The sequence below is a fragment of the Chryseobacterium hagamense genome (genome assembly GCF_007991455.1).
GTDB lineage: Bacteria > Bacteroidota > Bacteroidia > Flavobacteriales > Weeksellaceae > Chryseobacterium > Chryseobacterium hagamense.
On record NZ_BJYJ01000003.1, the window covers coordinates 1 to 115343 of the forward strand.

Annotated in this window: 85 protein-coding genes, 1 tRNA gene and 1 pseudogene (1 of these 87 running past the window's edge); 32 read left to right on the forward strand and 55 right to left on the reverse strand. The window is 42.4% G+C overall.

Annotation, left to right across the window (positions count from 1 at the left end):
* From CHA01nite_RS20800 to CHA01nite_RS04845, 10 genes are all read left to right on the forward strand, one after another.
* The coding region (locus CHA01nite_RS20800; protein WP_228458342.1) for a hypothetical protein at window positions 1–227 on the forward strand (227 nt) is incomplete at its 5' end.
* 205 nt (window positions 228–432) lie between these two features.
* Window positions 433–1395 (forward strand): Gfo/Idh/MocA family protein, encoded by a 963-nt coding sequence (locus CHA01nite_RS04805; protein WP_146940087.1) that lies wholly within the window; start codon window positions 433–435, stop codon window positions 1393–1395.
* A 28-nt stretch (window positions 1396–1423) separates the two neighbouring features.
* Window positions 1424–1672 carry a hypothetical protein gene (locus CHA01nite_RS04810; protein ID WP_146940088.1) on the forward strand — a complete coding sequence of 83 codons (249 nt, stop codon included), beginning with the start codon at window positions 1424–1426 and terminating at the stop codon, window positions 1670–1672.
* Window positions 1662–2015 (forward strand): hypothetical protein, encoded by a 354-nt coding sequence (locus tag CHA01nite_RS04815; RefSeq protein WP_146940089.1) that lies wholly within the window; start codon window positions 1662–1664, stop codon window positions 2013–2015. The genes CHA01nite_RS04810 and CHA01nite_RS04815 overlap by 11 nt, the downstream gene beginning before the upstream one ends.
* 196 nt (window positions 2016–2211) lie before the next feature.
* Window positions 2212–3933: a cellulase family glycosylhydrolase gene (locus CHA01nite_RS04820; RefSeq protein WP_146940090.1), complete on the forward strand. Its 1722-nt coding sequence runs from the start codon at window positions 2212–2214 to the stop codon at window positions 3931–3933.
* A gap of 477 nt (window positions 3934–4410) precedes the next feature.
* Entirely contained in the window at window positions 4411–5289 is an 879-nt protein-coding gene (bla-A, locus tag CHA01nite_RS04825) for a CGA/CIA family class A beta-lactamase (RefSeq protein ID WP_146940091.1), read from the forward strand.
* 31 nt (window positions 5290–5320) lie between these two features.
* The gene (locus tag CHA01nite_RS04830) at window positions 5321–5752 is read left to right on the forward strand and encodes a hypothetical protein (RefSeq protein WP_146940092.1); all 432 of its coding nucleotides are present in this window, start codon (window positions 5321–5323) and stop codon (window positions 5750–5752) included.
* A gap of 9 nt (window positions 5753–5761) precedes the next feature.
* Window positions 5762–6652, forward strand: coding sequence for a 3-hydroxybutyryl-CoA dehydrogenase (locus CHA01nite_RS04835; RefSeq protein ID WP_174771809.1), 891 nt, complete (start codon window positions 5762–5764; stop codon window positions 6650–6652).
* A gap of 136 nt (window positions 6653–6788) precedes the next feature.
* Window positions 6789–8051, forward strand: a complete 1263-nt coding sequence (locus tag CHA01nite_RS04840) for a hypothetical protein (protein WP_170234684.1) — start codon at window positions 6789–6791, stop codon at window positions 8049–8051.
* 38 nt (window positions 8052–8089) lie between these two features.
* The gene (locus tag CHA01nite_RS04845) at window positions 8090–8329 is read left to right on the forward strand and encodes a DUF8828 family protein (RefSeq protein ID WP_146940095.1); all 240 of its coding nucleotides are present in this window, start codon (window positions 8090–8092) and stop codon (window positions 8327–8329) included.
* 50 nt (window positions 8330–8379) lie between these two features.
* On the opposite strand, the gene CHA01nite_RS04850 is transcribed toward CHA01nite_RS04845, so the two are convergent.
* From CHA01nite_RS04850 to CHA01nite_RS04865, 4 genes are all read right to left on the reverse strand, one after another.
* Window positions 8380–8787 carry an META domain-containing protein gene (locus CHA01nite_RS04850; protein ID WP_146940096.1) on the reverse strand — a complete coding sequence of 136 codons (408 nt, stop codon included), beginning with the start codon at window positions 8785–8787 and terminating at the stop codon, window positions 8380–8382.
* 133 nt (window positions 8788–8920) lie between these two features.
* Entirely contained in the window at window positions 8921–11323 is a 2403-nt protein-coding gene (gene pheT / locus CHA01nite_RS04855) for a phenylalanine--tRNA ligase subunit beta (protein ID WP_146940097.1), read from the reverse strand.
* Between the two features lie 432 nt (window positions 11324–11755).
* Window positions 11756–12886 carry a DNA polymerase III subunit beta gene (gene dnaN, locus CHA01nite_RS04860; protein ID WP_146940098.1) on the reverse strand — a complete coding sequence of 377 codons (1131 nt, stop codon included), beginning with the start codon at window positions 12884–12886 and terminating at the stop codon, window positions 11756–11758.
* Window positions 12887–12969: 83 nt separating this feature from the next.
* Entirely contained in the window at window positions 12970–13569 is a 600-nt protein-coding gene (locus tag CHA01nite_RS04865) for a hypothetical protein (protein WP_146940099.1), read from the reverse strand.
* An 84-nt stretch (window positions 13570–13653) separates the two neighbouring features.
* On the opposite strand from CHA01nite_RS04865, the gene CHA01nite_RS04870 reads away from it, so the two are divergent.
* Complete coding sequence (locus CHA01nite_RS04870; protein WP_146940100.1) at window positions 13654–14010, forward strand: diacylglycerol kinase family protein; 357 nt, start codon at window positions 13654–13656, stop codon at window positions 14008–14010.
* A 133-nt stretch (window positions 14011–14143) separates the two neighbouring features.
* On the opposite strand, the gene CHA01nite_RS04875 is transcribed toward CHA01nite_RS04870, so the two are convergent.
* From CHA01nite_RS04875 to CHA01nite_RS04940, 14 genes and pseudogenes are all read right to left on the reverse strand, one after another.
* Window positions 14144–14761 (reverse strand): SGNH/GDSL hydrolase family protein, encoded by a 618-nt coding sequence (locus tag CHA01nite_RS04875; protein WP_146940101.1) that lies wholly within the window; start codon window positions 14759–14761, stop codon window positions 14144–14146.
* A gap of 16 nt (window positions 14762–14777) precedes the next feature.
* Window positions 14778–15161 (reverse strand): barstar family protein, encoded by a 384-nt coding sequence (locus CHA01nite_RS04880; protein ID WP_146940102.1) that lies wholly within the window; start codon window positions 15159–15161, stop codon window positions 14778–14780.
* A gap of 129 nt (window positions 15162–15290) precedes the next feature.
* Window positions 15291–16646 (reverse strand): hypothetical protein, encoded by a 1356-nt coding sequence (locus CHA01nite_RS04885; RefSeq protein WP_146940103.1) that lies wholly within the window; start codon window positions 16644–16646, stop codon window positions 15291–15293.
* Complete coding sequence (locus tag CHA01nite_RS04890; RefSeq protein WP_146940104.1) at window positions 16646–17608, reverse strand: hypothetical protein; 963 nt, start codon at window positions 17606–17608, stop codon at window positions 16646–16648. Before CHA01nite_RS04890 ends, CHA01nite_RS04885 begins: the two co-directional genes overlap by 1 nt.
* Window positions 17609–17622: 14 nt before the next feature.
* The gene (locus CHA01nite_RS04895) at window positions 17623–18654 is read right to left on the reverse strand and encodes a hypothetical protein (RefSeq protein ID WP_146940105.1); all 1032 of its coding nucleotides are present in this window, start codon (window positions 18652–18654) and stop codon (window positions 17623–17625) included.
* A gap of 170 nt (window positions 18655–18824) precedes the next feature.
* Window positions 18825–22520 (reverse strand): phosphoribosylformylglycinamidine synthase, encoded by a 3696-nt coding sequence (locus tag CHA01nite_RS04900; protein WP_146940106.1) that lies wholly within the window; start codon window positions 22518–22520, stop codon window positions 18825–18827.
* A 277-nt stretch (window positions 22521–22797) separates the two neighbouring features.
* Window positions 22798–23272: pseudogene (locus tag CHA01nite_RS21120) on the reverse strand (transposase).
* A gap of 182 nt (window positions 23273–23454) precedes the next feature.
* Window positions 23455–24417, reverse strand: coding sequence for a WG repeat-containing protein (locus tag CHA01nite_RS04910; protein ID WP_146940107.1), 963 nt, complete (start codon window positions 24415–24417; stop codon window positions 23455–23457).
* Window positions 24418–24491: 74 nt separating this feature from the next.
* Window positions 24492–25919, reverse strand: a complete 1428-nt coding sequence (gene purB, locus CHA01nite_RS04915) for an adenylosuccinate lyase (protein WP_146940108.1) — start codon at window positions 25917–25919, stop codon at window positions 24492–24494.
* Window positions 25920–26349: 430 nt separating this feature from the next.
* On the reverse strand, window positions 26350–28677 hold the full coding sequence (gene bglX, locus CHA01nite_RS04920; protein WP_146940109.1) for a beta-glucosidase BglX: 2328 nt from the start codon (window positions 28675–28677) through the stop codon (window positions 26350–26352).
* 168 nt (window positions 28678–28845) lie between these two features.
* Entirely contained in the window at window positions 28846–29553 is a 708-nt protein-coding gene (locus tag CHA01nite_RS04925) for a carboxylesterase family protein (RefSeq protein ID WP_146940110.1), read from the reverse strand.
* A 197-nt stretch (window positions 29554–29750) separates the two neighbouring features.
* Entirely contained in the window at window positions 29751–31139 is a 1389-nt protein-coding gene (locus CHA01nite_RS04930; RefSeq protein ID WP_146940111.1) for a glucoamylase family protein, read from the reverse strand.
* 71 nt (window positions 31140–31210) lie between these two features.
* Window positions 31211–32677: a RagB/SusD family nutrient uptake outer membrane protein gene (locus CHA01nite_RS04935; RefSeq protein ID WP_146940112.1), complete on the reverse strand. Its 1467-nt coding sequence runs from the start codon at window positions 32675–32677 to the stop codon at window positions 31211–31213.
* 5 nt (window positions 32678–32682) lie between these two features.
* Window positions 32683–35526 carry a SusC/RagA family TonB-linked outer membrane protein gene (locus CHA01nite_RS04940; protein ID WP_146940113.1) on the reverse strand — a complete coding sequence of 948 codons (2844 nt, stop codon included), beginning with the start codon at window positions 35524–35526 and terminating at the stop codon, window positions 32683–32685.
* 458 nt (window positions 35527–35984) lie between these two features.
* Between CHA01nite_RS04940 and CHA01nite_RS04945 the strand changes: the two genes are divergently transcribed.
* Window positions 35985–36659, forward strand: coding sequence for a DUF4197 family protein (locus CHA01nite_RS04945; protein WP_146940114.1), 675 nt, complete (start codon window positions 35985–35987; stop codon window positions 36657–36659).
* 37 nt (window positions 36660–36696) lie between these two features.
* Window positions 36697–37002, forward strand: coding sequence for a DUF493 family protein (locus tag CHA01nite_RS04950; RefSeq protein ID WP_146940115.1), 306 nt, complete (start codon window positions 36697–36699; stop codon window positions 37000–37002).
* A gap of 53 nt (window positions 37003–37055) precedes the next feature.
* On the opposite strand, the gene CHA01nite_RS04955 is transcribed toward CHA01nite_RS04950, so the two are convergent.
* The 14 genes from CHA01nite_RS04955 to CHA01nite_RS05020 form a co-directional block, all read right to left on the reverse strand.
* Window positions 37056–37406 carry an ArsC/Spx/MgsR family protein gene (locus CHA01nite_RS04955; RefSeq protein WP_146940116.1) on the reverse strand — a complete coding sequence of 117 codons (351 nt, stop codon included), beginning with the start codon at window positions 37404–37406 and terminating at the stop codon, window positions 37056–37058.
* A gap of 84 nt (window positions 37407–37490) precedes the next feature.
* On the reverse strand, window positions 37491–38105 hold the full coding sequence (locus CHA01nite_RS04960) for a deoxynucleoside kinase (protein WP_146940117.1): 615 nt from the start codon (window positions 38103–38105) through the stop codon (window positions 37491–37493).
* A 40-nt stretch (window positions 38106–38145) separates the two neighbouring features.
* Window positions 38146–39123, reverse strand: coding sequence for a hypothetical protein (locus CHA01nite_RS04965; protein ID WP_146940118.1), 978 nt, complete (start codon window positions 39121–39123; stop codon window positions 38146–38148).
* A gap of 87 nt (window positions 39124–39210) precedes the next feature.
* Complete coding sequence (locus CHA01nite_RS04970) at window positions 39211–40236, reverse strand: glutaminyl-peptide cyclotransferase (protein ID WP_146940120.1); 1026 nt, start codon at window positions 40234–40236, stop codon at window positions 39211–39213.
* 13 nt (window positions 40237–40249) lie between these two features.
* Window positions 40250–41272: a glutaminyl-peptide cyclotransferase gene (locus CHA01nite_RS04975; RefSeq protein WP_146940122.1), complete on the reverse strand. Its 1023-nt coding sequence runs from the start codon at window positions 41270–41272 to the stop codon at window positions 40250–40252.
* 460 nt (window positions 41273–41732) lie between these two features.
* Window positions 41733–43346, reverse strand: coding sequence for a Na+/H+ antiporter (locus CHA01nite_RS04980; protein WP_146940123.1), 1614 nt, complete (start codon window positions 43344–43346; stop codon window positions 41733–41735).
* Window positions 43347–43772: 426 nt separating this feature from the next.
* On the reverse strand, window positions 43773–44450 hold the full coding sequence (locus CHA01nite_RS04985) for a DUF2490 domain-containing protein (RefSeq protein ID WP_373869020.1): 678 nt from the start codon (window positions 44448–44450) through the stop codon (window positions 43773–43775).
* 318 nt (window positions 44451–44768) lie between these two features.
* Entirely contained in the window at window positions 44769–45218 is a 450-nt protein-coding gene (locus tag CHA01nite_RS04990; protein WP_146940125.1) for a VOC family protein, read from the reverse strand.
* Between the two features lie 64 nt (window positions 45219–45282).
* Complete coding sequence (locus tag CHA01nite_RS04995) at window positions 45283–45654, reverse strand: VOC family protein (protein ID WP_146940126.1); 372 nt, start codon at window positions 45652–45654, stop codon at window positions 45283–45285.
* Window positions 45655–45687: 33 nt separating this feature from the next.
* Window positions 45688–46158 (reverse strand): hypothetical protein, encoded by a 471-nt coding sequence (locus CHA01nite_RS05000; protein ID WP_146940128.1) that lies wholly within the window; start codon window positions 46156–46158, stop codon window positions 45688–45690.
* Window positions 46159–46168: 10 nt separating this feature from the next.
* Window positions 46169–46702 (reverse strand): hypothetical protein, encoded by a 534-nt coding sequence (locus CHA01nite_RS05005; RefSeq protein ID WP_146940130.1) that lies wholly within the window; start codon window positions 46700–46702, stop codon window positions 46169–46171.
* A 1-nt stretch (window position 46703) separates the two neighbouring features.
* Entirely contained in the window at window positions 46704–47159 is a 456-nt protein-coding gene (locus tag CHA01nite_RS05010; RefSeq protein WP_146940132.1) for a DUF1569 domain-containing protein, read from the reverse strand.
* 275 nt (window positions 47160–47434) lie between these two features.
* Window positions 47435–49087, reverse strand: coding sequence for a hypothetical protein (locus tag CHA01nite_RS05015; protein ID WP_146940134.1), 1653 nt, complete (start codon window positions 49085–49087; stop codon window positions 47435–47437).
* Between the two features lie 72 nt (window positions 49088–49159).
* A complete protein-coding gene (locus CHA01nite_RS05020; protein ID WP_146940136.1) occupies window positions 49160–55039 on the reverse strand; it encodes an alpha-2-macroglobulin family protein in 5880 nt (1959 codons plus the stop codon).
* Between the two features lie 18 nt (window positions 55040–55057).
* On the opposite strand from CHA01nite_RS05020, the gene CHA01nite_RS05025 reads away from it, so the two are divergent.
* From CHA01nite_RS05025 to CHA01nite_RS05035, 3 genes are read left to right on the forward strand one after another with little or no spacing between them, the layout of a single operon-like run.
* Window positions 55058–55813: a UbiA prenyltransferase family protein gene (locus CHA01nite_RS05025; RefSeq protein ID WP_146940138.1), complete on the forward strand. Its 756-nt coding sequence runs from the start codon at window positions 55058–55060 to the stop codon at window positions 55811–55813.
* A gap of 3 nt (window positions 55814–55816) precedes the next feature.
* Window positions 55817–56896, forward strand: a complete 1080-nt coding sequence (gene recF, locus CHA01nite_RS05030; RefSeq protein WP_146940140.1) for a DNA replication/repair protein RecF — start codon at window positions 55817–55819, stop codon at window positions 56894–56896.
* 2 nt (window positions 56897–56898) lie between these two features.
* Window positions 56899–57195, forward strand: a complete 297-nt coding sequence (locus tag CHA01nite_RS05035; protein ID WP_146940142.1) for a hypothetical protein — start codon at window positions 56899–56901, stop codon at window positions 57193–57195.
* Here CHA01nite_RS05035 and CHA01nite_RS05040 read toward each other — a convergent pair.
* Genes CHA01nite_RS05040 through CHA01nite_RS05050 form a run of 3 tightly spaced genes read right to left on the reverse strand, consistent with a single transcriptional unit; the run spans window position 57173 to window position 60950 of the window.
* On the reverse strand, window positions 57173–59203 hold the full coding sequence (locus tag CHA01nite_RS05040) for a transporter-like protein (protein WP_146940144.1): 2031 nt from the start codon (window positions 59201–59203) through the stop codon (window positions 57173–57175). The two genes, CHA01nite_RS05035 and CHA01nite_RS05040, sit on opposite strands and share 23 nt — an antisense overlap.
* A 13-nt stretch (window positions 59204–59216) precedes the next feature.
* Complete coding sequence (mtgA, locus tag CHA01nite_RS05045; protein WP_146940146.1) at window positions 59217–59861, reverse strand: monofunctional biosynthetic peptidoglycan transglycosylase; 645 nt, start codon at window positions 59859–59861, stop codon at window positions 59217–59219.
* Window positions 59862–59903: 42 nt separating this feature from the next.
* Complete coding sequence (locus CHA01nite_RS05050; protein ID WP_146940148.1) at window positions 59904–60950, reverse strand: ABC transporter substrate-binding protein; 1047 nt, start codon at window positions 60948–60950, stop codon at window positions 59904–59906.
* 48 nt (window positions 60951–60998) lie between these two features.
* Here CHA01nite_RS05050 and CHA01nite_RS05055 point away from each other — a divergent pair.
* A tRNA-Arg gene (locus CHA01nite_RS05055) sits at window positions 60999–61072 on the forward strand.
* Here the strand turns inward: CHA01nite_RS05055 and CHA01nite_RS05060 are convergent.
* Window positions 61038–61559 (reverse strand): hypothetical protein, encoded by a 522-nt coding sequence (locus CHA01nite_RS05060; RefSeq protein ID WP_146940150.1) that lies wholly within the window; start codon window positions 61557–61559, stop codon window positions 61038–61040. The genes CHA01nite_RS05055 and CHA01nite_RS05060 overlap by 35 nt on opposite strands.
* 705 nt (window positions 61560–62264) lie before the next feature.
* Here CHA01nite_RS05060 and CHA01nite_RS05065 point away from each other — a divergent pair.
* The 7 genes from CHA01nite_RS05065 to CHA01nite_RS05095 all read left to right on the forward strand — a co-directional run bounded on the left by CHA01nite_RS05065 (window position 62265) and on the right by CHA01nite_RS05095 (window position 68785).
* Window positions 62265–62732 (forward strand): hypothetical protein, encoded by a 468-nt coding sequence (locus CHA01nite_RS05065; RefSeq protein WP_170234685.1) that lies wholly within the window; start codon window positions 62265–62267, stop codon window positions 62730–62732.
* Window positions 62733–63758: 1026 nt separating this feature from the next.
* On the forward strand, window positions 63759–64739 hold the full coding sequence (locus tag CHA01nite_RS05070; RefSeq protein ID WP_146940154.1) for an NmrA family NAD(P)-binding protein: 981 nt from the start codon (window positions 63759–63761) through the stop codon (window positions 64737–64739).
* Between the two features lie 41 nt (window positions 64740–64780).
* Entirely contained in the window at window positions 64781–65191 is a 411-nt protein-coding gene (locus CHA01nite_RS05075; RefSeq protein WP_170234686.1) for a DUF2147 domain-containing protein, read from the forward strand.
* A 31-nt stretch (window positions 65192–65222) separates the two neighbouring features.
* The gene (locus CHA01nite_RS05080; RefSeq protein ID WP_146940159.1) at window positions 65223–66143 is read left to right on the forward strand and encodes a helix-turn-helix domain-containing protein; all 921 of its coding nucleotides are present in this window, start codon (window positions 65223–65225) and stop codon (window positions 66141–66143) included.
* Between the two features lie 110 nt (window positions 66144–66253).
* Window positions 66254–66928 (forward strand): hypothetical protein, encoded by a 675-nt coding sequence (locus CHA01nite_RS05085; RefSeq protein ID WP_228458343.1) that lies wholly within the window; start codon window positions 66254–66256, stop codon window positions 66926–66928.
* A gap of 208 nt (window positions 66929–67136) precedes the next feature.
* Window positions 67137–67988 (forward strand): helix-turn-helix domain-containing protein, encoded by an 852-nt coding sequence (locus tag CHA01nite_RS05090; protein ID WP_146940163.1) that lies wholly within the window; start codon window positions 67137–67139, stop codon window positions 67986–67988.
* A gap of 74 nt (window positions 67989–68062) precedes the next feature.
* On the forward strand, window positions 68063–68785 hold the full coding sequence (locus CHA01nite_RS05095; protein WP_146940165.1) for a ferredoxin reductase domain-containing protein: 723 nt from the start codon (window positions 68063–68065) through the stop codon (window positions 68783–68785).
* A 601-nt stretch (window positions 68786–69386) separates the two neighbouring features.
* On the opposite strand, the gene CHA01nite_RS05100 is transcribed toward CHA01nite_RS05095, so the two are convergent.
* From CHA01nite_RS05100 to CHA01nite_RS05110, 3 genes are all read right to left on the reverse strand, one after another.
* The gene (locus CHA01nite_RS05100) at window positions 69387–70298 is read right to left on the reverse strand and encodes a helix-turn-helix domain-containing protein (protein ID WP_146940167.1); all 912 of its coding nucleotides are present in this window, start codon (window positions 70296–70298) and stop codon (window positions 69387–69389) included.
* Between the two features lie 85 nt (window positions 70299–70383).
* A complete protein-coding gene (locus CHA01nite_RS05105; RefSeq protein WP_146940169.1) occupies window positions 70384–70821 on the reverse strand; it encodes an ester cyclase in 438 nt (145 codons plus the stop codon).
* 11 nt (window positions 70822–70832) lie between these two features.
* Window positions 70833–71597: an SDR family NAD(P)-dependent oxidoreductase gene (locus CHA01nite_RS05110; protein WP_146940170.1), complete on the reverse strand. Its 765-nt coding sequence runs from the start codon at window positions 71595–71597 to the stop codon at window positions 70833–70835.
* A gap of 865 nt (window positions 71598–72462) precedes the next feature.
* Between CHA01nite_RS05110 and CHA01nite_RS05115 the strand changes: the two genes are divergently transcribed.
* Window positions 72463–72822, forward strand: coding sequence for a response regulator (locus CHA01nite_RS05115; protein WP_146940172.1), 360 nt, complete (start codon window positions 72463–72465; stop codon window positions 72820–72822).
* Window positions 72823–73415: 593 nt separating this feature from the next.
* Here CHA01nite_RS05115 and CHA01nite_RS05120 read toward each other — a convergent pair.
* Window positions 73416–73769 carry a winged helix-turn-helix transcriptional regulator gene (locus CHA01nite_RS05120; protein ID WP_146940173.1) on the reverse strand — a complete coding sequence of 118 codons (354 nt, stop codon included), beginning with the start codon at window positions 73767–73769 and terminating at the stop codon, window positions 73416–73418.
* Window positions 73770–73873: 104 nt separating this feature from the next.
* Here CHA01nite_RS05120 and CHA01nite_RS05125 point away from each other — a divergent pair, with 104 nt between their 5' ends.
* The 7 genes from CHA01nite_RS05125 to CHA01nite_RS05155 all read left to right on the forward strand — a co-directional run bounded on the left by CHA01nite_RS05125 (window position 73874) and on the right by CHA01nite_RS05155 (window position 84938).
* Complete coding sequence (locus CHA01nite_RS05125) at window positions 73874–74218, forward strand: EthD domain-containing protein (RefSeq protein ID WP_146940175.1); 345 nt, start codon at window positions 73874–73876, stop codon at window positions 74216–74218.
* A gap of 546 nt (window positions 74219–74764) precedes the next feature.
* Window positions 74765–75691: an alpha/beta hydrolase gene (locus CHA01nite_RS05130; protein ID WP_146940177.1), complete on the forward strand. Its 927-nt coding sequence runs from the start codon at window positions 74765–74767 to the stop codon at window positions 75689–75691.
* Between the two features lie 86 nt (window positions 75692–75777).
* On the forward strand, window positions 75778–77181 hold the full coding sequence (locus CHA01nite_RS05135; protein ID WP_146940179.1) for a glycoside hydrolase family 28 protein: 1404 nt from the start codon (window positions 75778–75780) through the stop codon (window positions 77179–77181).
* Window position 77182: 1 nt separating this feature from the next.
* Entirely contained in the window at window positions 77183–80746 is a 3564-nt protein-coding gene (locus CHA01nite_RS05140) for a DUF4450 domain-containing protein (RefSeq protein ID WP_146940181.1), read from the forward strand.
* Between the two features lie 165 nt (window positions 80747–80911).
* Window positions 80912–83047, forward strand: a complete 2136-nt coding sequence (locus CHA01nite_RS05145) for a hypothetical protein (protein ID WP_146940184.1) — start codon at window positions 80912–80914, stop codon at window positions 83045–83047.
* A gap of 315 nt (window positions 83048–83362) precedes the next feature.
* Window positions 83363–84409 carry a GntR family transcriptional regulator gene (locus CHA01nite_RS05150; protein ID WP_146940382.1) on the forward strand — a complete coding sequence of 349 codons (1047 nt, stop codon included), beginning with the start codon at window positions 83363–83365 and terminating at the stop codon, window positions 84407–84409.
* An 85-nt stretch (window positions 84410–84494) separates the two neighbouring features.
* Complete coding sequence (locus CHA01nite_RS05155) at window positions 84495–84938, forward strand: nuclear transport factor 2 family protein (protein WP_146940186.1); 444 nt, start codon at window positions 84495–84497, stop codon at window positions 84936–84938.
* Between the two features lie 398 nt (window positions 84939–85336).
* On the opposite strand, the gene CHA01nite_RS05160 is transcribed toward CHA01nite_RS05155, so the two are convergent.
* The 15 genes from CHA01nite_RS05160 to CHA01nite_RS05230 form a co-directional block, all read right to left on the reverse strand.
* Complete coding sequence (locus CHA01nite_RS05160) at window positions 85337–86488, reverse strand: alpha-hydroxy acid oxidase (RefSeq protein ID WP_146940188.1); 1152 nt, start codon at window positions 86486–86488, stop codon at window positions 85337–85339.
* Window positions 86489–86491: 3 nt separating this feature from the next.
* Complete coding sequence (locus tag CHA01nite_RS05165; protein ID WP_146940190.1) at window positions 86492–87880, reverse strand: FGGY-family carbohydrate kinase; 1389 nt, start codon at window positions 87878–87880, stop codon at window positions 86492–86494.
* A 298-nt stretch (window positions 87881–88178) separates the two neighbouring features.
* Window positions 88179–89459, reverse strand: coding sequence for a sugar isomerase (locus CHA01nite_RS05170; protein WP_146940191.1), 1281 nt, complete (start codon window positions 89457–89459; stop codon window positions 88179–88181).
* A 37-nt stretch (window positions 89460–89496) separates the two neighbouring features.
* Window positions 89497–91599 (reverse strand): bifunctional aldolase/short-chain dehydrogenase, encoded by a 2103-nt coding sequence (locus CHA01nite_RS05175; protein ID WP_146940193.1) that lies wholly within the window; start codon window positions 91597–91599, stop codon window positions 89497–89499.
* A 196-nt stretch (window positions 91600–91795) separates the two neighbouring features.
* Window positions 91796–93865, reverse strand: a complete 2070-nt coding sequence (locus CHA01nite_RS05180; RefSeq protein ID WP_146940195.1) for a RagB/SusD family nutrient uptake outer membrane protein — start codon at window positions 93863–93865, stop codon at window positions 91796–91798.
* A gap of 20 nt (window positions 93866–93885) precedes the next feature.
* Window positions 93886–96927 carry a SusC/RagA family TonB-linked outer membrane protein gene (locus tag CHA01nite_RS05185; protein ID WP_146940197.1) on the reverse strand — a complete coding sequence of 1014 codons (3042 nt, stop codon included), beginning with the start codon at window positions 96925–96927 and terminating at the stop codon, window positions 93886–93888.
* Window positions 96928–97259: 332 nt separating this feature from the next.
* Window positions 97260–98348, reverse strand: coding sequence for an L-rhamnose/proton symporter RhaT (gene rhaT / locus CHA01nite_RS05190; protein WP_146940199.1), 1089 nt, complete (start codon window positions 98346–98348; stop codon window positions 97260–97262).
* 903 nt (window positions 98349–99251) lie between these two features.
* A complete protein-coding gene (locus CHA01nite_RS05195) occupies window positions 99252–100412 on the reverse strand; it encodes a glycoside hydrolase family 88/105 protein (RefSeq protein ID WP_146940202.1) in 1161 nt (386 codons plus the stop codon).
* Between the two features lie 13 nt (window positions 100413–100425).
* Window positions 100426–102312: a rhamnogalacturonan lyase gene (locus CHA01nite_RS05200; protein ID WP_146940204.1), complete on the reverse strand. Its 1887-nt coding sequence runs from the start codon at window positions 102310–102312 to the stop codon at window positions 100426–100428.
* A 246-nt stretch (window positions 102313–102558) separates the two neighbouring features.
* On the reverse strand, window positions 102559–103407 hold the full coding sequence (locus CHA01nite_RS05205) for a DUF4350 domain-containing protein (protein ID WP_146940206.1): 849 nt from the start codon (window positions 103405–103407) through the stop codon (window positions 102559–102561).
* 15 nt (window positions 103408–103422) lie between these two features.
* Window positions 103423–106191 carry a glycosyl hydrolase gene (locus CHA01nite_RS05210; RefSeq protein ID WP_146940208.1) on the reverse strand — a complete coding sequence of 923 codons (2769 nt, stop codon included), beginning with the start codon at window positions 106189–106191 and terminating at the stop codon, window positions 103423–103425.
* A gap of 123 nt (window positions 106192–106314) precedes the next feature.
* Window positions 106315–107637, reverse strand: coding sequence for a rhamnogalacturonan acetylesterase (locus tag CHA01nite_RS05215; RefSeq protein ID WP_146940210.1), 1323 nt, complete (start codon window positions 107635–107637; stop codon window positions 106315–106317).
* Between the two features lie 2 nt (window positions 107638–107639).
* Window positions 107640–110495 (reverse strand): glycoside hydrolase family 2 protein, encoded by a 2856-nt coding sequence (locus CHA01nite_RS05220; protein WP_146940211.1) that lies wholly within the window; start codon window positions 110493–110495, stop codon window positions 107640–107642.
* Complete coding sequence (locus CHA01nite_RS05225; RefSeq protein WP_146940213.1) at window positions 110495–111874, reverse strand: rhamnogalacturonidase; 1380 nt, start codon at window positions 111872–111874, stop codon at window positions 110495–110497. The genes CHA01nite_RS05220 and CHA01nite_RS05225 overlap by 1 nt, the downstream gene beginning before the upstream one ends.
* A gap of 542 nt (window positions 111875–112416) precedes the next feature.
* On the reverse strand, window positions 112417–115343 hold the 3' portion of the coding sequence (locus CHA01nite_RS05230; RefSeq protein ID WP_146940215.1) for a LamG-like jellyroll fold domain-containing protein. It continues 79 nt past the right edge of the window; 2927 of the gene's 3006 nt are visible here — the last part of the coding sequence; the start codon falls outside the window, past its right edge; its stop codon occupies window positions 112417–112419.

A 115343-nucleotide genomic window follows, 5' to 3' on the forward strand; every position in this document is an offset into this window, starting at 1 on the left:
TTCTAAATCCTGCAGTGGTTATTCGGATACAACGCAAAATCCACCATTTACCATTGAATATTCACTTCAAGACCACCCCGCCAAAAATTCTTTTAATTTTCGCAACCCTCCAGTTCAGGGGGATTTTAATTAAAGATATTTACTTAGACTTCGGATTGGGTTGTAACCGTAGGGAAGAATTAAATAAAATGATACAATTTTCATTAGAAACAAATATTGAACGGTAAACAAATTTGACTTGTCAGATTTCTTACGACCTAAAGGCATGCCTTTTCCTGAAGACTTTGTACTTTCACGATTTTTCAACAATGTATATGGATACTCCAATCCAAAAGAGATTTTTAAATAATTCCATTTAATTTTCCTGACCTAAAATCTATCATCCCGGCTGAAACCTTAAATTTATTATCTTTACGGAAATTTAATACAGCTATGTTAAAAGCAGGTTTGGTAGGTGCCGGACATTTGGGAAAAATCCATTTGCGGCTTCTCAATCAGTCGGATCAATATGAATTTGTAGGATTTCATGATAAGGATGCCGAGAACGGAAGAAAACTGGAAGCGGAATTCGGATACCGGTATTTTGAAAATTTTGATGAACTGCTTGAGCAGATCGATATGCTGGATATCGTCACTCCCACTGTTTACCATTACGACTATGCGCTCAAGGCCATTGAAAAAGGGCTCCACTTCTTTATTGAGAAACCGGTAACCCAGACGCTGGAACAGGCTGAAGAAATCCTCAGAAAATGCGAGGAAAAAGGCATTAAAGCGCAGGTCGGACACGTCGAAAGATACAATCCTGCCTTTATTGCCACCAAAGAATACATTAACAATCCGATGTTTATCGAAATCCATCGCCTGGCCGAGTTCAATCCGCGCGGAACCGATGTTTCGGTTGTGCTGGACCTGATGATCCACGATCTTGATATTTTACTGAGCATGGTAAAATCAAAAGTGAAGAATATTCATGCCAGCGGTGTGTGTGTCGTAAGCAAAACCCCGGATATTGCCAATGCGAGAATTGAATTTGAAAATGGCTGCGTAGCGAATTTAACGACTTCCAGAATTTCCATGAAAGCGATGCGGAAAAGCCGTTTCTTCCAGAAAGACGCCTATATTTCGGTAGATTTCCTGGAGAAAAAGGCGGAAGTCATCCGGATGAAAGATGCACCGGAGACCCCTACTCCGTTCGATATGATCATTGAAAATGCGGAAGGCGAAAAAAACCAGATCCTGTTTGAATACCCGAACATCCAGCCGAACAATGCCATCTTAGATGAGTTAAATTCCTTTGCCGATTCGATTACCGAAGACAAGCATGTGGAAGTGTCCCTTGGAGACGGAACCGAAGCGCTGAAAGTCGCTTTGGAGATTATGAAGCTGATTTCATAGATAAATCAATAGTATTAATTACTTATTTGTGAAAAAGGTTTTAATTCTCATAATTGGCTTTTTCTTTTTATTACTAGCAGGAATCATTATTTACCAAAAGTTTTACTTAAGTCCAAGGAGTATTAAAAAAAGAAAAATAGAAATTTTTGAAGAAAGAATTAAAGAATTTGAGAACTCCAAATCAGGACGAATTGATTTAACAGATTCTATACATCTTCGCTGGAGAATTAAAGATTTTAAAGCTGAGAATCATAATATTGAATATTGTGAAAAATAAAAATCAGGATGCCAGATACATCTGCACTATCGATAATAAAGATTGGTATGGGTCAGATTTTAAAATGGATTTGCCAAAAAATGAATTAAAATTATTAGTAATTTATATTAAGGGAAAATATATTGAATTAGATATTTCACAGATGTTTAACCCTAATTTAACTGGAGCGTTGAATAACTATCAATTTAAACTTACATATTATGCAGGTTTTTATTTACTTTATGGCTTTTTCTCTGATGGTGCAGGAGCTTATACAGCCCAATGGAAAATTCAGAATGGAAAAACAGATAGAATAAAACTTTCTAATGAAGACAAAGATTTTAAATGGCAGAATATAAAATAGAAAATAATGAACACAAACGAGTTTAAGCTCGTTTTTTTATTTAAACCCTAATTTGCTCTGACAAATAATTGTTAAATCCTAACTTTCGATTCTTTAATTTAAAATAATTACAATACAATAATTTTAATATATTTGTGATTACTTTACAATTTTATTTCTAAAAACAATCTCCTATTATTTAAATAAGTAAACCATTATGAAACGAGCCGTCCTATTATCCGCTTTTTTATTGTCTCAATTTGGGACATCACAACTTTTAAAAACGCAGGGTCAGAAAATTGTTAATGATAAAGGTGAGAATATACAGTTGAGAGGTCTTGGCCCCGGAGGATGGATGCTGCAGGAAGGCTATATGCTGAAGACGGCCGATTTTGCCGGTCCGCAATACAAGATCAAAGAAAAGATCGCAGAACTCATTGGTGAAGACGGGATGAATGAGTTCTACAAAGCCTACCTGAAAAACGGAATCACCAAACAGGATATCGATTTCCTTAAAAAGGCAGGATTCAATTCGATCCGGCTGCCGATGCATTATAACCTTTACACACTGCCAATTGAGAAAGAACCGGTAAAAGGGCAGAACACCTGGCTGAAAGAAGGTTTCGACATGACCGATAATCTCCTGAAATGGTGTGCCGATAATAAGATGTACCTGATCTTAGATCTTCACGCCGCTCCCGGCGGACAGGGAAATGACGTAAATATTTCGGACAACGACAAATCGAAGCCGTCGCTTTGGGAAAGCGAGGAAAACCGGAAGAAAACGATTGCCCTCTGGAAAAAACTGGCGGATCGGTATAAGGATGAGCCCTGGATCGGCGGTTATGACCTGATCAATGAACCGAACATCAACTTTACCGGGAAAAACCCGAACGGAACGGATGAAATGTCCAATGCGCCGCTCTGGAAACTGCAGAAAGAAATTACGGAAGCCATCCGTATGGTAGATCAGAAACACCTCATCATTATCGAAGGCAACGGCTGGGGAAACAATTACAACGGCTTGCCGCAGCTCTGGGACAACAATATGGTGTTCAGCTTCCATAAATACTGGAACAACAATGATGATGCAACCCTTAAATTTGCTCTTGATCTTCGGGAAAAGCACAATGCCCCGATCTGGCTCGGAGAAACGGGAGAGAATTCCAACGTATGGTTTACGGAACTGATCCGGCTGCTGGACAAACATAACATCGGCTATGCCTTCTGGCCGATGAAGAAGATCGACAATATCGCCGGTGTTACCAACGTAAAGATAACTCCTGAATATGAAAAACTTCTGGATTACTGGAAAAATGGCGGTGAGAAACCCTCTGAAGAATTTGCAAGAAAGGCATTGATGCAGATGGCCGAGAATTATAAGTTCAGCAATGTGGAGATCAGGAATGATGTGGTTGATGCCATGTTCAGACAGACCACCGACGGTTCGACGAAACCTTTCAAAAACCTTCAGGCTCCCGGAAAAGTTTCTGCTGCGGATTATGACCTCGGAAGGATGGGGGCCGCCTATCTGGATAAAGATTTCATTAATCTCTGGGTAAGCGATCCTGCAAAAAGATCCGAGTGGAATTCCGGTAATCAGCTGCGAAATGACGGTGTTGATATTTATAAAGGTAAAAACAATGAATACTATGTCGGAAAAACAGAAAGCGGCGAATGGCTTCAGTATACCCTTAATGCAAACTCCGGCAGAGCGTATGCCCTTATTATAGACTATGCAGGTACGGTTCCTTCAAAAATTAAAATTGCAGATGCTTCCGGAAAACAACTGGGTGCGGTTACCCTGCAGCCGACGGGCGGAAATGAAACCTGGAAGACCGCCTCTTTAAAAGGAATCAATCTTAAAAAAGGTGAAAACAAAATCCGCATTTATTTCGAGAACGACGGGGTAAACCTTAAAAGTTTCGAACTGAAATAATAAAAATATCAAATTAATAATCCCTTTTAAATTTTAAGAGGGATTTTTTTTGAAAAAGCATGAAAATAAAATCTTTCCGGCATTGTCTATGTATGTTGTTTACCGTTTTGCAAAAATACGCTTCGCAGTATTTAAACATAATCGTCTGTGAAAATCTGCTTCAATCTGTGGTATGGATTTAACCGTGAAATTTTAACCATAAACCGAAGGTTCACAGAGTCAAAAGAATCCAAAGATATGGATGGCGCATAAAAATTAAAGGATACCTATTTAAAAGCACACAAAAGTTTTCAAAAACTGAGATTTTTGGCTGTTGTTTAAATTAAAAGCCCCGGTGGCCAAGCGGAGCCGAAGCCATCGCCTTGAAAATATGCTGTCGTCTTCAAAAACCTGCACCATCTCCGGGAAATAATCTGGACGACCGCCTGTTTAAAATTAAAAAGCTTACCTTTAAATTTAAATAAGTTTAGAAAAAAAATGAAAAAGATCATCCTTTTATTCCTCTTAATCTCAGTATTCAGTTTTGCACAGCAGCCCGGGTTGGATTCAAAGATCAATTCAATTATTCAAGGTAAAAAAGCAACGGTGGGAGTATCGGTCCTGGGTTTTGAAAATGGCTTTAAGTACAGTAAAAACGGAGAGAAAAAACTTCCGATGCAGAGTGTCTTTAAGTTTCACATTGCTGCGGCGGTTCTTGACCGGGTGGACAAGGGAAAATTGTCCTTGGATCAGAAAGTTTCCCTGAATGCAGCGAATTTAATGCCGGATACCTGGTCGCCGCTCAGGGACAAATACCCGAATGGCAGCGCGGAGGTGCCTCTGAGTGAAATTATCGAATATACCGTAGCGAAAAGCGACAACAACGGCTGCGACATTTTATTAAAGCTGCTGGGCGGAACAGGAACCGTTCAGAAGTTTATGGATTCCAAAGGAGTTAAAGGTTTTCAGATCAAATATAATGAAGCCGACATGCACCAGGACTGGAATGCGCAATACAAAAATTATTCAACGGCAGTTTCTGCCACGGATGTTCTGAAAAAGTTTTATGACGGAAAACTGCTTTCTGAAAAGTCGACTGCTTACCTGATGAAGGTAATGCTTTCCACATCCACAGGAATGAACAAGCTTATTGCCCAGCTGCCGAAAGATACGCCTGCAGCAAGGAAAACGGGAGCTTCCGGAAAGAATAATGCCGGCCTCACCGGTGCTGAAAACGAAATTGCCATTATTACCCTGCCCGATGGCAAGCATTATGCAATAGCTGTATTCGTCAGTAACTCAGCGGAAACGCAGGAAGTGAACTGTAAAATGATCTCGGATATTTCAAAGTTGGTCTGGGATTATTTTAATAAGTAAAAATTTAAGCTTAATTTTAAAACCGTTAAAAATGAAAAAAGTATTAGCAACCCTGGGATTATTCAGCTCGATCCTGTTCTTTGCACAGAAGAGCGAAAATTATCTTCAGGTAGGATATGCCAGCGTGTGTTGCGGAACTCCTTCCGATCAGCCGGTCATGGACTATCTGACGAAGTTTAAAAATAAAAATAAGGTTAAAAATCTTGAAGTGTATAAAAAGAGCGGCCTTGGCCGTGAAGGCGAATACAACCTTTATATCGGAACGGACGGACTTACGAAAACGCAGAAAACAGCCTTCGTCAAAGGACTGAAATCGGCGGTCAGCAGCCAGAACAGAGCACGGAAATCCGAAAGTACCGGTATGGTGAACTTCGATGAAAAGGAAACCGTAAAAAAAGCCGATCTGATGAATGCACGGAATTTAACATTGATATCCACCCAAAAAACAATTAAAACTAAATAAGGAAAAATGATCAAAAACATTGTAGTTATCGGAGCGGGAACCATGGGAAATGGTATTGCACACACTTTTGCCCAAAGCGGATTCAAAGTCAATCTTGTGGACGTATCCCAGGAAGCTTTGGACAGAGGACTGAAAACCATTACCACCAATCTTGACAGAATAATTGCAAAGGGAAACCTTACGGAAGAACAGAAATCGGAAACTTTAGGCAACATCACCACCTTTACGGCTCTGCAGGGAGCGGCGGGCAATGCCGATCTTATTGTGGAAGCAGCTACTGAAAACCAGGAACTGAAGCTGAAAATCTTCGGACAGATGGATGAATTGGCACCGGAGCACTGTATTCTGGCCACCAATACTTCTTCAATTTCCATTACAAAAATTGCGGCGGCTACCAAAAGGGCGGACAAAGTAATCGGGATGCACTTTATGAACCCTGTTCCAATCATGAAACTGGTAGAGATCATCAAAGGCTACTCTACTTCCAGAGAAACGTTTGATGCGATCTACGAAATGAGCAAAACCTTAGGAAAAGTTCCGGTAGAAGTGAACGATTACCCGGGTTTTGTGGCCAACAGGATCCTGATGCCGATGATCAACGAATCCATAGAGACCCTATACAACGGAGTGGCCGGAGTAGAAGAAATCGATACGGTAATGAAGCTGGGAATGGCACACCCGATGGGACCGCTTCAGCTGGCAGATTTTATAGGTCTTGATGTATGCCTCGCCATCCTGAATGTAATGTACGACGGTTTCAAAAATCCCAAATACGCACCGAATCCATTGCTGGTAAATATGGTAATGGCCGGAAAATTAGGTGTGAAATCAGGAGAAGGGTTCTACGATTATTCCGAAAGCAAAAAGGCTGAAAAAGTGGCCAAAATGTTTTCAAAATAAAGATCAGTGATGAGTTATGGATTATAAATTATAAATTTGGGCATCAAAACCGGATTCCAGATTCAAACCATCATCTACCTTGATACGATTCAAAGAAAAAAATATTCAGATAGCCTTGGTCATCATTACTTTAGTGATGACCATTTTTCGTTTTTTACTTAATGAAAAGGGCCGGGTAAGTCCGGATTCGATCCGGTATATGCGTTTTGCCCATGTTTTCCCGACCATCGACAATACCACTACTCCCCTGGGATATCCTCTGGCCATTAAATTTTTCACTTTTTTCGGATTAGATGAGTTCTGGGGCAGCAAAGCTGTCGGAATACTGGCGATGCTTTTCATCATTGTCTTTACCCGAAAGAAGAGATTTTATTTCAGCGAATCCATTATAGTCTGTTCACTCTTCAGCTTTCTTTCCATTTTTTCTTTTACGATGAGCGAAGCGCTGATTCTCCCTTTTGTTTTCCTTTTCCTGTACGTCGCTGACTTAATTATTGATGGCAGACTTGAAGGCGGCAAGGCGCTATTTTATCTGTCTTTAAGCCTGATCGTACTTTACAACATCCGGTACAGTTCGCTTTTCTTTATCGGTGGAACGGGCCTTTTCGGGCTGGTATTTTTTAAAAGGAAATATTCACGGACATTTATCATTTCAGGGATTATCGCAGGAGTATTTGTCGTTCTGTATAAGTTTCTATTTATAGATTATTTTAATGAAAATTATGTACATGAAGCCCTGGAAATAGGGCTGCACCCCACTTCAGAGCTTTTAAAGGAATTGTATGAAGGGCTTTGTACCACTTTTAATCCGTTTATCCACATTGCTGATCCCGGCAGCGGCAGGATCAATTATGCCATTTACGGGATCGGGCTTGTTAATATACTGGGCATGATTTACACCTTTGTAAAGTATAAGTTGTCGGAAACCGAAACCTTCTTCATTTTTACAGGGGTAAGCGGCATTATCTGTTCTTATTTCATCCAGTATTTTTATTCGGTTAACCCTATTGATTACAGGCTGCTTGCGCCTTTCAGCCTTCCGCTGTGGCTGGTTTATTTTAAAAAACTGTTCGGGATGGCAGACCTTAAAGTATATGCTGTCGGGTTTTTAAGCATCATCTCCGGAATGCTGTTTACATGGCTTTCCCGTGGCAATTACCTTGAAAACAGAAAGGAAATCAAACAATTCCTGAAGTCTGAAAAGCTGGACCATGTTCCTGTAAAGTATTATCTGGAAACCGCCGAAGACCTTGATAAAGTGCAGGTAGCAGAACTGATCAGTACGGTAAATGCAAATACCTCACTGACTTACAAGCCGGAAGATACCCTGCAGAGAACCACATTGACGAGATATAAAGTTTTGCAAAAAATGAAGATTGACAGGAACAAATACCAATAATTTTATTATCTTTGATTTAAAGTTAAAACATTAAAAAAATGAAATTACCAAAGTTTTTATTAGCAGATAATTCGGAATTTCCAGAGGATTTGTTCGTCGTTCATACAGAATATCCAAGATTCATTCTTAACGTTGAAGAAGAAGAAGTTGAGTGGCTGGATGATCTGGAAGGCGATGACGAGGAGACGATGGCAGATGAGGCTACAAAAGTAGTAGAGTCTGCATTCAAATGGTGTGATGAAGAGCTGGCTAAGTACGACGACGAAGAGGAAGAATAATAACGACCCGAATATAAAAAAAGGAACTCCGAAGAGTTCCTTTTTTATTTTTATTCCGCTTTATTGAATTTCAGAAGAAGAAGGTTATCCTGGTACAGTTCCAGAACGTTTCCGGTGACCACATATTTATTGGCTTTCCCCATCATATCCATAAAGTTCTTTTCTACACTCATATTTTCGCAGGCCATCCTGGTGGAACCCATTTGCCCGGCAGAGAAGTTTCCGGTAGCCGGTTCTACCCTTGCCGTCCCGAAATAATTGTTGCATCCTGCATTTCCGTTTATTTTTTCGCCGTCGATATTCAGCGTAGGAATTTTCCCTTTTACATTATCGGCCAATGCCCATTTCGTTCCTGAAAGTGCAGCCTGTGCCTTTCCTAATTTTGCAGAAGAACCTGCAGTTGCCCCACAGGAAACCAAAATCGCCGCCATACCTAAACTTAAAAAAAGATTTTTCATTTTTTTCTTTTTGATTTAAATCAAATTTACGAATTATTATAATGAAAACGGGCTTTCCGGAGATTTTATTGTGAAGCCCTGTTGGAGCTTTTAGCTCTGACAAGGCTAAAAAAAACGGGCCGAAGCCCGTTTTTTATCCTCTCAGTTCTGCATTGAATTCCTTCTGGAAAGATTTTACCAGAGAATCCATCACCGATGCAATTTCTTTTTCTTCCAGTGTCTTTTCATCATTTAAAAGCTCAAAGCTCATGGCGTAAGACTTTTTGCCTTCAGGAAGATTTTTACCTTCGTAGACATCAAACAGGTTAATGCTTTTGATGTAAGGCGATTTATTTTTCTTAGCTGCCTGATAAAGGTCCTGGTAATTTACTTCCTTATCCAGCAACAGGGCAAGGTCTCTTCTGATCTTATTGAATTTCGGAATATCGCGGAACTTCAGTTCATTTCCTGAACGCAGCTCCTGGGCAAATTCCAGTTCGATTTCAGCGTAGAAACATTCCTGCTCGATATCAAAATCTTTCAGCATCTGAGGTGCTGCTTTCCCGATTCTTACCAATGTTTTCCCATCCACTTCATACGCCAGCGCATCGGAGAATCTCTCATCGGATAAAGCCACTTCTTTGTAATCGACGGCCAGTTTTTCCAGCAGCACGTTCACATACGCTTTCAGGTTGTAAAAGCTTGTGACGGATTTCGGCTGCAGCCAGTTTTCGGCCACATCCCTTCCGGATACGAGGATGGCCAGCTGTTTTCTCTCCTCGTATTTTTCCCGTTTATGATAAACTTTTCCGAATTCGAAAAACCTGATGTTCTGATTCTTCCTGTTGATGTTATAAATGGCGTTCTGCAGAAGCCCTTCCAGCAAAGACTTCCTCATGAATGCCAGGTCATTGCTCAGAGGATTCAGCAATTTTACGGCATCCGTTTCATCTTTTACGGAAGTCAGTGAATTGTTCATCACCTCATTAAATCCTAGCCCCTGCATCGTTCTTGCCCAGCTGTTTTCCAGTTCATCCTGATCCTGTGCGCTGAGCTTCACCGGGGTGAACGATATTTTTTGCGGTGCATCGATTTTATTATAGCCGTAGATTCTCAGGATCTCTTCGATCACGTCGATTTCACGGGTAACATCTGCCCGGTAGGCCGGAACAGAAATTTCATATCCGTTCTGGATTTCATTCAGCACCTGGATTTCAAGCGCTTTTAAGATCTCCTTTACCTTTTCCCTGTGGATTTTTGTTCCTAAGATCTGTTCGATCTTTGAAAACCTGATGATCACATACTGATCTTCAATTTTCTTAGGGTATTCTTCCAGAAGTTCCCCTATGAGTTTTCCTTCGGCGAGGTCCTGAATCAGTTTAATGGCATGGGTAATCGCCGTCCGGGTGATGTTCGGATCCACCCCTCTTTCAAACCTGAATGAGGCATCGGTATTCAACCCGTGGAATTTGGCTCCTTTCCGCACGGCTACCGGATTGAAATAGGCACTTTCCAGGAAGATGGTTTTTGTTTCTGAGGAAACGCCTGAATCGGCACCGCCAAACACTCCGGCGATACACATCGGCTTATCATTCCCGTCTTTGATGATGATCTCGGAACCGTTCAGTGTTCTTTCCACCCCATCCAGTGTCGTGAATTTCGTTCCTTCCTGTACGGTTCCCACTTTCACTTTTTTACCGGCAATCTTATCGGCATCAAAAGCATGAAGCGGCTGTCCGTAGCCGTGAAGGATATAGTTGGTGATATCCACAATATTGTTGATCGGGCTTAAACCGATGGCTTTCAGCCGGTCTTTCAGCCACGACGGGGAATCTGCTACTTTTACGTTTTCAATCACTGCTCCGATGTATCTCGGGCATAGTTGCGGATCTTCCACTACCAGCGTAAATTCGTGGGAGCCTTCATTATTCAGGGCAACGGAAGACACTTTCTCAAAACCTGAATTCTGTTTGTTGGTCAGGAGGTACGCGTGAAGGTCCCTTGCCACGCCGTAGTGGGACATGGCGTCGGTCCTGTTCGGCGTCAATCCGATTTCCAGTACCTCATCGGTAGTCAGTTCAAAATAATCAGCAAAATTCTTTCCGACTTCGTACTTTTCCTCATCCAGCACCATGATTCCTCCGTGATCGTCGCTCAACCCCAATTCGTCTTCCGCACAGATCATTCCCTGGGAAACTTCTCCCCGGATCTTGGCTTCCCTGATTTCAAAAAAGTTTCCGGTTTTATCATAGATCTTTGTTCCGACAACCGCTACGGGAACCGTCTGTCCCGCTTCCACATTCGGAGCCCCGCAAACAATGTTCAGGACTTTTCCGTTTCCTACCTCTACCGTTGTCTTTTTAAGTTTGTCTGCATTCGGATGTTTTTCGCAGGTAAGAACTTTACCCACGACCACTCCTTCCAGGCTGCCTTTTATGCTTTCAAATTTTTCTATCCCTTCAACTTCCAGACCTATATCCGTAAGGAACTCACCGATTCTCTCCGTTTTCAATTCCGTTTTGATGTAGTCTTTAAGCCAGTTGTTTGATATTTTCATTGAATATATTTTGAATTTTTGTACAATTTTTACTGTACGGTTTTAAGCTTACAAATGTCGTGTTTTTTTGATAAATACAGAAATTTATAACAGATTTTAAGAGTTAAAATTACCTCAGCCAATTGCAATTTTTGTATAGATTCAGGTAATGGTATGGCTTTAATTTTCAGAACCTCTTCAGGGGTAATCTGAAAAACTTTCCCGGTTTTTCTCTTCATTTTCTGAATTAAAATAAACTTTGTTTGTTCTTTACCTTCATATCATGATACCGCTAAGCAAGTAATAAATTGATTTTCCAGGCTGAAGATACTTTCCTTTCCCAAGGATAAAATCAATATTCAATTGAGAAGACTCTTAGTTTTTCAGAATTGAATCCATCAAAAAAGAGGCTTTGAAATCAAAACCTCTTTCTGTATTTTATGTAGATTGCTGTTACAGTCCGATAACCGGCATAGACAGCATCAGGATGCTTTCATTGTCTTCCAGACCGTCAAGCGGTTCAATGATTCCCGGTCTGTTCGGCTGGGACATTTTCATGGTAATATCATCTGATCCGAGGATCCCCAGCATTTCCGTCAGAAATTTGGAGCTGAACCCGATGTTGATATCCTCCCCGTTGTAGTCGCAAGGAATCTGCATATCTGCCTTGTTCGCATATTCCGTATCTTCTGCATGAAGATGAAGGATGTTTGCCGACAATTTAAACCTCACCTGGTTAGTGGATTTGTTTGACATGATCGATGCTCTCTTAATGGCACCCAACAGAAGGTTTCTGTTGATCGTCAGTACATTCGGATTTTCTTTCGGAATTACCGCAGTATAGTTCGGGTATTTCCCGTCGATCAGACGGCAGATCCAGACATGCTTACCGAAAGTAAATTTAGCCATGTTTTCATTGAATTCGATGGTTACGTCTTCATTTGAGCTGGCCAGTATATTTTTGAAAATGTTCAGCGGTTTCTTCGGCATGATGAATTCCATCGGTTCGGCGTTCATCAGATCCGTTCTTTTGTATACCACAAGCCTGTGGGAATCCGTAGAAACGAAATTGGTTTCATTCTCTCCGAATTGGAACAATACGCCCGTCATTACAGGACGAAGGGAATCGTTGCTCGTTGCAAACAGCGTATTCGTCAATGCTTCTGATAAAACCCCGGCAGACATCGTCACACTCTGGGCAGCATCGAATTCCGGCAGCTCCGGATAATCGTCTGCATTGTCCAGTGCCACGGCGAAGTTGTCTTTTTCATCTAAAATCTCAAGCTGACTTCCCGTTCCTTCTGCATTATCCTTTACGACCAGCGTAAGCGGCTGTTCCCCGTAAGTCTTGATAAAATCCTGAAAAATCTTTGCAGGCACGGCAAATTTACCCGTATCATCAGATTTCCCCTCAAGAGAAGTTACCAGCGTCGTCTCGCCATCGGATGCGGTGATGGTAACCTGAGTTCCGTCTAATTCAAAAAGATAATTTTCTAAAATCGGTCTCGACTGTGAGCTTGATATTACGCCACTTACAGTTTGCAAAGCCTTCTGCAGTTCTCCACTTGAAATAATAAATTTCATAGATTTAAAAATAAGTTTTTACAAATATAATAAATAGAAAACAGATTAAGAAGAATAATCAAAGGAGTTTTTCACAAAGACCGTTAATCTTTTTTCAGCGCTGAGATTATATTCAGGTTTCTGTAGCTGTTTATTCCGGCATCGAATATTTCATTCCTGTAATATTGGACGGTTACTTTCCTGTTCAGCAGCAACGGATATTCTTCAGGCAGGTCGAGACCCGACTGTACAGCGGTTATCCAGTACAGTTTCGTGAGATTACCATCCGCTCCCACAATGTGAAATACAACAAATCCGTCTTTTTCGATCCGGGAAACCGTCCCGCTGACCGATAGGTCGGAAGACTGCCCTTCAGCATCGCTTTTTTCTTCACGGTCCACCATTTCCAGAAAGAGGTCCGGGCATTCTTTCAGGATCCAGGTCGCCACCAGTTTCCCGGTTTCTGAAGATTCATCACGCAGGATATCGAGGTTATACTCCTTTTTAAGCTGCCTGGCATAGGGTTCAGCCGCATTGATGATGCAGAATCCCAGTTTTGTTTCCAGTATTTTAGGATCGGTATTTTCCGCTTTTACTTTCTTGAAACATTCACAGGCCGAGGTGCCTATTTTTGCTTTATAATCCTGCGAAAATCCGTTTGCAGACAGCAGGATCAGGAGTAAGGCTGATCTACTTTTTTTCATTGATCTGAATTAATGTTTCCAAAGATAGCGGATCTACCGGATAATCCCGGAATACTTGTTTTATATTTGCGTATAATCTTTCTTATGCGAAAACCACCTCTCCGTCAAAGTTTCCTGAATGCTTTCCGTGGGATTTTCATGATGATCAGAAGCGAAAGGAATTTCCGGCTGGAAGCGGCAGCTTTTCTGATCAACCTCTTTTTAATTTTTTATTTATCTCTTTCAACACCTGATGCCGTACTGATCCTGCTCGTCTCATCGGGCGTACTGGCAGCGGAAATTTTCAATACGGCTATTGAAAAGATCTGTGATATCATTCGGCCGGAATTTGATCCCCGGATCGGATTCATCAAAGATATTGCTGCGGGAGCGGTTCTGCTGATGGCTTTGATTTCCGCTATTACAGGAGTTTTGGTGTATTGGAAATACTTTTTTATTTAAACAAAGAACAGGATGATGTTTTGTAAAAACGCAGTTTTTCCGACAGGCTCAGGATAATATTGCATTTCTACTGATACCCATCAATATTCCCCTGAATAAATTCTATATCAATCTTTTTTTGTACAATGCCGTGTCAAAGGTATTTTTCAATAATCGGAATCGCCATTTCAGCCATTATTCCGTAGCCTTTTTCATTGGGATGCACGCCGTCTTTCGAAAGCAGAACCTCCTTATCATCCACAAAACCCGAATAAAAGTCCAGGTAATGCAAATCATTTTCAGCGGCAATCGATCTGAGGATCTGATTGTATTTTACGACCTCTGCCATAGTCCTCCATTTTCCGGAAGCTGTTTGCACGCCGTCAGTTTTTTCAGCAACAGGAAGGATGCTGATCAGATAAATGTCTTCCGCATATTGTTTTGCCTGGTGTACAGCCAATAAAATATTAGATTTAAACTGCTCCGGCTCTACCGCCTGTACTCCTTCTTTTATGGCTAAATCATTCGCTCCGTAACCGATAAATACCCAATTTCCTTCCGCAGAATTCCGCGCTTCCATTTCGTGGGAAATCCTTCTGACAAGCCCTTCGGTCGTTTCCCCTCCGATCCCAAGATTAAAGAGAATCAGCTCATTGCTCCCTTCATTGTATTTCTGCAAAGCATACCGCTTCAGGATATCTACCCAGCCGCCAAATACACCATCGTATTCTCCATAGGTAATGCTGTCCCCGAAAAATAATCCGTACTTCATTTCTGTTTGTATTAAATCAGTCCAAAATTAAAGAAATCTTCTGATGAGACTGTATGATTTCCACTAAAATTTCAAAAAGGGTCGGCCCTTTCCCTGCCAGCAGCTCATCCAGTTTCTGTCCGATCAACACCACATTAAATGGCTTTCCCTGCCTGATTTTGTTTTCATAAAATTCTTTTGTAAGACCGAATCCTAAATCTTCCTTGGATTTCTGCGCATCTTTCCAGGTTATCTGGCCCTGAAAACCGTAGAGGATATCATCAAAACCGTCCAGCGTTCCGACTTTCCAGTCTTCATCTTTCATCAGGAGCCGGGAAACCTCATCATAAAATCCTTCCAGATCTGAAAAATGACGGCCGTTGATGACCGTCACATTTTGTTTATTATTTTCTTTTTCCATTTTACTGCCGCCAAAATTTAACTTTTCGCTGGTTTTAATCAGCTTAAAGATACAGCATTATCAATTTATAAAAAACAGTTTTCTTAATTAAAAATGGAAATATAATCAATTCGGAGGGTATCAGAGTTTCTATTTTGACTTCGCATCAATCTCATTTTTAATCTGAGTTTCAATGTCTCCATTAGATTTGGCCTGAAGGGCCGGAATAGTATCAACGGTTTGCTTTTCTACAATCGGTTCCTGTTGAGGTGTATTGTTATCATCCTGTTGGGTACTATAAACCTGTACAACTTTCTTTTCCGGATATAAATAAAGCCAGACCAAACCTGCGATGGCCGCCGCCAACAGTAGGGAAAGAACAAAGGTTGCCATTTTGAAAGTATCAGGACGATCCGTTCTTTCCCGTCTTTCGCTGGGATAGCTTTGAAGATAAGGCCCCGACTGTTTAAACGGCTCCGGCCTCTGTGAGAGCCTCGGTTCAGAAACTGTTGCCAGGTCAGGCACTTTTAAATCCCTGATATTTTCCGTAAACACATTTTTATTCTCTTTATAAGCCTGCCGGATGCTGTTTAAAGCGGAACTGTCCGCTGTCTTCAGCTGATTTACCAGCTCATCGATTTTCCGTGAAAAAGTTCGGTAAACTTCACTGATCTTCGTCAAATTCTTTTCGGATTCCGTTATTTTTTCGGCATTGGCCGCATGCTGCTCTTTATTTTTTTCAATTTTACCCTTTATATCTTCACAGACCTGTCTTTCCGTATCTCCCAACCGGCTTTTCTCCTTTTCAAAATCTGCGATGGTTTCCAGGATTTTGCGTTTCCTATCTTCCGACAGCTTCCGGATCTCATTTTCAAATCCGTCTTTCTGCACAAACTGGAAGATGTTTTTCTGGTGGACCCATTCTGCGATTTTGTTGCTCGACGTAAAATAAATGGTATCGTAAACATTCAGCAAGTCGAGGGATCTTTTGAACATCGGTTGCAATGCGGATGGATGTGTTTCACAATAGACCATTAACTGTTTATTGGTTATTTCGGCAGAATCCAGCGTGTCTATTTTCTTCAGGTTGAATCTGATTTTATCAAAGTCGGAAAGTTTACTGACTAAAAAGTTATCTGAATGATTAACGGAAAGCGTATCATTTTCTACGTTTTTGCCGGTCAGGTTTTCATGAAATTCGTTCAGGCAACGGATGGTGATGTTTTCCTCTGCAATTTCATCGATAAACAGAATGGCCGATCCGATGAAAGATCCTTCCCTGGCGGAAGAAGGTTCTTTCGCATAGGTGTAAACGGCATAAGCAACCATGGGAGATCCATCTTTATATTCTTTACGTATGGAATATAACTTACTGTCGGGATAGACCCGTATGGAACCTCTGATGTCAAAGGTCTTAACGGAAAGAGGATTTCCTGCAAAAAAGGTCTGGGTAAAGCCATTAGGGTTCCCGAACGTTCCGAAGGCGATTAAATTAACGCTGCTCATCAGTTGATAAAGCTAAATTTTATACGTTCCCAGAAGGTCCCTTCATAGTACAGCGGATACCCTGAAATGCTTTCATAGAGCCATTCCGATAATTTTTTGGCCCGGTCCAGATTCAGTAAGGTTACCCTGTTGGTATCCTCATTCAGCTCGCCTACGGTGTAGAATGTTTTCGCCAGGCTGTAGGTATCCATGGCCGTGGAAGTCATCGGAAGTCTTTCCCTGATGAAGTCGTCCAGCTGTGTTGAGTCTTCAACTTCTGCCCTTCCGGATTTGTCCCATTTGGAAATGACCAGAATGATATTGACAGACCTTAATTTTTTCTCGTATTTTTCAAGCCTATTTAAAAAAGTATTGATCAGAATATCGTCTTTATGGGCATTCTCATAGCTTGTGACAATAATGAATGTAAGCGGTAAATTCGCTGAAAGGTACGTTTCTATACTGCTGTGGTAGTTTCCTCCCCGCCTGATTTCATTATGGTTTTCTCCTGAGGTTTCTAAAAAGGTAAGATTAATGGGGTTTACCTTCTTTGATTTATTATTCGGTTCGAACACCAGATCCAGCCGGGTGACCTGATCCTTTACTGTTCCTGCCGGTAAAATCCCCTTGCTGATGTTCTCGAAAAAATCGTACAGAAGGCTTTCCGCTTCCGCAGTGTTCGGCGTTCCTATTTTCGGCCTGATGACTCCCGCCGTAGAACGCAGGTAATACAGCATGGTTGCCAGTATCACCGATTTCCCGGAAGATGCCGTCCCGAAAAAGAAAACAAAATTGCTGTCCTTGTTCTTAATTTCCGAGACTTTTCCTTTCGCAATCGGAACAAAATGATCATCGATGGTTTCCTTTTTATCATCTAATGACAAAGGCTTTAAGGCGTCCTCATCATCGAAATTCAGTGGTTTAAGCGCTTCATTGCCTTTATTGAAAGACAGTGGCTTCAAAGGTTCGTTATCCCAATCCATATTTCTGCTGTTTATCAGATTATCGTTTTTCCGCTGCGTCTGCTGTTAAAAATACTTTCATTGCGGCCTGTATTGCTGTTGTTCTCGGTGGGCATCAAAAGAATAATCAGCATAATCCCGAAATCCAGCAAAATACATCCGGCGAGAACGACCAGTTGAAACATTCCGAAATTTTTGATGGCATGGCTGAACGCATAACCGATTTTACCGACCTCCTGGGTTTCCGAATGTGCCGGCTCAAACTTAAACTGATCTCTTCCGAAAATAGATTCCGCCCTGCTGCCTAACCGGTTGTATTCCGTCAGGGATTTATCGATCTGCCCCTGTGCCATCATATTTATGGCTTCAGGCGGCGACTGTAAAAGGGTCTGGATTTCTTTGTTCCATCGTAGAGAAGCGTCATTGATGTCACTCATCAGCCTTTTCTCTTCAGGTGTCAGATTGTAGACCATCTGGACAATCTGCTCCTCCATCCGGTCGGCCAGGTCGGCATATCCATCGGGAGTTTCGCTGACCGGCGTAAGCGGGGTTACTTTCTTACCGATCATTTTCTCGATTCTTGCCAGGATCTGTCTTGCTTCAGGACCTATCCCGACATTCTTAGGATCACTGATCTGGATTTTCAGGAGATTCAGTTCGCTTCTGATGGCCTGCCGTACTTTAGCATCCGGCACTGAGTAATTCAGCTTGGATTCCACACCGGTTTCAAGGGCACTGAATTTTTCATTAACGTCCCGCAGCTCGGTCGTATAAATATCGGTTCTCATAAACCGGGTGTACAAGGCATTGAAATTCGCTACAAAGCAGAAGATGGCGAAGAAAAAATAGATCCAGCCCAGCGATGATGCGGATCCACCGCCAGTTTTTGCCCGCCTGATCTGCCAGAGCAGAAAAAGAAGGATCAGGGAAAGCACTAAAGCGACAACAAAGGAACTCCCTCCAAAGATCTGCTGCAGCCCCATCCAGGTCTGATAGAAACTCACGCCGATCAGCATGACCGCCAGGATACCGAGAAACAGGTCGGTTACCGTAATTTTTGTATTCATAGTTAAAAGTTATCGTATGTTATGTATTATTTGCGACGGCAAGGTATTGCGGTTTTCAGCATTTTCATTACGGTTTTCCGTAAAACGGGAAATATTTACAGGATAAAACAAAAGAAAAATGCCTCTGTTTTACAACAAAGGCATTCTATTTATTTTATGTATCCGATTACTTATTTAAAGTACTCCACTCCATTCTTAAAGATGTTGTGGTAATTCGCAGTCGGGATGTTTTTCATCAGTCCTTCGGCAAAACGTTCCGGGTGGCCCATTCTTCCGAAAATTTTTCCGTCCGGGCTGGTTACCCCTTCGATTCCGAATAATGAATTGTTCGGGTTGAACGGCATTCCGTGGGCGATGTTCCCTTCCAGATCCAGGTATTGCGTGGCAATCTGCCCATTTTCATACAGCTTTTGGATTTCTGCTTCGGACGCCATGAAACGTCCTTCCCCGTGGGAAATCGGGATGGTAAATACCTGATCCTTCATTCCTTTCAGCCAAGGCGATTCGTCATTTACGACTCTTACGTTCACCATCTGGGAAATATGCCTTCTGATCGCATTATGAGCTAAAGTCGGTGAATCTTCATCCAGGTCCTTGATCCTTCCGTAAGGCAGCAATCCTGATTTTACCAGTGCCTGGAATCCGTTACAGATCCCGATGATCATCCCGTCCCTGTCTAACAGTTCGTGAACGGCATTTCTCATTTTTTCGTTCTTCAGCACATTTACGATGAATTTAGCAGAACCGTCCGGCTCATCACCGGCAGAGAAGCCTCCTGAGAACGCTAAAATCTGGGAAGAAGCGATTTCTTTTACCCATGCATCGATGCTTTCTTCCAGCAACCGGTGGCGGATGTTGATCAACGGCAGACTGCTGATGGCTGCGCCTTCTTTGGCAAAAGCATTCAGCGTATCATATTCACAGTTGGTTCCAGGGAATACCGGAGCAAATACTTTCGGCCGGGCGATGCCATGTTTTTTGATGAAGATGTTTCTTGGGTTTACTGAATTTAATTTTTCATCCAGTTCAATCGTAAGCTTTTCTTTTTCAACCGTCGGGAATAGCTTTTCAAAAGTTCCGGTATAGGAGGATTCAAGATCTGAAATCCGGAATCCGGAACGGTTGATGCTCAGCACCTGCTCTTCTGTGACTTCCCCGATCAATTGAAGGTCAACGGAGCTCAGTTCCTCCGCAGATTCGATGATCAGGCTTCCTATCTTTTTAGACATTAAAGCATTTTCTTCAACAGTCACCTCAGCTCCCAAACGGTTCCCGAAGCTCATTTTTGCCAGGGCAACCGCAACACCGCCTTCTTTCACGGTTTTTACGGAAAGGATTTTCCCGGCTTTGATGTTTTCAAAAATCAGTTCGAAAACCGCTTTTAAAGCATCATAGTTCGGCAGCCCATTTTCCTGGGCAGTATGGTTAAAGAAATAGATCTTATTTCCAGCTTTTTTAAATTCAGGAGAAATGATGTTCTTCTTTTCGCCGTTGGCGCAGGCAAATGAAATTAAGGTAGGTGGCACATTCAGGTCCTGGTAGGTTCCGCTCATCGAGTCTTTTCCTCCGATGGCAGCCAGGCCGAGGTTCATCTGAGCGTCGTAAGCTCCCAGTAATGAAGCCAGAGGCTTGCCCCACTTTTCAGGGTTCTGCCCTAGTTTTTCAAAATATTCCTGGAAGCTCAGCCTGATGTTTTTGTAATCGCCGCCCATCGCTACGATCTTCGCCACACTTTCCACTACGGCATACGAGGCTCCCAATAATGAATTCTGCCTGGAAATCTCCGCATCAAAGCCCCAGCTCGCCAGGGAAACGGTTTCAATATCTTTTGCTCCGATGACCGGAAGGGTCTGAACGCTTCCTTCCATTAAGGTCTGTTGGTACTTTCCACCCAAAGGCATCGCAACGGTTGTCGCGCCAATGGAAGAGTCGAACATTTCCAGCAGTCCTTTCTGGGATGCTACATTTTTATCGCTTAATATTTTTAAGAAATTCTCTTCGCTGAATGCCTGGGTTTCTTCTTTTACTTCGTTCAGGTGGGTAATTTTCACCTCCTGGCTCTTGGAACAGCCGTTCGTATCCAGGAATTCCCTTGAAAGATCCACGATCTTATCTCCTTTCCAGAACATCTGCATCCTTCCGGAATCGGTTACTTTCGCTACCTCAACGGCAACGATGTTTTCCGCTTCGCAGAATTTAATAAACTGTTCCTTATCTTTCGGATCCACCACCACGGCCATTCTCTCCTGGGATTCTGAAATAGCGAGTTCCGTTCCGTTCAGTCCTTCATATTTTAAAGGCAGAACGTCCAGGTTTACCTCTAAGGAATCGGCAATTTCACCGATGGCTACCGATACCCCTCCGGCTCCGAAGTCGTTGGATTTTTTAATCAGCTTCGTTACTTCAGGATTTCTGAACAGCCTCTGGATTTTGCGTTCTTCCACCGCATTTCCTTTCTGTACTTCTGAACTCATGGTATGGATCGAGGTTTCGTCCTGTTCTTTTGAGCTTCCGCTGGCTCCTCCAACACCGTCGCGGCCCGTTGCGCCTCCCAGGATAATAACGGAATCACCTGCTTCCGGCTTCTCCCTTCTTACCCAATCTACAGGAACGGCCCCGGTTACAAAGCCTACTTCCATACGCTTGGCTTTATAGCCTTCATCATAGATTTCAGAAACCATGGTGGTAGCCAGACCGATCTGGTTCCCATACGAGGAATATCCGTTAGCGGCCTGTTTGGTAATGGTTTTCTGAGGCAGTTTCCCCGGTAAAGTCTGATCCACCGGCTCCAGTACATCTGCCGCACCGGTTAACCTCATCGCCTGGAACACGAAAGAACGCCCGGACAAAGGATCCCTGATCGCTCCTCCCAAACAGGTGGACGCCCCTCCGAACGGTTCGATTTCCGTCGGGTGGTTGTGGGTTTCATTTTTGAATAACAGATACCATGGCTCTTTTTTACCGTCGTATTCCGCTTCGATCTGAATGGTGCAGGCATTGATTTCATCGGAAACCACCAGGTTTTCCAGATTGCCTGTTTTATGGAAATACCGGGCACAAACCGTCGCCAGATCCATCAGGGAAACCGGCTTCAGCTCGCGGCCTAAGAATTTTCTTTTTTCGATATAATCGTTGAAGATCGTTTCCAGCGTATGCCTGAACTGCCCTTCGAATTCGATGTTTGAAAGTTCCGTCTCGAAAGTCGTGTGGCGGCAGTGGTCGCTCCAGTACGTGTCCAGCACTTTCAGTTCGGTTTCCGTAGGGTTCCGCTGTTCGGATCTGAAGTATTCCTGAATGAATTTCAGATCGTCAAGCCCTAGAGCAAACCCATGGTTGTTATAGAAAACTTCCAGTTGGGCGTCATCAAAACTGATGAAATTTTCGTGGGTGATGACTTTCGACGGTGCTTCTTCCGCAGGAATATCCAGAATGGAAAGATCTTTTTCCTGGGATTCCACTTTGTTGATCAGCAGGTCTTTGATTTTTACCAGGTCCGACTCTGAAACGCCTTCAAATTCGATCAGCTTTCCGCTTCGTACTTTGGATTTTTCATTTTCCGTAAGCAAAGCGATGCACTGCTGCGCCGAATCTGCACGTTGGTCGTACTGCCCCGGCAAAAACTCCATGGCAAAATGGATGGATGAAGCAGGATTTTCCTCATGCAGGATGTCTGTCACGGGATCTACAAAGGTGCTGTTTACAGTTTTTTCAAATTCCCCGTCTTTCAAGGCGAAAATGTCGTATACATTGTACACTTTTACTTTCTGTACCGCGGGCACCACCGCTTTTACTTCATCAAAAATTTTTGGACTTTCCACATCGAAAATTCCTCTTTTTTCTACGAAAATTCTTTTGTTTTGAGACATTAGATGTCAGTTTTTATTTAGATTTATTTTTTATTTCAATGTTGTCTGGCATTTGCCATTTTTGTGATTACAAAGATAGCATTCCTACGGAATGCATAGCCTATCCAATGCTATATTTCTACACAGATTTCATTCCTAAGGAATAAATAAAGTCTACTCTAAATGTCCAGAATATTTGGACGCATATTTCAATTATCTTTTTCATAACATGAATTCCGGAGGAATCATATCTGTGTAGCTCATTAGATCCCACAATTATCAGCATTCCGGAGGAATGCTATCTCCCTCCGTCATAAAATTCAAACAGATATTTGTTTTTAAATTCAATTTCAAAAGCTTCCAGCATTACCAGATATTCCTCTTTAAAGCTTTTCTTCGAATGGTGTTTTTCCTGATTTAAAATATAATTTACCACTTTATCCTTCTGGCTTTTCGCATACGAAAAAGCACCGTATCCCTCCTGCCATGAAAATTTCCCGAAACACAACTTTCTTTCATTAATAAAATTCGTTGATTCTATTTTCACGGTCTTCATTAACTCCGGAATCGTCATCTGCAGATTTTTGTAGCTGAAAAAAAATATGGATATGATCCGGATTGGCATAAATGGCCAATACTTTCTGTTTCTTCGCTGTAAATATTCCATAAATGTATTTTTCTATTTCATTACGGGCATTAGATTTTATCTTAATGTCACGTCCTTTTGTGGCAAAAACCACCTGAATGTAAATCTGTGTATAAATATTGGGCATAATAATTTATTTTCATCATTTTACAAAGATAGCATTCCTACGGAATGCAGATTTATTATTGCAATCTTGCTACACAGATTTCATTCCTACGGAATGATTATCAAAATAAATAGGTGTCCTCAATTGTCGCATCGGTGATGCGAAAATCTACAACAATCTCTCATTTTTTATCATCATTATTTTTATAGTTCATTCCACTTATTCGGGGCATCCGGATGTTCTTTCTGAAATTCTTCAGCCTGCTTCTGCTGTTCTTTGAGCCATGCTGCATAAGGAATTTTTTCATTATCGAATTCGAGGGCAAAAATTTCCCTTTTATCTTCTGAAACCAGAAATTTCAAACCGGACCATCCGGCTTCCGCTTTCCGGTAATCATAAGCATTTACCTGGTAAAAGGGGAAATTTTCTTTCGGACGTTCAACGATTTCGAAATACAATTTTTTATTTTCCTCCGATAATCTCTCGTAATGATTGACGTAATAGATGTCTGAAAGCTTTTTATTCTGCTTTTCAAAAAACTGAAGAACTTCTTTTTCTTTTTGAGTGTAGGAAAACGGATACGGATAATATTTTCCCTCCACTTCAACCGTACTTTTTGATTTTGCGACAGGCTTAGTAGCGTAACCTTTAGAATCCATGACGCCCCAAGTCCCGCCTACGATGGCTTTATGTTCCTTCTCCGTTTTTTCCCAGTCGCAGCCGTCGCAGTAAGCGGCATAGCCGTAATGAAAAGGTGAGACGAAATCATGTTTGGCTTCAATGATTACCTTCCCGTTTCTATCGGCAAAGCCCACTTTCCCGTTTTTAACGAACCGTCTCAGACCTTCCGAAAAATAATCGGCTCCGTTATCATACGCAAAGGGCCTGTACAGGAAATTACCTTTCCGGTCATACACATAGCCCCATGCATTTTTTTCCGGTCGTTCATTTTTTTTCGGTCCGTCGAAATAAATGGTTTCCCCTTCTGCGGGCTCCCCATCTTTCAGATAAGAAAAAATGTTGAACTGGGCAGGAATAATGATTCTACCGTCTGAATTTTTAATACCGACCAAAGAGTCTTTGGTTTTAAAATACTTCAGCTGCTCTTTCTGCTGTGAAAAAGAAAGCGCGGGTATCAATAAAAGGACTCCGAATAATTGCTTCATGCACTGGGCGGATAATCATTAAACTTTAAACTTTGTGAAAGTAAATATGCAGCCCAAAAGGACTGCATATGGTGTTATACTTTAAGGTCAGCTTCGAGCCCGATCAGGTCTTTGTTCTGATCGATGATCGGCTGTACTTCGTTTTTGATGAATTCTTCGGTCTGGATCGGGGCAAAACCGATGAAGTTTTTAGGATCCAGCACTTCTTTCAGTTTCGACTTATCGAATTTTAAGGAGTCATCGTTGAGGATCCTTTCGATCAGGTCGTTTTCTTTTCCTTCCATTTTCACCTGCCTGGAGGCTTCCATGGAGTGGACCCGGATCACTTCGTGGATTTCCTGACGGTCACCGCCGGCTTTTACTTCTTCCATGATGATGTATTCCGTTGCCATGAAAGGAAGCTCGTCCATGATGTGTTTATTGATCCTGTTCGGATACACGACGATCCCGTTCATGATGTTGTTCCAGATCAGTAAGATCGCGTCTACGGCTAAAAAGGCCTGCGGAATCGTTAAACGCTTGTTGGCAGAATCGTCCAGGGTCCTTTCGAACCACTGGGTTGAAGCAACCATCGCAGAACTGGTGGTCAGAGACATAACATATTTCGCCAGGGCACCGATTCTTTCGCTTCTCATCGGGTTACGCTTGTAAGCCATCGCCGACGAACCGATCTGGTTTTTCTCAAACGGCTCTTCGATTTCCTTCAGGTTCTGAAGCAGACGTAAATCGTTGGTGAATTTATGTGCCGACTGGGCGATGTTTCCTAATAAAGCCACCACTTTTGCATCGATCTTACGGTCATAGGTCTGTCCGGAAACCCCGAATACCTTTTCGAAGCCGAATCTTTTGGATAATTCTTTATCCAGATGTTTTACTTTTGAATAATCACCGTCAAAAAGCTCCAGGAAGCTGGCTGCCGTTCCGGTAGTTCCTTTTACCCCTCTGAACCTCAAGGTTTCCAGGAAGAAATCCAGTTCTTCGATATCCAGCACCAGGCTCTGCAACCACAGGGTCGCTCTTTTTCCAACGGTAGTCAGCTGTGCCGGCTGGAAATGAGTGAACCCTAAGGTCGGAAGATCTTTATATTCAATGGCAAAATCTGCTAAATTCTTGATCACATTAACGAGTTTTTTCTTCAGGATCAAAAGCCCGTCACGGATCTGGATAAGGTCTGTATTGTCTCCTACAAATGCGGAAGTTGCGCCCAGGTGGATGATTCCTTTGGCTGAAGGGGCCACATCTCCATAGGTATGAACATGCGCCATTACATCATGACGGAATTTCTTCTCGTATTCTGCCGCTTTATCATAATCGATGTTTTCGGCATTGGCTTTCAGTTCGGCAATCTGCTCTTCGGTAATGTCCAGGCCTAAGTCTTTTTCGATCTCAGCCAGCGCGATCCAAAGTTTTCTCCAGGTACGGAATTTATTGTTGTGTGAGAAATTAAATAACATTTCTTCACTGGAGTAGCGCTCTTCCAATGGATTTTTGTAGGAATTCATTCTTTCTTTTACTTTAGGTAGGCAAAAATACGGTTTTTCGGTGAAAATTAAAAATGGTTTTGTCAGCAACCGGTGATGCAGATGCCTGTAGATGATGATAAGGATTTTTATCGCGATCAATTGACGAAAGAATGACGAAGCCCCTAGCCCGGATCGCAGCGGTTACCCCACAGCGGCCCGGAGGGTTCGGGAGGGGATGGGTTTTGCGGCGGAGCGCATGGGAGAGCCTTGGCGCGAGGAGTATGAGCGGAGAGCCGGATCAAGCTCCTGAAAAGAATGGATGATGAACAGCTGAAACCGGAAGTCTTTCCTGTCTATTCATTTCAGACATCGGGTTTCACACCGTGTTTTTGCCAGGAAGCATTTTCCGGATGTGGGACTTGCAGGCGGGCAATAAAGAAGCCGCTTCTGAAAGCGGCTTCTTTGGAATTTATTTGGTCCAGTTGATTTTGGAATGTTTTACGTCTGAGGAGTTGGTTCCGATCATGAGGTCGAATTCTCCCTGCTCCCAATCGTATTTCAGATCGCCGTTGTAGAACTTCAGGTTTTCCGGCGTGATGTCGAAGGTCACTTTTCTGGATTCGCCTTTTTTCAGCATGACTTTCTGAAAGCCTTTGAGTTCTTTTACCGGTCTGGTGATGCTTCCCACCATATCCCTGATGTACAGCTGCACCACTTCCGCTCCATCGTAATTTCCGGAGTTGGTCACGGTTATGGAAGCCTGTATGGTCTGGTTTCCTTTCGGATTGGCATTGGAAACGGTCAGGTCTGAGTAATTGAATTTCGTATAGCTCAGTCCGTATCCGAACGGGTACAGCGGGGTGTTGCACTCATCCATGTAGTTGGAACGGAAACGCTGGTACTCACATTTTTCAACCAGTTTTTCATCCAGCGGACGTCCGGTATTTTTGGCGTTGTAATAGATCGGCACCTGCCCTAAACTTCTCGGGAAGGTCATCGGCAGTTTTCCGGAAGGGTTTACTTTTCCGAAAAGGACATCGGCGATGGCACTTCCTGCCTCGGATCCCGGGAACCAGGCATTCAGGATGGCATCCGGCGTATCTTTAACATTCGTTAAAGCCAGCGGACGGCCGGTAAACAATACCATGGCAATCGGCTTTCCGGTCTTTTTCAGTTCGTTCAGCAGGTCTACCTGCGACTGCGGGATCGTAATTTCAGTTCTGGAAGAGGATTCCCCGCTCATTTCAGCGGATTCACCGATCGCCAGCACGATGACGTCTGCTTTGTTGGCAACGTCTACCGCTTCTTTTAATAAAGCTTCTTTGGAACGGCTGTCACGGTCGGTTTTTTTACCATGTGCTGCGTAGATGTCTTCGAGTTTTGCATCGTAATCGATGTTGGCGCCTTTAGCAGAAAGGAATTTCACATCTTTGCCATAGCTTGCCTGAAGGCCCTGCATCAGGTTTACGGAAATGGCGTGTTTGGTGGCTACACTCCAGGTTCCGGCCATGTTCATCGAGTTGTTGACCAATGGTCCGATTACCGCTACGGTTCCTGATTTTTTCAGCGGCAACACCTGGTTGTCGTTTTTCATCAGGACCATCGACTGGGCTGCGACGTTTCTGGCAATATTCCGGTTTTCCATGCTGTAGACTTCTTTTGCTGCCAGCCTGGCATCGCCGTGCTTGTACGGGTTATCGAATAGGCCTAAGTCGTATTTCGATTCAAGGACTCTTCTGGCGGCCATATCGATTTCGGCCTGGGTTACTTTTCCTTCGGCCAGTGATTTTTTCAGGGTGGTTAAAAAACCTTCGCCTACCATATCCATATCGATCCCGGCTTTCAGGGCCAGGGCAGAAACCTGCTGAAGGTCACCCATTCCGTGGTCTACCATCTCGTTGATCCCGGTATAATCGGTTACGACGAAACCTTTAAATTTCCACTGGTTTCTCAGCACTTCGGTCTGCAGCCACCGGTTGCCGGTTGCCGGAACGCCGTCCACTTCGTTGAAGGAAGCCATTACCGAGGCTACCCCGGCGTCTACTGCTGCTTTGTACGGCGGGAAATATTCGTTGTACATTCTTACGTGGCTCATGTCCACCGTGTTGTAATCCCTTCCGGCTTCACCTGCACCGTACAGCGCAAAGTGTTTTACACAGGCTAAGATGTTGGTTCCGTTTGCCAGATCTTTCCCCTGGTAACCATATACCATGTTTTTAGCGATTTCGCTTCCCAGATACGGATCCTCCCCGGAACCTTCGGAAACCCTGCCCCATCTCGGCTCGCGGGAGATGTCCACCATGGGTGAGAATGTCCAGTTGATGCCGTCGGCCGCCGCTTCTTTTGCCGCTACCCTTGCGGATTGCTGTACCAGGTTCATATCCCAGGAAGCTGCCAGCCCTAAAGGAATGGGAAAGGTGGTCTCATACCCGTGGATCACGTCCATCCCGAAGATCAATGGGATTTTCAGGCGGCTGTTCTCCACCGCTACTTTCTGTACGGCTTTGATTTTGTCCGCTCCTTTTATATTGAACAATCCTCCGACTAATCCCTGTTCCACTTTTTTACCGATATCCGAGCTTTTTGCCAGTCCGGTGGTAAAATCTCCTGAGCTTGGCAGGTTCAGCTGACCTATTTTTTCGTCCAGCGTCATTTTCGCCAGCAGGCTTTCGACAAAGGCTTTCTTTTTTGCCTGGTACTGGGCCGTCTGATAAGCCTGTACGGGCTTTGTTACCATTTCCTGCGCCGAAAGCACGGGAGCCAGCGCCAGGGTGGCGATTACAATTAACTTTTTCATTACTCTATCTTCTTTAATTATAGTTTCTTTTTAATTTTTTTTAAACGCTACGTTCACTGAGGTCGGCTAAATTATTTTGAGTATTTTTCGTTCGCAATGGTACTTTGACAAGCTCGGCATAAACTATTTACTCAGTAAATGATTGTATGTTTCAGTATTGTATTTTAATTATTTATTTTTTCTTTTAGACAGCATCCACCGGTACAGTTCCGGGTTGGAATAGGTGGAATCCCAGGAATTGTGGTTGTCGTTCGGGAAGATGGTGAGTTCTGCCCACGGGTTTACCGGATGCAGCTTCTGATAGAAGTTAAAAGCGTTTTCCGGAAGCACAACGTCATCCATTCCGCCATGGAAAATTTTCATGTTGAGGTCTTTGTACTGATGGATATTGGCGTACATGACGCGGTCGGTCGGAGCACATACCGAAACGACGGCGGCAAACATTTCAGGGTGTTCCATCGCCAGTTTCAGGGTTCCCCAGCCTCCCATCGAAAGGCCGGTCAGGTAGATCCTGGAAGCATCTACTTTGTACCTGGACTGGATTTCTTTAATAAGGTTATAGATGGTTACCGTATCCCACCAGGTATTTTCCGGGCACTGCGGCGCCAGGATCGCTACCGGTTCCTTGATCAGGTTTTTGTAGGTGAACGGGCTGTGGGCTTTTACCATTTCCAGGTTATTGCCTCTTTCGCCGGAGCCGTGAAGGAAAATGATCAACGGGACATTTCCTTTGGTATTCTGCGGATAGTCCAGAATATAGGAGATCTTTTCCTGCCTTTTCACTTCTTTATTAAGTTCCGACTTTATTTCCTGGGCTTTGGTGCTTAATGAAAGGGGCAAAAGCAAGAGCGGCAGATGTTTCAGTTTGATTATCATTTTATTTCCTGTTTGGGCTGAAGTTATTTTTATTTTGTCTTGGTCTACGGACTTCTGTATCCGGGAAAACGTTGATTATTTGCTGTTATTTTTAGCCCCGATTGCAGCGGCTACCCCGCAGCGCGCCTGAAAGGTGAGCGAGGAGTAATAGCGGAAAGCGGGAAACAGCTTCAAATTACTAAAATTTATTTTAACGGTTACCTGATGTTGTATTTTTCAGACTTAAAATCCAGCTTTTTCAGTCCCTGCCGGATTTCCGGAGCATTCATGAAGAGTTTCCAGAGAAATCCGGTCCGGTAATTCTCGATCATCGGGGCAATGGTTCCCTGGTCGATGGCTAAATATCTTGGCGTCGTCCAGTTGTCATAATGAATGGAATTGGCATCATAAGGCCCTGCCGATCCTATGAATTCAGGTTTTTGGGTATACAGAAATCTCAGGAAGTCCATTGATTCTTTCGGGGTGTACGGAAAACTGCTTAAGGCGGCAGTTGGCGTAATTACCCCTCTGTCGTTCTGCGGAAAATGGGCATCGTAGCCGACACCTCCATCCTGGTTCCTTGAATAACCGGCGGTCAGTCCCCAATAGTCCGGCCCATAGCCTTTCCAGTGTTTCGGGTTTTCAACGCAGTATTTGTAATCGATGAGCACCTGATTTTTGTTCAGGTCAAAGTAATTTCTGATCAGCTTATCGGAAAGATTGGTCGGATCCAGGCCGATGTAGGAGTAATGGGCCCAGAACAGCGGGCCGCCGTATTCTTCTGCACCGTTATGCTTAACGTACATCGGAAGTCCGTATTTTTCTTTGTCTGAAAGGTAGGTTCCGTTTCTGGTCCAGCCTTTGTAGTAGGTTTCGGCGTCAATCGGATAGGTGGGTGATGAAGCGGCCAAAATGTAAGTGATCAGGCATTCGTTGTAGCCCTGCAACGGAAAATTCATTTCCCACTGGTAATCCGGAGACCAGTGCCAGTAGAGGACTTTCTCCCCGCCTTTGGTGTACCAGTTCCACTGGATGCCTTTCCAGAGTTCGTCGCATTTTTTGGCCAGTGCTTTTTCTTCGGCATTTCCGTTTTTAAAGTATTCCCGGACCATCAGGATCCCTGAGGTGAGGAATGCGGTTTCCACCAGGTCACCGCCGTTGTCTTTCTTACCAAAAGGTACGGTTTTTCCGGTCTCGCCGTTGATCCAGTGGGACCAGGCTCCTTTGTGACGGTCTGCTTTTGCCAGGAAATCCATCATGGTGGTCAATCGTTTCACTGCTTCTTTGCGCGGCACAAATCCCCGTTCCACCCCTACTAAAACAGTGGCCAGCCCGAATCCTGAACCGCCGGTGGTTACCACATGCTTATCGTTATCCGGATAGATGTTGTCTTCATGATACCGCTCCCGGCCAAGCTTTGAGTTCGGTTCTGCGTAGTCCCAGAAGTATTTCAGGGATTCTTTCTGAACGAGGTCCATAAGCCGGGCGTCGGTGAGGTTGGCTTTTACAAGTTGGTTTTTGGTGGACTGGGTATTTTGGAGTTGGGTGTTTTTGCAGGAAACACTCAATAATGACAGGGTAATGGCTGATAGTATAATCCTTTTCATGACATCTTTTTTAAACAGAATACTAAAAGAAGAGGAGAACTTTCATTCTCCTCTCAAGTTTATCATAAATATTAGTAGCCTGGGTTTTGGGCAGATAGCCCTCCAGCTTCAGCTATAAAGTCCTGAGGTAAAGGAAATACTTCATGAATTCCCACTTTGAAAACCTTTCCTCCATCTGCTGCCATAGCAGCCTGCGCCTGACCTGTCCTTATCAGATCAAACCATCTGTCATGCTCAAAAGCAAGCTCAAGCCTCCTCTGTTTCCAGATGTCGGTTCTTACATCTGCCTGAGAAACCGCCGGTGTATTACCGATGCCGGCTCTCTGTCTCACTTGATTAAGAGACGTAATAGCAGCTGAAGTTTGTCCCAGTTCGTTCATTGCTTCAGCCTTTATGAGTAATACTTCGGCATATCTTAAATAACGGATATTGACATCTGTAGAAGCCTGATCTCTATAGTTCGACGAATAAGCCTTGTAATTATAGAACTTATTTTCTGTATTCGGACCAACATAATAGTTGTCATATAAAGTCATGTCTCTGTGTATGATGGTAGCATCTCTTCTGGTGTCATTTGCAGAATAGGCATCATAAAGACTTTGTGTAGGTGTTGCAAACCCCCAACCCCAGCCGGTAGTTCCTCTTGCACCCTGAACCTGGCTGTATTGCTGAATTGCCCTTCCGGAAGTCCCGCCGGTTCCATTGATTTCAAATACGGATTCGTCATTGTTTTCACCTGAAATCTTGTAGATATCCTGAAAAACAGGGGTCAAAGAATATCCTGTCACAAGATTAGTCTGTTCTACAGCCAATTGCCATTTTTTCTGATATAAATAGACTTTGGCAAGTAAAGCATGGGCAGCTCCTACAGACGCTCTACCTTTATCAGCAGCACCATAAGATGATTTATCAGGAAGCGCGGTTATGGCATCTTTAAGATCCTGTTCAATAAAAGCGTAAATTTCTTCCTTGCTTTTTCTGGTTAATGTCATCAATTTATCCGCTTCTACCCCTGTAACAGGAACATGATCAACCAGAGGCACTCCGCCGAAAGATCGTACCAAGGTAAAATACATAAACGCTCTAAGAAATTTAGCTTCACCTATTAACCTTTTACGAAGACTCTCATCGGATTTATCCAACTGCGGAAGATATTTTAAAGCTTGGTTACATCTATTGATTCCCTGGTAGTTTGCTGCAAATAATTCTTTAAAGGAAGGAGTAGCAGGATTAAAATTTAATGCATCCAGCAAATCTTTATCTGAACCGGAATCACTTGGGCTGGATCCTTTATCTGCATCATCTGAAACTATTGAGGTCACACCAATCCAGGCAAATGTACTCATGTTCCAATCCAAAAACTTAGCATAAATGGAGGTTACCAAATTATTAGCCCCTTCGTTATTATTATATATTTCTCCTAATGCAGATTCAGGAATTTTTTCCGTAGGCTGTACATCAATAAATTCATCACTACAACTCTGGTTTACAGCTCCTAAAATTAAAAAGGCGGCTGCTATGATATATTTTTTATTCATTTTTTTTAAAAATTAAGATTAACACCAAATACGAAAGATCGTAGGGCAGGATAAGCATCAAGTTCTATCCCTGCACGTTTATAAGGATCTCCTTCTGCAGTAGAATCTGCAGGATTGTATCCTGAGAGTTCGGAAGAAAATCCTGAATATTTCTGAAATATAACCGGGTTGATAGCACTTACATATATTTTGATTGACTTCATATAATCAACCACATTTTTAAATGTATAACCTATTGAAATGTTATTGATTCTGAAATAATCGCCACTTTCAAGATAATAATTCGAAGCAAGCGGAATATTTGAAGGATTCACAGGATTGGTAGCATTTGTATTCGTAGGCGTCCAGAAATCAGTTGCTACTGATGCTTCGATATTTTCACCTCCATTTCTCTGTGCCTTTTTACCATTATATACACTGAAACCAAAAGCTCCGTAACCATTTAAAGCAAAGTCCCAGTTTTTATACGCCATCGAGATATTAACCCCCAATGTGGATTTTGGAATATATGAATCAAAAAACCGTCTGTCACCACCATCTCTGACTCCATTGCCGTTCAAATCTTTAAATTTTAAATTTCCCTGTGCATCATATCCGTCTGTTTCATACAAATAAAAGCTACCTAACGCATATCCTACTGAGGAAGCATTAAAGAGCTTCGTATCTATTCCATTTCCCAAATTTCCGCCAACGATCTGAGAAACGGGCTTTGATAAATCAATGCTGGCGAGTTTATTTTTATTGTAAGAATAATTTGCTCCAACTGAATAGGTAAAATCTTCACCTACTTTATCAGACCAGTTCAAACTTACTTCAGCTCCTCTGTTGACAACGCTGCCCATATGCGAATAATTTACATCAGCGATACCCGTTGCCAAATAAGGGACAACACCCAGAATAAGGTTATTCGTCTTTCTGTTATAGACATCAAAACTACCGGTTAATTTGTTGTTTAAAATACCAAAATCCAATCCTACTGAAGTCTCTTCCGTAACTTCCCAGCCTAACTCAGGATCATATCCTTGATTAACTGTTACTCCATTACTTACTGGTGAGCTACCGAATCCGTAATTATAAGTTGCACCCGCTGAAAGTGGTAAATAATTTAATGGCACCTTTTGATTACCTAATTTACCCCAACCTCCTCTTAGTTTAAACAGATCGAAGAAGCCATCTTTCATAAAATTTTCCTGTGATATAATCCATCCCGCTCCAAAAGAAGGAAATGTTCCCCAACGATTACCTTCAGCAAACTGAGAAGAACCATCTCTTCTTATGGTACCACTTAATAAATAACGATTCATGAATTTATATTGTAACCGCCCAAAATAAGAGATCGTGGTATTTCTGTTTCCTTTTATGGATTCGATAGCTTTTGTTGAATTATCACTAAATAGATTGCCGTAATAGTCAACTCCGTCAAGGTTCCAATAATCCTGGGAAACAGGAAGGTTTTTCCTGTTCATAACCAGTGTTTCCACACCATTCATTACAGAAGTTTCCGTACCTGCTACAACCTCAATATCATGCTCACCCACTTTCTTGGAATAGGTAAGATAATTATTAATCAACCAGTTATAATAATTCTGATTTCTATTGGTCAGTCTGGTCACTGGTGAAGTTGCAGAATATTGGCTTTCTGTCCTCAAAGGGTCACTGTCTAGCCAAAGTGCTTTGGAATTGACAAAATTATAATACTTGTAATTACTGTATTCCCCGCTGAATTGTGAAGTAAACTTCAGATCCTTAACGATATCCACATCAAGTTTTAACCCGCCTTGAAGCAGGAAATTCTTTCCTTTCTGATCATCATATGCCAGTTGCATTACAGGATTTGCTACGTCATTGAATCTACCACCGGCATAGCTTATATTTCCATTGGTATCATAAATGGGTTGTCCGTATTTTCCATTCGGATAATATACCGGAACAAGAGGTGACTGTTTGTATGCATTTGTAAATGCACCATATGATTTTGGAGTATCATTAGTAAATGTTGCACTTAAAGTTTGAGATAATCTAATGCCTTTAGATATTTTAAACTCATTATTTGTTCTGACCGTCGTTCTGTTATAATCAGTACCTTTAAGAATGGACTGTTCATCATAATTCCCTAAGCTGAAAAAATACTTGATGGCCTCTGAAGATCCGGAAATGGATAAATTATGCTGATTGTAGATGCCTGTTCTTGTAATTTCTTTAAACCAATCGGTATCATAAGGCTGATCAGGATTTAAATATTTACTGGTTTTGCCGGCGTTGTTATATGTGACAAATTCGGAAGCATTGGCCATTTTAACTGTCTTCAATGGGTTTCTGATCCCGATAAGTCCATCATAAGAAACGTTTAATCTCCCTTTGCCGGATTTCGTAGTAATGATAATAACCCCATTTGCTCCTCTATTCCCATAGATAGCCAGCGCCGAAGCATCTTTAAGGATGTCATAAGTCAAAATATCATTTGAATTGATATTATTTATATTAGTGGCATAGATACCATCTACTACATAAAGAGGTGTTCTACCTCCCAAAACAGTCCCAAGACCCCTTATCGTAACTGTAGGCGTAGAACCCGGTGCATCCGATGCTGTCACCTGTACCCCTGCCGCTTTTCCCTGAATAGCCTGCGACGCATTGAGAACTTTGGTTCTGGTTACTTCTTCCGCATTAATAGAACTGATAGATGTAGTATTATCTACTTTCTTCCGGCTTCCATACCCAATCATCACCACCTCCTCAATCTTCTGCTCCTTTGCAACAGTATCTCTCGGTGTTGTTTGTGCATTCACGTTCATCCCGAAATAGAGTACGGCGATGAGGCATGAATACTTTAAATCACGTTGTTTCATATAGTTTAATTTATTCGTACAATCAAAATTTTATGAAAAGGAGTTGCCCTTTTCATATCTTTCCGAGACCATTCTGCGTGTTCTCAAAAAAAGACATTAGCCAAAATTATAAAAATATATTTAACAATGTTAATTTTACTTAATTTATTTACCACCCTGTTAAAAGCAGCATTTTTATCAAATCTTAACCAAATTGACTTATCATTAAAAATTTATTCATAACACTTAACTTTTATTATAATATTTTAAATCTATCCTTCTATATTTCTTATAAAAATTTATTTATTTTTGACAGATTTTACGCATTAAAAAAACAAGTTTCATCAATTTTTTTAACATTTTTAATCACTTATTATTAAATAAGTCCACTTTATCAAAATAATAAAATTTGTTAAACTCATCCCGCTACCCTAAATTTGGTTCATTATTTGAAATCAGATAACGATTAATCACTAACAATGAAAAAATACCTCATTGCTGCCGGTTTACTTATCGGAACCGGAGCTGTTATCAATACCACGGTACAGTCCTGCACGACACTGGCGACATCTGATCTGGGATTGTCGATCATCAAAAGGCTGCTTTTAAACGGCATCGATAAAGGAGCAAACATTTACAGCAACCGGGATGCATTTCTGCAGAACAATATGGTTGATAAGGCCTTGCCGAAACAGCTCAGGGAAATTAATACCCTGCTGGAAAGAGTAGCGCCTTCCCTGGTCGCAAAAGAGCGGGCGTATATTGCCGATGCTGCGGTTTACACGGTTAATATTTCGAAACCGATCCTGGTAGGTGCCGTTAACAGTCTGAATGCACAGGATGTAGCCCGGATTATCCAGGGAGAGAAAGGAACGGCCACCTTAATCCTGAAAGAAAAAACCTCACAGCAGCTGATTGCAGCCATTACGCCGAAAGTTGATGAGCAATTGAATCAGTATGGAATAGTGAAAAGCATCAATACGGCTTTATCCGGAAGCAATTTCCTGGGAAGCCTCCTGGGCAGCAAAACCACCGTCAATTCCGGCGGACTGAGCCAACTGGCTTCGGAGCAGCTGGTAAACGGGATATTCAATATTATTGAAGACTATGAAATCCAGAACTCCAACTCACTGTTGGGACCGCTTGGAAAGTAAAAAATTTTCATTATCTTTATGAAGATATTAAAAGCAGATGGATATATTACAAGGAAATCAACATGCAAGCCCCGAAGATTTTTATAATTCTTTGAGGGAGAAACTGGAAGATCACCACGATTTTCCGGAAGATTATTTATTTAAATTTATTATTCCTACCGATGAGGCTAAACTAACGGAAATTTATAAGGTATTCGATGGAATTAAGTTTACCCTCGGAAACCGGGAAAGCAAAAACGGAAAGTATACGGCCTGCAACATCAATGCATTTGTCCTGGATGCCAATCAGGTAGTTAACATTTATCAGGAAGTAGCCAAAATAGAAGGGGTTATTCTCTTATAAAATTAAAAAGTCAGCGTTTCTGCTGACTTTTTAGTTTTTTGGATCCCGCTCGATTACTTATCAATAAAGTATTTTACGTTTTCAACCGGTCTTCCCAGCATAGCTACCGAACCTTTGATGATGATCGGTCTTTGGATCAGCCTCGGATTCTCAGCCAAGATTTTAATCCATTCTTCTTCCGAATAATTCTTTCCGGCATATTTCTCGACATAGAGCTTTTCATTTTTTCGGATGATATGAAAAACACTTTGGTTGAGTTTCTTCAAAACCGTTTTGATTTCAAGTTCGCTCAGCGGATCTTCAATGATGTTGATGATCTCAAAAGGAACACCGTTTTCGTCAAGATATTCCAGAACAGCGTTCGACTTCGAGCAGTTTCCGTTATGTAAAACTTTCACGACCATCTTTATTAATTGTATTTAAGTGAAACTTGTTTAAAAACTGTACCAGCAATTAACTTACCAAGATTACCGGACGGTAAAACTTTATTAAAACAGGCCGTTCAGTTCGGCTTCGATCTTCTCTAAGATAAATCCGAAATCTTCAGGTTTTTCCACGAAATCCAGGTCGTCCACTTCAATAATCAGCAGCTTTCCCTCGGTATAGCCGGAAATCCATTTCTCATATTTCTGGTTCAGCTTGGAAAGGTATTCGATACTGATTGACGCTTCGTATTCCCTTCCTCTTTTATAGATCTTCTTTACCAGGTTCGGAACATCAGATTTCAGGTAAATCAGGAGATCTGGTGCCGAGACAAAAGATTTCATCAGGTTAAATACCGCCTCGTAATTCCTGAAGTCACGGTCCGAGAGCAGGTTCATATCATTCAGGTTCTCGGCAAAAATATGGGCATCTTCATAGATCGTACGGTCCTGAATGATGTTTTTACCGCTTTCACGGATTTCCTTTACCTGCCGGAAACGGCTTCCGAGGAAATAGATCTGGAGGGCAAAACTCCACTTGCTCATATCTGCATAAAAATCTTCCAGATAGGGGTTGTGGTCTACATCTTCAAACTGGGCATCCCAGCCGTAATGCTTTGAAAGCATCGTCGTTAATGTGGTTTTCCCCGCTCCAATGTTTCCTGTAACTGCAATATGCATATTTTTTCTAAGTATATTTTAAAGGTTGTCTGATCACTTGTTAAATGCCGGCTGCCTGAACTTCCGAACTGTCCTCAATAAGTTTCTGCAGGGAACTTTCCGCAGGGTTTTTGCTTTCTATTTCCTGGGTTTTCTGTTCCAGCTTCTGCTCCGGGCTGCTGGGTTCTGCAGGCTTTTCTGCGGATTTTTCCACGTCCTGTTCCTTTGCTTTAGGCACCGGGTCAGGATCAGTTTTCAACTTCTCCTCCTGCGCCTTTTCAAGGTTGTAAAGATACAGGTTGTTGGCTTTGATTTCAAAATAAGAGAGGGTATTTTTATCCACAATCCGTGCTTCGGGATCGCCGAAAATCTTAACCATTTCTTTTTCCGGAACGTACTGCAAAACCGAATGATCCGTTATCACCAGAATGGCTTCATTCTCCCTGCGGAAACGCTTCCCGTTTTCTACCGGTACTTCAAAAAGCTTTTCAAATTTTAAAGTAAATACCCTCATGTGATTGCGGGTAAGGATGTACACTTTGTTTTCGTACACCAGAAGATCCGTCAGATCATCGAAGCTCGCATCAAAAGGATAGGAATTGATGGTATTGTCGTTTCTGAAATTGTACTGGATAAGCCGTTTGGTGCTTTCGTCCAGCAGCCAGATCTGCTGCAGGTCTTCGGCATAGGCCATCTTAATGAAACCGAACTTCTGCCTGAAATCTACTTTCTGGATTTCATTTAAATTCTGGTCCACAAACTTCATTTCCTGCGCGTTTTCCGAAAACAGCGGCACACTCAGCGGGTTCTGTACGGTCTGTACCTTATACGGAACCGTAAGCATCATTTTCCCAAGCTGCCTGCCCAGTGAGTCGTATTTGGTAAAACTGAATTCCTTATTCTTATAAATATACAGGTTTCCGTAATCGTCAACAAGCATATCCTTTGCATCCTTCAGTTTCAGCGTATCCAAAGGAAGAGCCTTCTGTGCCGTTACTGAACAGAAAAGCAGAACAAATATCAATTGGAGTAGTTTCAAATTATTTTACGATCATATATTTCCGGAAGAAATGTTGCGAATTTACTGTTTTTATTAAGTCCGACAGCCATTGCGCCTGATTTTAACTTATTGAAAAGCGACTTCATAAATCTTCGACCAGTTCTTTCCCGTTACGAGCATATTATCCCCTTTAAAAGCAATCCCATTCAGAACGTGCTCTGTATTGTTTTTCGTATACTCTTCGGTTATTTTTGTAAAATCGAATTTGCCCACTACTTCCCCTGTGGCAGGATTTATTTTCAGGATATAAGGCTGATGCCATACGTTGGCGTAAATAAAACCGTTATGGTATTCCAGTTCGTTGATCTGGCTGTAGATCGTTTTGTTTCCTCCGACCGGCAGTGTTTTTACGACTTTTGAAGGATTACCGGGATCCAGAAAGTAAAGGTCATTGGAACCCGAATCCGCAATCAGGTTTTTTCCGTCATACGTGAGCCCCCATCCTTCACCGAATTCGTTGGGCAATGGAAATTCCGAGATTTTCTTCAGGGTATTCTTATCATAGACAAAGCCGATCTTGTTGCGGTAGGTCAGCTGGTAGATCTTGTCTCCGGCCATCGCAATGCCTTCGGAAAATATGTCTTCCGGCTGCTTTTCCGTTGTTACCGTGGCCGTACTTCCCAGAGGATATTTAATGAGCTGAGATGCCTTTTCCAGTCCGTCGCTTTCATAGACCATATTGCCTTCCATCAGGAAACCTTCCACAAAATTTTCCGGGTTGTGGGGATATTCCGCGACGATTTTATAGGAGATATCCTGCTCCGGTGTTTTGGAAAAAACATTGATCGTGGCATCCTGGGTTAGGGTTTCACCGCCTTTGGTTTTGATATTGAAGGTCACTTCGTTGTCGCCGAATTCAAAGAACTTCGGATCGATGGTTAAAGAAGAGGTTTCCTTATCGCCAAAGCTGATGGAAATGCTTTCTGCATTTTCCGTCACCTCTTGCGGCAGATTCAGTTTGTCCCCGAAACGATAGCCTTTTTCTTCCATCGAATGATTATAATCCGCGAGGCTGTCCAGTATTTTTTTGTCGTTTTTACAGGAAACCAGCAGCAGTACTGCCGCAAAGCCTGTGAGAACACTTTTTTTCATTAAATACAATTAATTATTTTACGGCTACTTCGTAAATCTTTGACCAGTTCTTCCCGGTAACCAGCATATGGTCCCCTTTGAAAGCAATTCCGTTCAGTACATCATCGCTGCCTTTGGTATTCTGCTTCGCAATATCTGTAAAGTCAAAGGTTCCTATTACTTCCCCGTTGGCCGGGTTGATTTTTAAAATAACCGGCTTCTGCCATACGTTGGCATAAATAAACCCGTTGTGGTATTCAAGCTCGTTCAGCTGATCGTAAACCTGTGAGCTTCCGGCCACTGCGATGTACTTGATCATTTTGGAAGGATCTGCCGGATCAAGGAAGTACAAGAGTTTACTTCCGTCCGAGGCGATCAGGTATTTGCCGTCATACGTCAGGCCCCATCCTTCGCCTAACACGTTCGGGTATGGGAATTCGGAGAGAAGCTTCAGGGAATTCTTATCGTAGATATAGCCCTTCTTGCTCTGCCAGGTCAGCTGGTAGATCTTGTCGCCGACAATGGTGCTTCCTTCGGAGAAATCTTCCTGCGCCTGCTTGGTGGAAGCTAAAGGCGTTGTGGTGCCGAGGGTATATTTCAGGATCTGGGAAGACCCGTTCTGCCCGTCACTTTCATAGATGGTGTTCCCTTCGATCTGGAATCCCTGCACGAAGTTTTTAGGATCATGCGGATATTCCGCTACAATTTCATAATTGATTTTCTGTTCGGGATTCTTTGCAAAAACATTAATGGTCGCATCCTGCGTTAAGGTTTCGCCGCCTTTGGTTTTAATATTAAAGGTCACTGCATTGTCACCGAGGGTGAAATATTTCGGATCAATGGCCAGGCTGGAGGTTTCCTTATCGCCGAAGCTGATGGATATACTTTCCGCATCGTCCGTTACTTCTTTCGGTAAAGTCAGTTTATCTCCGAAGTGGTAGCCTTTCTCCATCATCGAATTGTTGTAGTCGGCCAGTGAGTCCAGCACTTTTTTATCATCCCTGCATGAAGCCAACATCAAAACCGCCAGACATCCTATTAAAATATTTTTTTTCATTGATTTCTAAATAATTTCCCCAAAATTAGCAAAATTTATCCCTCCAAGCTAATTTCATCGGCAGGTTCACCAAATTGTAATATGCTACTGTTGAAAAATCCTCTTTTCCCTTGTGTTTTTGATGCATTTCAAAGTCATTGAATATAAATTAGCAAAGTATCTTTCTAGAACTTCAATTCAATTGGTTCTTTTTGCTTGAATAAAGTTAAACTGTTTTATCGTCAGGACCACCCCGTCAAAAATTCCTGCGGAATTTTCGCCACCCCTCCAAGGGAGGGGAATTATTAGATCACTTATATTCAGCAATTTAGTCTGAATATGTTAAATTTATTTCAGATTACACTGAATTATAAAATCAAAGATTTTAAAAAACTTTTGTGCGCTTGTCCTGTCTTAGATATTCAACTTTTTTACTCAGTATGAATATCTTTTGCGACTTCTGCGGTAAAATCCCCAACAATTACCCATGGGAAAAGCCGGTGATTTTGGCTTCGTCGAAGTCCAGCTGCATTTCGATGGTTCTCATCACATGGTCGTCGAAAATTTTCTCGCGCTTCATGCGGTGCAGTTCATTGCGCTGGGCCTGGATCAGCTGGCGCATCACTTCCTTGTTTTCGTTCATTGCGGTTACGTAATCGCCTGCGGAGGCCAGGCACTGTGACTTGTCGGCCATCATTAGCATTTCGTTTTCCAGGCGGTGTTTCTGATGCTGTACCAGGCTGTTGTTTTGTACCAGACCGGAGAAATCGTTTTCAAGTTTGTGCAGGGCCGTTTCTTTCAGTTGTTTCATCAGAATGACTTCCTGTTTTTCTTCCGGCAGCTCGCTTCCGGCATCCTTTATCTTTAACAGTCTTAAAATAGGCGCTAATAAAAGCCCCTGCCCTACCAAAGTAATCAGGATAATAACAAAGGTGACAAACAGAATGATGTTCCGGTGCGGGAATGCTTCGCCGTTCGGTAAGAAGGCCGGGATCGACAGGGCCGCGGCAAGTGAAACTACTCCCCTCATGGCAGCAAAACTGATGATGAACGGTTCACGCCAGTCGGGTTTCGGATTTTTACGGCATACTTCCTTAGAAAACAATCTTGGAAAGTACATCAGCGCATAGCTGTAAAGAATCCTTGTACCAATGATCGCTCCGCCAATGACGATGCTGTAGATGATCCCTTCGGAAATGGTATAATCTTTCATCGCCGCAACCACCACCGGCAGCTCCAGCCCGATCAGGATGAAAATAATGGTATTCATCAGAAAGATCAGCACACTCCAGACATTTCCCGACTGTATCCTGGACGTATGGCTCAGGTAGCAGTGGGAATTGTAGGACATCACCAGACCTCCGGCAACGACGGCCAGTACTCCTGAAAAATGGAAGTGTTCCGCTGCGATATACATGATATACGGAACGATAAGGGTGATAATGGTATCGATATTGGAATTGGACGGGATAATCCGAAGCAAAGCCCCGAAAAGCAGTCCCGCTCCGACGCCTACGCCAATTCCTCCGATGGCCATGATGAAAAAGTCTTTGACGGCTTCCCCGAAAATAAACTGTCCGGAAATAACGGCCGCCAGGGCAAATTTAAAGACAATTAAACTCGATGCATCGTTGATGAGGCTTTCCCCTTCAAGGATCGTAGTAATTTTTTTAGGAATTTTCACATGCTTCAATACCGAAGTTGCGGCCACGGCGTCCGGCGGTGAATTTACGCCTCCCAGCAGGAACCCCATTGCTAACGTCAGTCCCGGAATAATGGATGAGGAAAGGTAAGCCACCACGATTGAGGTAAGAAACACCAGCCCGAAAGCCATAGAAAAGATCTGTTTTCTCCATTTGTGGAAATCCTGCCAGGAAGTGAACCAGGCGGCCTCAAAAAGGATCGGCGGAAGGAAAATCAGGAAAACAAGATCCGGTTCGATTTCGATGTGCGGCATCCCCGGAACGAGGCTGATGATCAACCCGGCAATCACCAGGAATATCGGATAAGCCACTTTGAGCTTCTGCCCGATCATTACGAGTATCATTACAGACAGAAGAACTGCAATGGATATAATAACATAGCTGTGAATCATTATTAATTTTTTTTAAAAATACTGAACTGTTTTTAATCATTAATAATTTTTCTTCAAGGTTTGTGTGAGGGAGATTTTTAAAAGGAAATGTATCTCAGGTAAGTTTAATTGTTATGATATTGCTTAAAATCAGTGAAGACTGAAATCCTGCCATTTGATTTTATTGCTTACCTTACTGACCACCCCGCCAAAAATTCCTGCGGAATTTTCGCCAACCCTCCGCCGGAGTGGAATGTTTGTCTTTCTAAGAAAATTCTCTGTTTATCGGCTTTTAGATATATTTTGATGTTGTTTATTTAATTATTTTTTCTTTAATTTTCACATCCAGATGACGATAGTAATCAACAATAAACTTACTTATTAGCTCCAATTATAACAGGAAACTCCCTGCGTCCGGCTTCCCGCTTCCCGCTTCCCGCTAGTTACCTAATCTTTTGTAAACGGGATGTTGTTGTAGAAACCGATCTGGATCTGGCCGCGGTTTTTGTTTTCCTGGATCTGGTTCATGTAGCCTGCTTCGATCCTCATATTTTTGTTGATGACATACCCTAATGCGCCATACACCCGGTTCCGGTCAAAAACAGGGCTGTCGAGATGAAGGAATATTTCGTTATATACCGAAGCATAAAGTGTTTTAGGTACCATTTCTTTATTATTAATCGGAATATTCAGGTTTACATAATACCGGAACCTCATCCTGAAGTCATCCTCAAGAAACCGTTCTTCGAGACGGTAACGGTGCTGGATATTGAACCTTCCGAATTTCTGCTTGGTAATGTACTGCTGGAAGATCCGGTGTTCTGTATTTTCTGTTTTTTCGCCGTTCACATAGGGCCTGCTTAAGATAAAGCCATATCCTACCAACACATTGTTGTTGTTTTCAGTCAGGTCATACCCGATTCCGGTACGGATGAGCAGCTGTTCCAGGTCTCCTATGGCATCAAAGTTCCGGTACTGGATTTCATTGTGGAAATTTAATTTTTTACTGATTTTATTATTCCCGAAATACATATACCATGCGCCGAGATCATTTTTCTGTGCCTGTAAAACCGTGGCCGCCATTGTAAAGAGTCCTAAAAATACCTTCCTCAATTTATTTCCCATTGTTTATTATTAATATCTATCGCAAACAACAAATTTAATAATTTAAATCAATAATAGCAAAAGAAGCCGTTTCACAAATGCCTCTTTACATAAAATAAAAATGATGGTGAATGCATGAATTCTAAAAAGTTAAGATCAGTAAAATTTAAAATTACAATCCCTCATCCACCCCATTCTACTAAGTGAATTCAATCATCATGGGAAAAATCCCAGCCTGTGTGATTAAGGCTAAACAAAGCCTATTTAATTCGGGCCATCGGGAGGACGATAAAACTGACTAAATTCCTTATGTTCCAGTAAGGTGGTTTTAACATATAATCAGGGATGCTGTTCCATCTTCGAAGGATCATCATAATTCACCATCCAATTAATGCCGAACTGATCGGTAAACATCCCGAAATAGGCACCCCAGAAGGTGTCAGACAGAGGCATGGTTATTTTTCCGCCCGCCGACAGTCCATTAAACAGGCGGTCCGCTTCTTCTTTTGATTCTGCATTGATTGAAATGGAAAAGTTATTTCCCATCACGAGCTGATCGGCATGGTCAGATATGGAATCGCTTCCCATCAGGATGGTTTCCTGTGAAACCGGAAGGGTAACATGCATGATTCTGTTCCGGTCTGCTTCTTTTATTTCCTGACCCTCTGCCGGAGGCATTTCCCCGAAAGTTCCGATGTAAGGATATTCGCCGCCGAAAACCGATTTGTAGAAATCAAAAGCTTCCCTACAGTTTCCGTTGAAGGTAAGGTAGACGTTTACTGTTGCCATAAGATGATTGTATTAAGTTGAGTTTAAGGTTGAGTTCAAGGTTGAATTTAAAATTGCAATAGGTTTACCGGTGCTGATCGATCAGGATCATATTGCCGTCCGGATCTTTCAGGTAAATATGTTCCGGGCCGGACGTGGCTTCGTCTGCTTCTTTTAAAAGCTCGATCCCCTGTTCTTTTAATTTTTTCTGAATATCGCGGACATCATCAAAGGCTTCAAGGTTCCGGGCATCCTGGTCCCAGCCGGGATTAAAGGTGAGCATGTTCCCATCGAACATGGCCTGGAAAAGACCGATGATATGTCCGCCGTTTTTCATGATGAGGTAATTCTGCTCCACCGCGCCGGCCATCTCGCTGAATCCTAATTTTTCATAGAAGTCTTTGGATTTCCGGAGGTCTTTTACACTTAAGCTGATTGAAAATGCGCCTAATTTCATACGATGCTGGTTTTTAATGATCAATAGACTGAATTACTGGTTTTTAATTATGGTTCTGAAATCCATCGTTCCGTCATAACTTTTCCAGTTGCCGGTAAGTCCGATCTCCTGACGTTCTGCTTTTTCGGTGTCTTTATTCCAATGGAAAGTATAGACGAACTTTCCTTTCAGAATCCCGGAATGTTTTCCTCTGTTCTCTTCCGCCAGTTCATATTCTCCGAAAACCGTCCCTTTTTTACGGGCATCTTTGTATTTGGTAATGGTAAATTTCCCTTCGAATTTAGAATAGACCTGATCAACAAGCGTATAGCCAGAAACGAAATATTCCTGGTCGTTCTTCCGGTTCTGCTCGGAAATATCGATCTTCAGTTTTATTTCCTGATTCTGATTGCCGATGGTTCCCGTATAGGCTTTGCCGTTGTTGAGCCAGACATTGGAAATATCAGGCATCTGCGCAAGAGAAATCCCTGAAATAAGGATGAAAAGGAATAAAAATTTTTTCATAAGTTGTTGTTTATTTGAATACGACTTTGGAAATATCTTTCGGAACAAAATTCGCCCACCAGACTTCGAAATCCAGTGTTCCCGGATAATTTTTCCATTTTCCTTTAAAGGTAACGGTTGCCCGGGTGTCCTTCGTGATGAGTTTGGCCATCTGCATCCTTGCTTTTCCGGTAAAGATTCCGGAATGTTCGCCGGAACCCCATTCTTTGATCATAAAGTCGGCAAATACCAGCATTTCATCCGGTGCGTTGTTTACATTGAATCTCTGGGTGAAAGTCATTTCTCCCGAAAAACCGGATGTTGTACCTGCCACTTCGGAATGTCCCGAGATAAAATACTGTTCGGGTCTGTCCGGATTCTTAACGGCTTTTTCGATCTGTACTTTTATTTCCGCTTTGTCGGTAGAGATCTCGCCGTAAAAAGGGGTTTTGCCGTTAAGCAGGAAAGGACTGAAATCCTCATGCTTCAACGGAAACTCTTTTACCTGTGCCCAAGAAAGCGAAAAGGCAAAAGCCATGAGAAAAAATAACACGATCTTTTTCATATCAGACACCGAATTGGGCCAGGTGATGATTGAGGTGCTTGGCAAACATATTGTTCCACTCCTGAGCTTTCAGTTTTCCGAAAGAAAAAGATTCTTTCCCATCAAAAGCCGATGTACCCAGCTGCTGGGTTTTCTGGATAAATCCGATCAGCCGTTTTTTCTCTTCATTAAAATTTTTACGCTCGGAAATAATAAACTGCGGTGCCGTCGGGCCGTTCCGGGTATACGCTTTCTCGCCGACCACTTTGGGCTTTACAAAATTTTTCAGGATGAATTTAGCGATGGCTCCCGGTTTCTTGTGTTTTTCGGGTTCATAGACCATCTCGTACGATACGTTGCAGTGTGCCAGCATCTGGTCCACACTCATTTTCCCCCATAATCCCAGGGTTTCAGGAGTAAGCCTGTTGATCCGGTCAATGTAATGCTGAGCATCTTTTGCATCAAAAACGTTTTCCATAGTTTATCTGAATATTGAAAAGCAAATATATCAGTTTTTCAATACAGAAACTAGATGAAATTAATTTTGTTTTTGATTTCATATTCACGATTGAAAAGCTGGAATATAGATTATTTTCACCTAATTAACGCTATAACCCGCAGTTTTAAAAGCGTCAGGAACTCATGAAAGATCAACCTTACTTTTTCTGTTCAGCAATTTCCCGATACGTTTTTTTCACAACCTGCCAGAAAGGACAATAATCAGATATCAATTTTTTTAGCATTTAAAGAACTCTAATTGGAAAGCCCGGCTTTGCTTAACACTTTTTTAGAAAAACGATCGGATCCGAAACCATAGTATTTTTTACCGAAAGAATCTTCCAGCTGACCGGCATCGTATTTCGAAGCAAGGAAATCAGCCAGGACGTTTTCCTCTTCTTCCGTACCGACCCACTCGCTCCTTGATCTTACGGCCATCAGAAATTTATTTTTATTGGTTAAGTATAATTTTTCAGCATAAAGATTAATGACATAAGTCGGGGTGTTAATGTCGATAACGTCGAGCATCTTTTTATAGTTTTTTTCATAATCCAGAATGCCGAAATACAGTTCCGCCGTTTCCCTGTAATTGGAAAAAGAATTTTTCAGGAAAGCCAATACCCTGTTCCTGAATTTTTTGAATTCCTCTGTATCGGTATCGTTTTCCGCAATGAAAATATAGTCTTCCAAAGACAGTGTTTCCCAGAATCTTTTCCTTTTGAGGTAAGCGCTGTCTGCGGGGCTGCCCTCCGTTTCATAAATCTCTTCAAGTATTTCACAATAAGGAAGATTTAATCTTTCATCCATATTGGATTCAATGACCATCTTGCAGGCCTTTTCCGCCTTCTTCAGATCGATTTTCACGATTTCCCTGATGACCTGGAGATTGTAGGAATTATGATACTTTTCGATGGGAAAATAGCTTTGAAGCTCGGCAAAAAAGCCGTTTTCCGCAATGATCCCCAACAAATCCTGCTTCATGGAAATTCTCAGGTCGAAACCGATTTTCATCCACATTTTAATCTCATCCCTTACCAGTCCTGCAATATACATTTTCTGATCGGAGTTACCGAAGTGGTATAATTCTCCGATAAAATAATAGAAATCGAACGTCATTGCTTCTTTGCTTCTCAGAAACAGATACCAGTTCTCGGCAGCTATTTCTTTCCACAGGTCGAAATCTTTCGTCTGATTAAGATTGGCAGTAAAGCGCGCTCTCAATTTTTTCTGAAAAGTATCCATCCTTGTGCCCGAAAAAAGGATCTTCCTCGTATACAAAGAAATCTCCTCACTCAACCATAAAAACCTTTTAACACTTTCTTTTTTGTCGGGGTTCTGCATGAGATAGTCCTCTACCGGCTCCAGTGCTTTTGTGAGAAGATCAACTATTTTTTTAACTTCCGGTGCGGTAAGGCTTTTTCTTCTTCCTGCTACTGAGGCAATAGCGTTTTTAATAAGCTCTGAGATCTCTGCTTCCGAGAAGTCTTTTTTCTTCTGACCGAAACTGAGCATGAACTGCATTTCCGCGTCTTTGTTCTTCTTAAAAAACTCCAGCAGCCAGGTTTTTAATTCTTCCGAATTAAGATCGTCCATTGCCAGCTCGATTTCGGAGATCTTTTTTCTGGGCCCTCTACGAGGAACGGCTTTGCCGGTTTTATTTTCCGACATGAAAATCCCCATTGCCAGAACATGGAGGCAAAAATCCCTGCTCTCGCACTCACAGGAATATTCCGTAATTTCAGATTTCGAGTTTATGACCAAACTTACGTCATAAGACTCGGCTTCCTCATCTACAAAACAGACAAAACGGTTCTTTTCTGTTTCCTCAAATTCCCGTATGCTGAATTTTTTCGCTTTGTTGATTTTCTGTTTAGAAAACTGGTTCTGCAGGTCCGGTAGGCTGTACATCTGATTTTTTTTCCCAAAGATAAAAAAACGGCTCCTTAAAAAGAAGCCGTTTAGTGATAATGATTATTTTAATTATTCCGAAATGGTTACATTTTCACCCTTTGTATGCGAACTCATCTGCGGTGCGTAATAGTTTTGGATGTTGGTGATCCCGTTGGAGAACTTTCCGGAAGCGTTGGCAACCAGGTCATATTCAAATACATATTTCCCTTTCGGCATCCGCTCGATGTAGAAATTCGTGGAGGCATCTTTGGTCGATTGGTAATAGCCAAAACTGTTTTTCCACTGATACCCCGAGAGCACATCCACCGGCTCGAATCCCGCAGCCCGCATATCTCTGATGTGGATAAACTCCATCGCCCGGTCGGTATTCAGGATCATCCTTACCGTTACCCGGTCTCCTACTTTGAGCGGGGTCTCCGGTAAAATCTTTTGTAACTCTTCCCCGTTGACGGTTTTTATTTTCCTGTACAGCTCTTTGGTTACCGACAAATAAGTCTCGGAAGACTTTATTTTATCCAGGTCTTCATAATACTGCCAGAACAGTCCGCCCTGTACAATCCCGGGCCCCGGTTTGGTAACGGTAACCGTTGCCAGCTTCTTATTCACCACCTCAGATTTTACCGTTGATTTTATATAACCAGCAGCCTCAGTTTCCGGCTTCAGTTCTTTTCCGTCCCAGATAATCGTTGCCTTATCACTTTCTGCTCCCGTCCAGGATTTCCCTGAATTCAGAATCGTATAAATAACTTCCGCCGTCCCTCTGGATGTGCCCCAGGAATTCACCTCTTTCTGGGTAATCAGCCAGATCTTCATTTCTTCGATGAAGTTCTGATCTTCCGATTTCAGTTTGTTAAAGGCTTCCAGTGCTCCTGCATGATTCACCACTTTCGAGCTGAACCAGCCCCAATCATCCAGGTTCTGCTTCCAATATACGCCCTGGGTTTTCGATGTTGCAGAAGTTTCTTTCAGGTAATTCATCAGTTTATCGGAAACATCTTTCAGTCCATAATCATTCATGAGCAACGCTGCCCGGTGCAGTCCGTAGAACGTGAAGTCCGTCAGTTTTGCCGTTTTTGCTTTCTGTTTTACCAGAGCTTTCAGGGCTGCCCCTTTTTCTTTTAACGGATATTCTTTTTCCCAGTAATTCCTTGCATCCAGGTAATCAAGGGTCCAATTGTTCCATACGTTTTTGTCTTTCGGATCGGTATATTTACCGGTTTCACCGTCGATATATCCGATCAGGTTTTTCACCATTTCGGTCTGCTCCGAATTCTGATAGTCTTTTACATTACCTTTCAGCCAAGCATTCATTTTACCCAAGCTTTTCAGGATATACACTGAGGTGCTGTAAGAGGCAGGATAGCCGGGATACCAGGAGAAGCTGCCGTCCGGGTTCTGGAGTTTCTTTAAATCGTCCCAATCCTGACTGATCGAATTTTTCATGGTATTGGTATCGAATAAAAGAGCCAGCTTCTGCATCTGCTCCTGTTCATTTTTACTTTCGAGTACCCAGGGCGTTTCTTCAAGCAATAGTTGTTTCAGTTCCTGATTCTTTTCCAAGTTGGATTTCAACAATCCTTTGTCCTGATACTGTTCGAATACCGTTTTTATTTTCGGATTGGCTTTAAAAATCTCTGAGGCCAGAACATCGGCAAACCATTTGTTGAAAACCACATCTGCTGAGCTGTTAGGATCATTTTTAAGGCTTGGAAGCGCAAACAGGATTTCCCAGACCGGATTGGTCGTCAGCTCCAAAGTATTGGAAACGTTAGTTATGGTTTTCGAGTCCGTATTTTTAAGATTTTCCAGTTCAAAGGTTTTGGTTTCCCCTTCCTTTAAGAACACCGGGAGAGCATCGGTTACCAGCATCCTGTTCGGAAGTATGGCAATTGCCTGCTGTTCACCATCCGAATATTTCCCGGCTTTGGCCACCATTTTGAAAATGATGGAGGAAACATTCTGCGGTACTTTTATTTTCCAGCTTACCACTGAATTTCCGTTGGCATCGAGTGAAAAAGCCTGTTCTCTGTTAAATCCTGAAACCGCCGTAAGCGTACTCAGCCCGAATTTTTCCGAGATATCTTCGTTGGTAGAGGCATCCAGGATCTGTAACCCGGCATAGCCGCTTAGTTTCTTATCGGTTAAGTTCGATAGTTTCGACTGCAGGTTCAGCTCGTCCCCTTCCCTTAAAAACCTCGGGTAATTGGGCGTAACCGAAAATTCTTTCTGCGTTACCACTTCTTTTTGCAGGGTGGCCGCTCTCGCATCTTTCGTATGCGCCAGGAACATCAGCTTCCATCTGGTGAGGGCTTCCGGTGAAGTAAACTCAAAGCTTATATTGCCTTCGGAGTCGGTCCTTAAATCCGGATAGAAGAAGGCGGTTTCGTTGAGGTTCTGGCGGACTGGGATGTTCTCTACGGAATCGTCTATATCCAACGCCTTTTCAGAATCAATTACGTTTGAAGATGTTGAAGATGATTCTTTTTTAGTTCCGTAACCTGCAATTACAACCTCTCCAATGTTCTTACTAACTGCACTATCAGCCATAGGTGCAGGACTTGCAACGCCACGGATTTTTATTCCGGCGGCTTTACCCTGTAGCATGGTCAAACCATTTCTGTCAAACCAGTTAAACTGCGGGACCTCGACCAAATTTCCATCAAAGAATTTCATTCTGTTCTGATAATATTTTGTTGAAAGGTTTTCCCTGATATCGTATTGTGTTATCAATGGGTAAGGACTGTACAATCTTTCCCAGGTATAAGTATTGACTTCGAACTGGTCCAGTGACAGATCATACATACTGGCCAGAAGCTCAGCATTGATTTTTTCTTTATCATTTCCTGAAACCTTCACCGACCATTTCTCTTTTACACCAGGTTCAAGCCTGTCTCTGAAAGTGGTTGTTTCAATTTTCAGCGGCTGCTCGGAATCTTTAATTCTCAAAACCACTGTTTCGGTCTGAACATCATTAAAAGCTGCCATCTGAAATTGAATATTCATGGTGGATACTGCTTTATCTTGTGGAATATCAACCGTGTATTCCAACTTCCCGTTTTTCATATTCCGAATATCATAAACGGTTTTTCCTGAGCCATCCTGTATAAAAATATTCACAGGAGCATCCCCAACTGCAGAATATATGTAAATTTTGGCTTTTTCTCCCCGTAAAAATTCTTTTTTCGGCTGTAAAGCAGTAAGGAAGATTTTCTGATCAGCTTTCAGACCGTTTTTGTCCCAAACACTGAAATACTGAGAAGTTTTAATGGTGTCTTTTCCTTCGATATTAAACAGCTCAAGCCGATAATCTCCTGCATCCAGTTTTCCTAAATTCAGTGATTCTTCATTGTGCTGTACATCATTCATTATAACGGAAGAGACTTTCCTGTTTTGTAATTCATCGTTTTTATCAAATAAATCATGAGGAAATTTTTTGATGAATTCTTCTTTTGAAAATACAGGAAGGTTCTGGACCGCATCTTTAAAATTACTCCTGAAAATCCTGTCCGGAGCCTGCAGCTTTGAAAGTTTTACCCGATAAGTTTTTTTTAAATTCTGTTCGTTATAATTTTTGGTTTCAACTTTCAGATTTACATTTTCGTCAGAAAAAGCATGCTTTATTTGATCTGCCTTGATGTAATGGGATACTGAAGCGACTTTCAACTGGGTTTCTGCAGATTGTGTCTCACCGTTCACATCCGTAACGGAGGCATTGATTGCATAATTATCGATCTGAACACCTGTAATTTGCTCATTCTTTTTGGGTTCAAGGCGGATGACGAATTCACCTTTTTCATTGGTGGTCGATTCTCCCAGGATCGAATTTTCATTATCCGTATTCTGCGGATATCCCCCGAAATACCGCCAGCGGATATTCTGTTTTTTAATTTCATAATTCACCTTTGTGTTGTTCAGGGCAATTCCTGAAAACGTAGTCGCCTTGCCTTTCAGCTCAATGGTCTGACCGTACTTATATTCTTCTTTTACTGGCTCAAAGCTTACTTCGAACTTCGGTCTTTTATATTCTTCCACACTGAATTCTTTAAATACCGGTATTTTACCATCCGTATTCAGGTAAAAACGGCCATTGAGATTTCCCTTGGGGAGTACAAAACTTCCATGATAGGAACCGAACTCATTTGTTGTAAAGTTTTGTGAAGACACCTCTTTACCGTTAGCATCACCCAATGTAATTTTTTGGTTCAGTCCTGCATTTACAGATTCCACATCCTTTTTTATTTTTGTATTAATTACTTTAAAATAAACTGTCTGGCCCGGTCTGTAAATGGCTCGATCCGTAAAAATCTGAGTTTTGATAAAATTCTCATTATCAATAGGGTCATCATCAGCATAATTATTTCCATACACCTGCATGATCTGGAAATCATTTGTTTTGGGCTGCTGGATCAGGAATATTCTGTAGTAGATCTTATCGGTAGAAGCCGGAAATCTGAAAGTTCCCTGCGAATCAGTTTTGCCCTTATTTTTGATGATACCGGAATTTCCCGAAAATTCATAGAACACAAGATTTTCATTGGCAGAAGGATTGCCGTTTTCACTGCTGACTAATTTGAGCTCGTTTGCTGAGAAATCTCCTTCAGTTTTATTTTTATAAATAATTTTATAATCGGATACTAAGAAATAAAAATTCTGGTTGTTGTCATTTGTTCCGTCACCTATCAGATATTCAGCCACATAAATTCCCGGCGAAAGCGGTTGTATTTCAAGGGAGGTTGTATGAATTTGATAATCTTCAAGATCAGGAATCTGATATGTTTCTTTTCTGATCAGTTCTTTTTTCACCTTACCGAACATTTCAGAATAAGGATTCCTGGAATATTGAAGAAAGGATCCGAAATCATCACTTACCCTGTAAATATTCAGAGAAAAGCTTTTAAGATTCTTGTACTCCGAAACAAAATGAATAGGTTTATTGCTCTGGGTCTGCTGTTCATATTTAATATTTAAAACAGTCTGCCTGATTTGTTCTTCTTTATTTTCAATATTTTCTGTAAAAGGTGACTGAGGATACTGGAATTTTGCTTTTGCTACAATTTCAAGTGCTTCTTTCTCCTTCTTTTCAGCCAGCAGTTCACTGATGATATCATCCATGATGAGTACTTTATAGTCCCCCTGGAGATCAGAATTCAAAAGACCGTAGAGCTGTTGAATTTTGTCTTTACAGTCATTATGACTACAATCCTTCTGCAATTTCCGGTGCATGAAATACAGCCTGGAGTTCCCATTATTCCGTGCAATTAACTCATTGAAAACATCGTCAATCTGTTTATGGTTATCCGCCAGTTCATCTTTAGTAAAAAGACCGGTATCGGATAGGAAATCAATTTTTTTAAGCGCATACCAGTCTGCAAGTGTCGGAAAAAAAGAAATTGATTTTACATTGACAAACAACGACTGGTAAGGTAACAGTGCGATCTTCTTCATTTCAGCTTTTTGCTGATCAAGTTCTTTAAAATTTCTGCTCATGTAATTCTTAAAACCGAGCCTGCTCCAGGTTTCAATCTGCGTAATATCCTGAGAGTTTATATTGGTCCTGCCATTGATTTTCCAGCTGTTACGGGTGTAATAATCCATAATAAACCCATTGGTTAAAACTTTATAAATGATTTTTTCCTCACCTTTTAATTTCTTTTCGATACCTGTTATTTTATTAAAGAAATTTGAAGCAGCATTATTCTGCTCATCATCCCGGGTCTGGTTCACGATTTCAAATTCCGCTTTTAAAGACCGGATGAGCTGAAGGGTGTTATTATCTTTCATGGCTTGATTTTGAATATCCAGAATGATGGGAAGATTGGATTTAACAGTTCCTTTAGTACTGTTTTCTTCGACTTTTTTCCATTGTTCGTCATAGTATTTCTGAGCAAATGCAGTTGAGCAGCTCAGCAGCAGAAGCAAAATCAGAAAAATCTTGGAAAATCTTTTCATATGCGTTAATTTTGATAAATGAATTTTTTAAAAGTACTGAAAAAATCCGTTATCGACAGTCAGCTTTACGTATCCTTAACGGGAACCCTTTTTTCGGTATTTTTTATGCTGGAGCAAAACACATTCCGCTATCCTACGGTATTCTTTATTTTCATCACCTATTTCAGCGGTTACCTGTATACCAAATACCAGAAAACCCGGCATTTTTCCAAAATCCTGATTTTAAATGTCGTGGCCGGGATCATCTGTGCTTTTTTAATTATTCATAACCATAATGAAATACGGCTGTTCAAATGGCTGATTATTGTCGTCCTCGGTCTGCTCTATAACAGTTTTTTTCTGGAGACCTACATCCGTAAAGTCCCTCTGCTGAAAGTATTTTATGTAGGTCTGGTCTGGGCCCTGATGAACTGCTGGCTCACCCTTGCGGAATTTGACTTTCCGATTTTTTTTATCAGTTTTTTTTATATTACGGCACTGGTGCTGCCATTCGACATCCGGGATATGAACGTGGATACGGTGAAGACTTTTCCTACGATCATCGGGGTGCAAAACACAAAATACCTGGCTTATATCCTGGTATTGATCAGCAGCATGCTTTCGGTTTTTTATCTTGATTCTCCTTATGCGATCGCTTTTTTCCTTTCGGCAATCATCACTTATATGATGATCTACTTTTCAGAGAATAAGCGCAGCGATGCTTATTTTTCATTCGGGGTGGAAACCTGTTCGGCACTTCCTTTTTTATTTTCCGTAATAATGAAGTATTTTTGACAAATGATTATCAAGAAACTTTCCCTGTACAATTTCAAGAACCATACTGAAAAGAGGTTTGAGCTTTCCCCGCAGATCAATTGCTTCGTAGGCAACAACGGGGTCGGGAAAACCAATATCCTGGACGCGCTGCATTATCTTTCGGTGGGCAAAAGTTTCCTGGGAAACACGGACACCAACAACATCAGAGGCGAGGAGGATTTTTTCACCATTGAAGCGGAAATCGGAAATGGGGACAGCGAGGACATCATCAGAATTTCACAGCCTAAAGAAGCAAAAAAACTCATCAAAAAGAATGATAAAAGCTATGACCGGATGGCCGACCACATCGGCTACCTGCCCAGCGTCATGATCTCTCCTTACGATTCCAACCTGATTTCCGATTCGGGGGAAAGTCGGCGGAAGTTCCTGGATTCGATGATTTCGCAGACGGATTCCGAATACCTTTTTAATCTGATCCAATACCAGAAAACCGTTCAGCAGCGGAATGCGCTGTTGAAATATTTTGCCAAAAACAGGACGTGGGACCAAGAGTCACTGGAAATATACGACGATCCCATCGTCCGGTTCGGGACGAAGATCTTCACCAAAAGGAAAGATTTTGTCGAGCAATTAAGCCCGATCGTTAAAAATTTCTATCAGATCATATCCGGTGGCAAAGAAACCGTATCGGTTCTCTACGAGTCTCATCTCCTTGAAGATTCTTTTGAAAACCTTCTTAAAGAAAGCCTTGACAGGGACCGGATGCTTACGTACACGTCGAAAGGAATTCACAAGGACGACCTGCTTTTCGAGATGGATAAGGTTTTAATAAAAAAAATCGGCTCGCAGGGCCAGCAGAAATCGTTTCTGATCTCACTGAAACTGGCACAGATGAGCCTGATCAGAGAACTGACCGGCAAGACGCCCATCCTGCTTCTGGATGATATTTTCGACAAGCTTGATGACACCCGTGTTTCGCAGCTGATCGAACTGGTCAACCGGGAAAGCTTCGGCCAGATCTTTATTACCGATACCCATCGGGAACGTACGGAAAATGTAGTCAAAAGGATCAATGAGGAAAGCATTATTTTTGAGATTTAAAAATGAAAAAGAAGAAAAAACGCGAATTCCAGTCGTCGGAACTGGTGCGGTCTTTTGCGAAGATCTACGGTTTTGAAAATAAGCTGCTGGCTTTCGAGATCAAGGATTTCCTTGAAGAGTATCTGGATGAAAGCCTGTTCAGTGAGATCGAGAGCGTAAACATTGAAAATAAACGGGTGCTGATCCGAATCCATTCTCCTTTACTGAAACACGATTTCCAGATGCGGAAAAGCTTTTTCCTGAAAAAATTCCAGGATAAATTCGGAACTGATGATTTTAATGATCTTCAGATTTTGTAGCTACCGTGCTGCTCATCAGTTCGTCTGTTTTTTGATCCAGTCCGGATCTCAGCGGAAAGAAAAATTTCATCGGATTTTTGATGAAATACCTGAAAATGCCTTTGTAGATTTCGCTTACCTGCCCCAGATTCATCTTCCGTGAACGGAAAGCCAGGAACATCGATAAACTGAAGCTCACCAGAAAGTTGAAAAACCCGATGAGGCATACGGTGACCAGCGAAATGCAGAAGGTGTAGGAATCGATGGAAAAATCCTTGCCGTAAAGTCCTAAGGCAAAGTTCCCCGCCGCGAAAGTAATGTGGCGGATGTCCAGGTCCAGTCCCAGGAATAATCCTATCGGAGCCGTAGCACCCAGGAATACCCCAAACCAGAAGTTCGATACGATGCCGGGCCAGTTTTTCGCATAATATTTTGACAGGTTTTTGGCAAATTTAACCCCGAAGAACCTCCTGATCGAAAGGTTCTTTGAAATCCTTTCCGGAATCTGGTAAAAAACCGAATTGTTCCCGATATTCCCTGAAATAATCCCCGATATAAAAAGGTAAAACCCGGCAATACAGGCATGAAGAATCGCTTTCGACTTAAAAGGATCCAGGTCTTTCAGCAATTTATCAGAACGCTCTACCGCAAGGTTCTGCGAGAAAAAGACATCCAGTCCGTAAATAATCAGCAGGGCAATCGGGAAAGACAGCAGGACATTTCCTACAAAAGCGATAAACTGGCTCCGGAATAGCTTCGATACCAGATGCGCAAATTCCGTGCTGTTGCTTTTGATATTCCCTTCTTCAGAAAGGACTTTGGTCATGGTTGCCGCCGTCATGGCCGGCTGTTTGGTAGCCAGGGTAAAGCCCATCAGGTAAATCATCACAAAGCCCATCGCATAATTCATGGAATACAGAAAGGCATGGGAAAAATCACTCCCCGGAATATAGCCGTAAAGCATTTTGAGAACACATAAGGCCCCGACAATAATTCCTCCTCCGCTGGCTTTGTAGAACATCCTCATGTATTCTTTCCGGGTGGACGTAATATAATGCGTACCGGTTTCTGCGGTATGGTTGGTAATAAGATGGGAAATCAAACGGGTGCTGTCGTTGATGAGATCCGAAATATTATTTTTATGGGATTTATATCTTAAGACATTAAAAACAAGCATTTTGGAATTAATAAGAATATCTTCCTCCTTATCGATAACCAACAGCTGGACAATTTCATAAATCCGCTGGATCTGCTGCCGTATTTTAATCAGCGACTGATTGATTTTCCCTGAAATACCGTATCTGGCAGAGTTTTTAAAAGAAATATTAACGAATTCCAGACACTGCCCGATGTAAATTTTAATCTGCTTGTACCGGCTGTCTCTGGAATGCAGCTGAAGATAGGGATTTTCTTCCAGTTCTTCGGCAAGTCCTTCCAGCTCATTCTGCAAAGCAAGAAAGGGGTTATCGAAATTCTTGTATTGCGGGGCCATCCTCACCACTTCCACTTCCATGGCCGATCCCGTTACCCGCCAGGAAAGGATGTTCATGGAAAACAGCATTTCTTTTTTGACCCCGGGCCGGGTGATAAAATCATGAATTCCGAGCAGCCTGAACAGCTCACTGATTTCCTCTTCCGGCAGGTTGTGGAAATATTTGAGATCCCTGCGGGGCGTTACGCTCACATTATCGATCATGTACCAGACCGTATTCTCATTCACGACCGGCGGCAGGATTTTATTAAGAATCCTTTTTTTCAGCTCGGGAATAAAGGCATTTTCGGAAAGGATATTGGCTTCCGTTAAAGACAGGTTAAATGGTTTTTCCTCAAAAATATGATGCAGGTACTCTTTAAAATGATCCGTAATTTCAGGATTTTCCCTCAGAAAGCGGAGTACATTCTTAAAGTCAGCATTTTTTATCCCTTCCAGGAGTTCCGCAAGCGGATCCAGAGAAAGGGTTTCATTCTTAAAAGAAAAATACTTTTTAAGAACGGATTCGAAATTGGTACCGGCGTTGAAGAATTTCATGGGTACAAAGATACTATTTCAAACTCACATTCCTCATTTGTCTCATGATCCAATTGTGCTTCTTTCTGAGATAAGGTGAAGGATTTTTAGGATCGTATTTTTTGGGGTTGGGCAAAACGGCAGCAATCCAGGCTGCTTCAGAAGTGCTGAGATCTTTGGAAGATTTTCCGAAATAGTACTGTGAGGCCGCTTCGATCCCGAAGACCCCCTGCCCCATCTCAATGGAATTCAGGTATCTTTCCAGGATGATGTCTTTGTTCCAGACCTTTTCGATGATAAAGGTATACACTGCCTCCAGACCTTTTCTGATCCAGCTCCGGCCCTGCCAGAGGAAAATATTTTTCGCCGTCTGCTGGGAGATGGTGCTTCCGCCTCTGATCCTTTTTCCGGTTTCATTATGTTTCATGGCCTTTTCAATGGCCTTATAATCGAAACCGTCATGGATGAAGAATTTCTGGTCTTCTGAAGCGATCACCGCCTTTTTTACGTTGCTTCCCATTTCGTCATAGGAAATATAATCCCGTTGCAATCTTCCGTATTCAAAAAGCCCTCCGATCTGGGTAAGGGTAATCGGCGGGTTGAAGAATCTGCCCCAAACGATGAACACCACATTAAGGATCAGGACGATGAATATAATCTGTTTAATTCTTTTCCACATAATATCTGTAAAATCAGAAACAAAAATAAGCAAATAGTCTGATTATTTAAGCGCTTTCATATAAGTAAGCTGGTAGCCGGGCAGTAATTCCGGATGGAAAATTTTAATATAATCTTTAAGAATGAGATCCGACCGTACCACGCCGCTCTCGAAAAAGTCATTGGCCTGCCCGTTTTCTCTGCCGGTAATCACATAGATCTTCCCTTTACTGAACACCTCCAGCTTGCCGTAGAAAGGATTCATGCCCAGCATTTCTTTTTTGGAAACGTGGTTTCCGGCATTGATCCAGTACTGCACTCCGCCGGACTTGGCAAAGACCTCCTCGAAGCTCATGGTGACTGCCTTTTCATCGGTGTTGTTTTTTAAGATGTATTCGGCGTTGGCATCCGAAATAAAATGAGCGGCCGATGTTCTGCCACCCGGCAGATACCATACGTCGCCGTACATTTCATTGGCCAGAACCACCGGTTTTTCTTTGGCCGTCCGGGCCAGCTTTTTCAATTCAGCATAATTTTTTTCCACGTTCCCATACACATTTTCCGCTTCCCTGTCTTTTCCTAAAAGTTTTCCGAAGAGTTTAATATACGCCGTTTTTTCCATAGGCTTCTGCTCCAGGTATTCATCCAGGAAAATGACCTGGATCCCGTTGTTTTTCAATAGCTGGTAAGTATTATCGAAACTGGCGATATGATTGGTAAAAATGGCATCCGGCTTCAGGGAAATGATTTTTTCGATGTCATATTTCTGCTCGCTGCCGACATTCTGAATTTTCCCCTGTTTCACTAAGCTCTGAATTTTTTCAGAATAGATATATTCCGGATTGGAAACCCCGATGATCCGGTCTTCTGCGTGCAGTTCGCCGATGTACCCTGCCATACTTGCATTAAGCAGGATAATTTTTTTAAACGGAACCTGATTTTTTGTAATATCGTAGGTGAAATTTCCTGATTTAAGGTGCAGCGTACCCCGATCTTCTCTGTACTGTACCAAACCGGAGATCGAAACGGCTTCCGGAGATGAAATTTTTTGTTCTCTTTTACAAGAGGTTAGCGCCAAAAACGCGGTTAACAGTAAAATTCTTGCTTTCATCTTTCAAAGAAAAGAAAAAAGTGCTATATTTGCAAACCATTAAACAACGGCCTCGTGGCGCAACTGAATAGCGCATCTGATTACGGCTCAGAAGGTTACAGGTTTGAATCCTGTCGAGGTCACAAGACCGGCATTTGAAGTTTTCACGCTCTTATGTCGGTTTTTTTTATTTCCTAATTCACTGTTATACTGATAGATACATTGAGCAACAATGTTCATTTTAGGTGTTTGAAAACTTTTTCCGTCAAATTCAACTTTTTCAGGAAATATCAAACACCTTATCGTCCTTTTTGTAAGGAGATCGCCCTGCTGGTAAAGGTTTACAAGGTTTTCCATTGAATCTAACGCATTTTCTATTTTTGTTTTGATGTCGAGTTCTTTACTTTCTGAAACCATTTGCTGAAGTTCAGATTCCAATTGTTCGATCTGGATTTTTGTGAGCATTTTTATCTCTTTATAGTCTTCTTCATCCAACTTGTCAGAAAGATATTGATCTCTTGCATTGGCAACCTTTTCATGAAGTAAACTGATGTCTTTTGAAATGGATTTTCTTTTTGCGTCTATATCGTAAGTGAATTGCCTGTACTTATCTAAAAGGATTTCTTTCATCAGGTCTTTGATGATTGGATTATATTGCAGTTTTGAGATCTCAATTTTAAATAGTTCTTTTAACTTATCAGAGTCAAATCTAAACCCACACTTATAATGGCAATGATAGTAATAATAGGTTTTTGATTTACCTTTGGCACCGCTTGCAGTAAGATTCTTTCCGCATCACGGACAAATCAAAAGACCCCGGAGCGGAAATCGGTCATTACCTAAAACCCGACCGGGACCTCCCAAGGACTAAAACCATTCTTTATAATTTTATTAAATTCAAATGTATTACTTTTGGTCAATTTAAATGAATAACCCCGAATCCATGATTGTCTCATTGTTTAAATCCTGTTACATAACCTTCAAATTCTATATTATTATGAAGATATTATAATGATTTTTTATCGCAATATTTGAATTTCTACTATAATAGATCACAAAATTGGGTAGCTTACAATACCATCTCCAACTCTTACGTTTGCTCCTGTAGTATTTCTTTTCCAATCTGGATCTTCAACTGGCTAGCCCGGTTTTACCGCTTTTGGATTCCGTAACAATAAGGTTAACGTCTGCTTCTTATTCTCCCGTATTACACAATAAATTTCAGAGATCAATTTTTCAGGACGGGCAAATTATACGATTTCACGTCGTCACTCTAAAATAGGCTGCAATTTTGCTGTATAATTAATCGAATTTTAAAAAGCCTCCACTGTGAATATGATTTTATTCGAAGAAAATACCGCACAGGAAACCATTGAAAAAAATGCAGAAAATTTAAAAATTGCTGAGCTTAATCTTTTAGATTTCAATAAAAGAATGGATAAGGATTATGATCTTATTTGCAGGTTTACCAACGGAAATCCCCGTTTCTTTTTAAAACAGGAATTGCGATATCCGGAAAATACAAATACCATAGCAAGCCAGATTAATTGGCTTCTCACGTGGAATAGAGAAAAAAAAGATAAGGCTTACTTCAGGATATTTTTCAATGACATTCAGAAAGATTTTGAAGAAATCAATCGATACCAGTCCCCGTATATTGAAAAGAACAGCCTCTATTACAAGCTGGTTGAAAAGTTCAAAAAGAAGTATACCGATTATGCACCTTTGGGATTTCTAAATGAAGATGATGAAAGCTACATTAAAAAAGAAATCCATGAAAAATTTTTACAACATCTTGAATAGTGGTGAGAATTTTAATTTCATTGATCTACAGATAAGAATTGCGATCTGATCCCCGCTTTTGTCCCGGATTAATTTCATGTATGAATCGGCCCTCAGGTCTAAATAATTATTTTTTGATTTCAAACATCAGACTCAGGATATATCCCATTCTATTTTTAAATGTATAAACTGCAATATTTTTTTATTGGATCACTGATTTATAATTTGTTAAAACACATGCGGCGGATCACATCATGAACGGTTTTTCAAACCTGCAAAAAATTCTGACTGATGGCAATCCGCGGCATCTGGAATTGTAACCTTATCCCCCATAACTACTATCAGAGGTTGCATTATTTGTTTGGACCAATTGATTTTTGCCTTAACTGTATCTACTTTCAACAGAGTTGTGATATTTGTTTTTGCGGTGTTGTAACAAAAATTTCTTTTTAGATCAAGATTTCAACAATTTGAATAACTAACAGGAATCATTATGGTAAATTATAAACAGTTTAAAATTATTTCGGTTACGTCTGGCCTGATTCTTCTTATCGGTGGACCGGCTTGGTACAGGATAGGATAAAACCCTGTCAGAAGCGTGAACCGTTTATCTGTTCTACCAGGATGAGTGATACGGTCCTCCTTAAGAATTTTATCAAATAATTTTTATCATTAGACGGTAAATACACATTCATTTTCAAATTTTGTGAAAAAATTTTATTTATTGTTTTTGCTATTAATTAAGGCTTGGATTTTTCAATATCACCCTCTTATTTTAGCTTTTTCTTTTACGGTGCTTTCCATTACATAAAAATAAACCGCTACATTAAAAACCCCAGCAGAGAGCAAATCATCTGATAGATGTGTAATATAGCCTTTGGATATGAACTGATGAATAAGCTTAAATAGTATTCCCAATATAAAATCATTTTTTACTGAATGCTACTGAATGTTTTAGAGGTTTCTGAACACAAGAAACGTGGATTTGAACACCTGCCGTGAATTAAATTGGCTGAAATTTGCTTCATAATTAAAAGGTAAATTCAAATGAAAATAGTTGTCACAGGTTCTTTAGGAAATATCAGCAAGCCGCTGGCGGTACAATTGATTAAACAGGGACATCAGGTTACCGTAATCAGCAGTTCGGCCGCAAGGAAATCAGAAATAGAGCAATTGGGAGCAAGGGCTGCAATCGGCGAAATAGAGGATGCCGTTTTTCTGACTGAAACTTTTGAAGGTCATGATGCTGCCTACTGTATGATTCCACCCTTTAATTTTTTCGGGAATCAGAATCTTAATTATCAGCAGCAGGCATTTAACATCAGTACCAATTACGTTCAGGCGATTCAGAAAGCAGGGATCAAAAAAGTGATCCACCTGAGCAGCGTTGGTGCCGATAAACCAACCGGGACAGGGGTCCTGGTTTTCCATCATATTGCGGAACATGTTTTTAAACAACTTCCTCCGGACGTAGCGGTCACCCATCTCCGTCCCGGATCTTTCGATTATAATCTGTATGCCTTTACGGATATGGTTAAGGGCAAAGGATTTCTGGAAGGAATCATCGGTAAATTACTCTACTTCAGATATTATGGTCTTAAAGGCCTGTTGAAGGGATATTCCGGAATTATCTTGTCAAATTACGGCGGAGCCGATAAAATCGCCTGGGTGTCACCCATAGATATTGCATCCGCCATTGCAGAGGAAATTAATACCCAACAAGAAGGAAAAAAAGCGAGGTATGTTGCCAGTGACGAACTTACATGCCAGGAAATAGCCTCTGTATTGGGGAATGCCATCGGAAAGCCATACCTGAAATGGGTGCTGATCAGCGATGGGCAAATGAAGGACGCCTTTTTAAAAATAGGGGCATCAGATCATATCGCTGAAGAATTTACGGAAATGAATTCGGCGATGCATCACGGTAGCCTTTTTCAGGATTACTTTAAAAACAGGCCAGCCGTTTTGGGCAGGGTGAAAATTAATGATTTTGCAAAAGATTTCGCCATCAAATACAATGAACAATGAGACATCTATTTACAGCCATTCTATTTTTTAATTTTTCAGCAATGATATTTTCACAATCAAAAGCCGATGATATTATCGGGATCTGGTACAGTCCGGTAAAAGAAGGCAATGTGCATCTATTTAAAAGCGGAAAAAATTATTTTGGCAAACTAACCTATCTAAAACATTCTCTGGATAGTCAGGGGAAACCCCTTTTAGATCTGAATAATCCGGATAAGGAAAAAAGGAAAATGCCCCTGGTAGGAATTCTTTTATTGAGAGATATTACATTCGATAATAAAAAGAACAGGTGGAAGGGAAAACTCTATGATTATGATGGAAAAAAAGGCAATACCTATGATTCTTATCTTACGATTACTAAAAACGGCCAGTTGAATATCAAAGGCTTTTGGGGACTTTCCTTCTTCGGCTTAAATCCGGGACTAACTTTAGAAAGAATTAAGGTAGAATAATCTTATATTTAAATCTCCCAAACCAAGTAAAATGAGTATACAGCAGCCTTACCGGATCAAAACCATTAAAGAATATCATAAGATACTGGGTATTGGTAATCCGCAACATCCGATGATAAGTGTTATAGACCTTGCAGAAACAACACCTTACAAAAGCGAGGAAAGTATCAAAGTGATTTTTGACTTTTACATAATCTCACTCAAAAAGGTAGAGGCCGGAAAAGTACACTATGGTTATGGACAGCAGAAGTATGATTTCGACGACGGCATTTTGTTCTTCACTGCTCCCAATCAGGTTTTTTCATTTAAGGCGGATGGCAATTTTAAAAGCTCAGGTTCTATGTTGCTCATTCATCCGGATTTCTTATGGGGACATCCGTTAGCCAAAACCATCAGAAAATATGATTTTTTTAATTATGCGGTGAACGAAGCGCTTTTTGTTTCCGGGAAGGAAGAACTTGTCTTGAAAAGTTTTATCCACAATATTGAGCAGGAATATCATTCCCACATCGATACATTCAGTGAGTCGATTATGATCTCCCAGATCGAATCTTTCCTCAATTACTCAGATCGGTTTTATATGCGCCAGTTTCTCACCCGTAAAATATCGGGAAACCGGATCCTGGACAGACTGGAAAAAATCCTTGACGACTATTTTAATGATGAAGATCTTATCAGCAAAGGGCTGCCGACCGTACATTATGTTGCCGGACTTCTCAACTGTTCTCCCAATTATCTGAGCGGTGTTCTGAAAACCCTCACCGGCCGGAATACCCAGCAGCACATTCACGAAAAGGTTATTGAAAAGGCAAAAGAAAAACTTTCTACCACAACGCTTACCATAGGCGAGATTGCTTTTGAACTGGGGTTCGAGTACCCGCAGTCTTTCAGTAAATTGTTTAAAAGCAAGACCGATCTAACGCCGGTTGAGTTCCGGGCTTCTTTCAATTAATTTTAAATTAGAAATTACTTATGATCGATTTTTTAACACTGTTGAAATCAAGAAATGAATGTTTATTTTATTTTGGACTGCTGTGTCTGTCAAGTGCCGTTTTAATACTCATGACCTCAAAATTGATTTATATACAGATCAACGGTGTAAATGCCTGGTACAAACCTGCTAAATTTGCGCTGTCCATGGGGATCTTCAGCCTGACGATGGGTTGGTATACAGGCTATCTCTCTTATAAATATATCCACCTGTACAATTGGTCATTGGTTTTTCTTCTGGGATTTGAAGTGCTTTACGTCACAATTCAGGCCTCGCGGGGCCAGTTGTCCCATTATAATGTCCGTTCCGCTTTATATACTTCACTTACCGTAGCCATGGCCATTTCGGCAATAGCTGCCACCCTGTATACAGGCTATATCGGTGTCCTGTTTTGTATGGGTGATTTCAATGAGCTCCCCGGTTATTATCTTTGGGCCATCCGCTTAGGTATCTTTTTATTCGTAGTGTTTGCCCTGGAAGGTGCCGTTATCGGTGCAAACGGTTCGCCCAGGGTGGGTGACGGCGGTGGCGGAGCAGTACCTTTTCTGAACTGGAGCCTTACATATGGCGATTTGCGCATCGCCCATTTCGTAGGGATGCACGCCCTGCAGATCCTGCCACTGCTTGCTTTTTATATATTCAAGGATGTTCGGCTGGTGATTTTATCAGGATTGTTGTATGGTGCATTGTCGTTATTCTGCCTGTTACAGGCGCTTAATGCCAGGTCATTATTATCCGTTAGGTAATCCTGTGTATGTTTTGAAAAAGACAATCATAAATACTATTTAAATTCTTAAAACATTTTCACAACGATATACTACAGGGTACCAAAAAATCTTTTAACATAAAGATACTTTTTAAGATCTCTTTACCGATCAGAAGAAAATGCTGAAAAGGCCAAGGATATTTTTAATTCCGTATAACTGTCATATATTGGCTGTAAAATAGTAAAGCATGTCTTTAAAGCCGCAATTCATCCCATTGAATACTTTTCCTGATGTTGAAAGCAAAGGTATTATCATTGAAAGATCAGCTGTCGAAGATCTTGAATTAGAGAGAATAGGAACAGCCCACAGGGATAACTACCATTTATTCTTTATCCTGGAACAGGGCAGCGGAATATTTGAAGTAGACTTCAGGCAGCATCCCATTGTCTCACCTTCTGTAATTTACATTCAGCCTTATCAGGTACATCGGGGGATTTCTTTTAAAGACGGGCGCTTTACTATAATTCTTATAAACGGTGAAAACCTAGACCCTGACTATCTTGATGTTCTAAAAAAAATAGCCCCGGCAGCTCCTTTGCTTTTACAGCCTGAAAGCTTTGAGGTGATATCAGATGCAATTGCTGTTTGTCTGAGAATGAAGACTTTTAAAAGAAAATTATCCTATTCCATATTGAAAAACAGCTGCCATGCTTTGATAGGATTTATTATTTCAGAGTTTTTAAATGATTCTTCTCCTATAGATCCGCCTGATCGTTCTGCCGTTATCATGAGTAATTTTAAATGTTTATTGGAAGAGAAATTCGCTTTAGAGAAAAATCCCGGATATTATGCTGAACAGTTAAATATATCCACAGCTTATTTAAATGAATGTGCCAAAAAGGCAACGGGGTATACAGTCTCTAATCATATTCAGGAAAGAATTATTCTGGAAGCAAAACGTCTTTTGTTTCATTCTTCAAAGTCGGTGAAGGAAATTGCATCTCAGCTCGGATATGAAGATTATTCGTATTTCTCGCGTCTGTTTAATAAATCAACCGGAATGACTGCCTTAACGTTCAGGAAAAAAAGCTTCGAATAATCCTATACTTACCTTCTCCGGTCCATTTTAACGCTTCGTATTTTCCGGTTTCTTTGTATCACTAAATTAAAGATATGCCAACAGCACCAAAATGGCTCAACGACGCCCTTGAAAAAATAGCCCCGTCATTTATAAGGGTAGTAAAAGTAGAAGAATCCGTTGATCTCAACCCTTATCTGAAGAAAATACGATTAAAAGGTGATTTTACATCTCTGAATTTTACTCCGGGATTCACGATTTCACTTCGGGTTACTCCTAATGATTTACGTCACTACACCGTTTCTTATGCTGACGATTCAAAGAAAGCAGTTGAATTTATAGCCTATCTGCACGGTCATGCGGTAGGTGCCGATTATGTAAAAAATCTTCAGCCTGATGATCAAAAAATAAAGTTGGCAGTGTTGGGAAGTGATAAACAGTATAACCCGACAGTAGAAAAGCAGCTTATTTTTGGAGACGAAACCTCTCTCAGTTTGATGCTCAGTTTTTTACCCTTGTTCAAAAACAATAATCATCAATTTATATTTTATCTGGAACTGGAAGAAGAAAACAGGAGTATTCCTGAAACAATCGGTTTATTGAATTATAAAATTTTTTCAAAAAATGAGATATTCCGCAGCGTGGAACGTATACAGCAATTGCCCTTACTGAGTGACCCCGAATGGTCAGATGCAAATATCATATTAACAGGAAATGTAAATTCAATCCGGAATTTCAGAAAAGCGTTGAAATTAAATAATCATAAAGGTAAAATCTATGCAAAAGGATATTGGCTTGAAGGTAAAAAAGGATTATAATTTAGTCGCTATGAAATTCCTGCTGGTAAAAGGTCATCATACGCATGATCAGAATATAATAGATTCAATATCAGAATCCTTATGGATTTCAGGTCATGAGGCGGTTAAAAGATATTCCAGTTGGAATAGTGAAAACAGGGAGATTTTGATAATTATGGTTATGTGACAGCAACAGATGATGTTCCTGGCGCTTTTCAACCCTGATCATAAATTAAGTGGTATAAAATATAACAGATTTTCAATAATAGTCACAGGCAGCAAAGTATAAGTTCTTTTGTCCCTACTATATTTTAACGTGAATTCGAAGAAGAACCTGGATGAAGCGGCTGGAAGAGGGGTGCCGGATGCCGGAAGTTTCTCTTGTCAGATATAGGATTAAAAGGTCCTGATCATCAAACTGATTAAAGTCCTGAAGAGCCGGCTTGGTACAGGATAGGATAAAATCCTGTCAGAAACGTGAGCCGTTTATCTGTTCTACCAGGATGAGTGGTAGCCAGAATCCCGACTAAATCATTCTGATTTTTATTTTTGAGTTAAATAATCGGTTGAATATGATGTCAATACGGTCGAATTCACATTATTTTAAGAGGAACAACTGTTTTTAATTAAATGATTTCCGAAACGCCAATGGTGAAACGTTGGTCTTTATCTTAAAAAGTTTGCTGAAAGACTGGGGATGTTCGAATCCGAGCTCATAGGCGATTTCACTCACTGAAAGAGTGGTGGCAGATAATTTCTCTTTTGCTTTTTCGATCAGTTTCTGGTGGATGTGTTCCTGAGCATTTTTACCGGTGAGCTGCTTCAGCATCGTGCTCAGATAATCGGATGAAACATTCATGGCGCCGGCAACGTCTTTCACCGAAAGAAGGCCGTCTTCAGGCGTTGCTTCAGAGGAAAAATAGGAATTCAGGAAATTCTCAACTTTTGTAAGCATTTGGTGGCTGCTGATCTTTCTGGTGATAAACTGCCGGTTGTAAAACCGTTCACTGTATTTGAGGAGCAGTTCAATCTGCGCGATGATAAGGCCTTGCGAAAAGCTGTCAATATTGGCGTGGTACTCCTGCCTGATGTTTTCAAAAATATGAAGGATGACGGCTTCTTCCTTACCGGAAAGAAACAGTGCTTCATGTACTGAATAATCAAAAAAAGAATAGTTTTTTATATTCTTCGCTAAAGATGATCCCCATAAAAAATCGGGATGGATCTGCAAAAGATATCCGGATCCGCTGTTTAACGAATCCGGATCTCTTTCTATCCTTAAAACCTGGCCCGGCGAAATAAAGGACATCAGCCCCTCATCAAAATCATAAATTTGCTGTCCGTAATGCAGCTTTGCCCCGATATCGCGCTTTAAAGCAACCGAATAAAAATCCATCACCATATTCACGGCTCTTGTATCTTCCGGAAACTGCAGGAGCGAATAGTCCACAAGGCTGATTAAAGGATGTTCAGGTTTCGGAAGTCCTCTGAAACGGTGGTATTCTGTAATCGATTTTATTCTGACGATTTCCATACATGCAAATTTAAGGTTTTATATGCTAAATGGCAGGCCTGACAGTCTGAAAGAAAATATTTACCCTTAGGAATCAGGATGTGATTTACCGTGACTTACTTTTCATTAAAAGTCCGAACCAATCCTCCAAATGCCAGGTATGGGTAAGCCTGCCATCCTTTAAATAATGAAATTCATGCAGTGATACGGAAACCTTTTCATGAGTTGGGGGGATCCCCATTATTTCATTGACGTGGGTAAACTCCATCGAAGCCCTTACTGCGGCTCGCCCGTGGGTTCCGAAAATTTCGTGAATGACGACCTCGATATCCGGACAGATCTCAAAAAGATGCTTCATAATTTCCTGAAGGCCTTTCGGGCCGTCTTCCTGACCGGGGGCCAGCGGAATATCTTGCCAGTCCGGCGTACAGATTTCATCTAGTATTCCCGGATCTTTCCTTTCGAATGCACTGTAAAATTTCCTGATCGTATCTGTCTCTGTTTCCGTTAATGCTTTTACAAAATCACTTGCTCTATTTTCCATACTTCCAAGCATTAAAGATTAGAACCTCCTGAAATTTCAATACGCTGGGCATTGATCCAGCCAGCGGCGTCACTGCATAAAAAAGCAACGACTCCACCGATATCTCCGGGCAGACCTACCCTCCCCAAAGCGGTTTGTGATGCCAGATACCGATTCATTTCTGCATTATCCCGAACGGCGCCGCCCATAATATCGGTTTCAATTGCTCCGGGCGCTATTACATTCGCCCTGATGTTTCTCTTGCCCAGCTCCTGGGCCTGATATTTTGTTAATGTTTCCATGGCTCCTTTCAATGCCGCATAAGCTGCAAAACCGGGTGTGGCAAAACGTGTAAGCCCGGAAGAAACATTCACGATTCCACCAAAAGGATTTATCTGAGGCAACAGTTTCTGAGTCAGGAAAAATGGTCCTCTGAGGTGTACATTTTCCATTTCTGTAAACTGCTCTTCTGTTATATTTCCAAATTCTGCATAATGGATAAATCCTGCGTTGTTGATCAGGAAATCAAATCGGTCTGTATTTAGTTGAGACTGCAGTTCCGATGTTAAAGTTTCTGTAAATTCATCGAATCCGGTAGAATCTGAAACATCAAACTTCAGTGCAATTCCCTTCTGTCCAAGTTCTTCAATTTGTTTTACAACTTCTTCTGCAGCTTCTTTTTGACTATTATACGTAAACACGATATCCAATCCATTTTTAGCAAGGCTCAGGACCATATCTTTTCCAAGACCGCGGCTTCCACCGGTAACGACTGCAATTTTGTTTTGAGATGACATACTTCTGTTTTTATTATTAATGTGAAGCAAAGGTAAGCCGGTAACGGAACGGGAATGTAGCCAAAACCTGGCTTTTCTTAGTCAAAAGCGGCCAGGCAACGTAATTTTGCCGCGACGTATTGATGATGCTGAATGATAGATATTGTTTTTTAGGATTTGATAGATGCAAATCCGTTGGGACGATCTGCTCCTTACCATGCCAGCGGATTTATGATATGAGCCAAAGTATCAAGCTCCGCAGTGAGCGGAAATTTAAACAGCCATGTCGTTAGATATTTATGAGCCAAAAGGTTTTATGATGGAGAGCTAATTTCCTCCTGCGTGCAGCTCAATATTTATTAATTTTAAAATGTTCATTCTGTAATACCACCTATATCATCGGTATAGCACCCAATCATTCCGTTTGCATCATGGATGTTCATTCCAACCTGAACAAACCCACCTGCATGATCAGCGGGCCTTTTTATTCCATCCCGACCCTTACCGGAACAGGCTTTGATCCTGATAATCAAGCAAATTTTTAATCCGATAAAAATCTATTTGATCCGGTTGTCTTCTGATGATGCTTACGGAAATTGTGATTGTTGATAAATCCAATGAAATGATTGGTAAATTTTCCGACAAAGAGATTCATTTAAGAATATCATGAATCAAAAAATGTTACAATTTGTAACACCCTTATGATGTCTTTATTTACAAAACATAAGTACTTTTGTTCGGCCGCTAAAACTATTTTTATTGTATAAACAGGTCTTAATTAAGACAATAGCTTATCCGGGATAAGTTAATTTTAATTTGGAAATTTAGATACATTGGAAATTTGATTTTAATAATTGCATTTTTTTAATTCTAAATATTATTTCCGATGGATAAAAAAATTATGATCTGTGATGACAGCAAAGAAATCCTTGATTTGCTGGCTATCATACTCACTGCCGAAGGTTATCTAATTGAAACAGAATCTGAAAGTTCAAGGTTAATGTCCAGAATAACCAAAAACATTCCGGACCTGCTTATTCTGGATCTTTGGATGCCGATCATTAATGGTGAACAAATATTAAAATTAATAAAGGCCACTCCAGCTTTGAGCAACATCAGGGTGATCCTGATATCAGCCAGCTTAGACGGTAAATTAGCATATAAATCTTCCAATGCAGATGATTATATTAATAAACCTTTTGATATTGACGACCTTTTATCAAAAGTTACAGCTCAATTGACATAAAAGAGGTATTGGTTAGTTAAAAATCAGAGATGCTGAGAAAAAGTTAAATAATGCGAGCTCGATGTATAGATATGATCTTAAGGCTGGAAGAGGGATGCCGGATGCCGGAAGTTATTGTTGTTAAAAATATAATCAGAGGTTCTGATGATCCAACTGAATCTTTTGTCACAGATCTGAAAGCGTCCTTGTTTAAATCATGACTGAGCTGCATTAAATTTTATTTTTTAACTAATTAAACAATTGGATCTAAGTTAGATACGATCGAATTCACGTTAAAATAAAATAATACAAGCCCCCTCGAATTTAAGGTCATTGAAAAAGTCGGACTTTCATAAGGCTCCTTATTTTATGCTGGAGCTTGACCGATATTGAGCTCTTTTTACCTAACGGGTATTTATTATTTTCTCCGATTTTAACCTATGGTTGCCGCTCTGTCTAACGGAGGATTCTAAGGATAAAACTGTCGGTACATCAAAAGCTGATACAGAATTAGAATGTTAAGTTAACTAACCGTGAAGACCCATTCATAAAACCTCTTATTACCTGAATTGCCATCATATTTATCGTGATGTTTTAAATATCTGTATTGGGACTCACTCTTGTTTTCCGGTAAGCGCTGATTCCAGAACGGCCCTGTTGCTTTCGCCCCATTTCTCCAGGCTCATGATCAAGGGCAACAGACTCTTCCCAAGAGGTGTCAACTGATATTCGACTTTAAGAATCTTCGTATCGTATGTACATTTCGTAATAAATCCATCCTGAAGCAGTTCATCCAGTTGCCTGGTCATCACCCTCCTGTCTGCAGATATTTTCTTTTGCAGGGCACCGGGCCTGATGATGCCGTCTGAAATATAGAATAAAAGCATCAATTTCCATTTTCCGCTTAAAAATTCTTTAAACAGATGAAGCCCACATTCGGTTCTTACGGGAATTTTCTTTTTGTACATAAACTTGGTTAATAAATTATAAATATGATCCGCACAAATTTGTGCGTAATTGACTGGCCTCTCATAATCCAATATTATTGCATCAGATTATAAATAAAGAAATAATGATCAAATTTACGTTTTTGGTACAAAAGTTACCAGGTATGAGTCTTGAAGAATTTATAGATTATCACAAAAACATACATGCTCCTTTATTCTGTTCCATTCCGGAGACAGAACTGTATGTCAGAAAGTATGTAGTCAACCATCCTGTTGTTACAGAAATCTTTCCCAAGCCTTTGTATGATGCTGTTGTAGAAATCTATTTTGATTCGTTTGAGGATTTCAACACTTTTTTCAGTTCAGAAAATTATTTAACAAAGGTCCATCCCGATGAGCCCAACTTCTTTGACACGGTAAACTATATTGCCATGGCAAATAAGGAAACTATCGTTAAAGCAGATGCATAACTGATCCCTTTGTTAACGCACATCTGCTAATGCCGGATGTGCGGCGTTATTCATTTTATATGATGGATCTTTTCAGCGGAAAATGGCGTTTTTCTATTCTACTGGAATTATACTATTATGAAAAACTGAGATTTAAAGATTTTTTTGAAGTTTTGAAAGGGATATCTCCTAAATGAACTTTTGTTACTGGAAGGGCATCAATTAATACAAAAAAATACTGAGTACACCCCCACTCAGGATATCACTTATTATGGCTTAACCGAGCACGCCCAGGAAATCTGGACGGTATTGAATACACTGGTTGATTTTTGGGCGGTCTGACCGTTAGCAAGTGATAAAATTCCTTTACCCGGATAACTGTTCTGCATTTGCCAGGCAATTGGAAAAGCTGCAGATCATCACTGAGCTCCAGCCCGATATGATGCAGTATGTTAATAAACCAAAAATTATTCAGAAAGCATGTAAGAATTTTAAGTTTCCCAGACAGTGCAGGATAATTTCCATTGCAGGTTATTTTATATTGCCCGTATTAATAATATATTGCTCATGGGATTCGTTAATTTCAAGATGAAAATCACGGTTTTTATTGTTTTACATATCGGCATGCTCTTCATTTCTGCCCAGGAAAAAATCATCTTGTGGCCGAAAGGTCAGATGCCGAATTCTAAAGGCCTGTCATTAAAAACCGAAGAAAAGGACGGAAGAATTGTACAGATCAAAGAACCTGAACTTTTTGCTTTTCTACCGCCTAAAGAAGAAAGGAAAGCCATGGCAGTAATTGTGATTCCCGGCGGAGGATATTATAAACTGACTTATGATCTGGGCGGTTATCAGATCGCCAAGTGGTTCAATACATTAGGAGTTGCGGCTTTCGTCCTGAATTACAGACTGCCTGTTTCTCCCGATGTACAACAACGGGAACTGGCACCATTGCAGGATATACAGGCTGCCATAAAATATCTCCGGAAAAATGCCGCTCTGTATGGGATTTCTCCGGAGCAGATCGGCGTGCTCGGAACATCTGCAGGAGGACATCTTGCCGCTTCCGTAAGCAATATTAAAACCGATTACACAGGATTGGGCGGCGACCAGGCTGCCATTTCCACCATTCCGGATTTTGCAGTTTTGGTTTCTCCGGTCATTGATTTAGGACCGTTTGCGCACGCCGGAAGCCGCAATAGCTTATTAGGTGAAGATGCATCCCGGGAAAAAATCAGCGAATATTCCATGCAGAACCGGGTTACGCAACAAACACCGCCTACCCTGCTGCTCCATGCGCAGAATGATAAAACCGTTCCTGTCATGAACAGCATTTTGTATTATCAGGCAATGACGAAAAACAAAGTAAGGGGCGCCCTGTTTATTTTCCCGGAAGGCGGCCATAAAATCGGGATTACCAATACATCTGAGCTCACCGGTAATTGGAAGGTGCTGTGTTCCGACTGGTTGAAAACACTTTTTCCGGACAAATAAGCTGAAACCGACAGTGCAGGATAATCATTTGCTATATTTATTCTAGATTGCAGATATAAAAATATCTCAGATTCATTTTCACCCTTATGAAAAAATATATTTTCCTTTTGCTTATTTTAATGCTCTCAGTCGCTGCGTCTGCCCAGTATACCCCATGGACTTCGGTAAAACAGCCTTTGAGGGAAATCGAAACATTAAAAAAACAGATTAAAAAGCCGGTATTCAGAAATGCAGATTACCTGATTACCGATTTCGGAGCCGTAGGAGACGGAAAAACCAAAAATACCGAAGCTTTTAAGAAAGCGATTGAGAAATGTAATGCCGATGGCGGCGGAAGAGTAATTGTTCCGAAAGGCATCTTTCTGACGGGGGCTATCTACTTAAAATCAGAAGTCAATCTACATTTGAATGAGGGTTCTACGATCCTGTTCAGCCAGGACAGCAACGACTACCCTATCGTTTTCACCCGTTGGGAAGGGATGGAATGTATGAACTATTCATCCCTGATTTATGCCTACGAAGAAGAGAACATTGCCATTACCGGAAAAGGAACTTTAGACGGGAATTCAGACCACGACCACTGGTGGTTCTGGTGCGGTGCCACAAAATACGGATATAACGATTCCCGCCCAGGAAGACAGAATCCTGCCCGTGCAAAGCTTCACGAATATATGGCAAAGAGAAAGCCTGCGAGAGAAAGAATTTTTGGGGACGGATGGTATTTAAGACCCAACTTCGTTCAGCCTTACAAATCGAAAAACTTTTATATGGCAGATGTCCTGGTTAAAAATTCTCCGATGTGGAACCTGAATCCTGTTTTGTGTGAAAACGTTTTTATTGAAAGAGTAAAAGTCATCAGCCACGGGCCAAATAACGACGGGTTTGACCCGGAAGCCTGTAAAAATGTCTGGATCAGAGATTCCTACTTTGATACGGGAGACGACTGTATTGCCATCAAATCCGGAAGAGATGAGGACGGAAGAGACATCGGAAGACCGGCCGAAAACCACATCATCGAAAACTGCGAAATGAAAGACGGTCACGGCGGGGTTGTTATCGGAAGCGAAATTGCCGGAGGCGCCAAAAACATTTACGCCACCGGAAACGTGATGGACAGTGAAAATCTTGACCGGGCCCTAAGAATCAAAACCAGCTCGAGCCGTGGCGGAACCATCGAAAATGTATTTTTCTACAACACAAAAGTTGGCGCTTACAGAGAGGCTGCCGTCCGTTTCAATATGCACTATGAAAAGCCGGGAAACCATATTCCCACCATCAGAAATGTCTGGGTGGAAAACCTAACGGTAGATAAAGGCGGAAAATATGCTGTATTCTCCGATGCTTACGAATCTTCACCCGTTACGGATTTCACGATGATCAATACTAAAATGCTTGGTGTTGAGATTCCTTATAAAGTGGATTATCTGAAAAACGTGACCTTAAAAAATGTAACGGTAAACGGACAGCCACTTACCGAGCTAAAACCATAAGATGCGAAGGACAACCTTATTTGCCGGATTGGTTCTCCTATCGGCTTTTTCACCTGTTGTCTCCCAGTCAAAACACTGGCGGAACAACGACCGTGAGCTGCATTACAGAGAAGACAATGGCGACTTTTTACTGGTTAACGGAAAATACCGTTTCAACCGGGCGTTATACGGAGATAACCGTGCTTCAAGAGTGGAAGCCGGAGATCTGCCGGAATTTGCACTCTACCTTCCGGGGATGGGCGGCAATCTTCAGTTTGTCATCCGGAAAGGCAATTCAATAAAAAAATTAATTAACGCTGATCAGATTGAAACGCGCTATCGTCCCGGCACCATGCTTTATGACATCAAAGACCAGATTCTCGGTAAGGGCAGTTTAAAACTGACCGTCCTGGCCCAGGCTAAAGAAGAAGGATTGGTGGTTAAAATGGAAATGGTGAACGTAGATCCTTTTACAATAGTCTATGCTGTTTACGGTGGGGCAAGCGGAACGACGTTCAGCAGAAACGGCGATACTGGTGCCGATCCCGAATCCGGATTTTACCTGCTGCCCGAATATTGCCTGAATAATCTGTTTCAGATGAATAAAAATCAGTTTCAACTCCGTTATCTCAATAGGAAAAAAGAAACGCAGGTGGTGAGCGGAAGCTTTTCAGGCGTTACTTCCTTACAGCAAACCGATGCTCAAACCTTGACAAACCTTTCAGAGTTCTCTAAAAACCAAACGGACAAATCTCCAATTGTTTATGCTTCCTATTCCCCACAGAAACAACCGGTTTTCATTCAGATTGCAAAAGGTACAGCCACCAGAGACTTTTCGGATCAGGAGATGGAGAATCTCTTTAATCAGGCTGAACGATCAAGATTAAATTTAACGGGCCGGATCAAGTTAAAAACACCGGATGCCGATCTGAATAATTTCGGAGCCAACTTAGCGGTTGCGGCAGACGGAATCTGGGAGAGCCCGACCTTCCTTCACGGCGCCATTGCGTGGCGGATGCGGCTGAATGCCTGGCGTGGCGCCTATACTGCCGATGTTTTGAGCTGGCACGACCGGGCGAAAGAACATTTCGAAAGTTACGCCCGTTCACAGGTTTTAAAACCCGATTCTGCACCTGTGGAAATGGATACGATGCGTCACCTTGCCCGTCATGAAGAAAAAATGGGAACCTCTGTTTTCTCCAACGGCTACATTTCAAGAAATCCGAATGATAATTCCAAACCGCATCATTACGATATGAACCTGGTGTTTTTTGACCAGCTGTTTTCACATTTCAATTACACCGGAGACAAAGAATTCCTGAAAAAAATGTGGCCGACGATGGTTCGCCATATAGACTGGGAAAAGCGGAACTTCAAGCGCGGCGATCTGTATGATGCGTATGCCGCGATTTGGGCGAGCGATGCGCTTCAATATTCCGGTGGAAAAGTGACCCATACCTCGGCATATAATTACCGGGCCAACCGTGAAATGGCGAAACTGGCAAAAATTACCGGTGAAAATCCACAGCCCTATGAACAGGAAGCCGCTGCAATTCTGAAGGCTATGAAAAACGAGCTCTGGATTGAAAAGAGAGGGTATTTTGCTGAGTATAAAGATGCCCTGGGCAACCAGCTGGTTCACGACCAACCGGGAATATGGTCGATTTACCATGTCGCGGACGCATGTATTCTGAATGAATTTGAGGATTATCAGAACGTACAATACATCAGCCATCATACGCCGAAAATTCCGGTTACGGTAAAAGGACAGGAAAGAAAAGATTATTATACCTTATCGACGACCAATTGGCAGCCTTATGACTGGTCGATCAATAATGTCGCTCTGGCGGAAAATTTACAGACCGCTTTGGCATACTGGCAGGCCGGAAGAAATGAAGAAGCCTACCGGCTCTGGAAAGGGAATCTGGTTGAATCCATGTATTACGGCATCAGCCCGGGAAATTTTGAGCAGCTGTCTCATTACGATGCCTTCCGCGGCGAATTGTACCGGGATTTTGCCGACCCTGTCGGGGTGGCTTCCAGAACTTTGACCGAAGGGCTCTTCGGGGTCTATCCGAATTTACTGGAGAATAAAATCCGTATTAAGCCGGGCTTCCCTAAGGACTGGAACTCTGCAGAACTGCACCTTCCGGACTGGGATTATCAGTTTAAAAGAAATTCAAAGAAAACCGAATATTTATTTAAATCCAAATATCAAAATCCCGTATCGCTGGAAATGCAGATTCCTCTAAATAAGTCAAGGGTTGCATCGGTAAAAGTGAATGGCAAAAAAGCAGACTGGAAGATCAAACCGAATTCCATTCTTCAACCGGTCATCCAGTTTGAAACGCCGGAAGGAGAAGATTTTAAAATTGAAATCCGTGAGTCAGGAGAAAAACTGGAAAGTGAACAGACTGATTACATTACCTATATTTCTGAAAGTCTTCAGTTGAATTTCAATCCAAAAAAGAAAATCAAAGCTGTTTTCGACCCACAGGAATTAATTAGAATCCGGAATGGAAACCGGGTTGAGCTGATTCAGGAAGAAAGAAAAGGAACATTTTTCGTGCATGTCGAACAAAACGGAATGGCCTGGTGGCAACCGGTGAATGTAGAGATCCGTTTTCCTTTAGAGATCAAATGGGTAAACAAAAAGCTGCAGGTTCAGTCAGGATTATCCCATCCGGTTAATGTCAAATTATCGGTTAATGGATTAAACAAAACGTTCAGCATTCAGAAAAATCAAAATTTACGGATTGAAATTCCTGCCGGTTACCTGAACAAAGGAACCAATTCCATCGGTCTTGAATATAACGGAATCAGGCAGAACACTGAAATCACAGATTGGGAAATTGAAAACCGGGGTCAGTTCAGCAACATTTCATTAGCTTCCGTCTATAATGAAAAGGTAACGGAAATCTTCAGACAGAAATACCTTTCGCCAAGATTAAATGTGCCTACCCTGCAGCTTCCGTGGCAGGGAATCGGAAACTGGTGTTATCCGTTGATTAATGCTCAGATTGACGACAGCGGCCTGATGAAAAAGCTCAAGAACAATAAAGTTGATCTCCTCGGAATCCCTTTTTTAATCGATAAGACCGATAAGAACATTGCCTTTGTCAGCCAATGGGACAATTATCCGGAATCTATCGAAATTCCATTGAACGGAAAAGGAAAGAAGATCTATTTCCTGATGGCAGGCTCTACGAATCCGATGCAGTCGCAGATGGTAAACGGAACTGTTACCGTCCGGTATGCTGATGGTTCATCTACTATTCTTGAACTGAAAAATCCTGTCAGCTGGTGGCCGATCGAGCAGGATTTACTGGATGATAATTTTGCTTTCGAAATTCCGGATGATAAAATTCCGTACAGGGTAAAGCTGAAAACAGCAGAAGTCTATAAGGGGGGAACCTTAAATCAGTATTCGAGCATTAAAGGATTTACGGACCGTCAGGTGGATGGCGGGGCAGCAACGATCCTGGATGTACCGATTGATCCGGAAAAAGAATTGAAATCGGTAAAATTAACAGCCGTGAGCAATGATGTGGTGATTGGAATGATGAGTGCCACTGTTTTGAAATAAATCGCTGCCGGTTATGTACGGATTGTGATTATCAGTAAAAAAGTTCACATCCATGGCAGATCAATAATTCAGCCACCTGCAAAAGTACACAAGAACCATTAGAAACAAGAATCTGAAAGATGAGGATATATTTAGTCTTTTCTGCAGTAAAAAAATAAATTATAAATGAAAAAAACAGCCCTATACATAAGTCTTTTTTGCATCGCATTTTCCTCCGTGAATGCTCAGAAAATCGACCGCCGGAAAGTCGTTCAGCGGCATAATATGGTCAATACCACAGCAGATACCTTGTCCACTTTAACCGTTGGTAACGGAAAATTTGCCTATACGGTCGACATTACCGGAATGCAGTCATTCCCTGAATATTATAAAAACGGGGTTTCGTTGGGAACCCAGTCTGAATGGGGCTGGAACAGCTTTCCGAATACGGAAAATTTTAAATTTGAAGAAACTTTGAAACCTTATGACTTCAATAATGACGGAAGAAAGGCTTTGTACAGTATTCAAATCAAAGAGCCGGAACGCAATAAAAAAGCCGTGGAGTATTTCAGGGTAAATCAGCATCGCCTGCAATTAGGAAATATCGGGATTGAACTCATGAAAAAAGACGGTAAAAAAGCACAGGTTTCAGATCTGCAGAACATCAATCAGAAAATCGATTTGTGGACCGGAATTATCACGAGTGAGTTTACGCTAGAAGGAATTCCGGTAAAAGTCCGGACCGCTTCTTTCCAGAATTCGGATAAAATTGGAGTGAAAATTGAGTCGGATTTGATCAGACAGAAAAGACTGAAAATTTTTGCCCGATACCCTTATCCGAGCGGGCAGTTTCTGGATGAAGCGGCCTTTTACGGAAATGCAGATAAGCACTCCACAAAAATCATGGCATCAGACACAACGCAGGGATTGATTGAGCATCAACTGCAGACGGCGGATTATTTTACACAATTGTATTTTACCGATGGGAAATTATGGGAAGCCGGAAAGCATTATTTCGTATACGAGCCTTCTCCAAAAAACAAAACGGCTGAATTGACTGTTGAATTCTCGGATAAAAATAAAAAAAGCGGTAAAACATTATTTGCCGATGCTGAGAAAGAAAGCATTTCGGGATGGAAAAAATTCTGGGAAAGCGGTGCTGCCGTGGATTTCGAGGGGAGCACGGATAAGAGAGCCAATGAACTGGAAAGAAGGGTGGTATTGTCAGAATATTTAACGAAGGTTCAATGCGGAGGAAGCAATCCGCCTCAGGAAACAGGATTAACCTTCAACAGCTGGTACGGGAAACCGCATACGGAAATGCATTGGTGGCACGGTGTTCATTACGCACTCTGGGGAAGACCGGAAATTATGGAAAAGCAGCTGGATTATTATTTCAGATCGTATGAAAAAGCTAAAAACTTAGCCGAAAGACAGGGGTATAGAGGCGTTCGCTGGATTAAAATGTCAGATAACGAAGGAAACGAAAGTCCCTCATCAGTAGCTGCTTTTCTGATCTGGGAACAGCCGCATCTGATCTACATGACCGAATTGCTTTACCGCGATCATAAAGATCAAGAAGTATTGCAGAAATACAAAGATCTAGTTTTCGCAACAGCAGAATTTATGGCCGATTTCGCGACTTACGATAAAGAAAAAAAACGTTATAATCTTGGAAAAGGCGTCATTCCGGCTCAGGAAGTTTTCCCGGCAAAAGATACCTTTAACCCGACGTATGAAGTGGCATACTGGGATTGGGCATTGAGGGTGGCGCAGCAATGGAAAGAAAGACTGGGCGAACCTAGAGATAAAAAATGGGATGATGTGATTAGCAAACTGGCCCCGCTTCCGGTTCAGGACGGGGTATATCTGTCGGCGGAATCAGCAAAAGATTCTTTCACATTTCCAAAATGGATGACCGACCACCCTGCCGTTCTCGGAGCATTGGGAATGGTTCCGGAATCCCCGAAGCTGGATAAAAAAATAATGAAAAATACACTGGATACCGTTTGGGAACGATGGAACTGGGGACATACCTGGGGTTGGGATTTTCCGATGACAGCGATGACAGCTGCAAGGCTAAATCTTCCGGACAAAGCCCTGGATGCTTTGTTTATGAATGTCCAGACCAACACTTATCTTAAAAATGGCCATAACTACCAGGATGGAAGGTTGCGGATTTATCTTCCGGGAAACGGCGGCGTTCTGACAACGGTTGCCATGATGCTGGAAGGCTGGGATTCTTCTACCGGAGAATTTCCCGGGTTTCCGAAAGACGGAACCTGGAAGATCAAAGCAGAAGGCTTTAAGAAAATGCCCTAACAATTTATATTCTTATTCATATACAGTAAGTCTGCTCTGCAAGGGGCAGGCTTTTTAGTTCAGAGTTTGAGGTTTGAATGATAGGAAGAAATAGGTTCCTGACTGTTTTACGTTACGAAACCGGTGATTCTGAAATTTTAAACCTGCTGTTATGAATTAATGTAACAATATACAAATCAGATATTTAAAAGAATTTATTTCATTAAACACGATGACAATGAGTTATTGTAAATTTTTGTAACTTGTCTTCTGTCGCAAATCAGTTCTTCTCAATTAAATTTTTTGTTAAACCAAATAATGTCGCTCAGAAAAACCATGGCAGAAACTTTTGAAATCCATATCAACGAAAACTCCAGAGTTCCCAAATACAAACAGATCGTCGATTCTATTCTTGATGGTATTGACGGCGGAGAGATTAAAATCGGTGAAAAAATCCCGTCGATCAACGAACTGAGTGAATCCTGTTTCCTTTCCCGGGATACGGTGGAAAAAGCCTATAAAGAACTCAGAAGAAGGCAGATTATCGAATCTGTAAAAGGAAAAGGATATTATATTTCGCGCATCAATAAAAATGATACGATCAATATTTTCTTCCTGATCAATAAGCCAAGCACCTACAAAATGCTGATTTATGATTATTTTGTAAATGCCATCGGGACCAAAGGAAATGTGGAAATGTATATTTACCATTGTGACGAAACCCTTTTTATCAATGCGCTTGAAAAAAACATGGGCGGATTTGATTATTATGTCATTATGCCGCATTTCCGTGACGAAAATTCCAAGCATACCAGCTCCACAGAAAAGGTGATCGACATCATTGAAAAAATCCCGAAGAACAAATTACTGATTCTTGACAATACCAAGCCGGATATTTCAGGAGAATACGGCTCCATTTTCCAGGATTTTGAACATGACATCTACGACGCCCTGAAGGAAGGGCTGGACAAGATTAAAAAGTATGAAAAGATAATCCTGGTTTATCCCGACAGGGACATCCATCCCTATCCTTTCCGGATAGCCCGCGGGTTTGAGAAATTCTGCAAGGATTTCAAGCTGGATTATGAAATCCTCGATGAAATTTATCCCGATATGGAACTGCAGGACAAAGATATTTTCATTACCATTCGGGAAAGAGACCTTGTTAATCTGGTAAAGCAGATCCGGCAGAAGGATCTTGAGCTGGGAAAAGAGATCGGAATTATTTCCTACAATGAAACTCCGCTGAAAGAATTGCTGGGAATCACCGTGATTACTACAGATTTCAAAGCCATGGGCGAATCTGCCGCCTACATGATCTTAAAAAATAAAAAAGAATCGGTGAATAACGTCTTTAAATTTATTCAGCGCGACTCTTTATAGTGACGGCAGTATTTTTTATGACAAAATGCAATCGATTGCGCAATTTTTATGTTTAAATAATTTAATAAAACCCACCCTTTTTGATATGACAAAAAAAATAATTTTTACACTCCTTTTTCTTACTGTAACGGCTGTTTCTGCACAGAAAAAAGGCGATCCGGAAATGGTAGCCGAAGCTTCTGAAAAACTCAGGCTGGCTATGGTTAGCGGTGAACCGTCAGCACTTCGATCCCTGATCCTTCCGGAACTGACCTACGGGCACTCGGGCGGCCACATTGATGATGCTCAAGAATTTGTTGAGAAGCTGGTGAGTAAAAAGTCAGATTTCGTAACCATCGATATCACGAACCAGACCGTGAATATTGTCGGGAACACCGCTATTGTCCGCCATCATTTCCATGCAACAACTGCTGATCTAGGGAAGGCTCCGGGAGAGGTAACCCTGGACATCCTGCTGGTATGGGCGAAAGTGAAAAACAACTGGAAATTACTGGCCAGACAGGCCGTGAAAGCGGAGAAGAAAAAGTAACCAGAAAGCCGGAAGTATTGAATGTGTCATTTTCAACTTCCGGCTTTTTTATTAAACGAACGTGAATCCGACCGTATTGAGATTATATTCAGCTGTTTACTTAATTCAAAAATAAAATTTAAACTGATTCAGTCAGGATTTTAAATGGAATTCCTCCTGGCAGGACTTCATCCTATCCGGTGGTAAGCCATTCCTCCGGGACTTTAAAAACAATATAAATCAGACCTTGGTTTAAGGCTGTTTATTCAGGATTAAACAAGAATTTCCTCTGATAGAATGTCAAAATGTTCAGTCTGATGATCAAGACTTTTATTAGATTTCTGACAGGAGAGACTTCCGGCATCCGGCTTCCCTCTTCCCGCCTATTAATCCAGATCCTTCTACGGGTTTACGTTAAATTATTTCACCCTGAAATTCTGCAAGTCCTCCGGTCTTTCACAGCACACCTGTTCCATGACCTGTCTGAATTGCATCTTGAGCATCTCAATAATGTGGTCGCCCCCCCGGTCTCCCAATGCCCCGACGGCGTACATAAACGTTCGCCCCATAAAAGTAAATTCGGCACCGCAGCTTAAGGCACGGGCTACATCCGGGCCGGTTCTTACGCCGCTGTCCATCATGATTTTAATCTGTCCTTTGTATTTTTCGCTGATCTCTTTAACCACGGCAATCGTAGATTCTCCGGCATCCAGCTGCCTGCCGCCATGGTTGGAGATAATCATTCCGTCGAAACCCAAACGTACCGCCTCTTCAGCATCCTCATCGGAAGCCACGCCTTTGATGACCAGTTTTCCTTTCCACCGGTCACGGATGGATTTGATTCTGTCGGAGTTTAACCGTCCTGAAAAAGTAGCGTTCATGAACTGTCCCAACTGTTTTACATTCATGTTTTTATCCATGTATTTTTCCATGGTCTTAAAGCCCGGCACTCCGTGTTTCAGCATTTCCAGACACCATTGTGGCTTTACGAGCGCCTGGGAAACATTTCTGAAATTCAGCTGCGGCGGCATAGCCAGACCATTCCTTATTTCTTTCGCCCTGTACCCGAAGGTCGGGACATCGGCCAGAACAACCAGCACATCGTATCCGGAAGCTTCACAGCGGTCGAGAATATCGTTGCGCAGCCATTCTTCTCTGGGATGATACAGCTGATACCAGGCCTTTCCTTCCGTTAGCTCGGCAATCCTTTCAAGACTGCTTGTGGTAACGGTACTCAGAATAAAAGGGATGTTGTGTCTGGATGCTGCCTTCGCCAGGATCTCCGGAGCATTCGGCCACATCAGGCCCTGTAATCCCACCGGAGAAATGCCGAACGGCGCAGAATAGGTTACCCCGAATAATTCGGTTTCCATATTGGCTTCCGCAAAATTGTTGTTCAGATAGCGCGGACGGAGCTGTACCGCTCTCAATTCGTCGGTATTCCGGTCCCGGTTTATATTCTCATTACAGCCCCCATCCAGGTATTCAAAAGCAAAACGGGGCATTCTTTCTTTGGCTTTTTCAATCAGAAGTTCCAGGGAAGCGTAACGGGTATCGAATGGAAATGCCATAATTTATATATTTAGGATTAAAGGTTGAAGCAGTTTCATCCGGTAATGCTGCTGTAAAAAGGTTTCATCAATTTTTTTGTTGGAAATCACCATGGAAGCGCCCAGAGCAGAACCTAGCGGAGAATGGGTAGACATTACCCGGTAATGCTGGAAATGATGTGACATCAGTTTCATGAATACATCATTATCCGTAAATCCGCCATCAATGTAAATGTTCCGAATGTCTGAATTTCCGATAGCATTTGTAATGGTATGGATCTGTAAATCCATCAGCTCGATCATTAGCTGATGATACGCTTCTTCGAAAGTGGCAAAAGCATTTAAATCGGTTTCGCTGATCATTTTTCTTTTTAAGACAATCCCTTCAAAACGGAAATAAATTGCCTGATGTTTTATCAGACGCAGATACAGATCCTGATTGAACTCCACTTCCCGGTGAAAGCCATATTCCTTTCCGTAATGCGCACATAGTTTTTCTACCTGGATCTTATATTCATTGCCCATGAAGAAACGGGATGCCTTCACGCGTTTCCCGTCGATCCTCATATAGTTCAGGCAATTGTTCTGAATGTCTCTATCGGTTAAACTTTCATCATTAAAAGGATTGAGCGAAATACTCCAGGTTCCGGTTGAAAGCAGTAAAAACGGTTCTTTCTTACTTAAAAGATAAGGTAAAAGAGCTGAAGAGCTGTCATGAATGCCAACACCGATTTTAATTTTTTTGTTTCTGTAAGACGTACAGATGCTTGCGGAAGTCGGAACGATAGGCGGCAACAGGGCATCGATTTCCTCTTCGTAGACCCAATCGTGATAATCTGCTTTATCATAGTCCCATAAATTCGTATGGCAGCCGATGGAGGTGAATTCCGAAACACAGATTCCGGTAAACAGATAGGATAAATATTGGGGCAGATGTAGGCTGTAACGGATTTTTTTAAAAACTTCCGGATGTTTGTATTTCATCCAGAACAGCTGTAATCCGGAGTTCAGCATCCCGGCCTGCGGGGAAGCTGTCTCGCGGGCAATTTTAAGCCTGCTGCCGTATTTTTCATAAAATAAATCCAGAATGTCCTCATCCATTGCTTTGGTGTAATTGTACAATGGCGTAAGCACCTTTCCTTTATGGTCCAGATGGACAAAGCTGGCCCCGTAGGTGGAGAAATTAATGGCTTTTACCTCATAATTTTCATCGTCGAGTATGGCATTGAAATTTCTTTTGATCCAGTCCTGGAGTACAACCAGATCTTCCGCAGGATAGCCGTCTTCATCGGTAGTAAGCGGCAATTCGGTATACTCCCTGACAATTTCTTTGTAGTTCTTATCAAAAAGAAAGAATTTTTTATTGGTTTTCCCGATATCGAAGACGATCGTTACCTTTTTTTTCTTGGACATTCCTGAGATGAATTAAATTTATATTTGAATGGTATGGAGCTGTTACATTACGTAATGATACGTACCGAAATGTAACCGTCCTTTAGTTTTTTTGCCGGTAAATCCTTTTCTGGATTTTACACCATTAAGGCGTGTCCGGATATCGAAACCTTGAAGAAGATCCATATATTCTTCAGGCATAGCTGCCCAAGGATCCCGACCATCCAAACACGTTCAGCCTTAATGATAAAGATAAGGATACATATAATTAAAACTTTCGATTGCACTTGAAAGCCCGAATTATCAAATTAAAAAAAACTTACAGCCCTGTTGCTTTTGTGTTTAATCCTCTTTCGGAGATTAAGTTTTCTCTCACCTTCAGATTCCTGTAGGCCGCAATAGGATCCAGCGCAGCACCGGTCTGCCATCTGGCCGCTTTTAACAGCGGACGGACATCCGTTCTGTACGCATTCTGTAAGATCTCCTGGCACCGGACCACATCGTTATCCAGCTGTGCATCTTTCAATGCTTTCTGATCTACCAGCAGTGCCTGTGCATAAGCAATTAAGATGGCTTCCAGAGACTGGATCAGATCTTCAAGCGGGTCTTTGATGTTGTGGCTGGCGTCAATCATCCAGGCCGGATACGGATTCTGCGGGTTGTTTTCCATCCCATACACCAATTCATTGAAGATCAGAAACAGGGCATACGGTTTTATGGAGCCGACCGTAAGGTCATCATCCCCGTACTTGCTGTCATTGAAATGAAATCCGCCGAGTTTCCCTTTATACATCAGGGTTGCCACGATCTGCTCGATGTTTGAGTTCGGCAGGTGGTGCCCCAGGTCCACCAGGGTATAGGCTCTCTCTCCGCAGGCATTGGCCAGCATAAAGGCAGTGCCCCAATCCTGAATGGTTGTCGAATAAAAATTCGGTTCATACGGTTTATATTCGATGAACAATTTCCAGTCTTCCGGCATGCCGGCATAAATTTCTTTCAGGCTTTGTTCCGTGTTGGATAAGGCCGCCTGGAAGTTCAGCTGTCCGGGAAAACTTGCTCCGTCGGCTAACCAGACGGTTAAACTTTTTGAGCCCAGTTCCTTTCCTATTCTGATGACTTCTCGGTTATGCTCAACGGCATACGCTCTCGCATCTTCGTTGGCAGCATTTAACGAACCGAATTTATAAGACTGCTTTGCTCCCGGCTGATCCTGAAACGTATTGGAATTCATTGCGTCGAAAACCAATCCGTGAAAAGCCGCTTTTTCTTTAATGGCTTTCACATCACCTGGAATATCCCAGGGAATATGCAGAGAAACCGCTCCCGCAGAATGGGTTAGGGCATGAATCAATCCTACGTCATCAAGCTTCTGTTCCAGAGTAACCGGTTCCCCGCCGTAAGAAAACCTTCCGAAACGGGTACCTCCCGCACCTAAAGCCCAACTTGGAACCGCTACCTGAAAACCGGAGATTTTACTGACGATTCCGGAAACATTGGCTCCTGATTTCGTAAGTTTATCCGATAAAAAACCAAAGTCTGAATGAAAGTGTTCAGCTTCGCTTTTGTTATATTGTTCAATGGTATCTTTATCTATGATCATGATTAGATGTTACTGATTTATTAAAAGAATTACGCTGTTATCTCGGGAATGCATTGGCCATCCCGCCGTCTACATTGATGATATTTCCCGTACTCTTGTCCAGGATGGCCACACAGGCAAAAACACCGTTGGCAATGTCCTCGGGAAGAATGATTTCGTTCAGCAAATTTCTCTTGGCGTAAAATGCCGGTAATTCTTCTACGGAAATTCCGTTGGCTTTGGCACGGCCCTCCGCCCATTCGCCTTCCCATATCTTACTTCCGACAATCACTCCGTCCGGGTTCACTACATTTACACGGATTTTACTGGATGCCAGTTCTGCAGCCAGCAGCCGGGTCATATGTTGCTGTGCTGCTTTCGCCGTTCCGTAAGCCACATTGTTAGGTCCTGCAACCAGTCCGTTCTTGCTTGCAATATTTACGATATCGCCACCCAGATTCTGTTTCCTCATGATTTCCGTTCCAATCTTGGACATCAGGAACTGCCCCTTTACCAATACATTTTCCAGCAAATCCCAATCCTCTAAAGTCGTATCTTCCAACGATTTGGAAATAGCCAATCCTGCAGAATGAACAACGATGTCTATTCCACCAAAAGCCAGCACGGCTTCTTTAAAGGCTTTTTCGATAGCTTCGTTACTGGTAACATCACACTGAACGGCAATTGCCTGGTCTTTATTGTATTTTACGGTTGCAGATTCCACCGCCTGGGTGCTAAGGTCGGTATAGACTACGACAGCCCCTTCGGCAATCATCTTCTCGGCAATCGCCTGCCCGATTCCGCCTCCGGCGCCCGTAACGATGGCAATCTTTCGGGAGAGCGGCTTTTCTTTCGGCATTCTCTGAAGTTTGGCTTCTTCCAGTAACCAATATTCGATGTCGAATGCTTCCTGCCGCGGCAATGAAGTGTATTCAGAAATGGCTTCTGCTCCACGCATGACATTAATGGCGTTTATATAGAATTCGCTGGCGACACGCGTAGTCTGCTTATCTTTTGAGAAGCTGAACATCCCTACGCCCGGATAAATAATGATCACCGGATTTGGGTCCCGCATGGCAGGGCTGTTCGGGTGCCTGCAGGTTTCGTAGTACGCTTTGTATTCCTGTCTGTATTGTTCGAAAAGAGGATTCAGTTTCTCTGAAAGCACCTTAGAATCGCTTAAATTTTCGTTTTTATCTAAAGTAAGCACCAGTGGCTGAATTTTAGTTCTTAGAAAATGATCCGGACATGACGTTCCAAGTGGTGCCAGCCTTTCCAGATCATGGCTGTTGATAAATTCCAGAACGGCCCCGCTATCGGTAAAGTGTCCTACCATTCTGCTTTCTGAAGAAGCCAGGCCTCTTAACAGGGGCATGATCTGCGCAGCTTTGTTTCTGCGTTCTTCCGCCGGAAGGGGTTCTATTTTCTGTCCGCCGAAAACCACTCCTTTTTCCTCTATTTTCCGGGCGATGTATTCAGAAGCCGTCTCAATAACTTCCAGGCTGTTCAGGTAGCATTCGTAAGAAGTTTCGCCCCAGGTAAAGAGCCCGTGGCTTCCCAGCACAATTCCCCTGATTCCGGGATTTTCTGCCAGACATTTCTCCAGCTGTAAACCTAAATCGAAACCGGGTCTCTGCCATGGCACCCAGCCCATTGTCTCACCCCAGATTTCTCTGGTAACGGCTTCGCTGTCTTTTGCAGCCGCCACGGCAATCAGGGCATCAGGATGAAGGTGATCGATATGCTTAAAGGGAAGCAGGCCGTGAAGCGGCGTATCAATGGAAGGCGCCTTGCTGTCGAGGTCGTAAATGCAGTGATTGAACAGGCCTACCATCCGGTCCTCATCTTCCAGCCCTCCGTATACATTCTTAAGATTTCTCAGCCTTTCGGTGTACAGGCCAGCAATCCCTTTTCTCGTCAGGGTTCCGATGTCTCCTCCCGAGCCTTTTACCCACATCACCTCAACATCCCGGTTGGTAAGCGGATCTTTTTCGGTGGTCTTGCAGCTGGTATTTCCGCCTCCGTAGTTGGTGATCCGGAGATCTGCGCCCAGGATGTTGGAACGGTACAGGAATAAAGCAACCTGATCATCACCCAAAGCGGCTGCCTTTTCTTCATCCCATAAATAGTTTACATATCTGAATGTCTTTACTTTTTCCATTGTTGGTTTTCTGTTTCTAAATTTTTATCCAAAATTAAACTGTTCTGATTTTTGCGGCATCCCGTACTATACTGCCGGATGCTTCATTTAAAGATAAATTAATGTTGCTCTTTTATTTAATTTATCTTACATCAGATGATAACAGCCTGACCGGTGGATATATCATGAATATTCTGTGATTTGATGCGATTTAAATTTAATATCCGGGCAATTGCGTCAGGTTAGGATTATCAATCATCGGATGGCCTGCGGAAGCTGCGGCAAAAGGAAGCAACTCTGTTTTATTCGGCTTGAAGCCGAAAAACAGCCCGTCGTTATCCGATTCGACCCAGGTCGGGTAAGTCCCGTTGTTTTCAGCATACCCGAATGGCTTGGAATACATGCTGCTTCCCATCTGCAGGGTATTGAAGCCCGCCTTGAACCCGACCGCTTTTCTTGCGTTACCGTTAAACGTGCTTGTATAAGCCTGGAACATCTGGGTAGGATACCATTTGTCATCAGCCTGGTAAGCGACACCATGGGCTGTTACAATTGTTGCCAGGGTCGCCTGGTACGCTGCATAATTGGCCTGATTGGTCGGTACATTCTGGATGGCTGCGATTTCGGCAGGATTGGTAATATCAATATACGGTAAGGCCAGGAAAGGATCGCCGTAGACCTGGGCATTCTTATGGAATTTATACAGTCTGTACGTGGCGGTATTAACGTATTTCCCGATCCTTTTGGTAAGGTCTTTCATATCCTGCCGGGTGGCATTGATTTCACTGGTCAGACTGTTGGTACGGATAAGATCTGTCCGGAGATTGAACTCGCCTGCAAATTCCCATTTCCTTTCCTGCACGATCGCCTGAAGGAAATCGTTCTGCCCGGCAGGAATAGGCATCGATCCGATACCGGCTCTCGTACGGACGGCCATCAGCGCGGCATTGGCAGCGGCTGTCGGACCATTATTCAGGTAGTTCTGGGTCTCTGCATACATCAGCAGTACATCAGCATATCTTAAAATCGGAATATTGAGGTTTCTGTCACTGGCTGCCTGAGGCTCGACGCACCAGGAAAGCCTGAATTTCCCGGGCATAATAGCAGAGTACGGCGTGCCGACGTCAACCCATGTATCGGAGGCTGCACCGGTATCCAGGAAGTAAATGCTGTATGAAGTGCAGGATACATCCCTGCGGGTATCGCTGCTGTTAAAGGAAAGATAATACGAAGGCAGCATAAACTGCTGTGCAGAACGGGAACCGTAGACCCCTCCACGGGATCCGGGATGCGCATACACCTGAAACGCGGAATTTGTATTCTGACCGTAAGAAGCGATATGCCAAAGCATTTCGGAGTTTACTGTTCCGTAGTTTCTACGGCAGAAATTAAACCATAAAGCTTCGAAGCCGCTTTTCCCGCCCTGGCTCTGCACAAGGCTTTTGGTTCCTCCATTGATGACGGCTGCACAGGCATTGTCTGCGATCTGATAAAGTTCCTTTACCCGGTTAATATCCGCACGGCGCGATACGGTTCCCGGATTTGAGGTATTGAGTTCCCAACGCAGAGAATATCCGGCGGCATATAATGCAATTCTGGCCAAAAGTGCGTTGATGCCTTCTTTTGATAATCTTTCGGTAGTCCCAAAACCGCTTTGTGACAACGAAGGTACGGCAATGACAGCTTCCTGAAGGTCACCTACGATCCGGTCATAAATCACATCGCGGGAAGCCCGCTTGGGATAAAATGTATTCGGGTCGTTGGGATCCAGGGATTCCAGAGGTTCCCAGACAGCCGGTACATCACCATAGATCCTGATCAGGTTATAATAACAGAAAGCACGGATCGCCTTTACCTCACCGATTAAAGCATCGCGTTTGGCACTTGCCGGCATTCCGGATAATTTGCTGGCTGCGATATTGGTACGTTCGATAACCGCATACATCGCGGAATAAATCCCCGTTACGGTAAAAGGCGTATACGCATCATAATTGTAGTTGGCAATATTGTATTTGGAATTGTTCAGGGCTTCATTGGAATGAACCACCGTGTCACCGGCCCCCAGCTGGTAAAACATTTCGGTCGGGATCAGGCCTCTGTAACAGCCCAGGACAAACATTTCCGCCGTCTGAAGATTGTCGAAAACCGTATCGGCATCAGCATTATTATAAGACGGCTGATCCAGAAAATCATCACTACATGAGTTGGAAGCCAGAACAGCAAGAAAAAGGGAGGAAAATACAGCCGCTTTCCTGATAAACTTTTGTTGATTGAATATATTTTTCATTTCAGATTCAGTTAAAAAAATTAAAAAGTTAAATTGATACCGAGCACATAGCTTCTTGATCTCGGGAACGTCGAACTGTCGTATCCCGGTGTTACCGCGACACCGCTGGCAGCAGAAACCTCGGGATCATAGCCTGAATATCCCGTAATCGTTGCCAGATTATTTACCGTGAAATAGATTCTGGCACTGGTGACCATAATATCCTTCAGATAGTTTTTAGGCAGGGAATATCCTAAAGTAAGCTGTGCAATCCGAAGATATGAACCGTCTTCCACATAGTAGGATGAAGGATAGGTGATGGCCTGGGTATTGGTGTTGCTTAAACTCCACAGACGGGATTCCTCATCCGGATTGAGTTCCTTTAAGCGGACGAGATTGTTGGTCTGCTGACCGGTATTGGGATCGATAAGATGATAAAAATTATTCCCGAATTCGGACGGGACATTCTGAAACAGGGAATACGGGCTCAAACTGTGTTTTGTCGCATTATAAATATCCCCTCCGACACTGAATTTCATAAAGATAGCCAGGTCGAAACCTTTGTATGCAAAATTATTGCTGATCCCTCCGATAAAATCGGGCGTCGCATCCCCGATCTTTACCATCTTCCTGGTAAACTGATCTCCTGCCGCATTGTCTGCCGCAAATTTGATGTCGCCCGGTTTTGGGGTTCCCGTTGCAGGCTTTACAACGCCGTCTTTCAGGCTCAGTGTTCCGTTTGCATTCTGGATGAAATCATCGGTGGTGTAAATTCCCTGGTAGACGTATCCGTACATTTCTCCCAACTGCTCTCCTACCCTGGCATAATAGGTAACTGCACCGGCCCTGTTGCTGCCGACGCTGAAGGTTCTGAAATCCTGGCCCTTTTCAAGGGAAAGCACTTTGGACCTGTTATGCCCGACGTTCAGGTCGGTGGTCCATCTGAAATTATCCGACCTCAGGTTGATCGTATTCAATGTGAATTCAACACCCCTGTTTCTCATGTTTCCGATGTTCTGGTACTGCCTGGCATACCCGGAAGAAACCGGAAGAACGGCCTGGAGCAGCATGCCGCTGACATTGTTGTTGTACCATTCGCCGGTCAGCCTGATCCTGTTGCTGAACAGGGCGATGTCAGCTCCGATATTGGTGGATTTGAGTTCCTCCCACTTCAAATTGGGGTTTCCAAGGTTTGTGCTCGTTACGTAAGCCGGGGTTCCCGGAGTATTATTGATCGGATAATCCGTAATCGAGTAAGTCGTGATAAACAGATTGTTCCCGATGTCATTATTTCCGGTAATCCCGTATTCAAATCTGAGCTTAAAATCGTTGATGATATTTTTAATTTTGGAAGCCTGCCAGAAGCTTTCCTGGGATGTTCTCCAGGCAGCAGCGACCGAAGGGAACGTTCCCCACTTATTGTTTTTTCCGAATTTCGATGAGCCGTCCTGTCTGATGGTGGCCGTCAGAAGATACCGGTCATCATAATTATAGGTTACCCTTCCGAAGTATGACATTAAACTGGTACTGCTTCGATCCACGGATTTATCGGAAACGGTTGCCGTACTGATATCATTGAGCCCGAAATTCGGAAAAGGAAACTTAATCAGCGTCAATGCATTGTTTTCCGACTGGGAATAAACGACTTCCTGACCGATCAGCGCATTGAGCTTATGCTTATCCCTAAAAGTATTGATGTAAGTAACCGTATTCGTGATCTGGTATCCGTAAGATTCATTATTTCCTATTTTCCCGTTAATTCCTGTAGTCGTAGGATCGGTAAGGTAAGCTCTGGAGTTTTCATCGGAAAAAGCCATGGATTTGCTGTTTCTCCAGTTGTACTGGCCTGCCGTTCTGAAAGTGAAGTTTTTTAAAAAATCGATTTCCAATCCGGCATTGGCTACGAAATTTCTTGACCGTTGATTCGAAGTGGACGCATTGGTTTCAATAAAAGGGTTCTCGGTGTCATATCCCGGTTCCAGCGCAGAAAAATCACCGTAGGTCTGGGTATTATAAAGCTCATCCAGCGTAAAACGCGTTCCTCCTGTAATGGGCTGCAGCAGAATTTTCTTCATTCCGGAATAAGCACCGCCACCATTGAGGGAATTGGAATTGAACATCGAATTGAAATCTACCCTTACGCCTTTATACAACTGTGAATTAACATTTACCCGTAAAGAGTTTCTTGTTTCACTGAAGTTATTAAGTAAGCCGTTCTGTTTGTTATAATTATAGCTTACAAAAGCCTGGGTTTTATCTGTTCCTACCGAAAAATTAAAATTGTGGTTTTGGGTAACGCCGGTACCGCCCAGCATCTTCTCCTGCCAGTCCAGCGTCGGGGCGTTGGCATATCTGTTATTGATCCTGCTGTAGACGCCCGTATAAAAACCCGGCGAGTCCGCAGATAAATTATCATCGAAGATACTGCTCCACTGCGGTGCGCGTCCTGCAAGCTGGGCCAGTTCATACTGGTATTTTACATAAGATCCTGCATCCGAAAGCATATCGAGCTTTTTGGAAAGCACATCGAATGACATGAAAGAGTTATAGTTGACGGTTGTTCTGCCTTTCTTTCCGCTTTTCGTTTTGATAACGATAATCCCGTTGGAACCACGGGCACCGTAGATGGCAATGGCCGAAGCGCCTTTCAGTACATCAATGCTTTCGATATCATTCGGATTGATGATATTCAATGCATTGTCCAGCTGGAAACCGTCTACAATATACAATGGCTCTGTTCCCTGGGTGATGGAGGCCCCACCCCGGATCGTTACATTGGCCCCTGCTCCCGGAGCACCGCCGGCCGTAACGATATTTAATCCGGCAGCTCTGCCCTGCAATGCCTGTAAAGCATTCATGGCCGGTGTCGCCGACAATTCTTTTGCTGAAACTGAGGATACCGATCCTGTGAGATCAGATTTCTTCACCTTTCCATACCCGATCACTACCACTTCCTCGATTTCCCTGGTGTTTACTTTCGCCGTATCACTTGCCGTTTTCTGACCCCAGAATAAACCTGACGAAAGAAAAAATGCCGGAAATACGATTCGGGTAATATCCTTGTGTTTAATGATTAAAGACATATATTAATTTTAATTTATATTACTTTACTGTAGCCAAAGTACACCGTTACAAAAATTTCGGCATCCTGTCTTATCCTGTATCCTGATATTCATTATTTTTCTTAATTTATTACGTATTGTGAACTTAAAAACAAAAAAGGGTGATCATGCGGTGACATATTTCAGTATTAATTCAAAATATAAAAACCGGGACATCAGGATCCGGTAGCGATTCTGATACGCTTTCCTTTAGTAAAAAAGGCAGCCGAAAAAATCAGTGCCTTTAGGAAGCCTGTTCAGGCTCAGAAACTATATGAATGTGATAAAAAACAATTGTTGGCAGTTAAAAAAATCTAACGTAATGAGTTTCCGTAGCCTACAATTAAAATGGATACAAACATGATGATCATTCCCATAACAATGGTAGAAATTGTTTTTTTGGAAACCCCTTTCCATTCTTTGATAATCACGCCCCAGAGATTGGCAATCAAAATAATGAATGCCATGTGCAGGATCCATGAACTCGGGCCGTTCCCCATTTTGCTCTCTCCCATTCCGTAGAAAAAAAACTGCAGAAACCACATCGTCCCTGCCAAAGCACAGAAGAGGATATTTTTGGCAACAGGAACATCCTTCCTGGTATAATCGGTATAGGATTTATTTTTAACTGAAAGAAAGAGACAGCCCATAAGATTGGAAGCCATCCCTCCCCAGAGAACGACGATGTAGGTCACATTATTCTGGAAAAGAAATTCTCCATGTCCGGGATGAGCGGTTTTCCAGGCTGCATTTGCAACATGGGCCATCGGTTTTCCTGCTTCGAGCCCAAAGTTAAAACAGGCACTCAGGATTCCGGAAATAATGGCCACGGTAAGTCCAAGGCCGAATTTATATTCCGTTTTTACCGGTATTCCGTGAGGATCTGCAGATTCATGCTGAAGTTCCTGATCTTTCATTACGCCTGCTCTTCCACTGATGATAATTCCGATAACACAGACGAAAAGTCCGAGAAGGACCATCTGTCCCCAGGAACTGGAAATCATCAATCCGATCGAATCCTTTCCGGCCCGGGGCGAAAATTCATAGAAAACGGAAGGCACGAGCGACCCGATAACCATTGTCAGCCCCAGCATGATGCTGCTTCCCAGGGCAACCCCCAGATAACGGACTCCCAGGCCGTACATAAAGCCACCGATTCCCCAGAGCGCGCCAAATAAAAATGTAAGCCCTACAATTGATGAACTTTCATTCCGGATGATGGTCCAGAAATCAGGAATGGTAAGAAAAGCGGCCAATGGCGGAACGATTATCCAGGAAAAAACACCTCCGATCAGCCAGAATGTTTCCCATTTCCACCCTCTTACTTTTTTATACGGTAAATAAAAACTTCCGGAAGAAAACCCTCCTAAAAAGTGGAAAATAACTCCTAATAATGCATTCATAATTTTATCTTAAGGATTGAATCTGAAAATTAATAAGATGCAACCGATTGCGCATCTTGTACTGTCATGTCTGACCCTTTGAAAAATAAGAAATTTTATATTGTCTCAAAAAGATTATTTAAAAGCCTGTTATCAATGCAGTTAGCGATATTTGATCATCCGGATAAGGCATTGCACTTTTACGAAAACGTTTGATCAGCCAGGTTTTTTCCCGTTCAAATAAAAAAATCTGACGGGTTTTGAAACCTGCCAGATTTAAATATTTAACATAAACTTGAAGAAGAACCCGGATTAAACAGGTCCGGAGCCGGAAGCCGGTGGCGGGAAGTTTTTCTTGTTAAAAATAACGTGAACCCGAAGAAGAACCTGGATTAAGCGACTGGAAGGGGGATGCCGGATGCCGGAAGTTTCTCTGGTAAAAAACAGGATCTAAAATCCTGATCATAAACTAAATATTTCAGTATTTCCTCAGAGGGAATTCTAATTTATTCCTGAATAAAAAACCTTGGTCTAAATTTTTCAACCGGGGTCTAATTTTTTTCTAAGTCCTGAAGAAATGGCTTAGTACAGGATAGGATAAAATCCTGTCAGAAACTTGAACCGTTTATTCGTTCTGCCAGGATGAGTGGTATCCGAAATCCCGACTGAATCATTCTACTTTTATTTTTGAGTTAAATAATCGACTGATGTCAATACGGTCGAAATCACATTAAAAATACGATCAAAGGTCCTGATGATCAGACGAACATTCTGTCATTTTATTAAAGAAAATTCTGTTTAAAAACCCTGACTGAATCAGCCGTAATTTATCTTTTTTTAATTAAACAGCTGAATATAAGTTAAATACACTCGAATTCACATTATGTATAAAATTATGAATTCTCTGATCCTGTACCTGATCTCTTAATTCAGCTTATAGACCTCACTCGCTGCAAGCAGCAGGCATCCCAAGCCATAATCTTCAAAATCCGGCTCTTTAACGGCAGAAAGCGGCTGACCATCCCTGGGTTCCTTTCCGGTACCCTGGACCCATCCCAGAAATCCGTTCGGCTGCACGGAATCTCTTACAATCGCATTCCAGGCCCTGATTAAAACCGGCAGATAGGTTTTCCTGTCAATCAAATTATTATTGATCCCATACGCCATCCCGTAGACAAACAATGCGGTCCCCGTCATTTCCTTGCCACCAAAATTGCCAGGATCATGAAGGCTGACATTCCAGAAACCGTCTTCACGCTGAACCGGAAGCAATGCGGATAACAAATCTTTATAATCCGTTAAATATTCGTGATAATGAGGGTCCGATTTTGGTGTATCGTGAAGTGTTTTGGCCAAAGCAGCCACTACCCAGCCGTTTCCGCGGCTCCAATAGCAATCTTCGCCATTCGGTTCTTTATAAGGAGGAACAAAACTTTTGTCTCTCCACCAGATCTTATCGGCCTGATTATACAAACCGTTTCCGCCGTGCTTGTATTTGGTGAAAGCGTACATCTCGTAATTTCTGTCAAAATACTTCTGCTCACCGGTAATTCTTCCTAATTTCGTAAAAATCGGCATCGACATCTGAAGCGCATCAATCCACCACCAATCGTCAACTTTATCGGTCGCAATCATACTATCCATAGCCGCTTTCACGTTTTTGATTCTTTCGGGATTTTTTCTTCCGTCGATTTCATACAAATCAATATAGGTCTGTCCACAGGCCTGATGGTCGGCATTTCGCGTGTAGGTACCGCGCATCATATCCCAATTGTGCTTTTGGGACCAGTCCAAAGCATACTGGTAATATTCTTTTTTAGGATCGATTGCATATAAAGCCATCAAACCTTCATAATAAACTGCCCGGGTCCAGAGATTGCTCGGCCATACTTTTTTACCGACGATTTCCTTGCCGGAATCCGGCCATTTGTTCATAAAATACAGGTTGGCACGCTCTGCAACTTCCAGAACCTCTTTTTTATTGGGGAGCTTTGCCTTCGATGCGATGTTTTGCTTTTGAACCGAACAGGAAGTCATTCCCGCCATTATCATTGCCAAGAAGCCTGTTGTTAATAGTCTTTTCATTTTATATTTAAATTTAATTATCAGTCTTTGGGCTTACTGTAAAAATATCCGGCTCCGGCATTTCTTTCACCGATTCATCCAGATAATAATCCGTGTGCGGAGGCTGATTGTATCCCACATTCTGCCAGACAATACTTAACCGGTATTGCGGATTGTGCATCAAAGTATACAATCGGTGTTTCGTCGGAATGATGGTAGTGAAAATCCTTAATTCCCGATTATCAGCCGTTCTGTATATCACTTCCTCACGCCAGTCTCCGAATAAATCGGCAACCAGAGCCGGGTTCTTCTTGGTTCCGTTATTGGACTCACACTGAAAATTTTCAGCTTCGAAAAGGACATTTGATCGTTCATTTTTCCAGTCCCATTTTGAAATTACGGTTCCGTCTAAGATTTCGCTTAAAAAATCGCCGTCCCAGTAAATCCCCATATTCGCTGGCGGATTTTTATCACATATTTTTTTGCCCTGAGCAGTATAAATGCCTTTCAGTCCTGCGCCCGATGCCCAGCATTCCGAACCTTCATAGCGAGGATCGATATTTAGGGACAAACCTCTTCCCGGTCCCTGAAACTTGCTTGCCTTGCTGTATACGGCAGAAGGCAGTTTCCACAGTACCTTTCCGGTTTTCGCATCCCGGAAATGTGCGCCCGCGTCATCAAATCTTTCCTGAATATCAAAAATTTCCAGTCCGGGATTCGCGGGATCCAAATCTCCGACATGCAGGGCATCACCATGGCCGTAACCGGTACTGTTCAGCACTTTTCCATCATCATCTAGGGTCATGGCACCGAACACAACCTCATCTTTTCCGTCATTATCAACATCCGCAATGCTCAGATTATGATTTCCCTGTCCGCGGTATTTTTTATTTTCTTCCGAACTTTCGGTATCGAAAAGCCACCGAAGACTCAATTTTTTATCTTTAAAATCCCAGGCTGCAATCGCCGTTCTTGTGTAATACCCTCTGGACATGATTACACTCGGAGTTTTCCCATCCAGGTAAGCAACGGCTCCTAAAAACCGGTCGATCCGGTTTCCTTTGGCATCGCCCCAGGTTTCGGCCATCTGTTCATTAGTAGGGTTCAGGCTTCCTTCAAATCTGGGGACCTGATAATCCACTGTATGAATTTCCGCTCCGGTCTGTCCGTCAAATACCGTCATCAATTCCGGTCCCGAAAGGATCATTCCGTTTTCGTTAACGTAATTTTTGGTCGGGTCGCCGATAAATTTTCCCGTCCCGTCCCGGGTTCCGTCGGCAGTTTTCATTACGATTTCCGCTTTTCCGTCCCGGTCTAAATCGTAAACCAAAAACTGGGTATAATGTGCACCTTCCCTGATATTTTTACCTAAATTGATTTCCCACAAAAATGTTCCGTCCATTTTGTAAGCCTGAATAACCGGCGGGTCGGTTTGCCCTTTCTGGCTGTTATCTTTTGAACGTCCCGTCTGATGGAGAATAATTTCGTATGTTCCGTCACCATCCAGATCCGCTGCTGAAACATCATTCGGGGTGTAGCCCTCGGGAGTTTTCAGCGGAATCGGAAAATAAGGTTTCTGATGGGCTGTGTATTTTGCAAAATCCCTGTCAGTCTCCTGATGCTGCGTATTTGATTTGACGAAATACGTATAGTTTTTTCCTTTGTCAGCAGTTTTATCTAAAAAATGAGTTTCGTTACGCAAAGCTTTTTTATTCAGCTTTCTGGTCTGATTATTCCCGATACGATAAAGATCAAAATACGTATCCTCAGCTTCTGTTCCCAGCAACCGCCAACTTACAAAAATGCCCGCTTCTGCAGGAACAGCAACGATTCCTCTTTTCAGGTATTCCATCTGTCTTTGGGCAGAAAATAGCTGTGAGAAAAAAATGGCTGATGTGATGAATATGTACTTGACTTTCATGTTGTAAATCTGTTTTATCCCGTTAAAAATTCGAGAGACCGCTTTTAAATTTATATTCTTTTTTCCCTGAAACAGAAGGACCAGAAATTCAAGACTTTGAAATCTCCGGTAAAAACTGAATGGCAATCCTGAAATTCCTGAAAATTTTGTGAGGATAATATTCGTTTTAATGTTGGTGTCACTCTGAACAGCGGACTTTTTTAATGCCTTAAAATTTTAATTTTCTCAGGACTGAACTTCCTTAAGTCACCGTGAAAGATCTGTTATTTCAAATGACTGCATAGATTTAATTATTTTTTTTTCAGCCTGCTTCAGCAGCCACTTTACCCATTCTTCCGTTCCCTGATTATTGGTGAAATCTGCCGGAAGCTTTTTGCCGTCGATGTATTCGTTGTAGCACCACGGGTCGCCCAATGCGAAAACGGTCCCCTTGCCGGCTTTTGCAATGGCGCCTATGTTTTTGCCTTCTGCCGTCAGGATGGCTTTGGCAGGCGCTTTAACATCTATAGAGCTCACCTCTTTCATATATAATTTCTGTGCGGAGAAAACTTCGTTTCCTGCCGGAACCGTCACTCTCCCCTGTTCAAACTCTCTTTTCTGAACCCGGTTATAACTGTCGTCATTGAAATGAATCCCGAATTTTTCTGCCAATCTGTTGAAGTGTTCAAATTCAGAATTGCCGTTGTCATTGCTTAGCAGAACGAGAACCCCACCATTTTTCACCCATTTTTCAAGGTTTTTTATTGTTTTGGCATCCATCAGGTTCGCTTTTCCGCCATACGCCTCCTTATCTGTATCCGGGTCAACAATGATGTAGATGCTGGCATTTTTCAAATCCTTTTGAGAAGGAGCTGTCATCAAAGTGCTGATCTCTGCGCCTTGTTTCTGAAAGATTTCGCCCAGTAGGGAAAAGCCGCCGTTGGAAGTGTCATTCCAGGTATAGTGCCACGATTCCGGAACTTTGGTTTCTTTATCTTGCTTTTTTTCGTTATTGAAGAAATTATCCAAAACGACTTTCGGTTTATCCTGGGCATTGGAAAATCCAAATGTGAGGAAACTTTCCAGTACTGCTATTTTTAATATCACTTGTTTCATGAATTTACTTACTGTTTAATAATACAAAGGAATTAACTGAATCTGCCCGCCCAAACCCGATGGCTGCACTTTCCAGTCAAACGCATCAAACGGTTTATAATCAATATTGACAAAGTTGATTTCGTGGTAATTCCGCCACGCGATTTTGTTACGGTCCATATAGCGGATCCGGTTGGCCATCAGGTTGGAAACTTCAATCTGAATGGTATTTTTTCCTCTTTTCAGATATTTTCCGACATTGATCTCAAACGGAAGGCTCCACACTATTCCTGCATCCTGGCCGTTAATGATGACTTTGGCACTTTCATATAACTGATCAAACTTTAATACGGCATCATCGAATTTATTGTTCTTTAATTTAAATGAAGCCGTGTAAACTCCGGTTCCGGAAAAACTTTGAGTGGCAGCATCATCTGTGAAATTCGTCCAGGGCTGAAGTTTATTTAAAGTTCTGGATCCCGGAAGTTGCGGGCCGCCCTCTTTGAATGTCAGCTGCCAGGGCTGATCTAAAATAATCGGAGCACCGGTTTTTCCCGTATATTTCCATCCGGGAATTGAATGGTCCGGAATTTCTAAAGACTTTATAATTATAGACTGTCCTGATTTTAATTGAACTTTGACTGAATTATCCTGCGTTTCAGCAATTCCGGAGTTCCCGTTTTCAGGGTTCATCAATACCACCTGTCTTCCTGTGAAATTCAAAGGAATATTCTGGTTGATTTCTTTAGAAGTGTGATTGACGAGGTAATAATATGTTCCACCATTGAATTTCCTCCGCACAAATTTCAATCCGGTATCGGTTAATTTTTCTCTTTCAATTCCTAAAAAGCCCAATCCCTTTTCAACATCCGAGCACAACACAACTTTTCCTTTTCCGAAAATTGCCGTTTTGAAATTTTCGTTTTCCCGGAAAGGGATCCTGCTCCATAAAGATCGTAATTCATTTCTTCTTTTTTCCACTTCAAAATTTCCCGGAACATCTTTCGGCTCATTTTGAAAAATGACCGAAGCGCCCTGCCGAGCCAGATTTAAAATATTTTTCAACGTAGATTCAGGCAGATGATCCAGTTTCGGAACAATCAATACCTGATAGGAACCTCCGTCTTTCGAAACCTGAATTTTCTGATGATCAAACTGTGCTCCGCCGATCATCTTATCCGAAATCATATCCAGGGAATAGCCGGATTTACCCAATCTTTCAAGATTTTCATAAAATGCAGTCGGATGCAGCCACTTTTCAATATTGTGAATTTTGAATGCCATATCTTTCCCTTTCGGGCTCGCCCACTGGTCATATACAGGCCAGTACATCAGGATCTCGTTATCCGGTTTTCCGCTTTGTAAAACGGATTGCGTTCTTTCAATATAAGCATTCAAACCTTTGATATTCGGCCACAAACTGTTTTCAGGAACGAAATTGGTCGAAGCATAGAACAGCCAGCCCGGAAACTGAACATCAGCCGGCGTATACGTTGTCCCGTGATAAAAAATATGGTTGATGCCCGACAGAAAAATCTGTTCGGCTTCCGGTTTCACCTGTGACCAGGAGGTTTTGAAATGTTCTGTCAGCCATGTGAAAGATTCGTTGGAAATCAAGGGCTTCCCCATTATATTGGCGGCTGAGGAAGCAAATTTCAGCATATTGATATCGGGAACTTCCTTTGTATTGATGTCTTCTTTATTTCTCCTCAGTCCCTGAATATCGAACTCCGTGCTTCCGAAGGTTTCGGATTCAGGAATGTCGACTGCTGCATACAGATCCAGCAAATTTCCCGGCGAACCATGGGCCTGGTTGGTATTTTTCGAGTTTCTGGAATGTGCCCAATTCGTGAAGTTTTCCGTAAAGCTATGAAGAATGAGTTCGCTCATCGTTTCACGGTAATCGGATTTTATCCTTCCTGCGATTTCACTTTCGTTATCACTGACCAAATATTTGATGTACGGGCTTAAGTCATAGCCTCTCCTTTTTTTGAACTCATCCTTAAAACCGGCAGTCCAATCCGCATTATAAACCTCATAACTGTCATTGAAAAACGAACGGATTCCATAGTCTGAATTTCCAAAAGCCTTATCAAATGTTTTCAGGTAATCCTTGGTCGCAGCCGGTGAAAAATGGTTTAAGGTATAGCCATCGCCCCCCGGAGCCGCACGTTTTACCTTTTGCAGCGTTTTGCCTGCAAAAACGGCATAGACCGTCCAGTTCCCTGATGCAGGTTTCCAGTTCAGAGCGCCGTCAGCAGTAACTTTATCCGTGAGAACAATGGCTTCATTTTTCTCATTGTAAGCAGTGACTATATCGGGTTGTATCGCTTTTAAATCGTTCTGCTTTCCGTCTTTCAGCACAATCTTTCCGGAAAATTTCCCATCCGGCTGAATGGTATAGGTCTGAACGACCATTTTTGTTGCCGCATCCTGTTCTGTCACCTGGGGTCCGCCGATCGGCCAGCCGGTCCCTATGGCCATATCAACCCCCATATTCAGGCTTTTCGCTTTGCCGGTGGTATACCGCAGCATGTTCAGCCATTCCGGAGAAAGGTAATTCAGGTACCTGTTTTCAAATCCTTTTGCGCCATAAACAGGAACGATTTCAACGCCACCGAAACCTGCTTTGGAAAGGGTTGCCAGTTGTCGGTCCAAGCCTTTTTCATCAACGGCACTTCCCATCCACCACCAGCGCGTCCAGGGCTGAGCGGTGTTGCTCGCTTGCGGCCACGGGTTCTGTGCGGAGAGATTTCCGAAGGCCAGACTGAGAACACTGAGTTTTATGATATTTCTGATGTCCATCTTTATTTTATTTAATCGCTTTGGATACGCTGCGCCATCTCAGCATTTTCTTATTGCCACGGTTGCTTTTTACCGTACTTTTGCACATTGCAATTCATTCCTTGATGACTTTTTAAAATTAAATCAGTTTCCGTCCGGTTTTAAAGATTCCATATAAATGCTTTCCGGCCAGTAAAAATCCTGTACTGCATCAGGTCTTTTGGGATCAAAACCTTGATACTGGTCTGAGATGTATTTCTTCAATGGTAAATTTTGGTCAATAATTGCTTTTACCACACATTTTGCGAGTTCATAAGCGCCGTAGGCGTTGAAATGCGTATCATCCGCCAGGGCTGCCGGCTGATCCGGATAGGAATTTGCAGGATAATAGACGAATGCTTTCTTTGAAGCTTCCGGACCCAATGCTTCGAACAGGGTTTTGCTTAATGCATTCAGATCGATCAGATCCGCTTTTTCTTCGCGGGCAATTTCTCTAACGGCATCCGGGAAATCATCCAGCGTATTGACAATTTTATTGTTTCCGTCAAAAACCCTGCGGTTCATTGAAGTAACCAGAACAGGAATTGCCCCAAGTTGTTTTGCTTTCTCAACCCATTCTTTCAGGCGTTTTCTGTAGCCCGATTTTTCGCTGTTTCCATACTTCTGGTCGTTATGGCCAAACTGGATGAACAGGTAATCTCCCGGTTTTATCATAGTCCGGACCTTATCAATCCGGTGGCGGTCTTCAAAGGCTTTCAGGGTTTCGCCGCTTTCGGCATAATTGGCAATCGCTACTTCATAAGGGACAAAAAAGTACGGCAACATCTGTCCCCACGAAGCCCACGGTTCATACTGCGCATCCACAACCGTTGAATCTCCCGTTAAATAGACCGTTTTTGCTATTTTATCCGCTTGAATGATGACTGAACAGACCTTCGGTGCCTTACCATTGAATTCTATGGTCAGCAAATTGTCCCAGTGCAGGTATTTTCTTTCCCTCGCTTTCAGTTTCACGGTTCCGATCCGGGTTCCGTCCTGCTTCCGGATGATGCTGTCTTTTACGTGAACCGTGATTGCTCTTTCAACGGTTTTGCCCTTTGGGGTCCTCACCTCATTCAGCATCAGGCGGCGGTTTTCCACCCGGACTGTCGTTTCCGAAACGCCTTCGGTATCGCCCAGATTCAGTTTAACAGTATAATTTCCTTCAGGAAGCACCACCGAAAAATAGAATGGCTTATTCCCCGTAATAAAATCTCCCGTCAAAGCATTTCCGCCGTTGTCAACCGATTGTAAACCCGAAATATCCATAAATCCGTAACCGACTTTCTTATCGAATTTTGAAGTTGAAGTTACAGGAATATATCCTTTTTCAAATCTGTTTCCGCCAAAATCGAACTTAAAGCCGGTTTGCTGTCCAAAATAAAATGAACAGATAAATACTATTAAAAATGACAATCCTTTTCTCATTACTAATCCGTTAAAATATTTTCTTTCGGCATGATAAACTGCTTATTTCCGTCGCCCCGATCCGGCAGACCGAAATAGAAATATAAAGTTCTTCTGAATGTTCCTTCCAGATGATTCGGTTCGCTCTCCGGCCCTAAGGATTCTGTCTTATCATTAATGTTAAACGCCAGCACTGTTCCCAGCGGTGGAATGGCATCCAAAAATGAAATATTTCCGCCCGGTAATTTTGGATAGCCTTCAGCCCCGTAAATTCCATAAAAGTCAAAAAGCCGCACAAACATTCTTTCCTGCTTGGTTCCTACCGTAATCTTTCCTTCTGCCGTATCCAGTTGCATCCAGGAAACATCGTCAAAGTATCCTTTGAACTCCGGATAGATCCATGGCGACTGACCTGTTCTTGTTGAATTTTTTAAATTCTGCCACACGTTATAAGCCTGCCCCTGGGTTCTATTTTTCCAGACGTGATACGGGCCCTTTCCCATCCATCTGGCACTGATCACATAATTTTCAGGCTCATCGAAACTTACGCCTGCCAACTGATAATCCCCCGATAAGGAATATTCATAACTCAATTCCAGTATTCCGTCCGGATTGAGTTTCCAAAGGACCGTATTTCCATTTCTGTATTTTGCTTCGATACATTGGCGTTTCCCTTCTGCAAAAGACCTGATGCCGGACAATTCTGTCGTCCCGGTCACGAAAACCGGTCCGTTCCTGAAACTCATTTTCTTGCCTTTTTTATCGACGATGACGGATTTTAGCAAGCCGTCTTTCTTTCCGATGGCAAATTCTTTTTCGTCTGATTTTAAAATAAACAGCGAATCATTTTCAACGGCAGAAACCGGAAATTCTTTAATCAGAGATTTTGAAAACTGTTCCGAAACCTTATCATTCGACTTCAGTTTCCAGGTCCAGGTGTACAGTTCTTTTCCGAAAGCATCGGTTGCGGTTAAAAGCAAACCATCCTGTCCTCTGAAGTCTGCGGGAAGATTCAGCCTGATATATCCTTTTTCTGCCGGTCGGATATCCGGTGATTCCGCTTTTCCTTTTTGAATGACATCAAATCCGGATTCAGAAGAAAATGGTGTTTTGAACTTAACCAATTTCCATTCAAACCGACAATCATTGATGTTCGTCAAATGATAGCGGTTTTCCACAGGAATTAAGCCGTTAAAATCAGCAGGCAAGGTTTTTAAATCAATTTTTACCGGACTGTAAATTTCACGAATGGCGTAAAAGCTTCCTTCTTTTTCACGATGCGGACCTAAAACGCCGTCGGGTGCATTAATTGCATTCACATCGATCTGATTATTAAAATCCGTCCGTACCAGACCTTCATCTGCGAATGCCCACAGAAAGCCGCCAGCACCTTTCCCGGAATTCCAGTGCAGCTCCCAGTAATCGGCTAAAGAAGTCCCGCCGCCGCCATCATCCTGGGCATGGAGAAACTCAGTGGGCATATAAATATTTTCCCCTTCCAGGATTTTCCGGGTGCTGTTATAATCTTCATAATGATTGCAGTCGATTCCGTTGAAAGCATTCCCAGGTTTATGATGGGCATGAATAACAGGACGGCCCGACAAGTCATATTTGGCAAATTCCGTATCGAGATCAAAATTGTGGCCACCTTCATTGCCGTTGCTCCAGAAAATAATGGACGGATGATTCGCATCCCTGATCACCATTTCCTTCACGAGTTTTTTGCCAGCTTCCGTGCTGTATTTTTTCTGCCAGCCAGCCAGTTCATCCAGCACATACAGACCCAGCGAATCACAAATTCTCAAAAACGACTTATCAGGTGGATAATGGGAACAGCGAACGGCATTCATATTCATTTCCTTGATGAGCTTAACGTCCATCAGATCGATGTTTTCCGTAATTGCCCTGCCCGTTTCAGGCCACCAGACGTGACGGTTGATCCCTTTCATTTTGACTTTGGTGCCGTTGATGAAAATTCCGTCACCCTTTCGGATTTCAATAGTCCGGAAACCGAATTTTTCTTCGGTTTGGAAGATTTTTTTTCCGTTTTTATCTAAATTGAATCTGGCTTTGTACAAATCAGGTGTTTCAGCCGTCCAGAGTTTTGGATTTTTAACGGAAAACCGAATCTGTTTTAAAGTATCCCCTTTCTGAACCTGAACCTGAGATTCCCCAACCAAAGTATTCTGAGCATCAAACAATTCAACTTTTATATTGCCTGCATGATTGATTCCTTTCAGATGGATATCCGCATGGAAACTTCCGTCGGCTCTGGCATCAATGGCTGTCCGCGAAATATGTTGTTTGGAGGTGGCTTCCAGATAAACCGGACGGAAAATTCCGCCTAAAATCCAGTAATCGGCGAGACGTTCCGCATTGTTGACGGATTTATCAGCCGACATTTTGGAAACTCTGACTTCAATAACATTTTCTTTCCCAAACCGGATTTTATCTGAAATATTATACTTAAACTCATAAAAGGCACCCTGATGAACGGTTCCGGCAGATTTCCCATTAATTTTCACTTCCGTATCCGTCATTGAACCTTCGAAAACGATGCTTATGGTTTTGTTTTTCCAGGAATTGGGTACAGTGAATTTTCGTTTGTACAAACCTGTTTCATCGTGAAACTGAAAGTTTTTACCATACGTTACATAATCCCGGCCGTAATTGTAAGCTCCGAAACCCTGTTGCTCCCAATGGGAAGGCACCTGAATTTCACTCCATTTCCCAGATTTTCTTCCGGAATTAATCCAAAAATCCCAGGATTCTGTGTGCTCAGCATCTTTTCCGCTCAGGAACCGGATTTCCTTCGACTGAGAAAACAAAAGCTGTGAGCAGACACATAAAAAAGCAAATATTTTAAGGGAAAAATTCATTATCTGGCAACAGTATCGGAGTCTTCTTTTTTGTCGTTAGCTTGTGAAGAAGAAACAATGCGGATTATATTGACCTTCTTTTGCTTTAAGTTTCTGATGTTGCCTAAATTCTGCTCTTCAGGCCTTAACGCTTTGATTTTTAAATCATCAAAAGTAAAATCTTTCATTTCGTACAAATCTGATTTTTCAACAGAGAAAGCGGTTTCGCAGGTAATGTCGATATTTTTCAGGGTAATGTTGTTGGCCATTCCGGTTCGTGGCCTTTCTTCGCCCTTCAGATCAAAAAACTGGTTCCAGCCCTTAACATACAGGAATGTTTTTACGTTTCCTCTGATATTTTCCACCGTTACATATTCATAATGCTGCGGCGTATCGGGACGCATTTTCAGGTGTAATAATCTTGACGGGCCTTCTACTACGGCGTTTCGCAGAAGTATGTTGTAATTGTGGATCGACTCGCTGCCGCAGGTCAGCACCGAATGGCAGAACCCGAAGGTATTGTCCTCAATCAGGATATTCCTGTTTTCTCCGTTGTTCGCATCTGAATCGGCTTTCGGACCTTTGCCGCCCTTCAGAGCGATGGCATCGTCATTTACGGACATGTAGCAGTTTTTAATCAGGAAATTGGTGCAGGCATCGATATCAACGGCATCGGTACTCGGTGCCTTTACAGGAGCTTTGGGAGCAAGAATCGTCAGGTTTAGTAATTTCACAAAATGGGATTTATAATAATGCGTGCTCCAGAACGGCGAATTCTTTACGGTAATTCCTTCAATCTGAATATTTTTTGAGTTGGAAACGTAAATGATACGCGGCCGCATTTCATCCATGTTGGTGCATTTGGGATTCCATTCGCGTCTTTTCCAGAAGGATTTCCAGAATCTCAGTCCGTTTCCGTCAAGCGTTCCTTTTCCTGAAATCGTAAAACCGTCCAGTCCGTCCGCATTAATCAGAGCCGGAAAATATTTTACCGTCTGGCCTTCCATTCTGGTGGTGACCACCGGAAAATCATTGATATCATCGCTTCCTTTAAGCTTTGCGCCGTTTTCCAGATACAGATGTGTTCCCTGCTTGAAGAACACCGAGCTGATCAGGAAAGTCCCTTTTGGTATGATAACAACTCCACCACCGTTTTTTGCTGCCAGGTCAATAATTTCCTGTAGTTTTCTGGTCTGCAGGACCGTACTGTCGTTCCTCATTCCGTTCTCGGTAACGATGTATTTTTTGCCTAATGTGTTGATGTCTGTAGGTTTGTTCTCTTTGAACCATTTTGGAATGGCGGTCCCGTCGGGAAATTTATCCTGGCTTCTTACTGCCGGTGAAAACAGCAATGTTATCAGAACGGGAAATAAAAGGCGGGAGATCTTTTGAAACTTCATAATTCTACTTTTAGATAGGGCTGGCTTTCCGGACAGCCCTTCAGCCTATCCACTTCCAAAAGGGTAAAATAAAGAAATATCATCCTGAAACCCTAATATCTCATTCCTTTTTTTACGGAAAACCGGCAGAATATTTCGTACATCGGTAAAAAATATTCCTGTCCTTCGTTTTTCATAAAAGTAGATATTTTAAGAAGTTGCGGCATCCTGCTCTTTCATGGAATTGAATCTGTACGGATCCGGAAGGATGGATCAGCATTCTTACCGTTATTTATTACGTTCCTAAACGGTAAAATACGAGAAAAGCAGCCCTTTTAAGGACTGCCTCTTTTAAAGATATGAATGAATATGACGTTAATACCAACTATTTAGTCTTCAAGCATGTAACAGTCAGACAGATAAACCCTGACAGATTTGAGTCCTGATGTAAAATTCACTTACTCTTAGTCGGGCAACGAATGATCCGATCATAAACACCAGTGCCCTTGTAATGAAATGGAAACGTTCCTCTTCTCACCTAGCTGTTTGGTTTGTATTTTATATCATTTACCTATTTCAACCACCACCCTGAAATTGCTGTTCAGCTTTTCTCCTGAAACATTAAGGATGTAGCTGCCAGATACGTTGGCGGCATTTACCGGAAGAATAAAAGTACCGCCTATGTCGCGTTTCAGTTTTTCCCGGAGTATGGCTTTCCCGGTCATATCAAACAGCACAGCGTCCAGATCCTGCAGTAGGTACCCGGGAAGATTGATAAATAATCTGTCCTTCACAGGATTAGGATATACCGTACCGGCATTCCTGCTGATGCTGAATTCTTCATTGGCCAGCACTGCCTGGTTGTACAGGGCAGTTATTTCCGGCTGGGATAGGGCGTAATTGTACATTTTCAGTTCATCCAACGCCCCCCGGTAAGGAGCCGGTGCATTGGCCGCAGCCTGGAATTCCAGTTCACCGATATTGCCGAGGATCAGGCTGCTGGCTTCACCAATGCCGGTGACTGCCGTTTCATCGCCTTCTGCAGTTAATACGCCATTGGTATAGATCCTCATCTTGTGGGCGGTAATATCCCTCATGATCGCAACATGCACCCAGCTGCCGGTAAAATAATTGGTAACCGGAGAAGTGATTTCTTTTTTCGTTACATTGTCATCAATGGCATACCGGAACTGGCCGCCTTTAATTTCGATATTGAAACGTCTGCCAGTGGCTCCGGTGGCCGTATTGGCTGTAATGGAACCTTTACAGAGCAGGTATTGGCTTACCGACGAAGAAGACGGCAGCAGAGCGGGTGGCGCTTTCATCCAGAAAGAAACTGTAAATGACTGGTTGCTGAAAAGGATATGATCCTGATGCGGAATGCTGGCGATATATGGCGTATCGGGTGAAGTTCCCAGGTCCAGGGCATAGTTTTCTTTTCCGGGAACCCTTACACTGGAATTGTCATATGCGGGATTCAGGATACCGTGGTTGGCGTAAACCGTGGCATCGGCGATCTGCGGACCGGAGGAAGGCGTTTCCGAAAACGGCCAGTGGCCCACCATTCCCGGCGTGGGAGCGCGGAAATCCCAGACGTCTCCGGTTACCGTTCCCAGTGCATTGGAAGCATCCACCCGCCAGAAATAATCGGTTGCGGTACTGAGATTGGTCAGCTGGTATGAAGGTGCCGCAGCATAAGGAACAGTCGCAATATTACTTAAATTCTGGGGATTTGTCCCGAAATAGACCGAATAGGTGGCGGTATTGGCACTGCCGGTCCATTTCAAAAGCAAATTTCCATTGCTCAGACCAACGGTATTGTTACCGTTGGCAGGCATTGGATTGGATGCTTTTACAGGAGCAGACGGAACCGGCGGTACCATAACGGATGCGTTGGCGGTATAGACGGACGATTCGGAACCTTTTACCGCTTTTACCCGGTAATAATACTGGGCATCGGGTGTCAGGCCGGTGTCATTGTAGCTGATGGTGTTGGCCGGTAAGGTAGCGATTACGGTGAAAGCGGTACCGTCTGATGAACGTTCCAGTACATACCCTGTTTCATCAGCGGCATTATCGTTCCAGTTGACGGTCAGCGATCCGGACGGCGGGTTGCCTGCCGTAAGGGCATTGGTAAAGTTTATACCGGATGGCGGAATGACGAAGCCGGGAGCTGCCGTATTGGGAAGACTGTTGATGTAGACTTCAATATTCAGGTACGGAGCATGGCTGCTGCTGACGGCCAGGGCATCAAAAACATTGGGATCGAGACCATTGGCGGTCTCCCAAGCATCGGGCATACCGTCATTATCGGTATCCTGAGGGGCCGGTGCCCCATAGACGTGCCCGGCTCCTCCGTTCGTGAATCCGAACTGGGTGGCCAGATCATTCTGTAGGTAGACATATGTGGCGGTTGTCCCTTTCGACATCAAATCCGAGATCATCAGCTGGTCTACCTGGTCCCGTCTCGGATAGGATGCTCCGGCACTTTCCACTATTTTATTATATGCTGCCTGGGCCGTCAGCGACGGATTTTTCAGAGGATAGTCATAAGGAGTTGCCATGATGGCTGCAGGATCCCCTACCGGATAGCCCGTAAGATCCTGCGGTACCGGTGCGCCATCCAGCAGTCCGTTTTTATTGTTATCAAAATAATTGCCGGCACCGTACAGGCTGAAGTTCGAATTTCCCACACTGAACGGTGTTGTCACCGAACCATTGGTATTGGGCCCGCCGATGAAATAATTGTTGATGATGTTCGCAAAAGAGCTTCCCGCTGAATCTCCGCCCATGATATAGGCTTCCCCCGACTGGGTATGGCCGTAGGTATTGCCATAGTTTCCCCAGTTGTAGACCACATTATTTACAAACTCATTGATCCCCTTGATTTTATTGTTCCGGGTTTTATTGCAGATGTACAGGTTTCCGGTCAGACTCACCTTGCCGCCAGGAGGAGGCTGGATCAGCCCGCCTGCGGAATGGTTGTGGCGGTGCATGCCCTGCCCGATGATGGAATTCTGGACGGTAATATTATCGGGACTGGTCCCGTTGCCATCCCAGTTGATGGAGAACACCTCATCGGTTCCCCAGGTAAAGGTCATATGGTCAAAGATCATATTGGCTCCGTTGGCGATGCCTGAGGCATCCTGGTTCTGGGAAGTTCCGCCGTACCGGATCCGGAGGTAGCGGGCAATCGTATTGTTTGAACCTGTGAAAGACACCCTCGGTCCCAGGAATACGATGCCTTCTCCCGGCGCCGTCTGCCCGGCAATGGTAGTATTGGCGGCTACTGCTACCACCGACTGTAAATTGACGATCCCGCCGACTCTGAAAATAACAAACCGCCCGGGCTGGCTTACGGCATCCCGAAATGAGCCCGGCCCGCTGTCATTCAGGTTGGTCACCAGATAAATCTGCGGATTTGCTGCGCCCCGTGCCCCTGCCGTATACCTTCCGAATCCGGAAGCTTCCGGAAAGGCCAGCGTCTGGG

Excerpts from the sequence above, each read along its gene's own strand:
- CHA01nite_RS04990 (WP_146940125.1), bottom strand. The coding sequence starts at position 45,218 with ATGGCAACAGTAAACGTCTACCTTACCTTCAACGGAAACTGTAGGGAA.
- CHA01nite_RS04995 (WP_146940126.1), bottom strand. The coding sequence starts at position 45,654 with ATGAAATTAGGCGCATTTTCAATCAGCTTAAGTGTAAAAGACCTCCGG.
- CHA01nite_RS05085 (WP_228458343.1), top strand. The coding sequence starts at position 66,254 with ATGACCTCAAAATTGATTTATATACAGATCAACGGTGTAAATGCCTGG.
- CHA01nite_RS05060 (WP_146940150.1), bottom strand. The coding sequence starts at position 61,559 with ATGAAAGAAATCCTTTTAGATAAGTACAGGCAATTCACTTACGATATA.
- CHA01nite_RS05135 (WP_146940179.1), top strand. The coding sequence starts at position 75,778 with ATGAAAAAATATATTTTCCTTTTGCTTATTTTAATGCTCTCAGTCGCT.
- CHA01nite_RS05220 (WP_146940211.1), bottom strand. The coding sequence starts at position 110,495 with ATGAATTTTTCCCTTAAAATATTTGCTTTTTTATGTGTCTGCTCACAG.
- CHA01nite_RS04865 (WP_146940099.1), bottom strand. The coding sequence starts at position 13,569 with ATGAAAAAAAGTAGATCAGCCTTACTCCTGATCCTGCTGTCTGCAAAC.
- CHA01nite_RS05000 (WP_146940128.1), bottom strand. The coding sequence starts at position 46,158 with ATGAAAAAATTTTTATTCCTTTTCATCCTTATTTCAGGGATTTCTCTT.
- CHA01nite_RS05175 (WP_146940193.1), bottom strand. The coding sequence starts at position 91,599 with ATGGAAAAAGTAAAGACATTCAGATATGTAAACTATTTATGGGATGAA.
- CHA01nite_RS04935 (WP_146940112.1), bottom strand. The coding sequence starts at position 32,677 with ATGAATAAAAAATATATCATAGCAGCCGCCTTTTTAATTTTAGGAGCT.
- CHA01nite_RS05010 (WP_146940132.1), bottom strand. The coding sequence starts at position 47,159 with ATGGAAAACGTTTTTGATGCAAAAGATGCTCAGCATTACATTGACCGG.
- CHA01nite_RS04875 (WP_146940101.1), bottom strand. The coding sequence starts at position 14,761 with ATGAAGTACGGATTATTTTTCGGGGACAGCATTACCTATGGAGAATAC.
- CHA01nite_RS05025 (WP_146940138.1), top strand. The coding sequence starts at position 55,058 with ATGAATTTTTTAAAAGTACTGAAAAAATCCGTTATCGACAGTCAGCTT.
- CHA01nite_RS05075 (WP_170234686.1), top strand. The coding sequence starts at position 64,781 with ATGATATTTTCACAATCAAAAGCCGATGATATTATCGGGATCTGGTAC.
- CHA01nite_RS05100 (WP_146940167.1), bottom strand. The coding sequence starts at position 70,298 with ATGGAAATCGTCAGAATAAAATCGATTACAGAATACCACCGTTTCAGA.
- CHA01nite_RS05205 (WP_146940206.1), bottom strand. The coding sequence starts at position 103,407 with ATGAAACAAGTGATATTAAAAATAGCAGTACTGGAAAGTTTCCTCACA.
- CHA01nite_RS04820 (WP_146940090.1), top strand. The coding sequence starts at position 2,212 with ATGAAACGAGCCGTCCTATTATCCGCTTTTTTATTGTCTCAATTTGGG.
- CHA01nite_RS04840 (WP_170234684.1), top strand. The coding sequence starts at position 6,789 with ATGACCATTTTTCGTTTTTTACTTAATGAAAAGGGCCGGGTAAGTCCG.
- CHA01nite_RS05115 (WP_146940172.1), top strand. The coding sequence starts at position 72,463 with ATGGATAAAAAAATTATGATCTGTGATGACAGCAAAGAAATCCTTGAT.
- CHA01nite_RS05020 (WP_146940136.1), bottom strand. The coding sequence starts at position 55,039 with ATGAAAAGATTTTCCAAGATTTTTCTGATTTTGCTTCTGCTGCTGAGC.
- CHA01nite_RS04910 (WP_146940107.1), bottom strand. The coding sequence starts at position 24,417 with ATGAAGCAATTATTCGGAGTCCTTTTATTGATACCCGCGCTTTCTTTT.
- CHA01nite_RS05210 (WP_146940208.1), bottom strand. The coding sequence starts at position 106,191 with ATGGACATCAGAAATATCATAAAACTCAGTGTTCTCAGTCTGGCCTTC.
- CHA01nite_RS05040 (WP_146940144.1), bottom strand. The coding sequence starts at position 59,203 with ATGAAATTCTTCAACGCCGGTACCAATTTCGAATCCGTTCTTAAAAAG.
- mtgA (WP_146940146.1), bottom strand. The coding sequence starts at position 59,861 with ATGTGGAAAAGAATTAAACAGATTATATTCATCGTCCTGATCCTTAAT.
- CHA01nite_RS05070 (WP_146940154.1), top strand. The coding sequence starts at position 63,759 with ATGAAAATAGTTGTCACAGGTTCTTTAGGAAATATCAGCAAGCCGCTG.
- CHA01nite_RS05015 (WP_146940134.1), bottom strand. The coding sequence starts at position 49,087 with ATGTACAGCCTACCGGACCTGCAGAACCAGTTTTCTAAACAGAAAATC.
- CHA01nite_RS05065 (WP_170234685.1), top strand. The coding sequence starts at position 62,265 with ATGATTTTATTCGAAGAAAATACCGCACAGGAAACCATTGAAAAAAAT.
- CHA01nite_RS04890 (WP_146940104.1), bottom strand. The coding sequence starts at position 17,608 with ATGGATTGGGATAACGAACCTTTGAAGCCACTGTCTTTCAATAAAGGC.
- CHA01nite_RS05215 (WP_146940210.1), bottom strand. The coding sequence starts at position 107,637 with ATGAGAAAAGGATTGTCATTTTTAATAGTATTTATCTGTTCATTTTAT.
- recF (WP_146940140.1), top strand. The coding sequence starts at position 55,817 with ATGATTATCAAGAAACTTTCCCTGTACAATTTCAAGAACCATACTGAA.
- CHA01nite_RS04900 (WP_146940106.1), bottom strand. The coding sequence starts at position 22,520 with ATGTCTCAAAACAAAAGAATTTTCGTAGAAAAAAGAGGAATTTTCGAT.
- CHA01nite_RS05165 (WP_146940190.1), bottom strand. The coding sequence starts at position 87,880 with ATGTCCAAGAAAAAAAAGGTAACGATCGTCTTCGATATCGGGAAAACC.
- rhaT (WP_146940199.1), bottom strand. The coding sequence starts at position 98,348 with ATGAATGCATTATTAGGAGTTATTTTCCACTTTTTAGGAGGGTTTTCT.
- CHA01nite_RS05125 (WP_146940175.1), top strand. The coding sequence starts at position 73,874 with ATGATCAAATTTACGTTTTTGGTACAAAAGTTACCAGGTATGAGTCTT.
- CHA01nite_RS05200 (WP_146940204.1), bottom strand. The coding sequence starts at position 102,312 with ATGAAAGTCAAGTACATATTCATCACATCAGCCATTTTTTTCTCACAG.
- CHA01nite_RS04975 (WP_146940122.1), bottom strand. The coding sequence starts at position 41,272 with ATGAAAAAAAATATTTTAATAGGATGTCTGGCGGTTTTGATGTTGGCT.
- pheT (WP_146940097.1), bottom strand. The coding sequence starts at position 11,323 with ATGAAAATATCAAACAACTGGCTTAAAGACTACATCAAAACGGAATTG.
- CHA01nite_RS04930 (WP_146940111.1), bottom strand. The coding sequence starts at position 31,139 with ATGAAAAGGATTATACTATCAGCCATTACCCTGTCATTATTGAGTGTT.
- CHA01nite_RS04960 (WP_146940117.1), bottom strand. The coding sequence starts at position 38,105 with ATGCATATTGCAGTTACAGGAAACATTGGAGCGGGGAAAACCACATTA.
- CHA01nite_RS04805 (WP_146940087.1), top strand. The coding sequence starts at position 433 with ATGTTAAAAGCAGGTTTGGTAGGTGCCGGACATTTGGGAAAAATCCAT.
- CHA01nite_RS04980 (WP_146940123.1), bottom strand. The coding sequence starts at position 43,346 with ATGATTCACAGCTATGTTATTATATCCATTGCAGTTCTTCTGTCTGTA.
- CHA01nite_RS05195 (WP_146940202.1), bottom strand. The coding sequence starts at position 100,412 with ATGAAAAGACTATTAACAACAGGCTTCTTGGCAATGATAATGGCGGGA.
- CHA01nite_RS04885 (WP_146940103.1), bottom strand. The coding sequence starts at position 16,646 with ATGAGCAGCGTTAATTTAATCGCCTTCGGAACGTTCGGGAACCCTAAT.
- CHA01nite_RS05005 (WP_146940130.1), bottom strand. The coding sequence starts at position 46,702 with ATGAAAAAGATCGTGTTATTTTTTCTCATGGCTTTTGCCTTTTCGCTT.
- CHA01nite_RS05145 (WP_146940184.1), top strand. The coding sequence starts at position 80,912 with ATGAAAAAAACAGCCCTATACATAAGTCTTTTTTGCATCGCATTTTCC.
- CHA01nite_RS05130 (WP_146940177.1), top strand. The coding sequence starts at position 74,765 with ATGGGATTCGTTAATTTCAAGATGAAAATCACGGTTTTTATTGTTTTA.
- purB (WP_146940108.1), bottom strand. The coding sequence starts at position 25,919 with ATGAATTCCTACAAAAATCCATTGGAAGAGCGCTACTCCAGTGAAGAA.
- CHA01nite_RS05155 (WP_146940186.1), top strand. The coding sequence starts at position 84,495 with ATGACAAAAAAAATAATTTTTACACTCCTTTTTCTTACTGTAACGGCT.
- CHA01nite_RS05080 (WP_146940159.1), top strand. The coding sequence starts at position 65,223 with ATGAGTATACAGCAGCCTTACCGGATCAAAACCATTAAAGAATATCAT.
- CHA01nite_RS04985 (WP_373869020.1), bottom strand. The coding sequence starts at position 44,450 with ATGGGAAATAAATTGAGGAAGGTATTTTTAGGACTCTTTACAATGGCG.
- CHA01nite_RS04940 (WP_146940113.1), bottom strand. The coding sequence starts at position 35,526 with ATGAAACAACGTGATTTAAAGTATTCATGCCTCATCGCCGTACTCTAT.
- CHA01nite_RS04845 (WP_146940095.1), top strand. The coding sequence starts at position 8,090 with ATGAAATTACCAAAGTTTTTATTAGCAGATAATTCGGAATTTCCAGAG.
- CHA01nite_RS05170 (WP_146940191.1), bottom strand. The coding sequence starts at position 89,459 with ATGATCATAGATAAAGATACCATTGAACAATATAACAAAAGCGAAGCT.
- CHA01nite_RS05185 (WP_146940197.1), bottom strand. The coding sequence starts at position 96,927 with ATGTCTTTAATCATTAAACACAAGGATATTACCCGAATCGTATTTCCG.
- CHA01nite_RS05160 (WP_146940188.1), bottom strand. The coding sequence starts at position 86,488 with ATGGCATTTCCATTCGATACCCGTTACGCTTCCCTGGAACTTCTGATT.
- bglX (WP_146940109.1), bottom strand. The coding sequence starts at position 28,677 with ATGAAAAAGTTAATTGTAATCGCCACCCTGGCGCTGGCTCCCGTGCTT.
- CHA01nite_RS05095 (WP_146940165.1), top strand. The coding sequence starts at position 68,063 with ATGCCAACAGCACCAAAATGGCTCAACGACGCCCTTGAAAAAATAGCC.
- CHA01nite_RS04955 (WP_146940116.1), bottom strand. The coding sequence starts at position 37,406 with ATGGTCGTGAAAGTTTTACATAACGGAAACTGCTCGAAGTCGAACGCT.
- CHA01nite_RS05050 (WP_146940148.1), bottom strand. The coding sequence starts at position 60,950 with ATGAAAGCAAGAATTTTACTGTTAACCGCGTTTTTGGCGCTAACCTCT.
- CHA01nite_RS05150 (WP_146940382.1), top strand. The coding sequence starts at position 83,363 with ATGGCAGAAACTTTTGAAATCCATATCAACGAAAACTCCAGAGTTCCC.
- CHA01nite_RS05120 (WP_146940173.1), bottom strand. The coding sequence starts at position 73,769 with ATGTACAAAAAGAAAATTCCCGTAAGAACCGAATGTGGGCTTCATCTG.
- CHA01nite_RS04870 (WP_146940100.1), top strand. The coding sequence starts at position 13,654 with ATGCGAAAACCACCTCTCCGTCAAAGTTTCCTGAATGCTTTCCGTGGG.
- CHA01nite_RS04925 (WP_146940110.1), bottom strand. The coding sequence starts at position 29,553 with ATGATAATCAAACTGAAACATCTGCCGCTCTTGCTTTTGCCCCTTTCA.
- CHA01nite_RS05140 (WP_146940181.1), top strand. The coding sequence starts at position 77,183 with ATGCGAAGGACAACCTTATTTGCCGGATTGGTTCTCCTATCGGCTTTT.
- CHA01nite_RS04830 (WP_146940092.1), top strand. The coding sequence starts at position 5,321 with ATGAAAAAAGTATTAGCAACCCTGGGATTATTCAGCTCGATCCTGTTC.
- CHA01nite_RS04850 (WP_146940096.1), bottom strand. The coding sequence starts at position 8,787 with ATGAAAAATCTTTTTTTAAGTTTAGGTATGGCGGCGATTTTGGTTTCC.
- CHA01nite_RS05180 (WP_146940195.1), bottom strand. The coding sequence starts at position 93,865 with ATGAAAAATATATTCAATCAACAAAAGTTTATCAGGAAAGCGGCTGTA.
- CHA01nite_RS04945 (WP_146940114.1), top strand. The coding sequence starts at position 35,985 with ATGAAAAAATACCTCATTGCTGCCGGTTTACTTATCGGAACCGGAGCT.
- CHA01nite_RS04895 (WP_146940105.1), bottom strand. The coding sequence starts at position 18,654 with ATGAATACAAAAATTACGGTAACCGACCTGTTTCTCGGTATCCTGGCG.
- CHA01nite_RS05225 (WP_146940213.1), bottom strand. The coding sequence starts at position 111,874 with ATGAAGTTTCAAAAGATCTCCCGCCTTTTATTTCCCGTTCTGATAACA.
- CHA01nite_RS05035 (WP_146940142.1), top strand. The coding sequence starts at position 56,899 with ATGAAAAAGAAGAAAAAACGCGAATTCCAGTCGTCGGAACTGGTGCGG.
- CHA01nite_RS05105 (WP_146940169.1), bottom strand. The coding sequence starts at position 70,821 with ATGGAAAATAGAGCAAGTGATTTTGTAAAAGCATTAACGGAAACAGAG.
- CHA01nite_RS04880 (WP_146940102.1), bottom strand. The coding sequence starts at position 15,161 with ATGGAAAAAGAAAATAATAAACAAAATGTGACGGTCATCAACGGCCGT.
- CHA01nite_RS04970 (WP_146940120.1), bottom strand. The coding sequence starts at position 40,236 with ATGAAAAAAAGTGTTCTCACAGGCTTTGCGGCAGTACTGCTGCTGGTT.
- CHA01nite_RS04950 (WP_146940115.1), top strand. The coding sequence starts at position 36,697 with ATGGATATATTACAAGGAAATCAACATGCAAGCCCCGAAGATTTTTAT.
- bla-A (WP_146940091.1), top strand. The coding sequence starts at position 4,411 with ATGAAAAAGATCATCCTTTTATTCCTCTTAATCTCAGTATTCAGTTTT.
- CHA01nite_RS05090 (WP_146940163.1), top strand. The coding sequence starts at position 67,137 with ATGTCTTTAAAGCCGCAATTCATCCCATTGAATACTTTTCCTGATGTT.
- dnaN (WP_146940098.1), bottom strand. The coding sequence starts at position 12,886 with ATGAAATTTATTATTTCAAGTGGAGAACTGCAGAAGGCTTTGCAAACT.
- CHA01nite_RS05110 (WP_146940170.1), bottom strand. The coding sequence starts at position 71,597 with ATGTCATCTCAAAACAAAATTGCAGTCGTTACCGGTGGAAGCCGCGGT.